At 46.6% G+C, this 115,343-nt stretch carries 100 protein-coding genes and 3 tRNA genes (2 of these 103 running past the window's edge); 45 read left to right on the top strand and 58 right to left on the bottom strand.

The features are described from left to right. Positions 1–427 carry the 5' portion of an enoyl-CoA hydratase gene (locus HH301_RS11995; RefSeq protein ID WP_169569138.1) on the bottom strand. The gene continues 470 nt to the left of window position 1, outside the view, so the window shows 427 of its 897 coding nt (coding positions 1–427); its start codon is at positions 425–427; its stop codon lies beyond the left edge, outside the window. Between the two features lie 258 nt (positions 428–685). Between HH301_RS11995 and HH301_RS11990 the strand changes: the two genes are divergently transcribed. Then, on the top strand, positions 686–1,129 hold the full coding sequence (locus HH301_RS11990; RefSeq protein ID WP_169569137.1) for a VOC family protein: 444 nt from the start codon (positions 686–688) through the stop codon (positions 1,127–1,129). Here the strand turns inward: HH301_RS11990 and HH301_RS11985 are convergent. The 9 genes from HH301_RS11985 to HH301_RS11945 form a co-directional block, all read right to left on the bottom strand. Continuing rightward, positions 1,109–2,086, bottom strand: a complete 978-nt coding sequence (locus tag HH301_RS11985) for an NAD(P)H-dependent flavin oxidoreductase (protein ID WP_169569136.1) — start codon at positions 2,084–2,086, stop codon at positions 1,109–1,111. The two genes, HH301_RS11990 and HH301_RS11985, sit on opposite strands and share 21 nt — an antisense overlap. 84 nt (positions 2,087–2,170) lie before the next feature. Next, a complete protein-coding gene (locus HH301_RS11980) occupies positions 2,171–2,644 on the bottom strand; it encodes a GNAT family N-acetyltransferase (protein WP_169569135.1) in 474 nt (157 codons plus the stop codon). Positions 2,645–2,647: 3 nt separating this feature from the next. Continuing rightward, on the bottom strand, positions 2,648–3,406 hold the full coding sequence (locus tag HH301_RS11975; protein WP_169569134.1) for an MBL fold metallo-hydrolase: 759 nt from the start codon (positions 3,404–3,406) through the stop codon (positions 2,648–2,650). Then, positions 3,403–4,191 (bottom strand): TatD family hydrolase, encoded by a 789-nt coding sequence (locus HH301_RS11970; protein WP_169569133.1) that lies wholly within the window; start codon positions 4,189–4,191, stop codon positions 3,403–3,405. The genes HH301_RS11975 and HH301_RS11970 overlap by 4 nt, the downstream gene beginning before the upstream one ends. Positions 4,192–4,210: 19 nt before the next feature. Beyond that, entirely contained in the window at positions 4,211–5,305 is a 1,095-nt protein-coding gene (locus tag HH301_RS11965; protein WP_169569132.1) for a DNA polymerase III subunit delta', read from the bottom strand. Beyond that, a complete protein-coding gene (gene tmk / locus HH301_RS11960) occupies positions 5,302–5,937 on the bottom strand; it encodes a dTMP kinase (RefSeq protein ID WP_169569131.1) in 636 nt (211 codons plus the stop codon). The genes HH301_RS11965 and tmk overlap by 4 nt, the downstream gene beginning before the upstream one ends. 17 nt (positions 5,938–5,954) lie before the next feature. Then, positions 5,955–7,097, bottom strand: coding sequence for a D-alanyl-D-alanine carboxypeptidase family protein (locus tag HH301_RS11955; protein WP_206378281.1), 1,143 nt, complete (start codon positions 7,095–7,097; stop codon positions 5,955–5,957). A 112-nt stretch (positions 7,098–7,209) separates the two neighbouring features. Further along, positions 7,210–8,202: a septal ring lytic transglycosylase RlpA family protein gene (locus tag HH301_RS17790; RefSeq protein ID WP_169569129.1), complete on the bottom strand. Its 993-nt coding sequence runs from the start codon at positions 8,200–8,202 to the stop codon at positions 7,210–7,212. Positions 8,203–8,218: 16 nt separating this feature from the next. Beyond that, positions 8,219–9,202, bottom strand: coding sequence for a lytic murein transglycosylase (locus HH301_RS11945; RefSeq protein WP_169569128.1), 984 nt, complete (start codon positions 9,200–9,202; stop codon positions 8,219–8,221). Between the two features lie 239 nt (positions 9,203–9,441). Between HH301_RS11945 and HH301_RS11940 the strand changes: the two genes are divergently transcribed. The 4 genes from HH301_RS11940 to HH301_RS11925 all read left to right on the top strand — a co-directional run bounded on the left by HH301_RS11940 (position 9,442) and on the right by HH301_RS11925 (position 14,177). Beyond that, positions 9,442–9,531, top strand: a tRNA-Ser gene (locus HH301_RS11940). A 274-nt stretch (positions 9,532–9,805) separates the two neighbouring features. Further along, entirely contained in the window at positions 9,806–11,848 is a 2,043-nt protein-coding gene (locus HH301_RS11935) for a methyl-accepting chemotaxis protein (protein ID WP_169569127.1), read from the top strand. Between the two features lie 142 nt (positions 11,849–11,990). Further along, positions 11,991–13,490: a flavin-containing monooxygenase gene (locus HH301_RS11930; protein WP_169569126.1), complete on the top strand. Its 1,500-nt coding sequence runs from the start codon at positions 11,991–11,993 to the stop codon at positions 13,488–13,490. Between the two features lie 81 nt (positions 13,491–13,571). Next, a complete protein-coding gene (locus HH301_RS11925) occupies positions 13,572–14,177 on the top strand; it encodes an NADPH-dependent FMN reductase (protein WP_169569125.1) in 606 nt (201 codons plus the stop codon). Between the two features lie 45 nt (positions 14,178–14,222). On the opposite strand, the gene HH301_RS11920 is transcribed toward HH301_RS11925, so the two are convergent. Further along, a complete protein-coding gene (locus HH301_RS11920; RefSeq protein ID WP_169569124.1) occupies positions 14,223–15,476 on the bottom strand; it encodes a flavin-dependent oxidoreductase in 1,254 nt (417 codons plus the stop codon). Positions 15,477–15,650: 174 nt separating this feature from the next. On the opposite strand from HH301_RS11920, the gene HH301_RS11915 reads away from it, so the two are divergent. Continuing rightward, positions 15,651–15,863: a hypothetical protein gene (locus HH301_RS11915; RefSeq protein WP_169569123.1), complete on the top strand. Its 213-nt coding sequence runs from the start codon at positions 15,651–15,653 to the stop codon at positions 15,861–15,863. 36 nt (positions 15,864–15,899) lie between these two features. Here the strand turns inward: HH301_RS11915 and HH301_RS11910 are convergent, their stop codons facing one another. Beyond that, the gene (locus HH301_RS11910; RefSeq protein ID WP_169569122.1) at positions 15,900–16,664 is read right to left on the bottom strand and encodes an SDR family NAD(P)-dependent oxidoreductase; all 765 of its coding nucleotides are present in this window, start codon (positions 16,662–16,664) and stop codon (positions 15,900–15,902) included. Between the two features lie 169 nt (positions 16,665–16,833). On the opposite strand from HH301_RS11910, the gene HH301_RS11905 reads away from it, so the two are divergent. Continuing rightward, complete coding sequence (locus tag HH301_RS11905; protein ID WP_169569121.1) at positions 16,834–18,129, top strand: diguanylate cyclase domain-containing protein; 1,296 nt, start codon at positions 16,834–16,836, stop codon at positions 18,127–18,129. Between the two features lie 64 nt (positions 18,130–18,193). Continuing rightward, positions 18,194–18,844, top strand: a complete 651-nt coding sequence (locus tag HH301_RS11900) for a DsbA family oxidoreductase (protein ID WP_169569120.1) — start codon at positions 18,194–18,196, stop codon at positions 18,842–18,844. On the opposite strand, the gene mfd is transcribed toward HH301_RS11900, so the two are convergent. Both mfd and HH301_RS11890 read right to left on the bottom strand, forming a co-directional pair. Further along, positions 18,841–22,347, bottom strand: a complete 3,507-nt coding sequence (gene mfd / locus HH301_RS11895) for a transcription-repair coupling factor (RefSeq protein WP_169569119.1) — start codon at positions 22,345–22,347, stop codon at positions 18,841–18,843. The two genes, HH301_RS11900 and mfd, sit on opposite strands and share 4 nt — an antisense overlap. After that, the gene (locus HH301_RS11890) at positions 22,337–22,636 is read right to left on the bottom strand and encodes a succinate dehydrogenase assembly factor 2 (RefSeq protein WP_169569118.1); all 300 of its coding nucleotides are present in this window, start codon (positions 22,634–22,636) and stop codon (positions 22,337–22,339) included. The genes mfd and HH301_RS11890 overlap by 11 nt, the downstream gene beginning before the upstream one ends. A gap of 152 nt (positions 22,637–22,788) precedes the next feature. On the opposite strand from HH301_RS11890, the gene recG reads away from it, so the two are divergent. Next, the gene (gene recG, locus HH301_RS11885) at positions 22,789–24,882 is read left to right on the top strand and encodes an ATP-dependent DNA helicase RecG (protein ID WP_169569117.1); all 2,094 of its coding nucleotides are present in this window, start codon (positions 22,789–22,791) and stop codon (positions 24,880–24,882) included. Here recG and HH301_RS11880 read toward each other — a convergent pair. Then, positions 24,860–25,630: a DUF502 domain-containing protein gene (locus HH301_RS11880; RefSeq protein ID WP_169569116.1), complete on the bottom strand. Its 771-nt coding sequence runs from the start codon at positions 25,628–25,630 to the stop codon at positions 24,860–24,862. The genes recG and HH301_RS11880 overlap by 23 nt on opposite strands. A 197-nt stretch (positions 25,631–25,827) precedes the next feature. On the opposite strand from HH301_RS11880, the gene HH301_RS11875 reads away from it, so the two are divergent. Then, positions 25,828–27,909 carry a sensor histidine kinase gene (locus tag HH301_RS11875; protein ID WP_169569115.1) on the top strand — a complete coding sequence of 694 codons (2,082 nt, stop codon included), beginning with the start codon at positions 25,828–25,830 and terminating at the stop codon, positions 27,907–27,909. Between the two features lie 97 nt (positions 27,910–28,006). Beyond that, positions 28,007–28,765 carry a glucose 1-dehydrogenase gene (locus HH301_RS11870; RefSeq protein WP_169569114.1) on the top strand — a complete coding sequence of 253 codons (759 nt, stop codon included), beginning with the start codon at positions 28,007–28,009 and terminating at the stop codon, positions 28,763–28,765. A gap of 66 nt (positions 28,766–28,831) precedes the next feature. On the opposite strand, the gene HH301_RS11865 is transcribed toward HH301_RS11870, so the two are convergent. After that, positions 28,832–29,389: a peptidylprolyl isomerase gene (locus HH301_RS11865; RefSeq protein WP_169569113.1), complete on the bottom strand. Its 558-nt coding sequence runs from the start codon at positions 29,387–29,389 to the stop codon at positions 28,832–28,834. Between the two features lie 207 nt (positions 29,390–29,596). Between HH301_RS11865 and HH301_RS11860 the strand changes: the two genes are divergently transcribed. The 3 genes from HH301_RS11860 (at position 29,597) to HH301_RS11850 (ending at position 31,530) form a co-directional block, all read left to right on the top strand. Then, positions 29,597–29,672: transfer RNA gene (locus tag HH301_RS11860), tRNA-Lys, on the top strand. A gap of 119 nt (positions 29,673–29,791) precedes the next feature. Further along, on the top strand, positions 29,792–31,006 hold the full coding sequence (locus tag HH301_RS11855) for an APC family permease (protein ID WP_169569112.1): 1,215 nt from the start codon (positions 29,792–29,794) through the stop codon (positions 31,004–31,006). A gap of 62 nt (positions 31,007–31,068) precedes the next feature. Then, a complete protein-coding gene (locus tag HH301_RS11850) occupies positions 31,069–31,530 on the top strand; it encodes a cupin domain-containing protein (RefSeq protein WP_169569111.1) in 462 nt (153 codons plus the stop codon). 44 nt (positions 31,531–31,574) lie between these two features. Here HH301_RS11850 and HH301_RS11845 read toward each other — a convergent pair. The 3 genes from HH301_RS11845 to HH301_RS11835 form a co-directional block, all read right to left on the bottom strand. Further along, a tRNA-Leu gene (locus HH301_RS11845) sits at positions 31,575–31,661 on the bottom strand. Between the two features lie 77 nt (positions 31,662–31,738). Beyond that, positions 31,739–33,346, bottom strand: coding sequence for an AMP-binding protein (locus HH301_RS11840; protein ID WP_169569110.1), 1,608 nt, complete (start codon positions 33,344–33,346; stop codon positions 31,739–31,741). 11 nt (positions 33,347–33,357) lie between these two features. Then, positions 33,358–34,131, bottom strand: coding sequence for a competence/damage-inducible protein A (locus HH301_RS11835; protein WP_169569109.1), 774 nt, complete (start codon positions 34,129–34,131; stop codon positions 33,358–33,360). Between the two features lie 116 nt (positions 34,132–34,247). Between HH301_RS11835 and sfsA the strand changes: the two genes are divergently transcribed. Genes sfsA through radC form a run of 3 tightly spaced genes read left to right on the top strand, consistent with a single transcriptional unit; the run spans position 34,248 to position 36,637 of the window. Beyond that, a complete protein-coding gene (gene sfsA, locus HH301_RS11830) occupies positions 34,248–34,949 on the top strand; it encodes a DNA/RNA nuclease SfsA (protein WP_169569569.1) in 702 nt (233 codons plus the stop codon). A gap of 49 nt (positions 34,950–34,998) precedes the next feature. Beyond that, positions 34,999–35,823, top strand: coding sequence for a type I methionyl aminopeptidase (gene map, locus HH301_RS11825; RefSeq protein ID WP_169569108.1), 825 nt, complete (start codon positions 34,999–35,001; stop codon positions 35,821–35,823). After that, positions 35,813–36,637, top strand: coding sequence for a RadC family protein (gene radC / locus HH301_RS11820; protein ID WP_169569107.1), 825 nt, complete (start codon positions 35,813–35,815; stop codon positions 36,635–36,637). The genes map and radC overlap by 11 nt, the downstream gene beginning before the upstream one ends. Before the next feature lie 8 nt (positions 36,638–36,645). Here the strand turns inward: radC and HH301_RS11815 are convergent, their stop codons facing one another. Next, positions 36,646–37,197 (bottom strand): TetR/AcrR family transcriptional regulator, encoded by a 552-nt coding sequence (locus HH301_RS11815; RefSeq protein ID WP_169569106.1) that lies wholly within the window; start codon positions 37,195–37,197, stop codon positions 36,646–36,648. Positions 37,198–37,441: 244 nt separating this feature from the next. On the opposite strand from HH301_RS11815, the gene purB reads away from it, so the two are divergent. Both purB and HH301_RS11805 read left to right on the top strand, forming a co-directional pair. Continuing rightward, positions 37,442–38,731: an adenylosuccinate lyase gene (purB, locus tag HH301_RS11810; protein ID WP_169569105.1), complete on the top strand. Its 1,290-nt coding sequence runs from the start codon at positions 37,442–37,444 to the stop codon at positions 38,729–38,731. 71 nt (positions 38,732–38,802) lie between these two features. Beyond that, positions 38,803–39,351, top strand: a complete 549-nt coding sequence (locus HH301_RS11805; protein ID WP_169569104.1) for a GNAT family N-acetyltransferase — start codon at positions 38,803–38,805, stop codon at positions 39,349–39,351. A gap of 54 nt (positions 39,352–39,405) precedes the next feature. Here the strand turns inward: HH301_RS11805 and HH301_RS11800 are convergent, their stop codons facing one another. Next, the gene (locus HH301_RS11800) at positions 39,406–39,729 is read right to left on the bottom strand and encodes a DUF1476 domain-containing protein (protein WP_169569103.1); all 324 of its coding nucleotides are present in this window, start codon (positions 39,727–39,729) and stop codon (positions 39,406–39,408) included. A 314-nt stretch (positions 39,730–40,043) separates the two neighbouring features. Between HH301_RS11800 and purC the strand changes: the two genes are divergently transcribed. The 7 genes from purC to HH301_RS11765 all read left to right on the top strand — a co-directional run bounded on the left by purC (position 40,044) and on the right by HH301_RS11765 (position 45,788). Beyond that, the gene (gene purC, locus HH301_RS11795) at positions 40,044–40,808 is read left to right on the top strand and encodes a phosphoribosylaminoimidazolesuccinocarboxamide synthase (protein WP_169569102.1); all 765 of its coding nucleotides are present in this window, start codon (positions 40,044–40,046) and stop codon (positions 40,806–40,808) included. Between the two features lie 59 nt (positions 40,809–40,867). Further along, complete coding sequence (gene purS, locus HH301_RS11790) at positions 40,868–41,110, top strand: phosphoribosylformylglycinamidine synthase subunit PurS (RefSeq protein WP_169569101.1); 243 nt, start codon at positions 40,868–40,870, stop codon at positions 41,108–41,110. Positions 41,111–41,139: 29 nt separating this feature from the next. Beyond that, positions 41,140–41,829, top strand: a complete 690-nt coding sequence (gene purQ, locus HH301_RS11785; protein WP_169569100.1) for a phosphoribosylformylglycinamidine synthase subunit PurQ — start codon at positions 41,140–41,142, stop codon at positions 41,827–41,829. 8 nt (positions 41,830–41,837) lie between these two features. Continuing rightward, the gene (gene purL / locus HH301_RS11780; RefSeq protein ID WP_169569099.1) at positions 41,838–44,036 is read left to right on the top strand and encodes a phosphoribosylformylglycinamidine synthase subunit PurL; all 2,199 of its coding nucleotides are present in this window, start codon (positions 41,838–41,840) and stop codon (positions 44,034–44,036) included. A 15-nt stretch (positions 44,037–44,051) separates the two neighbouring features. Further along, a complete protein-coding gene (locus HH301_RS11775; RefSeq protein WP_169569098.1) occupies positions 44,052–44,288 on the top strand; it encodes a BolA family protein in 237 nt (78 codons plus the stop codon). A gap of 30 nt (positions 44,289–44,318) precedes the next feature. Beyond that, positions 44,319–44,654, top strand: a complete 336-nt coding sequence (gene grxD / locus HH301_RS11770) for a Grx4 family monothiol glutaredoxin (RefSeq protein ID WP_169569097.1) — start codon at positions 44,319–44,321, stop codon at positions 44,652–44,654. 99 nt (positions 44,655–44,753) lie between these two features. Next, positions 44,754–45,788: an alpha/beta hydrolase gene (locus HH301_RS11765; RefSeq protein WP_169569096.1), complete on the top strand. Its 1,035-nt coding sequence runs from the start codon at positions 44,754–44,756 to the stop codon at positions 45,786–45,788. A 74-nt stretch (positions 45,789–45,862) separates the two neighbouring features. Here HH301_RS11765 and prfB read toward each other — a convergent pair. The 3 genes from prfB to HH301_RS11750 form a co-directional block, all read right to left on the bottom strand. Next, positions 45,863–46,973 (bottom strand): peptide chain release factor 2 gene (gene prfB, locus HH301_RS11760; RefSeq protein ID WP_169569095.1). Its coding sequence is split into 2 segments (ribosomal slippage): positions 45,863–46,903 and positions 46,905–46,973, totalling 1,110 coding nucleotides; the frame shifts between segments, so codons are not numbered across the junction. Between the two features lie 59 nt (positions 46,974–47,032). Further along, positions 47,033–49,501, bottom strand: a complete 2,469-nt coding sequence (locus HH301_RS11755; protein WP_206378279.1) for a penicillin-binding protein 1A — start codon at positions 49,499–49,501, stop codon at positions 47,033–47,035. Positions 49,502–49,582: 81 nt separating this feature from the next. After that, positions 49,583–50,770 carry an N-acetylmuramoyl-L-alanine amidase gene (locus HH301_RS11750; RefSeq protein WP_169569094.1) on the bottom strand — a complete coding sequence of 396 codons (1,188 nt, stop codon included), beginning with the start codon at positions 50,768–50,770 and terminating at the stop codon, positions 49,583–49,585. A gap of 571 nt (positions 50,771–51,341) precedes the next feature. On the opposite strand from HH301_RS11750, the gene HH301_RS11745 reads away from it, so the two are divergent. Next, positions 51,342–54,032 (top strand): ribonuclease E/G, encoded by a 2,691-nt coding sequence (locus tag HH301_RS11745; RefSeq protein ID WP_169569093.1) that lies wholly within the window; start codon positions 51,342–51,344, stop codon positions 54,030–54,032. 32 nt (positions 54,033–54,064) lie between these two features. Here HH301_RS11745 and HH301_RS11740 read toward each other — a convergent pair whose 3' ends face one another. Both HH301_RS11740 and HH301_RS11735 read right to left on the bottom strand, forming a co-directional pair. Further along, entirely contained in the window at positions 54,065–55,204 is a 1,140-nt protein-coding gene (locus tag HH301_RS11740) for an aminotransferase class I/II-fold pyridoxal phosphate-dependent enzyme (RefSeq protein ID WP_206378278.1), read from the bottom strand. A 35-nt stretch (positions 55,205–55,239) separates the two neighbouring features. After that, positions 55,240–56,781 carry a gamma-glutamyltransferase gene (locus HH301_RS11735; RefSeq protein ID WP_169569092.1) on the bottom strand — a complete coding sequence of 514 codons (1,542 nt, stop codon included), beginning with the start codon at positions 56,779–56,781 and terminating at the stop codon, positions 55,240–55,242. Here HH301_RS11735 and HH301_RS11730 point away from each other — a divergent pair. From HH301_RS11730 to HH301_RS11715, 4 genes are all read left to right on the top strand, one after another. Continuing rightward, positions 56,747–58,099: a M48 family metalloprotease gene (locus HH301_RS11730; protein ID WP_169569091.1), complete on the top strand. Its 1,353-nt coding sequence runs from the start codon at positions 56,747–56,749 to the stop codon at positions 58,097–58,099. The two genes, HH301_RS11735 and HH301_RS11730, sit on opposite strands and share 35 nt — an antisense overlap. An 81-nt stretch (positions 58,100–58,180) precedes the next feature. Then, positions 58,181–58,951, top strand: coding sequence for a DsbA family protein (locus HH301_RS11725; RefSeq protein WP_169569090.1), 771 nt, complete (start codon positions 58,181–58,183; stop codon positions 58,949–58,951). A gap of 37 nt (positions 58,952–58,988) precedes the next feature. Next, positions 58,989–59,462, top strand: a complete 474-nt coding sequence (locus HH301_RS11720) for a MarR family winged helix-turn-helix transcriptional regulator (RefSeq protein WP_169569089.1) — start codon at positions 58,989–58,991, stop codon at positions 59,460–59,462. Between the two features lie 88 nt (positions 59,463–59,550). Further along, a complete protein-coding gene (locus HH301_RS11715; protein ID WP_169569088.1) occupies positions 59,551–60,477 on the top strand; it encodes a COG3904 family protein in 927 nt (308 codons plus the stop codon). A 6-nt stretch (positions 60,478–60,483) separates the two neighbouring features. Here HH301_RS11715 and thiS read toward each other — a convergent pair whose 3' ends face one another. Next, positions 60,484–61,479, bottom strand: a complete 996-nt coding sequence (gene thiS, locus HH301_RS11710; protein ID WP_169569087.1) for a sulfur carrier protein ThiS — start codon at positions 61,477–61,479, stop codon at positions 60,484–60,486. 199 nt (positions 61,480–61,678) lie between these two features. Between thiS and aroQ the strand changes: the two genes are divergently transcribed. Genes aroQ through aat form a run of 4 tightly spaced genes read left to right on the top strand, consistent with a single transcriptional unit; the run spans position 61,679 to position 64,644 of the window. After that, on the top strand, positions 61,679–62,119 hold the full coding sequence (gene aroQ, locus HH301_RS11705; RefSeq protein WP_169569086.1) for a type II 3-dehydroquinate dehydratase: 441 nt from the start codon (positions 61,679–61,681) through the stop codon (positions 62,117–62,119). 16 nt (positions 62,120–62,135) lie between these two features. Then, a complete protein-coding gene (accB, locus tag HH301_RS11700) occupies positions 62,136–62,609 on the top strand; it encodes an acetyl-CoA carboxylase biotin carboxyl carrier protein (RefSeq protein ID WP_169569085.1) in 474 nt (157 codons plus the stop codon). A gap of 13 nt (positions 62,610–62,622) precedes the next feature. After that, on the top strand, positions 62,623–63,966 hold the full coding sequence (gene accC, locus HH301_RS11695; RefSeq protein WP_169569084.1) for an acetyl-CoA carboxylase biotin carboxylase subunit: 1,344 nt from the start codon (positions 62,623–62,625) through the stop codon (positions 63,964–63,966). 27 nt (positions 63,967–63,993) lie between these two features. After that, positions 63,994–64,644, top strand: a complete 651-nt coding sequence (gene aat / locus HH301_RS11690) for a leucyl/phenylalanyl-tRNA--protein transferase (protein WP_169569083.1) — start codon at positions 63,994–63,996, stop codon at positions 64,642–64,644. On the opposite strand, the gene HH301_RS11685 is transcribed toward aat, so the two are convergent. From HH301_RS11685 to HH301_RS11675, 3 genes are all read right to left on the bottom strand, one after another. Then, positions 64,581–65,006 (bottom strand): DUF2155 domain-containing protein, encoded by a 426-nt coding sequence (locus tag HH301_RS11685; RefSeq protein WP_206378277.1) that lies wholly within the window; start codon positions 65,004–65,006, stop codon positions 64,581–64,583. The genes aat and HH301_RS11685 overlap by 64 nt on opposite strands. 4 nt (positions 65,007–65,010) lie before the next feature. Further along, positions 65,011–65,466 carry an outer membrane lipid asymmetry maintenance protein MlaD gene (gene mlaD / locus HH301_RS11680; RefSeq protein ID WP_169569081.1) on the bottom strand — a complete coding sequence of 152 codons (456 nt, stop codon included), beginning with the start codon at positions 65,464–65,466 and terminating at the stop codon, positions 65,011–65,013. 117 nt (positions 65,467–65,583) lie between these two features. Then, positions 65,584–65,949, bottom strand: coding sequence for an NADH:ubiquinone oxidoreductase subunit NDUFA12 (locus tag HH301_RS11675; protein WP_169569080.1), 366 nt, complete (start codon positions 65,947–65,949; stop codon positions 65,584–65,586). 491 nt (positions 65,950–66,440) lie between these two features. Here HH301_RS11675 and HH301_RS11670 point away from each other — a divergent pair, with 491 nt between their 5' ends. Then, complete coding sequence (locus HH301_RS11670; RefSeq protein WP_169569079.1) at positions 66,441–70,112, top strand: vitamin B12-dependent ribonucleotide reductase; 3,672 nt, start codon at positions 66,441–66,443, stop codon at positions 70,110–70,112. A 110-nt stretch (positions 70,113–70,222) separates the two neighbouring features. Here HH301_RS11670 and HH301_RS11665 read toward each other — a convergent pair whose 3' ends face one another. Then, positions 70,223–70,927: a UTRA domain-containing protein gene (locus HH301_RS11665; RefSeq protein ID WP_169569078.1), complete on the bottom strand. Its 705-nt coding sequence runs from the start codon at positions 70,925–70,927 to the stop codon at positions 70,223–70,225. A 164-nt stretch (positions 70,928–71,091) separates the two neighbouring features. On the opposite strand from HH301_RS11665, the gene hutI reads away from it, so the two are divergent. From hutI to hutU, 3 genes are read left to right on the top strand one after another with little or no spacing between them, the layout of a single operon-like run. Beyond that, positions 71,092–72,303 carry an imidazolonepropionase gene (hutI, locus tag HH301_RS11660; RefSeq protein ID WP_169569077.1) on the top strand — a complete coding sequence of 404 codons (1,212 nt, stop codon included), beginning with the start codon at positions 71,092–71,094 and terminating at the stop codon, positions 72,301–72,303. Beyond that, the gene (gene hutH, locus HH301_RS11655; RefSeq protein ID WP_169569076.1) at positions 72,300–73,835 is read left to right on the top strand and encodes a histidine ammonia-lyase; all 1,536 of its coding nucleotides are present in this window, start codon (positions 72,300–72,302) and stop codon (positions 73,833–73,835) included. Before hutI ends, hutH begins: the two co-directional genes overlap by 4 nt. Before the next feature lie 26 nt (positions 73,836–73,861). Beyond that, positions 73,862–75,532 (top strand): urocanate hydratase, encoded by a 1,671-nt coding sequence (gene hutU, locus HH301_RS11650; RefSeq protein WP_169569075.1) that lies wholly within the window; start codon positions 73,862–73,864, stop codon positions 75,530–75,532. Positions 75,533–75,580: 48 nt separating this feature from the next. On the opposite strand, the gene HH301_RS17895 is transcribed toward hutU, so the two are convergent. Then, complete coding sequence (locus tag HH301_RS17895; protein WP_169569074.1) at positions 75,581–77,260, bottom strand: EAL domain-containing protein; 1,680 nt, start codon at positions 77,258–77,260, stop codon at positions 75,581–75,583. Between the two features lie 111 nt (positions 77,261–77,371). Next, a complete protein-coding gene (aspS, locus tag HH301_RS11640; protein WP_169569073.1) occupies positions 77,372–79,156 on the bottom strand; it encodes an aspartate--tRNA ligase in 1,785 nt (594 codons plus the stop codon). Positions 79,157–79,345: 189 nt separating this feature from the next. Between aspS and rnd the strand changes: the two genes are divergently transcribed. Continuing rightward, the gene (gene rnd / locus HH301_RS11635; protein WP_169569072.1) at positions 79,346–80,497 is read left to right on the top strand and encodes a ribonuclease D; all 1,152 of its coding nucleotides are present in this window, start codon (positions 79,346–79,348) and stop codon (positions 80,495–80,497) included. Here the strand turns inward: rnd and HH301_RS11630 are convergent. From HH301_RS11630 to HH301_RS11600, 7 genes are all read right to left on the bottom strand, one after another. After that, positions 80,481–82,007 (bottom strand): Ppx/GppA phosphatase family protein, encoded by a 1,527-nt coding sequence (locus HH301_RS11630; RefSeq protein WP_169569071.1) that lies wholly within the window; start codon positions 82,005–82,007, stop codon positions 80,481–80,483. The two genes, rnd and HH301_RS11630, sit on opposite strands and share 17 nt — an antisense overlap. A 25-nt stretch (positions 82,008–82,032) precedes the next feature. After that, positions 82,033–84,186, bottom strand: a complete 2,154-nt coding sequence (locus HH301_RS11625) for an RNA degradosome polyphosphate kinase (protein ID WP_169569070.1) — start codon at positions 84,184–84,186, stop codon at positions 82,033–82,035. A 97-nt stretch (positions 84,187–84,283) separates the two neighbouring features. Further along, positions 84,284–84,712 (bottom strand): DUF2147 domain-containing protein, encoded by a 429-nt coding sequence (locus HH301_RS11620; protein WP_169569069.1) that lies wholly within the window; start codon positions 84,710–84,712, stop codon positions 84,284–84,286. An 82-nt stretch (positions 84,713–84,794) separates the two neighbouring features. Next, positions 84,795–85,463, bottom strand: a complete 669-nt coding sequence (locus HH301_RS11615; protein ID WP_169569068.1) for an HdaA/DnaA family protein — start codon at positions 85,461–85,463, stop codon at positions 84,795–84,797. Further along, the gene (locus HH301_RS11610) at positions 85,463–86,548 is read right to left on the bottom strand and encodes an AI-2E family transporter (RefSeq protein WP_169569067.1); all 1,086 of its coding nucleotides are present in this window, start codon (positions 86,546–86,548) and stop codon (positions 85,463–85,465) included. Before HH301_RS11610 ends, HH301_RS11615 begins: the two co-directional genes overlap by 1 nt. Positions 86,549–86,565: 17 nt before the next feature. Next, positions 86,566–87,108 (bottom strand): CDP-alcohol phosphatidyltransferase family protein, encoded by a 543-nt coding sequence (locus HH301_RS11605; protein ID WP_169569066.1) that lies wholly within the window; start codon positions 87,106–87,108, stop codon positions 86,566–86,568. 73 nt (positions 87,109–87,181) lie between these two features. Next, a complete protein-coding gene (locus tag HH301_RS11600; RefSeq protein WP_169569065.1) occupies positions 87,182–88,333 on the bottom strand; it encodes a DUF2066 domain-containing protein in 1,152 nt (383 codons plus the stop codon). A 66-nt stretch (positions 88,334–88,399) separates the two neighbouring features. Between HH301_RS11600 and purM the strand changes: the two genes are divergently transcribed. Together purM and purN are read left to right on the top strand one after the other, a co-directional pair. Continuing rightward, positions 88,400–89,482 carry a phosphoribosylformylglycinamidine cyclo-ligase gene (gene purM / locus HH301_RS11595; protein ID WP_169569064.1) on the top strand — a complete coding sequence of 361 codons (1,083 nt, stop codon included), beginning with the start codon at positions 88,400–88,402 and terminating at the stop codon, positions 89,480–89,482. Beyond that, positions 89,479–90,123 (top strand): phosphoribosylglycinamide formyltransferase, encoded by a 645-nt coding sequence (gene purN / locus HH301_RS11590; RefSeq protein WP_206378276.1) that lies wholly within the window; start codon positions 89,479–89,481, stop codon positions 90,121–90,123. The genes purM and purN overlap by 4 nt, the downstream gene beginning before the upstream one ends. 14 nt (positions 90,124–90,137) lie before the next feature. Here the strand turns inward: purN and HH301_RS11585 are convergent, their stop codons facing one another. The 13 genes from HH301_RS11585 to gabD form a co-directional block, all read right to left on the bottom strand. After that, complete coding sequence (locus tag HH301_RS11585; protein ID WP_169569063.1) at positions 90,138–90,875, bottom strand: TerC family protein; 738 nt, start codon at positions 90,873–90,875, stop codon at positions 90,138–90,140. A 175-nt stretch (positions 90,876–91,050) separates the two neighbouring features. Then, a complete protein-coding gene (rpsD, locus tag HH301_RS11580) occupies positions 91,051–91,668 on the bottom strand; it encodes a 30S ribosomal protein S4 (protein ID WP_169569062.1) in 618 nt (205 codons plus the stop codon). Between the two features lie 105 nt (positions 91,669–91,773). Continuing rightward, entirely contained in the window at positions 91,774–92,676 is a 903-nt protein-coding gene (locus HH301_RS11575; protein ID WP_169569061.1) for an alpha/beta fold hydrolase, read from the bottom strand. After that, on the bottom strand, positions 92,676–93,419 hold the full coding sequence (locus tag HH301_RS11570; RefSeq protein ID WP_169569060.1) for an RNA methyltransferase: 744 nt from the start codon (positions 93,417–93,419) through the stop codon (positions 92,676–92,678). Before HH301_RS11570 ends, HH301_RS11575 begins: the two co-directional genes overlap by 1 nt. Before the next feature lie 39 nt (positions 93,420–93,458). After that, a complete protein-coding gene (cimA, locus tag HH301_RS11565; RefSeq protein ID WP_169569059.1) occupies positions 93,459–95,066 on the bottom strand; it encodes a citramalate synthase in 1,608 nt (535 codons plus the stop codon). A gap of 118 nt (positions 95,067–95,184) precedes the next feature. Then, on the bottom strand, positions 95,185–96,564 hold the full coding sequence (gene cysS / locus HH301_RS11560) for a cysteine--tRNA ligase (protein WP_169569058.1): 1,380 nt from the start codon (positions 96,562–96,564) through the stop codon (positions 95,185–95,187). A 21-nt stretch (positions 96,565–96,585) separates the two neighbouring features. Beyond that, positions 96,586–97,917 (bottom strand): glutamate--tRNA ligase, encoded by a 1,332-nt coding sequence (gene gltX, locus HH301_RS11555; RefSeq protein ID WP_169569057.1) that lies wholly within the window; start codon positions 97,915–97,917, stop codon positions 96,586–96,588. Next, positions 97,914–99,575, bottom strand: coding sequence for an NAD+ synthase (locus HH301_RS11550; RefSeq protein WP_169569056.1), 1,662 nt, complete (start codon positions 99,573–99,575; stop codon positions 97,914–97,916). Before HH301_RS11550 ends, gltX begins: the two co-directional genes overlap by 4 nt. Positions 99,576–99,659: 84 nt before the next feature. After that, the gene (locus HH301_RS11545) at positions 99,660–101,045 is read right to left on the bottom strand and encodes an MFS transporter (protein WP_169569055.1); all 1,386 of its coding nucleotides are present in this window, start codon (positions 101,043–101,045) and stop codon (positions 99,660–99,662) included. A 154-nt stretch (positions 101,046–101,199) separates the two neighbouring features. Next, positions 101,200–102,348, bottom strand: a complete 1,149-nt coding sequence (locus tag HH301_RS11540) for a beta/alpha barrel domain-containing protein (RefSeq protein WP_169569054.1) — start codon at positions 102,346–102,348, stop codon at positions 101,200–101,202. A gap of 14 nt (positions 102,349–102,362) precedes the next feature. After that, positions 102,363–103,742, bottom strand: coding sequence for a class II 3-deoxy-7-phosphoheptulonate synthase (locus tag HH301_RS11535; RefSeq protein ID WP_169569053.1), 1,380 nt, complete (start codon positions 103,740–103,742; stop codon positions 102,363–102,365). Positions 103,743–103,898: 156 nt separating this feature from the next. Continuing rightward, entirely contained in the window at positions 103,899–105,257 is a 1,359-nt protein-coding gene (gene gor / locus HH301_RS11530; protein WP_169569052.1) for a glutathione-disulfide reductase, read from the bottom strand. Positions 105,258–105,294: 37 nt separating this feature from the next. Then, positions 105,295–106,776 carry an NADP-dependent succinate-semialdehyde dehydrogenase gene (gene gabD / locus HH301_RS11525; protein ID WP_169569051.1) on the bottom strand — a complete coding sequence of 494 codons (1,482 nt, stop codon included), beginning with the start codon at positions 106,774–106,776 and terminating at the stop codon, positions 105,295–105,297. A 148-nt stretch (positions 106,777–106,924) separates the two neighbouring features. Here gabD and HH301_RS11520 point away from each other — a divergent pair, with 148 nt between their 5' ends. Together HH301_RS11520 and HH301_RS11515 are read left to right on the top strand one after the other, a co-directional pair. Continuing rightward, entirely contained in the window at positions 106,925–107,857 is a 933-nt protein-coding gene (locus HH301_RS11520) for a cation diffusion facilitator family transporter (protein ID WP_169569050.1), read from the top strand. A gap of 52 nt (positions 107,858–107,909) precedes the next feature. Next, positions 107,910–108,413: a PAS domain-containing protein gene (locus HH301_RS11515; protein ID WP_169569049.1), complete on the top strand. Its 504-nt coding sequence runs from the start codon at positions 107,910–107,912 to the stop codon at positions 108,411–108,413. A 67-nt stretch (positions 108,414–108,480) separates the two neighbouring features. Here HH301_RS11515 and HH301_RS11510 read toward each other — a convergent pair whose 3' ends face one another. From HH301_RS11510 to glmU, 4 genes are all read right to left on the bottom strand, one after another. Next, positions 108,481–109,857 carry an amino acid kinase family protein gene (locus HH301_RS11510; RefSeq protein WP_169569048.1) on the bottom strand — a complete coding sequence of 459 codons (1,377 nt, stop codon included), beginning with the start codon at positions 109,855–109,857 and terminating at the stop codon, positions 108,481–108,483. Positions 109,858–109,963: 106 nt separating this feature from the next. Beyond that, complete coding sequence (locus tag HH301_RS11505; protein ID WP_169569047.1) at positions 109,964–110,581, bottom strand: hypothetical protein; 618 nt, start codon at positions 110,579–110,581, stop codon at positions 109,964–109,966. A 91-nt stretch (positions 110,582–110,672) separates the two neighbouring features. Beyond that, positions 110,673–112,496: a glutamine--fructose-6-phosphate transaminase (isomerizing) gene (gene glmS / locus HH301_RS11500; protein WP_169569046.1), complete on the bottom strand. Its 1,824-nt coding sequence runs from the start codon at positions 112,494–112,496 to the stop codon at positions 110,673–110,675. Between the two features lie 32 nt (positions 112,497–112,528). Beyond that, positions 112,529–113,866: a bifunctional UDP-N-acetylglucosamine diphosphorylase/glucosamine-1-phosphate N-acetyltransferase GlmU gene (glmU, locus tag HH301_RS11495; protein ID WP_169569045.1), complete on the bottom strand. Its 1,338-nt coding sequence runs from the start codon at positions 113,864–113,866 to the stop codon at positions 112,529–112,531. A 115-nt stretch (positions 113,867–113,981) separates the two neighbouring features. Between glmU and gph the strand changes: the two genes are divergently transcribed. Beyond that, the gene (gene gph, locus HH301_RS11490; protein ID WP_169569044.1) at positions 113,982–114,653 is read left to right on the top strand and encodes a phosphoglycolate phosphatase; all 672 of its coding nucleotides are present in this window, start codon (positions 113,982–113,984) and stop codon (positions 114,651–114,653) included. Here the strand turns inward: gph and HH301_RS11485 are convergent. Then, positions 114,640–115,343, bottom strand: partial view of an alpha/beta hydrolase gene (locus tag HH301_RS11485; protein WP_169569043.1) — the 3' portion only. 274 nt of this gene lie beyond the right edge of the window; only the last 704 of its 978 coding nucleotides appear in the window; its start codon lies beyond the right edge, outside the window — the gene reads right to left on this strand; its stop codon occupies positions 114,640–114,642. The genes gph and HH301_RS11485 overlap by 14 nt on opposite strands.

Here is a 115,343-nt window from a genome sequence, read left to right as displayed (position 1 = left end):
CGATACAGGCCCCCTGCACCATGGCAATTGTTGGTTTTGGAATATCCCGCCAGCGACGGCACATCCCTAAATATACTTCCTGCTCTTTTACATACTGGAATTCACCACCCGGTTTATTTGCATGATCATACCAAAGCGTTTTGCGCTCCTGAGAGAGATGATGATCCCTGCCCGGTGTGCCAATATCATGCCCGGCGCTGAAATGCTTACCCTCCCCCCGTAAAATGATGACTTTGACATCATCATCAGCCACAGCTTTCTGAAAGGCCTCGTCCAACGCGTAAGTCATCTGGTTGTTCTGGGCATTGTTGTAACGCGGACGGTTCATCCGAATGCTGGCGATACCCTCTTTTACATCATAGAGAATAGGCTCATCCGTCTCATAAACAGGTTCTGGAAACTCGTTTTCGGTTGAAGGGTCTGACATGCTCGCTCCCTAGTTTTTATCTGACCTGGTCTACCTTTTTGATTTGAGATCCAGGCTTATTTTCATTGTTATTTGATGGCAGAGCGCCATAGTCTTAGTATTTCTAAAATACAGGCTTAAGTATAGGAATTTTTATGTAAAATACCTGTGTTTGACGCCAATTTTTAGATTTCCATTTTAAGTCGGTATATTAGAAAAAGTAATAACTAAAGTTATCACGTAAAATTCTGAGGGATAGCTGCTCAAGGAGGGTCCGAAATGTCAATAGATCTTGGATTTACGCATATTGCTCTCGCTGCAACTGACTTGGATGCAAGCATTCAGTTTTACGAAAAATATGCTGGCATGAAGGTAGTCCATGATCGTCCAGATATTGAAAATGACGGCCGTGTAGTTTGGCTGTCTGACGGTACCCGACCTTTTGTTATCGTCCTGATAAAGGCCAAATCTGCGGACCCTATTCTGAAGCCGTTTGCCCACCTTGGAATAGCCGTCTCCTCCAGAGAGGAAGTCGATCATTTTGCCGACCTTGCGCGGGCTGAAGGAGTAATGGTGGGAGAACCCATCGATGAAGGTCCTCCCGTTGGGTACTATATTTTTCTAAAAGATCCTGATGGCCATTCTTTGGAAATCTCCTATGGACAGGATGTGACTTCCGCTATTGCTAAGGCCTTTCAGAAATCAGGAAGCGAGCAAAGCTGACATCCGGTCGCGGATTGTATCCTCAGCCTCCTTCATAATCCCGTCCACAAGTTCCTGAACTGTCGGAATATCATGGATTAGCCCTGCAACCATGCCGCAGCTCCAGGCACCGGCCTCCATGTCCCCATCCTGCATCACCTTTGGATAGACACCAGCCACCAACTCCTTGATATCTTCAATGGAAAGCCCCTGCCCTTTGCCTTGCTCCATTGCCATAATCTTTTCAACAGCATCGTTATTCAGCACGCGTTCAGTATTGCGAAGGGGACGCATGATAAGACGGGTATCCAATTCAGAAGCCGCGACAAGTGCGTCTTTAACATTCTGATGCACTGGCGCCTCTTTGGTTGCAATGAAACGTGTTCCCATATTGATCCCGTCAGCACCAAGCGCAAGAGCGGCGGCAAGCTGTTTTCCATTTCCCATACCGCCAGAGGCGACGAACGGAATAGAAAGCTCTTCTGCAGCGCGAGGGAGCAGGATCATGTTGGGAATATCGTCTTCACCGGGATGCCCGCCACATTCAAAACCATCAACGCTAACCGCATCACACCCAATTTTTTCCGCCTTGAGTGAATGTCGCACCGATGTACATTTATGGATCACTTTAATGCCGGCATCTTTGAGCGCAGGCATATAGGCCTCAGGACTGCGACCAGCGGTCTCAACGATCTTAACACCACCCTCAATAATCGCTTTGATATATTCAGGATAAGGCGGAGCGGTAAAACCAGGCAGAAAAGTCAAATTTACACCAAATGGTTTGTCCGTCATTTCTTTGCACCTTGCGATCTCGTTGGCAAGATCACCTGGCGTCTTTTGCGTTAATCCTGTAATGATTCCGAGGCCTCCTGCATTGGAGACTGCGGCAGCCAGCTCCGCAAAGCCAACATAATGCATGCCGCCTTGAATAATCGGGTGCTGAATACCGAAAAGTTCAGTGATTTTGGTTTTCATTTTTCATTCTCCCTGCGCTTTTTTGTTTATTTTCCAGTTTTAGCGCGAAAACCATAAGCGCTCCAGTTGGAAATGGCAGAAAGATCAGCTTTTTCGAATTAACGACAGTTTCATTCCAATATGACTGTCTTCAAACCCAAGTCTTTCATAAAACCGATGCGCATCTTCTCGGCTTTTATCGGTGGTTAGCTGAACCAGGCCGCAACCGGATGATTTTGCGAGAGAAATGGCATATTTCATCATCTTCCGGCCAATACCCTTCGACCGAAGTTCTTTTGCAACCCGAACAGCTTCGATCTGAAGGCGGGTCATGCCCTTTCGAGATAATCCTGCGATGAAGGTGAGTTGCATGCAGCCAACAATTTGGCTCTCACCCAGAATAGCCACATAAATATCATTGCCTTCTTGCTTGGTCATTCTCTCAAAGGCTTGGCGATAGACTAGTGGAAACTGGTGCTTGGTGTCTTCACGTGTAGATCCAAGCTGGTCATCTGCTATTAAACTGATGACATCCGGCAGATCAGAAATGGTTGCCTTTCGGAAAGAAATTTTCTCCATTTCTCAGACAACTATCTCCATTCCATCATAAGCCGGTTCAACACCATCAGGCAGTTCCTGCTTGAGGGTTTGATAGTCCAGGTCCACATGCATATTTGTCAAAACAGCGCGGCGCGGCTTTAAGCGTTCAATCCACTTTAAAGCTGTTTCCACATTCACATGGGTTGGATGAGGGGTATAGCGCATGGCATCAACGATCCAGGTATCAATTCCTTCCAGAATCTCAAACCCGCGATCATCCAGATTAACAAGGTCATTTGAATAACCGATTTTCCCCATCCGAAAACCTAGGCTATGAATAGCTCCGTGGTCTTGTTCAAAGGGAATAAAGTCAATATTACCAACTTTAAAGGGCCCTTCGATAAGATGATCGTTGAGAATAGCCGGGTACGGACTTCCGTCTAGTTGTTTAAAGCAATAATCAAATCGGCGTTTCAACACGCTCAACGTTGCATCATCTCCCCAAACATCTACACGTTCCCGGTTTCGAATAGCTAGAACCCTCAGCTCATCAATGCCATGACACTGGTCTGCATGCTCATGGGTCCAGACAACACCGTCCAAATAATCGACGCCTGCATCAAGCAATTGCTCTCGAATATCAGGTGAGGTGTCTATGAGAACACGAGTTCCCTGATCCTCAACCATGATACTACACCTTCTCCGACGGTTCTTCGGCTCATTGGGATCACAGGCACCCCATTCATTTCCAATGCGTGGAACACCACCAGAAGTGCCGCACCCTAATATTGTGACCTTCATGCAGCGTTCCGTTCTATCTTACTGAAAAGTTTGAAGAAGTTATCTGTTGTCGTTGCTTCTAGTCGGTCTTCTGACACTTCAATCAGTTCCGCAACTTTCTGGGCTGTATGACGCACAAAAGAGGGTTCGTTGGTTTTACCTCTGTTTGGAACTGGGGCAAGATAAGGACTATCCGTCTCAACCAGTAACCGTTCGATCGGAAGTTTCCTAACATGATCCTGCAGCTCTGTAGCCGCCTTAAAGGTTACAATTCCAGATATGGAAATATAAAATCCAATTTCCATTGATTTTTCAGCAACATCCCAGCCTGAACTAAAGCAATGTATCACGCCAGTAAAAGGACCTTTTACATATTCTTCCTGCAGGATTTGGATTGTATCTTCATCTGCATTGCGTGTATGGACTATTAGCGGTAACCCTGACTTTCTGGCTGCTTCAATATGTATCCGAAAGGATTGCTTCTGAATGTCACGCGGTGAATGCTCGTAAAAATAATCTAGACCAGTCTCGCCTATGCCAACGACTTTCGGATGTTTAGCAAGTTCAAGTAACTTCTCAACTGTAACATCAGGCCCCTCTTCCTCCGCTTCATGAGGATGAATACCGACCGAGCAATGAATATTGTCATATTGCTCAGCAATTTTGAGAACCGTATCAAACTCACGTAATTTGGTTCCGATGGTTAGCATATGCCCTACATCGGCCAACGTAGCCCGCCGGACCACATCATCCAACTGACTTGATAATTGTTCGAAATTTAAGTGACAATGACTGTCAACTAACATGACCAACTCGTTAATATTACTATGTTTTTATGGTGGGCGACAAAAACAGGTTCAAGATGACCTGCTTGCGATCCAGATTAACTGTATCTGCCCGTTCGATGATCGTGTTCGCTTTTTCCCACATTTCAATCCAAAAAGAAAGGGGTTGCCTGGAAGACAAATGCTCCATGATCTCCATTTCACCTTGCAAAAGCCTTGTATCGACAAAACCACTACTCGCTGCCCTTACAAACCGGGATAACCACCAGGGGATCAATTCACAAAGAACTCTATATAAGCCCTCTCCGTCTTTTCGCCCGGCTTGATCCGCCAACCCATGGAGTTGTTCCGGGTCATATCCTGGATACTCGGCAAAGAGTGACATCAGAGCTTGAAATGCGGGAACACCCCCTTCAGCATGCAAGGCCGCGGCTTTCCCGGGGCTTCCTTCCCCCAGCAATGCCAATACCTCCAGGTCTGTAGGTTGAATTGAATTATCCAAGCGGCTTAAAACGCTCATCACATCATTCTGAGATAGCGGATTAAGAATCAAGCGACGACACCGGGATTTAATCGTCGGCAACAAGGCTGCAGGAGAATGAGACAATAAAAGGAATACCGTTTTTGCGGGCGGCTCTTCCAGGATCTTCAAAAGTGCATTGGCCGCATTTACGTTCATATCATCGGCAGCATCGACAATGACAACACGCCATCCCCCATCGGAAGCTGTCATCCCGAAGAAACTGGTGAGCCCTCGAACATCATCAATCCGGATGTTTTTGAAGTATTTTTTGCCCTTATCATCATACCGCCGCTTCAACACAGTTAAACCTGGATGGGCTTCTGCTTTAATACGAGAAATAGCCGGATGACCATCCGAAACATCCAGTGAGTCCGGCGGACCAAACAGTCCCCCTCCGCTCCCTTCCTGACTGAGAAGGAATTTGGCAATACGATAAGCCAGGCTTGCCTTGCCCACGCCGCGAATGCCTGAGATCAGCCATGCATGATGAAATCGGCCGCCATTGAAACTATCGAGGAATTCCTGCTCCGCCCTCTCATGGCCGATCAGGGATTGGCAATCCCTTGGATGATCAAGACCTGGCAGACGATCTATGTCAATCAAATCGCTCAAGAGAAGAACCTGCCTTTAAGGTAACTTCGAAGTTCCATTTGAATATCATCAATTGACTGGCTCGCATCAACGACCTGACATCTATCTGGATTTTGGCGAGCGATCTCTAAAAAGCCTTGCCGCATTCTTTCATGAAATGCCAATTTCATTCGCTCGAACCGGTCTTCATCATGCCCACGCCCTTCAGTTCTGGCGAGGCCTGTTTCGACATCCAGATCCAGTATGAAAGTTAAGTCAGGTTCAAATGTTCCTACCGCAACGTCATGGATCTTGCGGACGGTTTCAACGCCCAACTGATTACCATAGCCCTGATAAGCCATGGTACTATCTGCAAACCGATCTGAAATAACCCAAGCCCCTCTCGCCAAGGCTGGTTTTACAGTTAGTCTTAGGTGATTAACACGGGCTGTATAAAAAAGCAGAGTTTCCTCAAGACCATCCCAGCGTTCAGGATCACCAGTGAGAATGAGTTTTCGAATTTCGTCTGCACCAGGCGATCCACCTGGCTCACGGGTCAAAACGACCTCTTTACCCATACTCTCAAGAAAATCACCCAATGCTTTGGCTTGGCTCGATTTTCCAGATCCATCACCTCCCTCAAGGGTAATGAACCTCCCAACCTTATCGCCCATCAGGATCTCCAGATCTCTTAATTGGCTGTCGCACCAAAAATCACATATTTTATGGCGGCCATTACGCGCTTAACGACACCCGGACGCTCTATATTTTCAGAAGCCAGCAGCGGAACTTCGATGGTTTCCATTTCAGGGGCAGTAATTACCAACCTTGCGACAGGTGACCCTTTGATAATTGGCGCCGGAATAGGTTCATTATAAACAAGCTTGACCTGCATGGACCGACGGTCCTTCCTGGACATGGTCACCTTTAGGTCTTTTTCGATATAAAGGGGAACAAGGTCCTTGGCTCCCAGCCAAACCCGCGCCTTTGCAACTTCCTGCCCGGCTTTATACAGAGCATAGTTGTCGAATTCTCTGAAGCCCCATTCCATCAAGCGCTCAGCCTCGCGCCCCCGCTCCTTCGCACTACCAAGGCCGTTGAAGACGAGGATTAATCTTCGGTCTCCCCGTTTGGCTGAGGCTACCAAGCCATAGCCTGAATCCTCGGTATGACCTGTTTTCAGGCCATCAGCACCCGAATTACTGTAGAGCAGCGGATTTCTATTTCCCTGCTTAATCCCAGAATAAGTGAAGCTCTTTTCATTGAAGATACCGTAATACTCGGGAAAGTTTCGGATGATATAGTCTGCAAGAGTTGCCAAGTCTCTCGCTGTCATTAAATGCTCAGGATGGGGCCAGCCTGTGGCATTTCGAAAAGTGCTATGGGTAAGACCAATTTCACGTGCCCGATCGGTCATGGATTGAGCAAAGGCTTCCTCTGATCCACCTAGCGCTTCCGCAACCACGATACAGGCGTCATTTCCAGATTGTACAATAATCCCGCGAAGCAGGTCCGTTACTTTGACCCTCTTATTGACCTCCACAAACATCTTGGAGCCACCTTTTCGCCAGGCTTTCTCACTGACTGGAAAGGTGTCCTCCATCTTGAGGGAGCCATCTTTCAATCGCTCCAGCATCATGGTCACTGTCATCAGTTTACTCATCGATGCAGGCGGCATTAAAACGTCAGCGTCTTTTTCAAGAAGGACAGCACCCGTATCATAATCCAACAGTATGGCTTGCTTTGCAGGTGTTTCCAGAGCACTTGCGACGCCAGAGATCATAGCGAGAGCGAAGATTCCAGCGATGGCATGTTTGACAGATTTTAATAACAACGGGTTCCCCAACATTTTCTGTTATTCAGTTTTCTGATAGTTCGTGATCAGATTGTCATAAGTTTAAAAATTGCTTCAATTATGGCAAACCTGATCAATTCCCTTTAAAAAATCATTCGATCACAATTCTGGCTTCTGTGTGACCATTATTAATCAACTTCGCAAGTAGCTGATCCGCCTCTTCAACATCATATACAGGTCCAAGGCGCACACGGTAAAAATCCTGGCCATTAACAAGAACCTGATAAACCTTGGCCGGTCCTAATGGAGATAAACGAGCGCTCAACTTATTCGCATTATTAAAGTCGATAAATGCTCCAGCCTGAATATAAATTTCTGTCGACTGTACAGGAAGTTGCTCTACCACCTGCTCCACTTTAGCTGTTTGAACTTTACCAATTTTAGTATCAACAGGTTCAATTTTCTGTGCGGCATCCGGTTTGGGTGCTGTTTGAATATTACTCGGGGGTGCAAGAGACGTGGATTTAACTGAACCATTTTCAGGTGCTGCTGCGGCAACTTGTCTTTCTTCAGGAGCAGTATTGGCTTCTGCAAGATAGCGAACGTTGGAATCTTCGGCACCCAAGGCTTCAACACGAACCTTTGCCGTCCCCTTCTGGATAATTCCAAGTAACTGAGCTGAGCGGCGCGATAAATCAATTATTCGGCCATGCACAAATGGGCCCCGATCATTAATCGTCACAACAAGCGAACGACCATTTTCAAGATTTGTCACACGAACATCTGTCGGCATTGGCAATGTCTTATGAGCAGCTGTCAGCTGGTTCATATCATAAGTTTCCCCGTTTGCCGTTTTGCGACCATGAAACGGATCTCCGTACCAGGAAGCTATTCCAGTTTCATTGTAATTTGGCTGAACTTTTGGGTAATACCAGATCCCATCAATTTTATAGGGCTTACCCACCTTTGTATTCGATCTGATAGCAGCGATCTGCTTATCAGAGGCATTTGGATCACTGACGCTGGAAGCCGCATAACCCAATAAATTCATCTCAGCACATCCAGAGAGGATTGGTAGGGCCAACAAAAGAGACACAATCACAGACTGCTTTCTGAACCGGGGGAAGTTCAAACGTCGATCCATGTGTTTTTCTCCCTTATCAATATGCCAACTTGTCAGCTAAATGACCAACTGACATGGCAAAGTAAGTTGATCGGTTCCATTTTAAGATGGTCCGGTAGTTATTGTATACGAGGAAAGTCTGACCATTCCCACCTTTTGGCTGCACCAAAGATCCCATCAACTGACGTGAAGGTAAATCGGTTCCATCTAATTTGCGCACACCTAAATTCTGCCAAAATTGCATTGGGTGTTCGACTTTGAGATCAATAAGATTTTTATCAAAACCTTTTGGAAGCTTAACTTCACGCCCCCAGGTTTGATCATCACGCCAACCGCTTCTGGCCAGATAGTTGGCTGCTGATGCGAAAACATCTGCTTTGGTTGTCCAGATATCCCGACGACCATCACCATTATAATCAACTGAGAAATTAATGAAGCTGGAAGGCATAAATTGAGCCTGCCCCATCGCACCGGCCCAAGAACCTTTCATATTCTTCACTGAGATATGATCTTCGTTGAGAATTTGCAGCGCCGTGAAAAGCTCTCCACGAAAATACTCAGCACGCCGATTGTCATAAGCGAGGGTTGTCAAAGCTTCGACCACATTAAAACCACCCGTATATTTTCCGAACCGGGTTTCAACGCCCCACAAAGCAACTATGAATCTGGGTTGAACACCAAATTTCCTGCCAACCTCTTCCAAAAGAGGCCGGTGCTTCTTCAATTGTGCCCGACCATCATTGATCAGCGACTGAGGAAGACGCTTTTCCATATATTGCTGAAAAGTTTGCGTGACCTCAGGTTGCTTACGGTCGAGGGAAATGATTTTCTCTTTGAATTTCACGTTGGCAAAGGCTTCATCAACGATGCTTTTGCGGATCCCTTTATCCAAGGCTTCAGCTTTCAGGTCCTCAAGCCATAATCCAAACGCTTTCTGGTTCGCATGTACTGAAGGGGAAACCAACATCAAAATGGCGCCCAGCACCATGATCAATTTAAAATTTAGAGCGATTTTTATCATTCACCTCACCTGTATCTTCCGCTTTCTTTTTTGCCACACCCAAGATGTTGGTGCAATGCCTCTCAGATAAGAATTTGTGAAAATACGGCGTTTTCAATCCGAGAAGGAGAAAAATGGCTTTCACTGTTTCGAATAAACCCAAATTTATCGACAAAGCTATTGACAGGATCAACCTGTAACTTTAAACGATCCTCTGTGTTCGGGCACTGACCCGAGGGAGTTCTTCTCCTCTATATTGCGGAAGGTTGGCAGAGCGGTTGAATGCACTGGTCTTGAAAACCAGCAAGGGTGCAAGCCCTTCCGGGGTTCGAATCCCCGACCTTCCGCCACTTCCCCTAAAATCAAGTCCTATTAACCCTAGAAACATTGCCACTCAGTCTCAGAGTTGTTGTACTTTTCTGTATTTTCCGACAGCACTATTCTATTCATTACTGTAACATTACTGTCATAAAAGTGTAACAATTGAGTTGATTTAAATTCTGGCAAATACAACCCAACACTATTTTGTTGGTTATTAGTATACTTAATTAGCAATTAACCTAACGGTAAGGATATTCGAATACTTTAAGTGGAAATGATCAAACGTTATTTCAAGAGATAGAAATGTTTACAAAATTTCCTTTTAAAGTTCAGCTCTGCATTCCTGTCGTTGTCACTGTATTAGGCCTTGCCATCATTGCAGGTATCTTCTTTTTTGGCAGTTCAAAAACAACGGATGTTATTGCGCGCTATCTAGCATCACGAGAGAATGTAGATCTGACCAAATCTGTAAATCGCAACATTCTTGAAGCTATTGGATATGAGAAGGATTTTCTCCGCGAGCGCGAAGAAACCTTTAAGGAAAAGCATAACCTAACGCTGGAAGAAATGATTAAAGACTTGTCCTTGCTCAAGGATCGTACGAATTCACCTGAAGGAAACGAAAAGGTAGACCAGCTTGCGTCGAGTATTTCGACTTATCAAGGCTCTTTCGATAAATTGTATGCCGATTATCAAAAGCTGGGCTTTACTGAAAAGTTAGGCCTACAAGGTACTCTTCGTTCTGCTGTGCATGAAGTCGAGGAAGCGCTGAAAAAGGAAAAGAATGACGGCCTAACAGTGACGATGCTAATGATGCGCCGCCATGAGAAGGATTTTATGCTCCGCTCCGACCCTAAATATGTAGCGCGGATGCCGAAGCGACATGAAGAATTTCTTGCCCAACTGAAGGCCAGCGATATCTCAGCAGAGAAGAAGTCACTCATTTCCGATAAAATGAAGATTTACCAGGACACCTTTAGTCAGTTTGCCGCTTCTTGGCTTACTGTTCAGGAGTCCATTAAGACACTTGATCAAAACGCGGAAGCGGTTTTTACAGCGAACGCAGAAGTTGTTGAATATTTTCAAGGGTTAGTGGATAAAGCTTCAAGCGAAAATGCAGCCGTCTCTCAAACAATTAAAACTACTATTATTTCTGCAATAGTGGTATCCGCCCTGATCATGGTGGGTATCTCAATATTGCTTGCTCAAGGACTGGCCGGTCTTATTCGGCGAATGACCAATTCAATGTCCCAACTTGCTGAAGGTGATCTATCGATCGATATTCCAGCAACTGAAAGATCTGATGAAATGGGCGCCATGGCCAATGCAATGAACATTTTTAAGAACAATGCTCTTGAAAATAAACGCTTGGCTGAAGAAACAGAGAAAGCACGTGAGCAAGCGCGCCTTGAGAAAGAACGTCAACAGCAGGAAGAAATTGAGCGAGAGCGAAAAGAAACGGAACAGAAGCAGGCCGCAATGGCTGAGCAGGCACGCCGTGCCCAAATCATTGCAGACCTCATTTCTGAATTTGATGCCAAGGTAAACCAAAATATGGAAACCTTGAGCGGTGCAACGACAGAACTCAGTTCTGCTGCTAACCAAATGTCTTCTCAGGCTGAAAATACGGATAATTTGGCTGGAATGGTGAGTTCGCGTTCTGACAATATGTCTTCTAACGTTAATTCCGTCGCGTCTGCAACGGAAGAGCTTAGCAGTTCAATTCGCGAAATCAGCAGCCAAATTAATAAATCAGTCCAGGTTACGACGACTGCTGTGGATGACGCCAACAAGGCGGCACAGTTTGCAGAAGATCTATCAGGTGCCAGCCATAATATTGAAACGGTTGTGGATCTTATTCAGGATATTGCCAACCAGACAAACCTCCTCGCCCTCAATGCAACCATCGAGGCAGCAAGAGCGGGTGAAGCTGGTAAGGGCTTTGCCGTTGTGGCTTCTGAAGTTAAGTCACTCGCTAATCAGACAGCCAAGGCGACTGAAGAAATTAGTGCCCAGATTAGAGATATGCAGGGCGTAACTGGGGAAGTTGTGAACGCAATGTCCACGATTTCCAAGGTTATCGACGAAATCAGCAACATCACCACCGGCATCTCCTCTGCTATTGAGGAGCAAAGTGCTGCAACTGGTGAGATTTCAATGAATGTTCAGCAAGCTGCAAGTGGTGCGAATGAAGTGTCACAAAGTGTGCAGGAAATTCGTGTCGATGCCCAAAAAGGAACGACAACGTCTGGCATGCTGAAAAATACTGCAGATGTCATGAGTAACGTGACTAGCCAGTTTGCAGTCGAAATTCGTTCATTCCTTGAAAAAGTGAAGGCAGCCTAGTCCCTCACTTAAATTAAATTGTATAAAAGGCTGCGTTAGGAACCGCAGCCTTTTTGCGTTTATATGGGCTTGCCTGAACCCTATTCTGGTTTATGATTAGAAGCATAAGGAAGAAATCGCATGAGCGATCGGGGAGGAAAAATTGAATATTGCAACAACAAGCAAGCCAATTGCTGAGACTGCTACCGACTATTTTGACGTCATAATTGTAGGAGCCGGGATCTCCGGGATTAACGCGGCTTATCATCTTCAGAAAAGCTGCCCAGAGCGAAGCTTCACACTTCTAGAGACACAGGATGATCTGGGTGGGACTTGGCATACCCATAAATATCCCGGCATACGCTCTGATAGTGACCTCTTTACTTTTGGATACAAATGGAAGCCATGGACAAATGCGCCTATTGCCTCAGCAGGTGAAATTCTAAAATACTTAAATGACTGTGTGGATGAGCAGGATATTCGCCGGCATATCCAGTTTAAGCAGAAAGTATTGGAAGCTAACTGGGATACAGAGCAGAAAACCTGGACTTTGACTGTTGAGGTCGGGGACGAAGGCGTAAAAACCTATAGCTGCAATTTTCTCTGGATGTGTCAGGGATACTATCGCCATTCCGAAGGCTATACACCTGATTTTCCAGGAGCCGATAACTTCAAAGGCAAAATCATTCATCCTCAAACCTGGCCAGAAGATTTTGATTACACTGATAAAAATGTAGTTGTGATTGGATCTGGCGCCACGGCTGCGACGTTAGTGCCCGCAATGGCAGGAAAATGCAAACACATCACGATGTTGCAACGCTCCCCAACCTATTTCGCTGCCCGACCTAACCGGGAAGATATTGTTGAAAAGCTTAAAGAGCTGGACATTCCTGAGGAGTGGATCCACGAGATTGCCCGCCAGTCCATTTTAAAAGAGCAAAAGGAAGTCACACGCCGGTCGTTTGAAGAGCCTGAAGGTTTGAAAGAAGATCTTTTTAAAGCCGCGCGGCAATATCTTGGCGACGACATTCCCCTAGATCCTCATTTCACACCATCTTACCGACCCTGGCGGCAACGGCTTGCCTTGATCCCTGATGGCGACCTCTTTCTTGCAATCCGCAGGGGCGATGCTTCTGTAGTTACGGATCAGATTGAACAGTTTACAGAAACGGGTATAGACCTCAAATCTGGCGCTCACCTGGATGCTGATGTGATTATCACGGCAACCGGATTCAATCTATGCGCTCTTGGCGACATAGACTTCACAATTGATGGTAAGGCATATCATTTCTCTGACAGTTGGGCGCATCGGGGTATCCTTTTCTCCGGCCTGCCAAATCTGGCTTGGGTCTTTGGATATTTGAGAACAAGTTGGACAATGCGCTCTGAACTGGTCTCTGACTTTGTTTGTCGGCTGCTTAATCACATGAAAGACAAGGGTGCTTCAATGGTGGTGCCGGAGCTTCGTCCTGAAGACAAAGACATGCCGGAGTTACCATTTGTGGATCCAGAGAACTTTAATGCTGGTTATCTAATGCGGGATATGCATCTGATGCCAAAACAAGGGGACAGGCAACCTTGGGTCTTCAATCAGGATTACTATCAAGAAAAAGACCAGATCCCTGCAACGGATTTAGAGGACGGAACATTAATTTATAAATAGTGATCTCAATCTCTTTAAGTTCCACCTGAAATCTGTAGTCTTTAGCTCAATAGATAAGACCAGATTTCAGGACACGCATACATGACCAAAATAGGCATTATCACAGGCAGCAATCGAGACGAGGCACAATCCGAACGGATTGGCCACTATGCAAGAGAGCAGGTCTCTGCCCTTTATCCTAATCTTTCAACAGACTTCTTTTCTTTAAGGGAACTCAATGTCCCACTCTGGCAGGAAGAGAAATGGGATAAAGACAGTGAAATGTCAGAACAATGGGCACCAATCTCGAAACGGCTGGCAGACTGCGATGGCTTTGTTGTGGTCTGCCCTGAATGGGCTGGAATGGCACCGGCACATCTTAAGAACTTTCTCTTGATGTGTGATGCGGGCGAAGTTGCCCATAAACCAGGAATGCTGATAGGCGTTAGTTCTGGAATGGGGGGGGCCTATCCAATTGCTGAGCTTCACATGAGCGGCACCAAGAATAACTTTTTGATGTGGCTGCCGGATCATATGATTTTTCGAAACGTGAAGGACCTGTTTACCAGTCCAGAGCCGACTGAATTGGACGAGAGCCTCACTCAAAGGCTACATTATTCTCTAACTTTCCTTGTTGAAATGGCGGAAGCAATGGGACCCGTCAGAGAAAAATGTCAGGATTTGAAATCATACAAAAATGGGATGTAAAAAAGGGGCCGTCTGGCCCATTCTCTATTTGCCTGTCGAGCACGCCTACTTTGAAGTATTCAGTGTACCAGCATGAAATCCAGCCAGTTTTTTATAGGCTGTAGCAACTTCCTCTAACGTATCTGGATCAATGCAGGTGTGAACTTCTCCACAAGTCCCTGGGCATTGCTCATGAACCATTTGCATGACTTTTTCAGGGCCCGTTTCCCGATTTGCCAGGACAATACGAGACGTCACTTCCCGCCTTTCATCCTCATATTTCTGGAGGATGTCGGTAATGTCACCGCCCTCTTCCATCAAATCCGCAAAAGTCATGGCATCCAAGACACCCTGAGAAACACCGTTTGATCCATTGGGGTACATGGCGTGAGCAGCGTCCCCCATCAAAGTAATCCGATCAAACGTCCATTTAGGGATTGGATTACGATCAATCATCGGGAATTTATGGATACTAATAGCGTTCTCATAAAGATTCTGAATATCCAACCACCCTAGATCCCAGTCACTGAAGTGAGAGGCAAACTCTTCGAGCAACCCTTCCTTGTTCCAGTCACCTTGACGTTCAGCAAGATCAGATGGAATTCGTCTTTCAGCAATCCAATTCACATAAGACTTGCCGCGATCCGCAGCCTCTTTACGAATAGGATAGGCCACGAGCTTGAGATCATTATGCCCAGCCATGAACATGGACCGTCCATCAAGATACGGGTCTATCTCTGAAACACCCCGCCACAACATTTGGCCAGAATAATGAGGAGGACCTTCATCTGGGTATAAGATCCGACGCATTCGGGAATTGATGCCGTCCGCTCCAATTAAATAGTCTGCGGTTACTTCCGCAACTGTTTCCTGACCTTCTGAGTCAGTAAAAGTGGCAGTAACTCCATTTTCATCCTGAACAAAATTCTCCAAGCGGTGATTTGTTTTTACAGCATCATCACCAAGCCTCTCCCGAACAGCTTTGAGAAGAATCATATGAAAGTCACCACGATGGATAGAGAATTGCGGCACATCATATCCACCAGCAATACCACGTGGCTCCTTCCAGATCTGCTTTCCATCTTCGGAATAGTATGCAAGAGAAGAAGTTTCAATTGCAACAGATCTCAATTCTTCTAGAAGGCCGAGTTTAGCGAGACTTTTAACTGAGTGTGGTAAAAGGTTTATACCCACACCAAGTGGCATAATTTTAGGCACAGCCTCATAAACCGTAACTTTAAATCCTTTTTGATGTAAGGCTAATGCTAGTGTCAGACCAACTAGTCCACCCCCAGCTACAATTCCAACAGGCTTAGTCAATGCCAATACTCCCAAATTAGTTTTATTTGTAACTATATAAATTTGCGATACATCACACAAGCTTAATTCAACATTTTCCGCAACTTTAAACAGATATTTCAACCGGTCATAAAAAATTTACGAAATATGTCTACACCATCAACCTGCACGTTAGCTCTTATGTATGAGTGTTAAATGGATCCCGCCATCAAAGACATGGTCGAAGAGTGTTACTTCGAAACTGTTCTGGAAGCCCTCAATGCTGGTCACAGCAACCTTGTCGCCCATAAAGAAGGTGTTACAGGTGCAGCTATGCTTCTTTCTTCCTTAAATAATATGGAAGATGAAGAAGCCAAGTCAGCTGTCGTGGCCCTCAATTTACGGCCTGCCCAACTCTCCGAAAAGTAATCTTCGAAGAGAGGCAGGGTTTATCACTCAGTTTAATTAAAAACCTCTGGCCGTTAAGCCATCATCCACTTCAATCATACTTCCGTTCATGAAGTCGGAACCTGGACCCGCAAGCAGCAGCAAAACCCCATCTAAATGTTCGGGATCACCAACTCGTCGACCAGGAAGTTTTTGAATGAGCTTCTTACCAGGTTCACTTTCCCAATAGTCACGGTTAATACCAGTCACAATATACCCGGGATTAATCCCATTGACCTGAATTTTATACCGTCCCCATTCATCAGCCAAAGCTAAAGTCATATGCTGCACTGCAGCCTTTGACATACAATAAGCAATGTTTTGCCGAAGAACACGGTTGGCAGCGACTGAGGCGATATTAATGATTTTACCGCCATGACCATGCTTGATCATACTTTGTGCAACCGCTTGGGCGACAAAGAAGGCACCCTTAGCGTTCGTATCCATGACCTTGTCAAAGTCCTCTTCACTAATGCTTTCAGAAGGACTAAGAGCGCTAACGCCAGAATTGTTTACCAGGATATTCACAGGTCCCAATTCTGTTTCTGCGGCGGCAACGGCTTCTTGAATACTTAAATTGTCGCAAACATCCATTCTCACAGGGAATGCGCGCCCATCAAAACTTTCAATTTCTTTTGCTAATTCTTCAAGTTTATCGGTGCTGCGAGCTGCGATCGTTACTTTGGCACCAGCCCGTGCCAGAGTTAAGGCGAACTGCCAACCAAGCCCAGAAGATGCACCTGTTACTAAAGCATGTTTGCCTTCAAGAAATGTGGGGGTCATTGCGATTTCTTCTCCCAATTATGATTATTGATAATTGGATGCCATCATTTCCATATAAGGTCCCAAAAGCAAGTCCCCATTGCTGATGCCGCAAATAACCTCAAAAGTAGAAGAGTATTTTAATAAATTTTTGCTTATCTGGCAGGATACACAAAAACTGGGAAGTCACATGTCAGTCACAGCAAATATCCTCGTTATCTCCGATGAACCTGCAGACCGCATTCGAAATTGCTTCAAAAATGAGAATGTTGCCCTCACCAAAACAGGACTCTTTGATGTTTCTGCCATCAAGGAAGATTTGTCGGATTTTGATCTAACGATTATCTCATCATCCTCTACAGATCTGAAAACTGTTGATGAATTGTTGGACTATATGTTGGAAAATGACTTTCCCCTATTGATCGTTGGAAACAATCACCGCAGTTCCGAAATTCAATCCGTGCCATTCAGTTTTTGTGACCTTGAATTAAAAACACGGGCATTTTCACTTATCCGCTTACAAACGATGAAGCAGGAATTTAAAAGGCGCCGTGACACAACTTCTCAATATGGCTTTACAGAGGATGACTTTAATGAACCGTCACCTGAAGAAGCTAAAAAGTCTATTTTGCTTGTCGGCAATCACAGTACTGTTGTCGGCGACATCATGCTTCATTTGAACCGTCAGGCCAAAGTCAGACTCTGTCCAACGCCTGATATTGTGGTTGAAGAACTTCGTAGCGGAGTTTTTGACGCCGCTGTATTTCTGGGGGCTGGTCAAGGTGATGTCCATTTTCGGCTCTGCATGGATATTCGAGGGGATAGTCGGCTCTATAACCTTCCAATCGTTTTTGTACTGGAAAACAAAAACAATCGGGAAGCATCCTATATCCATGGCGCGTCAGATATCGTCATGTATCCTGAGGAACTTGCTTCCCTTTTTGCCCGAACCAATCTTTTGATTGATCAATCCAATTATCGCTTCTCCATGCAGAAGCTCTTTAAATCCTCCAGACCACTTCCCGTGACTGATGGGCTGACAGGTCTCTATTCTCATGGATTTGTGCAGGCTCACATGAAACAGATGATTGAAGATCATCAGAAACTTGGAAAGCATCTCTCTGTTGCCGCAGTTACACTGTCCAACCTGAACACAATAAACGCTGAGCATGGATATCCAGCAGGCGATCAGATCTTGCGTCAAATGGGCAATATTCTGGGCTTTCTAATCCGCGGTGAGGACTTCGCAGGTCGATATAGCAGTAACTGCTTCCTGATTGCCCTGCCCGGCACCTCCCGTAAAGACGCCTTTATTGCGCTAAGCCGTGTTTACGGTGTTACCCGTAACACCCAATTCGCGGTTGCCGCCATTGCAGATCCCGTTCTTGCCGATATCAATCTCGGGCTTACGGAACTTCAGGACAATGATAATCTCAACGAATTATTTGAACGAGCGATAACGTCACCTTTCAACATGGAGTGTTGATTATTGGAACGATTATTCCAAATATGACTTGCTATTGGAGCTGGCGTTACATATCTTCTGAATTATGAGAATAGATATAATTTCAGATACTGTATGTCCATGGTGCCTTATCGGGAAACGCAAGCTTGAAAAAGCTATGGAAGCTCGGCCCGACTTAGACTTCGAAGTCTATTGGCACCCGTTCCAACTCCATCCTGACATGCCGAAGGAAGGAGCTGATCGGAAAAAGTTTATTGCCCAAAAATTTGGAAGTGAAGAGCGGGCAAAAGAGCTTTATGAAAATGTTGCTGCCGCGGCAAAAAATGTCGGTTTGGATCTGGAATTTGGCAAAATCAAACGCTCTCCTAATACATTGAATTCCCATCGCCTGATCAAATGGGCAGGGACTGCTGGTGTTCAGGACGAAGTCGTTGAAATTTTATTCCGTAACTTCTTCATTGAAGGCAAGGATTTGGGTGATACTTCTGTGTTGGTGGACGCTGCAAAAGAAGCTGGTATGGACGCAGAAATTGTGGCTGATCTGCTAGCTAGCGATCGAGATATGGAACTGGTCGCGGCAGAAGATCAAAGAGCACGGCAAATGGGTGTCAGCGGCGTGCCATTCTTTATTGTTGATGAAAAATATGCGCTCTCCGGTGCGCAGGACAGTGACATTTTTCTTCAAGTCATCGACCGGATCGAACAGGAAGCAGGCTCAACGTCCCCTACTCCCTAATCCGATACGGCAATCTTAGATAAATCCCGAACCAAATCCCTAACACCGCGAAGCCGGTCCTCTGGATGGGCCCAACTACGTGTATAGACCATTTTATGGTCTGCCCGCAGTTTCGCCGAACCGGGCTGCTTTGAGATATAGGCAACCAGACCGGCAGGATTATCAAAGCTGTTATTGCGGAACGTCAGGACCGCACCTTTCGCCCCAGCATCAATCTTCTCAATGTTTGCCTGTCGGCAATATTGTTTGATCGTCATTACCTCAAGCAGATGCTCAACCTCTTCTGGTAGTTTCCCAAATCGATCCACCAATTCAACAGCAAAGGCATCAATTTCTTCCGCAGTTTCTTGAATAGCAATTCGCCTGTAAAGATCCATCCGAACACTCAAATCAGCCACATAATCTTCAGGAATAAGAACTGACGTCCCAATATTGATGGTTGGTGACCATTTCTCCTCAACTTCTTCGCCCCCATCCATTCCAGATTGACGGGCATTGGCGACAGCTTCCTCGAGCATTTCCTGATAGAGCTCAAAGCCAACCTCTTTTACATGACCAGATTGCTCATCACCCAGCAGGTTCCCAGCTCCGCGGATATCCAGATCATGGCTAGCGAGCGTAAAGCCGGCACCAAGTGTGTCTAGGGACTGCAAGACTCTAAGCCTTTTTTCGGCGGCTTCTGTCGGTTTTTTGCGCGGCGGCAAAGTCAAATAGGCATATGCGCGCGTTTTAGAACGGCCAATTCGTCCCCTAATCTGATAAAGCTGCGCCAGGCCAAACATATCCGCCCGGTAAGTCACCAATGTATTGGCGCTCGGGATATCCAGACCGGATTCCACAATATTCGTCGCTACCAACACATCATACCGGCCGTCATAAAATGCGTTCATGACGTCATCAAGTTCTTTGGCCGGCATCTGGCCATGTGCCGTCACAAACTTAACTTCAGGAATATGTTCGCTCAGGTATTTCCCGACTTCAGTCAGATCACTCAAGCGTGGACATACAAAGAAACTCTGCCCTCCTCTATAATGTTCACGAAGAAGAGCTTCCCGAATTACAACGGGATCGAATGGGAGAACAAAAGTTCTAATGGCAAGGCGATCTACTGGCGGCGTTGCAATGATAGAGAGATCACGAATACCAGTCATGGCCAGTTGCAAGGTTCTAGGGATTGGAGTCGCAGTTAATGTGAGAACATGAAGATCCGCCCGCATTTCCTTCAGGCGCTCTTTATGCGCAACACCAAAATGCTGTTCCTCATCCACGATAACAAGACCCAGGTTCTTGAAATTTACAGATTTACCAAGAAGCGCATGAGTTCCTACAACGATATCAACCTGACCATTAGCGAGGCCTGCTTTTGATTGATTGGCTTCTTTAGTGGTCACCATTCTGGAGAGTTGCACCACATTGACCGGTAAACCGCTAAAGCGCTGGGCAAATGTTTTATAATGCTGCCGCGATAGCAGGGTTGTTGGGGTCACAACAGCCACCTGCTTTCCAGCCATAGCAGCAACGAAGGCCGCTCTTAATGCGACTTCTGTTTTGCCAAACCCAACATCACCGCAAACCAACCGATCCATCGGTTTGCCAGATGAGAGATCATTCATCACATCATCAATGGCTTTTAACTGGTCATCTGTTTCCTCAAACGGGAAGCCTGCACAAAATTCTGAATAGGCACCCACAGGAGGTAAAATTCGATCGCCTTTTCGAAGCATTCTCGCTGCGGCAATCTTGATCAACTGATCGGCCATTTCCATGACCTTTTTCTTCAGCTTGGCTTTCCGCGCTTGCCAGCCGGAACCCCCTAGTCGATCCAGCGTCGCCTGACTATCTGCACCGCCATATCGCGAGAGCATTTCGATATTTTCAACAGGCAGGTAAATCTTGTCGCCACCATCATATAGGAGCGTCACACAATCATGAGGCGCACCGGAAATATCGATGGTTTTAAGGCCTTCATATTGCGCAATTCCATGATCAACATGAACAACGTAATCACCAGCATTTAACTGTGAGGCCTCAGCAATAAAATTATCGTTCTTGCGGGAGGATTTCCGTGGGCGTACAAGGCGATCGCCCAGAACATCCTGTTCCCCAATCACTACAAAATTTGGGGTCTCAAAGCCTTTTTCTAGACCAAATACAGACAGATAAACCGCTGTTGGGTCAGGTTTAGCCCCTAAATCTTTGAAGTTTTCGATTTCTTTTAGATTTTGAACCCCATGATCAGCAAGAACGGTCTTGTTCCGGTCACGAGAGCCTTTGGTAAAATGACTGAGAATAACCGCCCTTTTGGCGTCCCTTTGGGATTTGATATGTTCTTTCAGGAATTCATAAACGTTGGCATCAGGCCGATTCCGTTCAGGCGCAAAATCCCGTCCCTCATGCCCATGGGCGTCCATAATTCCCTCTGCCATTGATCCGGACCGATAAGGACTGAAATGGCATGTTGCCCTGGTGGAGATCCGCCTCTGAAATTCTTCTTTATCCAGATAAAGATGCTCTGGGGGTAATGGTTTATAGTCAGCATCACCGCTTTTCAATGCGGTTACACGAGCATCGTAATAATCTGCTACCGTGTCTAACCGGGCTTCCAGACTTTCCTCAAATAAGTGATCAAAGAAAACCAGAGAATTGGGAAGAAAGTCGAGCAAGGTCGCCATCTCTTCATGAAATAGCGGGAGCCAATGCTCCATACCGGTAATTTTTCTCTTCTCGGTTACCGCTTCATATAGGGCGTCATCCCGACTGGTAGCGCCAAACAGTTCCCGATAACCACTCCGAAACCGACTAACTGCATCTTCATTCAGCAGAAACTCTGTTGCTGCAATAAACTCAACCTTTTCAATACGCTCCTGCGAGCGCTGTGAAATTGGGTCAAACTTACGAATACCATCAACCTGATCACCAAAGAGATCTAAACGAACTGGCATATCCTCGCCAGGAGGAAATATATCAATCAAGCCGCCACGGATAGCGAATTCACCTGGCTCCATAACAGTCCCGATGCGGGAAAAGCCGTTGGCTACAAGGAATTCAGTCAATTCCTGCAAATCCAGCTTATCGCCTTTTTTCACATCAAAATGTGCTGCCTTAACGGTTTCAGGGCTGGGCAAACGCTGCAATAGAGCGTTCACAGTTGTCAAAATAATACGTGGCCGGCTCCAGGGCTTGGTAATTTCAGCCAGCGCATTCATCCGATGCGCGACGACTTCGGCATTCGGGGACACACGATCATAAGGCAGGCAATCCCACGCTGGGAGTTTGATCACATCCAGTGAGGGATCAAAAAACCTTAGAGCCTCCTCAGTGGCAGCCATTCGGACATCTTCGCGTAAGATATACAAGATATCTGAGGAAACATCCTTGGTACATTTACCTAGAATATACGCGTCATAGCCTTCTGGGACGGCTTCTATGGTGAGGTCAAGATTGCCTTTCTCAGCATCAGTTAGACGCGCGACAATCGGCTGAATCGTCGGATCAATTGTCATCGTTCGGATTTGCGGGATCGTGCTCAAAAATAGCAAAATTTTTCAATTTCTGCATAACAGAGGTGTCATATTCCGCGGGAATCTCCTCACGACCGACAGCCCAAGCATAAATGCTCGGATCCCCTGCCTGAAGCAATTTTTCATATATATCCAATTCTTCATCAGAGAATTTTTGGATGTATTTATTTGCAAAACGACCCAGCATTAGATCCGTTTCCTTCATCCCGGTATATCGAGAACGATGGAGCAGACGCTTGCGACGAATGGCTGTTTCTTCAGTATCAGTCATAATAACCTTTCCAGATGCTGCCCCTGCATATAGCCTTTTTGATCAGCCCTGTCAGCAGGAAGCTGGACGGAAATCATGTTATTGTTTTAAGCTAAAATTCCAACACAGGCGATAGCTGCCTTGAAACTAAAGCAATTCAATCAGGTTCATTCATGCGGCCAGAAATCCTTTTCCCTCTTTTTAAACCAACAGATAGCCTAAAGGGTGTTGGGGCTCGCTTGAAAATAGCGCTGGAAAAGCTTGCTGGCGAACATGTCATGGACCTTCTTTTCCATTTGCCCAGCGGACTGACAAAACGGACTAGAATTGAACAATTGGACGAACAGTTCCTTGACCAGCAAGTCATTATAACAGGAACGGCCCGCCAACATTACCCTTCTCGAAATCGACGGGTTCCATACAGAATAACAGTAGATGTAAATGATCGCCCTCTGACCTTAACCTTCTTTAACGGGCGAGAGGATTACCTGAAACGACAATTACCCATTGGCGAACCGAGATTAATTTCAGGGAAACTAGAAGAATATTCCGGCAGTTATCAGATGACGCATCCCGATCACATTTTAGCTCTTGGCGATGCGGGTTCCATTGATACCGAAGAAGCCGTCTATCCTTTGACAGCCGGTGTCAGCAACAATGTTCTCCTGAAAATCATAAGTAGTGCTGAAAAACTGATCCCCCAATTGCCTGAATGGATTGATCCAAATCTCGTCACCAGAGAAGGTTGGAAGTCCTGGAAGGAAGCATTAGAGGCATCTCATCACCCGAAAACAGATGCAGATCTGGAGCCAGACGATCCCGAACGACAACGCCTTGCCTATGATGAGCTGCTCTCAAATCAAATCGCACTGGAGCTGGTTAGAAACAGCATGAAACGTAAGAAAGGGCGCTCCCTGACAGGCGGTGCTGATGTCATCGAACGATTGGAGCAGGCTTTACCTTATACGCTGACCCATGCACAAAATAGTGCTTTGTCCGAAATATTCGCGGATATGCAGTCTCCATATCGCATGCTTCGCCTAGTACAGGGCGATGTGGGAAGCGGAAAAACAGCTGTTGCCTTGATGGCAATTGGCAAAGCTGTGGGATCTGGCGCACAAGCAGCGTTTATGGCACCAACAGAAATTTTAGCCCGCCAGCATCTCAATTCCTTGAAACCTTTTACAGATGCAGCCGGGTTAAAAATTGAACTTCTCACAGGACGAATTAAAGGGAAGAAAAGAGCTGAAATCCTTGATCGCCTTTCAGCTGGTGAGATTGATATTTTAGTGGGGACACACGCATTATTTCAAGAAGATGTGGTCTATCAGGACCTTGGCTTAGCGATCATCGATGAACAACATCGCTTCGGTGTACATCAACGTCTCTCTTTAAGTGCCAAAGGAAAACCAGAACATGGGGGCGTAGATGTCCTCGTAATGACCGCAACGCCAATTCCCAGAACCTTGGCGCTTACGGCCTATGGGGATATGGACGTTTCAATTATCGCAGAAAAACCACCGGGCAGAAAACCAGTTGAAACTCGAGCCATACCTGTTGAAAGGCTCGAGGACCTCGCAACCGGACTTCAGAGGAAATTGGAGGTAAACGAGCGAATTTATTGGGTTTGCCCACTTGTCGAGGAAAGTGAAGTGTCAGATCTGGCCGCAGCTGAGGAACGCTTTCGCTATTTATCCCATCTCTATCCTGAAAAGGTTGGCCTTGTTCATGGCCGCATGAAGGGCGACGAAAAAGAAGCCGTAATGGAAGCCTTTAAGAATGGTGACATCCAAATCCTAGTCGCGACAACAGTGATTGAGGTTGGGGTTGATGTTCCTGAGGCAACCGTCATGATCATCGAGCATTCCGAACGGTTCGGACTTGCCCAATTACATCAATTAAGAGGGCGTGTCGGGCGTGGGGGGCTCGCAGGTACTTGTTTGCTGATCTACTCCGGCCCTCTGGGTGAAACACAAAAAGCCCGATTAAAAATTATGCGAGAGACCGAAGATGGCTTTCGAATTGCTGAAGAAGACCTGAGGCTAAGGGGTGCAGGAGAATTGTTAGGCACCCGTCAAAGCGGACTTCCTGAATTTAAGTTAGCGGATTTACAATTGCATGGACGTCTACTGGAAATTGCCCGTGATGACGCCCGATCCTTTTTACAGCAAGATCCTAAACTTTCGACAAGCCGTGGTTCCGCCATCCGAACTTTGCTTTATTTATTTGAACGGGACAGCGCTATTAAGTATCTGCAGTCTGGTTAGATTTTTCCTCCTCTGCAGGCTTTTGGATCTTTTTGTTTTCAGGAGCTCCAGCCTCACCTTCTTCGGGCCAGATCATGCCTGCAGAAATAACCAGTTTTACCCCCTCTTCCACCGACATGTGAAGGAACTTAAGGTCCTTCTTTGGAACAAACAAAAGAAAACCGGAAGTCGGGTTCGGGGTTGTTGGCAAAAATACACTGATCATGGCTTCATCATCCAAATCAGCGATCTCGCCTTCTGCCTCACTTGTCACAAAGGCAATCGCCCAAAGACCTTTTCGGGGATATTCGATTAAAACAACATCCCGAAATGACGTACTGGATTGAGCCAAAACTGTTTCTATTATTTGCTTTAGAGCAGTATAGATCGTCCGGATGACCGGCATCCGACTCACAATTCTCTCCCCAAAATGAAGGAGGGAACGCCCCAAGAAATTAGCTGTGAAGAACCCGATTAGAATTAAAACCAGCACAGCAACAAATAATCCTAGGCCAGGCACACTGAAGGGTAGATAGGTTTCTGGATTATAGCGAGCCGGGATCAGCGGCGTCACATTGGCATCAACAAAATCAACAAAAACATATGTGAGATACACCGTAATCCCGATCGGCGCGGTGATCACAATGCCTGTCAGGAAATAGGTTCTAAGTCGTGCGAGAAGCCCCACTTTTGGTGCTGGTTCCACCAGTGCTTTCAGGTGATCCTGATTTTCTGATTCCGAGGATTGGCTAGAAGACTGTTTTTTCATACTCAATTTTTTGAATAGACTTAAATAGCCTGCCTGACGGCAGATCTGGAAATTTTAACATATCAGCCAGACAGCCGTCCGTCATGCAAATCATTTTTTACATGAGAATAACCATTAATTAACTGAAAAGCCTTATACCCTTTCTATCAAGGAATTTTATTTAGTTTTTTCAAGTTGTTTCTGAGTACGAATAGATTATGGCAAGTTTAAAAAAGTACATACCTGCCGTCTTTTTGCTGGCTACCGCACTGATCCTTATTTCAGTAGCGATTACAGCTAATGCTCTCACCTCAGAAATTTCCTACTTTGTTGTCGGAACCACAGTTGGCTTTGGTGTCTTCCTCGTCTTTTACCTACTAAAATCACAGCAAGGCAGCGGCGAAACAACTTCGGATACTCGTAAATTCACCCAAATGATGGAGGCGATTGATGCGCTTGATGAAGGGCTCGTAATATACGACATCAACGAAAATGCGCTTATCACAAACCGAAGAATAAGCCAGATTCTGTCAAATTTTAAACATATGTTCACACCAGGCCAGTCTCGCGAAAACCTGGGAGCCGCATTTGTAGAATGGCTCAAAGGTTCTCCTGCTTATGGTGAATTTCTAGAATATATCGCGAAAGTCAAAGCCGGAAAAAAACCTGGGGATTTACAGCTTACACTCCCAAACGGGAAAATTGTCTCGTTTAAAGAAAGATATACTGCTGAGGGTGGCGTTGTTTCCATCTTTCGCGATGTCACGGATGAAGTCGAAAAACGAAATGAGTTGGAAGCGACCCATAGCCTAATTACAGGTGTTTATCAGGCTATTCCTATTGGCCTTTGTGTTTACGATCCAGATCTCAATGTTGTTAGTTGGAACGAAAAATACATTGAGATCATGGAAGTTCCTTCCGATACAATTAGCGTAGGAATGCCCCTGAAGGAACACTTATTCAATTGTTTCAGCTATTTTGATGAAGTTGGAGATGACCCTGAAGCTTTCGCCGAGATGGTCGCTGAAAGAACGCATTCTCCACATACCAGTAACATCGAGCGGAAATTTAAAAGTGGTCGCATTGTCGAGATTTCCCAATCTCATTTGCCTGATGGCGGCGCTGTGTGCACATTTAAAGACATCACCCTTGAAAAATCGACCCAACAACTGTTGAAAGAGAGTGAAAACCGATACCGGAAAATGGTGGAGCTTTCGCCAGATGCAATTCTGGTCCACAAAGATGGCATTGTGATTTATTCCAACGAAGCAGCCATTCAACTGCTGGAAGTCAAAGACCTTCATTCAATTGTTGGGGAGAAAATCCATAAATTCTTCCCTGTTGCCGATCACGATAATCTGGATGCTCATTTTGGTGGTGCAGACCATCTGCAGCCAGGTCAAACAGTTCCAACAGCGAAAAGCCAGGTTATTGGGCGCCTTGGAAATCGAATTGATGTAGAGCTTGAGGCTTCAGCCCTGCTTTATGGCGACCGGCCTGTTATGCAATTGATTGCTAGAGATGTCTCTGCAACCATCAAGGCACAAAAGCTTCTTAAACAAGCCAAGGAAGAAGCAGAATCTGCAGCTCAGCTGAAAGGAACCTTCCTTGCAAATATGAGCCATGAGCTGAGAACTCCGCTGAATGCCATCATTGGTTTCTCAGAAGTCATAAAAAACCAGTATTATGGGGAAGTCGGCTCTGAAAAATACATCGAATACGCATCAGATATTAATGCAAGTGGTGTTCATCTTTTAGATCTGATCAATGAAATTCTGGACCTTTCAAAAATAGAATCCGGTAATCAGGAAATCTACGAAGAAACTCTCGACCTCTTCAGTCTAGTAGAAGATTGCCGGCGCTTGATGGAGCCACAGCGCGAAAAAGCCGACGTGGAAATCACTTCGAAGCTCAGTTCTGTCCTACCTAACGTGGTTGCTGACAGTAAAATGATAAAACAGGTTATGATCAACCTGCTGTCAAACGCGGTGAAATTTACCCCTAAAGGCGGACAGATTACAATTTCGAGCCTTATTGAACGAAACGGTGATTTGGCGATATCAGTCGAAGATACAGGTATCGGCATTCGAAAAGATGATATTGAAAAAGCACTGACACCGTTCATGCAGGTAGACAGTGAGTTTAATCGAAAATACCAGGGAACCGGCCTCGGTCTCCCTCTTTCCAAAAACCTCATGGAACTGCATGGTGGCAGTTTACATATTGATAGTCAGTTTGGCTCTGGAACGACAGTTACCATCCGTATCCCCGGAAAACGTGTTGCCCTGACTGCGGCTTGATTCCCGCCTCGCTTCCCTATATTGTTTGATCCAAATCTAATTGCAGTCACCAGAACACTGCGAGAAGACAGCTATTTCAATTTCAAGGGAGAAACCTGTGAGACTAAAGGATAAAGTCGCCGTCATTACCGGCGCCGGAGCCGGTTTTGGTGAAGGCATGGCACTTCGGTTTGCCGAAGAAGGCGCAAAAATCGTCGTCAGCGATATCAATGGTGACGCCGCTACCAAGGTTGCAGATGCTATCAATGCAAATGGTGGAACCGCTATTGCCGATACGACCGACGTAACTGTCGCAAGTCAGGTCGAAGCAATGAAAGACAATGCTTTAAAGCATTTTGGACGTATTGATATCCTTGTTAATAATGCAGGTATGCCCCAACGGAATGGCAACATGCTGGATACGGATGAAGAGACCTTCCAGAAAATCTATGACGTAAATGTTAAAAGCATTTTCCTGACCTCTAAAGCCATCGTACCGGTCATGCTAGAGCAAAAAGGTGGGAGCATTATCAACATTGCTTCAACGGCCGCCCTTAGCCCTCGTCCGGGTCTTGTCTGGTATAACTCCAGTAAAGGCGCTGTATTGACCATGTCAAAATCCATGGCTATCGAATTGGCACCAAATCAGGTTCGCGTAAATGCCCTTTGCCCCGTTTTTGCTCTTACCAACATGGCAGTCGAGTTTATGGGGGGTGAAGATACACCTGAAATTCGAGATAAATTCCAATCATCCATTCCTATTGGCCGTGTGAATACGCCACGCGATCTTGCCAATGCAGCTCTTTACCTTGCCTCTGACGAAGCCTCTTTTATTACAGGCGTTGCCTTAGAGGTCGATGGCGGTCGCTGTATCTAGGACATCAAAATTGCTAAATAAAAAAGCCGGGAAATTCCCGGCTTTTTTCATATCGATAATATCAGACTATTGAACGTCCGCCATTACGCGCATCTGGATGATGATGTCTGGGTTCCGAACGGTACCGCTTCTGCCATATCCCCGCTTGATCTGATCCACATACTCCATTCCTTCAACAACACGTCCGAAGACAGTATATTTTCCGTCCAAGAAGCTTGAGTTTTCAAAAACGATAAAGAACTGACTGTTAGCGCTGTTTGGATTATTTGTTCGGGCCATGGACACGATCCCTCGATCATGCGGGATATTCGAAAACTCTGCCCGCAGGTCTTTCTTCGAGGATCCACCAGAGCCCGTGCCGGTTGGATCTCCCGTTTGAGCCATAAAACCGTCAATCACCCTGTGAAATTTTATTCCGTCATAAAATTTTTCACGGGTGAGCTCCTTAATCCGATTAACATGATTTGGAGCGACACGAGGAAAAAGTTCAATAATGACTCGTCCATACTGCAAATCCAGATAAAGCGTATTTTCAGGATCCAGTTCATTGGCCTTTGCTGGCGAAATCGCAAGAGAGAGAACCATCGCAAGGATCAGGGCCTTTACAGCCGATCGAAAACCCATTTCTTCCAAACTCCATTAAAAAATTCAATAATTCCAAGGGATATAGTCATATTCTTGGTTCATCTTTATTCGTATATCACAGCTTTATGTCGAAAAAAAATTTGGCTGTAAAAAAAAATACAAAAAGCGGCTTGACCAATCTTCAAACCCTTTCTATGTTGCAGCCGCATCGCGACGCTGTATCACAGCTTCCTGGTACAACATAGTGGGCCCGTAGCTCAGTTGGTAGAGCAACTGACTTTTAATCAGTGGGTCACAGGTTCGAATCCTGTCGGGCTCACCATTTTTTTGACCTCTTAAATAATCATGTTGATTTTTAAGGGGTTTTTTGTTGTCTTGAAATCTCACCCAATCTAAATCGCTGACTATTTTGCTTCAGCCTGAGATCTGCGAGATGTCACTTTGCCAATCATAGATCTGATCGTCACGAGTGTAACGGTAATTACCCTGGTGCTGCTATTCCTTCCAAAGGTTCGTAGCAGCCTCTTGTGGCGCGCGACAGTTACCCCTCTTGCTTCGATTATCGGAAGTGGCTTCTTAATCATCGCACCGGTCTTAGGTCAGGCTGTAGGCCCGCTTGCGGGATGGGCAATGCTGGGTATTGTTTGCTTTGCCTTTCTGATAGGTCATGTCATTCGATTCAATATCCGTTACGGAGAGCCTCTTCTTGAAAAAGCCAAGGGGCACGGATGGGTCTTTCGGGCAGAGCAGCTGTCTAATGCAGCGGTTTTCTTCGCCTATCTAATCTCTGTTGCGTTTTATTTGCGGCTCCTATCCTCTTACGCCCTCAAGCTATTTGATCACAGCTCAGACTTTTCAGCTAATCTGCTGACAACTGCTATTCTTGGCTCTATTGCTGTGGTTGGTGTGCTGAAAGGGCTGCGCTTTCTTGAAGCATTGGAGAAATTCTCTGTCAGCATCAAGCTTTCCATAATTGCAGCGCTCCTTGCCGGACTTCTGTTTTTTGATATTGAAAATGGTCAAAAACTTCCTGACTTAATTTCCAAGGATGTCGACTGGCACATGTTTGGCCTACTAGCTGGCATGTTGCTTGTTGTTCAGGGTTTTGAAACGTCCAGATACCTTGGCGACGAATATTCAGCCAGTGATCGTGTGCGCTCAATGCGAATTGCCCAGATTCTATCAGGCCTTGTTTATGTTGGCTTTGTCGTTCTCGTTATGCCTTTATTGGGACTGTTGGAAAATAAAACCGCCGACGAGACAGCCATTATTCAGCTATCGGGCCATGTTGCAGACACCCTTCCCTACCTTTTGATCCTAGCGGCACTTGCGAGCCAATTCAGTGCGGCGATTGCAGATACTTTAGGCGGGGGCGGCCTAATCCGTGAGGAAACCAGAGGCAATGTGTCATCTAAAGTTGGTTATCTGATCATCACTGCGGGAGCATGCCTTTTAATCTGGATTGCTAACATCTTTGAAATTGTTGCCTTTGCTTCTCGCGCCTTTGCCTTTTATTACCTGACCCAAACACTGGTTGCTTTGGTTGTTGTCTATCGCTCTAAGGAAGTCAGTCATAAGCCCTATCGTTACACATTCTTTACGGTCATGATCTGCATACTGGCCTGGATTGTGATTTTCGCTATTCCTGTCGAATAAACCACATCTTAAGCTCTCTTCATCTTTGAAGATCCAATTTCATCAAATGGGGCGAGACCTAAATGACATTTCCAATTCATAGCATGAGCATAAAGGGAGAAACCGAAAATCATCTTCCTGAACCATTTAAAAGTTCCCTGGGAAAAGCCGAATGGCGTGGGCTTAGTGATCAGTTTGGCCTTTCACAATTTGGGGTGAATCTTGAAGTCATTCATCCAGGAGGAAAATCATCGCTTCGGCACTGGCATACACAATCGGATGAGTTCGTTTATGTACTGAAAGGCGAACTCACGCTCGTTACAAACTCAGGTAAAACTCAAATGACCACTGGAATGTGTGTCGGCTTCAAAGCAAATGTTACAGATGCCCATCATCTCCTGAATGAGACGAACAAAAGCGCCTCGTTTATAGTCGTAGGCTCTAGGGTACCCGGAGACAAAGCCATTTACCCAGACGATGATTTTCAGTGGATAGAGAAGGATGGAAAATTTTTAGCCGCTAAAAAAGATGGAACGCCATACTAGGCAATCTCACCTTGGATAAATATTTCAGCAGAAAATTGTAAGGATGGTGCCCTCACCCGGACTTGAACCGGGAAGCCCTTACGGGCGGCAGATTTTAAGTCTACTGTGTTTACCAATTTCACCATGAGGGCAGCGCTGCATAACCTAATAACAGTCACTCAAGGACACAAGAGGAAATCAACCTGAAGTGCATTTTTCTTCTATTAAGTCAGTTAGCACCCTTTTGAGACCATAGATTCTGAGCTTGTTCACGCAATTTACTTCGTTGCACTTTTTCTCCGTTAGCACTCAAAGTTGTTGGAAAAGCCTCTAACACTTCAAATCCAGCAGGAACTTTATAGCCTGCGAGCCTGGACTTACAAAAGGCCGAGACTTCTTCCTCCTGCCATAGGGCCCCTTGCTTCAAAATGACAAAAGCAAATGCGCGAGCCCCCTTGTCACTTTCAACACCCACAACTTGAGCCTTTTCAACAGACGGATGATCTTTCAAACAGCTTTCTATTTCGACAGGATCTGTCAAATAGCCACCGAGACGCAAAACATCTCCCATCCGCGATAGAAACGTAAAATGCCGGTCATCCGTTTGAATCGCCAAATCACCGGTTCTAATGAAGCCATCAGAGGTAATTGTTTTTTTTGTCGCTTCTGGGTTTCCAAGATATCCAGCCATTTGACTTGGACAACGGATTTCAAGTTCCCCCTTTTCGCCGATGGGAAGTCTATTTCCGGTTTCTGGGTCGGTTATTCGAATTTCCGCGGCATCAGACATGAGCTTGCCCCCACCAAGACGCCGCTCCTCAATTGGCGCTTTAGGATCCTGATGAGCAACAAATGCTTGCACTTCACTCATGCCCCATAGCCCAACAAGTTTGACATTCTTTTTGTCTGCGTCAGCTACAAGTTGCGTTAGAGCCGGATTGAAAGCTGCAAAGCCAGCATATTGCAGGTCCGGAAATGGATTAGACCCTTCAGTATTTGCCAGCATCATGGAGAACATGTCATCAGAGCCAAAAACATCTGTGATTTTCTCCTCTGTCATGATCCGGGCCGCTTCACCTCCATTAAAGACCGCCACGCAATAGACGGTTGCGCCGCTTGAAAGACCTGCCAAAGCCTGAGTAAGTCCAAAGGTTCCGCATAGTGGATTGACCTGGAGCAGTCGACAGGCGCGCTTATCAAACTCAAAGTTGGACGCCACGTCATAGGCATGCTGAACAATGCTATGGTGATGATGAAAAACGAATTTTGGTTTACCAGTGGTTCCGCTTGTCGTGAAAATGACCAGCCCATCATCTTCTGCTACCGCTGGCAGCTCCGTTGGCTCGGTATCAACCAAATCTCTGTAACTTATAATCCGTTTATCAGAAATACAGGATGGGATTTCGGATGGAAAGGGCTCACCTTCGGTATAAAAAACGACACTTTCTAGGCCTTGTAGTTCTCCATCGGGAATTTCCGAGAGAATATCAAGAAATGGAATATTTTTGAAATCCGGCCATAAAATCAGCATCTTACAGTTAGACCGGGAAACGATATCCGACATTTCGAAGGATTTAAACTTAGTGTTCACCGATACAACAGTTACGCCGAGATATCCACAAGCACAAAAGAATTCAAGATAGGCAGTTATGTTGGGAAGCCATATCCCGACCAAATCTCCTTTTTTAAGTCCTTGCGCCTTCAACCCACATGCAAGTCTATGCACACGTTCTTCAAATTCCGTATAACTAACGGAGTTTGTTCGGTCTACAATAGCAATTCCCTGACCCCGGTTTTTTTGTGTTTGGTTTAAAAGTTCCGGGATTGTTTTTATCATTATTTGCTCCCCTATTCTGGAAGATCGAATTCGGCTCCCAGCTCTGTTAGGATCTTTTGCAGCTCTTGATAAGCGTCTTCCAAGTCACCCTCATTGACTGACCGAAGAACGAGGTTTGTTCCCACGTTCCCATGCTTAAAATAGGGATAAGATCCCATAGAGACTTCAGGATAGCGCTTTTGCAACGCCCCCAGTTGCTCAGCGACCTTACCTTCCGGCAAATGGGCGCCAATCGATTTACTGAGCATTTTCGCACCGCCACTCAACTGCGGCAAAACACTTTCCATCATGGCCTGCAGGATCATGGGAACGCCAGCCAAGACGAAAACATTTTCTATTCTGAAACCGGGGGCCTTGCTAACAGGATTGTCGATCAATTCTCCCCCAAACGGAATTCGGGCCATTCGCTTGCGAGCCTCGTTAAATTCAATCCCTGATGTCTGATAATGACGCGTCAGGATGTCCATGGCTTCAGGATGGTAATCAATTTCTACACCAAATGCCTTAGCAACGGAATCTGCAGTAATATCATCATGTGTGGGACCAATACCTCCGCTGGTGAACACATAATCGTATTTTTCACGGCAATGATTAAGAGCATCGACAATCTCATCCTCGACATCAGGGATGACACGCACCTCTTTCATCTGAATGCCTATCTCACCGATATGTGTCGCTACATGGGCCACATTCTTATCCTGCGTCCTGCCTGAGAGGATTTCATCGCCGATAACCAGCATTGCAGCCGTTACAATTTTACGGGAACTCTCACTTTCAGATGACATTTGCGAATTACCTGTCTTGTTATTATTGTGACAAAGATGATAGCGCTTATCACATAGCTTTAGATACTATGCTGTCAACTATCACCTACAGTCAAAGAATAAGTCAGTTCGAATTTATGAAATTCCCAAGCCCCCTAATTAAAGGCACCCTTATCAAACGCTATAAGCGGTTTCTATCTGATATCGAGCTTGATAATGGCGACATTATTACCGCTCATTGCGCAAACTCCGGATCCATGATGGGCTTAAAGGAACCTGGTTATAAAGTTTGGGTCTCCCCAGCAAACAACCCCAACCGAAAACTTAAATATACCTGGGAGTTGGTCAACACCGGAACAGCTATGGTTGGAATTAACACGTCCCACCCCAATAAGATTGTAACGGAGGCCATTTCAGAAGGTTTGGTTCCGGAACTAGCGGGATACACTAACATTCGTAACGAAGTTAAGTACGGCAAAAATTCCCGAATTGATGTGTTATTACAAGCTGAAGATCAACCAGACTGCTATGTCGAAGTCAAAAATGTGACTTTGTTACGCGAAAAAGGCGTCGCGGAGTTTCCGGATGCTGTGACAGCTAGAGGGACAAAACACCTACTCGAACTTATCGATATGGTCGAAGCCGGGCATCGGGCCGTCATGTTTTACCTTGTTCAGAGGGATGACAGTTCCCAATTTAAGATAGCGGCAGATATTGACCTGGCATATGCCGATGCCTTAAAGAAGGCACGCAAACATGGTGTTGAAGTCTTATGCTATGATTGCAAGTTATCTGCAGATGCGATCGAGATAAACAAACCGGTTCCCTTGGCCCTTTGATCAGAGCAGCCAAGAGAAACCATTTGGTATTTGAGGACACAGTATAGAAATGAAATACAAAGCCAGCAGCGAAACCCCTGTTGAAAACACAGGCGTCATCAAACTTCATGGTGAAGAAGGCTTTGAAGGTATGCGCAAAGCTGGTCAACTGGCAGCTGAGACCCTGGATATGATTGCAGAGCATATTGTTCCAGGCATCACAACAGATGAGATCAACACTCTTTGCCATGATTTTATTACTGAACGCGGCGGCAAATGCGCTCCGCTTGGATATAGAGGGTTTCCAAAATCTGTATGCACCTCGATCAATCATGTTGTTTGTCACGGTATTCCCGGACCCAAAAAATTGCAAAATGGGGACATCGTCAATATTGATGTCACGCCGACCCTCGATGGCTGGCATGGGGATACAAGCCGTATGTTTGTCGCGGGCAAACCCAGCATCAAGGCCAAGCGGCTTATTGACGTTACCTATGAATGCCTGATGCGTGGCATTGAGGTTGTGAAACCCGGTGCTACGACTGGTGATATCGGTTTTGCCATTCAACAATATGCAGAAAAAAATCGTTGCTCTGTTGTTCGGGATTTTTGTGGTCATGGGCTTGGACAAGTTTTCCATGATGTCCCCAACATTGTCCATTATGGACGGCCGGGTGAAGGCGTGGAACTGCGCCCTGGAATGATTTTCACTATTGAACCCATGATTAATTTGGGTAAATGGCAAGTTAAAGTTCTGGAGGATGGATGGACTGCCGTAACAAAAGATCGGTCCCTCTCCGCTCAGTTCGAACATTCACTTGGCGTGACCGAAACTGGATATGAGATATTTACACTTTCACCAAAAGGGTTAAACTGTCCCCCATATGACATCTGAAGATCGGCAATACCCAGTCTCTCCATCAAAAATTCCAGACACAGGAATTGAAGAGACACCGATCTCCCCTTCGAAAGAAATATTATTTAATTTTCCCGATGAAACAGAGCAATCCTTCGCCGTTGAGGATTCAGCTGATTCCAAAAACCACAAAGAAGGTCATCGGGAAAGGCTGAGAAAAAAAGTTCTGAATAGCGGGGCTGAAGCCCTCGCCGACTATGAACTTCTTGAATTCCTCTTGTTCAGCGCTTACCCGCGGGGAGATACAAAGCCCCTTGCAAAACGCCTGATCCACGAGTTTAAGGATCTGGGTGGTGTGCTTACCGCCAGCCCAGAAAAACTAAAAAAAATAAACGGGGTTGGGGATACATCTGTTGCTATAATCAAAGTTGCAGAGAAATTGGGCGAAAAGATCCTTCGCAGCCGCGTAGAAAATCGAAACATCATTGGCTCCTGGCAGGCTTTGCTGGAATATTGCCAAGGAACGATGGGGCGAAAAGAAATTGAACATTTCAGGATATTATTTCTGAACAATCGACATTTCCTGATCGCAGACGAAGTCCAACAAACAGGAACCATCAATCAAGCAGCCGTTTACCCCCGCGAAGTGATCAAACGCGCTTTGGAACTTGGGGCTACATCTCTCATATTAGTGCATAACCACCCATCAGGAGACACCTCTCCTTCCCGCTCAGATATTCAAATCACTGAAGAAATCGTCAAGGCAGCAGAAGCTTTGCAAATCACTATTCACGATCATCTGATTGTCAGTGCAAACGAATATAGCAGTATGAAGTCAATGGGACTTCTCTAGAAAGCTTCTTAAATGGTGCGAGTTGGCGCGACGCCATATTTAAACGTATTCCAGATATGATCACGCAGATCTCTCTCGGCAACAATTCCCCGATATCTTGTACTATTTGCGGTTATCACCAGAAAATCCATAAAGGCAGCAACCCATGCTGGCGGAAGCTCCTGCCGAATGTACCCCCTTGCTTGAGCGTTCTTTACCAACTGCTCAATTACTTCAAGCTGCCGGGCAAAATTCTTTCTGTTTTTGTCTTCTTCATCCACCAAAGTTCTCATTAAAAACAGATGATGATGCCTGAGACGGTAATATTCAGTCAAAACGAACAAAAGTTTGTCCATGGAGTTCTGTTTTGATGACCGAGCTTTTCGCAAAACACTGTTGAACTGGCGAATGCTAAATTTCTGTGCTGAAATCAGAAGGTCTGTTTTTTTGCCAAAACGTCGATTAATGGTAACCCTCGAAACACCCGCTTTCTTTGCAACATCATCCAAAGTTCCATCCAACTTGTTCGCAAAAACAAATATGGTCGCCTCTAAAATCTCTTGGTCCGTTTCAGTGTTCATACTTACTCATGCTTAGACAAAAATTATCCTCTGCTTGAGAAGATACCTAGTTTAGCGAGAATGTAAAACACCATATAATGTAATTAAAGTTGTATTATTTTGGTTTTGGCGCAGAAACCTGCCGTTCAGGATAATGCAGTTGTGGTTTTTCTCAGGCTCTGTTAGAGAACCCCTGCAGTTCTATATGCGAAAGGTCAGTGTTTCGCACAGGCGGTTTTCGAAGTTAAACATAAGGTGACGACCAATGATACCCCGTTATTCACGCCCCGATATGACAGCCATCTGGGAGCCTAAATCCAAATTCCAGATCTGGTTTGAAATTGAAGCCCACGCCTGTGACGCTCAGGCTAAATTGGGGGTTATTCCAAAAGAAGCCGCAAAAGCCGTTTGGGAGCGTGGCAACTTTGATATTGATCGCATTGATGAGATTGAACGGGAAACCAAACATGACGTGATCGCTTTTCTAACCAATCTTCAAGAGTATGTTGGTGACGAAGCGCGGTTTGTACATCAAGGAATGACCTCATCGGATGTTTTGGACACCTGCCTGAACGTACAGCTCACGAAAGCGGCAGATATCCTCCTTGAAGATATGGATAAGCTTCTGGAAGTTATCAAAGCGAAAGCGTTGGCCCACAAAATGGACGTCTGTGTTGGCCGGTCCCACGGTATTCATGCAGAACCTGTGACATTTGGCCTCAAAATGGCACAAGCCTATGCGGAATTCGCCCGCAACAAGGAACGGCTTGAACACGCCCGCAAAGAAATCGCAACCTGTGCAATTTCCGGAGCTGTCGGTACCTTCGCCAACATCGATCCCTTTGTCGAAGAGCATGTCGCTAAATCCATGGGCTTGGAAGTCGAACCCATCTCCACTCAGGTTATCCCACGGGATCGCCATGCGATGTTCTTCGCAACACTTGGCGTTATTGCGAGCTCAATTGAACGTGTAGCTGTTGAAATCCGTCACCTACAGCGGACTGAAGTTCTAGAAGCGGAAGAATATTTCTCACCAGGGCAAAAAGGCTCTTCTGCCATGCCACATAAAAGAAACCCAGTGCTGACAGAAAACCTGACAGGTCTTGCACGTTTGGTGCGGATGGCCACAATTCCAGCAATGGAAAATGTAGCGCTCTGGCATGAGCGGGACATTTCCCACTCCTCCGTTGAACGCGGAATTGGTCCTGACGCAACGATTACACTTGATTTTGCACTTGCGCGGCTTACTGGTGTTATTGAAAAGCTTGTTGTTTACCCTGAAAACATGATGAACAACATGAACAAATTGGGCGGTCTAATCCACTCTCAACGTGTTCTGCTTGCCCTTACGCAAGCGGGTGTTAGTCGGGAAGATGCCTACCGTCTCGTTCAGCGGAACGCCATGGTTGTCTGGCGCGAAGGCGCTGACTTCTTGGAACTTCTGAAAAATGATAAAGAAGTGAGTGCAGCGCTTTCAGATGAACAGCTGGAGAGCGTTTTCGACCTCGAATATCATACCAAGCATGTGGATACTTTGTTCAAGCGGGTATTCTGATCATAAATTCAGTATGATGCGCAGTTTAAACCCCGCCCAACCGGCGGGGTTTTCTTTTGAGGGCCGAATTTATGGTCGAAACCGAAAGATTGATATTACGGCAGTGGCAAGACTGTGACTTTGAACCCTTTGCTCAAATGAGCGCAGATCCAAAAGTCATGCAGTACTTTCCGTCATGTCTTTCTCGTCAAGAAAGTGATCAGCTTGCCGCCAAGATCAAAGAACGAATAGAGGAAAATGGGTTTGGGTTTTGGGCAATTGAAGTCAAGAAAACAGGTCAATTTGCGGGCTTCACTGGTTTAAATGTACCGGGATATGAACTCCCATTTGAACCAACCTTTGAGATCGGTTGGCGCCTGGCATTAGAATTTTGGGGTCAAAGTATTGCCTACGAGGCTGCGAAGGCCTCTTTAGCTTTTGCATTCCAAAACTTGAACAAAGAGGAAATTGTTTCCTTCACGGCGGCTCAGAACCAACCCTCGAGAAATTTAATGGAAAGACTGGGATTTACTCACAATGAAGAGACATTTGCCCATCCTATGCTGCCGGCAGACCACGCACTCAGTCAGCACGTTCTCTATCGACTTCAAAAGAAAGACTGGATCCACCACACTAAATAAAACAAAAGCCCGCAAAATGCGGGCTTCCACTTAAACTTCAAAGGAAGTTAATAATCAGGATTCGTTTTGAATCTGATCGCGAGCCTTTACCAATAGATCTTCCATTTCCCGGCGAATACGGTGATCAGACATATCGACGTTTTTAGCATCCAAATCCTGACGGATTTTGCGGAACACGTCTTCGTGGCCTTTTTCTTCAAGATCTGCAATCACAACCTCTTTGGCATAAGCCGCAACAGCATCACCTTCCAGTCCCATCAGACCAGCAGCCCATTCACCTAATAATTTATTACGACGGGCAACCGCCTTGAATTCAAGGTCACTGTCATGCGCGAACTTGTTTTCGTGAGCCTTACCCCGATCATCAATACCTGACATTTTCTATTCCTCTAGAATTCCAATTCGACCCAAATACCGCGAATTAATTATATTCAGATGGCCTATTTCTCTTACATGTCTATCGGATCGTCAAGCGACAAGACTATTTTTTGCTTTTTTAACAGATTCCGCTGCAGGAAATATTGTGTTTATCTGACTTCTGAACTATGTTCCGCTTGAATTTGGGCATACGCACATGTCCTGTTCCAGGAATTCAGGCAACTTTCTGACTTAATAGAGTAGTCGCCCTACAGATTCCCGACTGTTTTTCTTTTTTGACCGGAAAGTCTGGTCATAGATTTGGAGTGACATCCATGACCCGCCGTAGACGTGTCTACGAAGGTAAGGCCAAAGTTCTTTTTGAAGGGCCAGAGCCTGGTACTCTCGTTCAATATTTTAAAGATGATGCAACCGCTTTTAATGGCGTCAAAAAATCAACGGTAACTGGCAAGGGGGTTCTGAACAATCGGATCTCTGAGCATTTGATGAGCCGGTTAGGCGAAATTGGTATCCCCAATCATTTTATTCGCCGCCTGAACATGCGCGAGCAACTCATCAAGGAAGTCGAAATTGTTCCTGTTGAAGTTATTGTTCGTAACGTCGCCGCTGGCTCCATTTGTTCCCGGCTGGGTCTAACAGAAGGCGCGCCCCTGCCCCGAACACTGGTCGAGTTCTGTTACAAATCGGATGAACTGAACGATCCTTTGATTGCTGAAGAGCATATCACCACATTCGGCTGGGCCACTGCAGAAGAGATCGAAGACATCATGACCCTTACACTTCGGGTCAACGATTTCCTTTGCGGCCTGTTCACGGCAATCGGTATCAGACTGATTGATTTTAAACTGGAATTTGGCCGCCACTACGAAGACGATGAAATGCAGATCATCCTCGCTGATGAGATTAGCCCGGACAACTGTCGTCTTTGGGACATGGCAACCAATGAGAAACTGGATAAGGATCGTTTCCGTCGAGATCTCGGCGGCGTAGAGGATGCTTATCAAGAAGTCGCCCGACGCTTGGGGATCTTGCCCGAAAGCGGGCCTAACGATCTGAAAGGGTCGAATTCACTGCAATAACCCAAAAGGCGCATTAACTGCGCCTTTTTTCTTGGCAAACTGTTTCAAGGTAGAAACTCATGAAAGCACGCGTAACCATTTCTCTTAAAAACGGCGTTCTGGACCCACAAGGCAAAGCCATTGAACATGCTCTGCACGGTCTCGGTTTCGAAGGCGTAAATGATGTCCGTCAGGGGAAAGTCATTGAACTAGATCTTGGTGATCTGGATAAGGCTTCAGCGCCTGCCCAGGTTGAGAAAATGTGCACCCAGTTGCTGGCAAACACTGTTATCGAGAATTACAGCATCGAGTTGCTGGATTAACTCCAGAAGATTGAAGGAGATACTGCCAAATGAAGGCTGCTGTGATTGTTTTTCCCGGGTCGAACTGCGACAGGGATATGAAAGTTGCCATTGAACAGTCCATGGGCAAAAGCCCAGATATGGTCTGGCATGGAGACACTGAACTGCCGGAAACTGACCTAATTGCAATTCCAGGCGGATTTTCCTACGGAGACTACCTCCGATGCGGCGCCATTGCTGGCAATTCCCCGATTATGCGGGAAGTTGTTAAAAAAGCCGCGAATGGAACGCCAGTCCTTGCCGTCTGTAACGGTTTTCAGGTCGCTACGGAAACGGGTATGTTAATGGGCGCTTTGCTTCGCAATGCCAATCAGAAATTTATCTGCAAGGATGTTGACTTAAAGGTGATTTCCCAGAACGAACGTTTTGTAGGTGCCTTTGAACAAGGTCAAACGGTTCGCTTCCCCGTCGCACATCATGACGGTAATTTTTATGCCGATGATGAAAGTCTGAAGCGTCTGAACGGTGAAGGCATGATTGCCTTCAAATATGCCAATAGCGAAGGCGAAGTCACTGACGACACAAACATTAACGGGTCTGTAGAAAACATTGCGGGCATATACAATGAAGCTGGCAATATCCTTGGCCTGATGCCACACCCTGAGAGGCTGATAAGTGATCAGCTTGGCGGAACTGATGGCAAAACCTTCTTTGACAACCTGATTAACTCTCTGAACTGAGTGTACATATGACTGAGATCACTAAAGAAATCGTAGCGGAACATGGGTTGTCAGAGAGTGAATATGAACAAGTTCTGACAATCCTGGGCCGAGAGCCTAACCTTACAGAGCTGGGAATCTTCTCTGTAATGTGGAGTGAACACTGCTCCTACAAATCATCCAAAAAGTGGCTGAAAACACTCCCAACAGAAGCCCCATGGGTTATCTGTGGGCCTGGTGAAAACGCGGGCGTAATTGATATTGGTGACGGGCAAGCCGCCATTTTCAAAATGGAAAGTCATAACCACCCTTCCTATATTGAACCTTACCAAGGGGCAGCTACCGGTGTTGGCGGGATCCTTCGGGATGTCTTCACCATGGGAGCCCGCCCCATTGCAAATATGAACGCCCTCCGCTTTGGACGGCCTGATCATCCCAAAACTCGTCATCTGGTTTCCGGTGTCGTCGCCGGTATCGGTGGATACGGGAACTGCATGGGTATTCCAACCGTTGGCGGCGAAACCAACTTCCATGAAAGTTACGATGGCAACATCCTTGTCAACGCCATGACAGTTGGACTAGCAGATACTGACAATATTTTCTATTCGGCTGCTGCAGGCGTCGGAAATCCAGTTGTTTACGTAGGCTCAAAAACCGGTCGTGACGGAATTCATGGCGCGACTATGGCTTCCGCTGAATTTGATGACGACAGTGAAGAGAAGCGCCCAACCGTTCAAGTCGGTGACCCCTTCACAGAAAAACTTTTATTGGAAGCCTGTCTTGAACTGATGGCGACAGATGCAATCGTTGCCATTCAGGATATGGGCGCCGCAGGTCTTACCTCCTCCTCCTTTGAAATGGCAGATAAAGGCGGTGTTGGCATCCAATTGGATCTGGATCATGTCCCCATGCGTGAAGAAGGTATGACACCATATGAAATTATGCTGTCAGAAAGTCAGGAGCGGATGCTCATGATCCTGAAACCGGGCCGCGAAGCAGAAGCCAAAGCCATTTTCGAAAAATGGGAACTGGACTTTGCGGTAATCGGTAAGGTCACGGACACAGGTCGCATGGTCCTCACCATGAACGGAGAGGTCGCTGCTGACTTGCCAGTTGCTCCACTCGCCGACAGCGCTCCCGAATATGACCGCCCTTGGGTTAAGACAGAACCCGCAGCACCGCTTATGGGTGATGCTTTAAGTGCGCCTGATGATTTGAAAGCAACGCTTTTGAAAATGATGGGATCATCCGCAATTGCCAGCCGCAAATGGATTTGGGAGCAGTATGACCACATGGTTATGGGTGATACCATTCAGCGACCAGGCGGTGATGCAGGCGTAGTCCGCGTTCATGGAACCCAGAAAGCGCTTGCCATAACAACTGATTGCACGCCTCGCTATTGCAAAGCAGACCCGCAGACAGGTGGTGCCCAGGCAGTTGTTGAAACCTGGAGAAACCTGACCGCAACAGGCGCAAAGCCTCTCGCGATTACAGACTGCATGAATTTTGGTAATCCTGAACGGCCAGAGATTATGGGTCAGTTTGTTGGCTGCATTAATGGAATGAGAGAGGCCTGCCTTGCCCTCGACTATCCAGTGATTTCAGGTAACGTCTCGCTTTACAACGAGACCAATGGAACCGGAATTTACCCAACTCCTGCGATCGGCGGTGTTGGTTTACTAGCTGATTCTGAGAAAATGTCGACTCTCGCTCTGAAATCTGCGGGTGAAACAATCTTTGTCGTTGGTGAAACCCGCGGGGAGATGGGTCAATCAATTTATCTGAAGGAAATCGAAGGTCGTGAAGAAGGCGCCCCACCAAGTATCGACCTGAAGGCCGAACGCCAGAACGGTGACTTTGTCCGTGATATGATTGAGCAAGGCCTGCTAACCGCAAGTCACGATATTTCAGATGGTGGTTTCTTGGTCGCTCTTACAGAAATGGCGTTGGCTGGAAATTTAGGGGCAAATCTGGAGATTGAGACAGATATTCCCCTTCATGCTTATTGTTTCGCTGAGGATCAGGCGCGATATATTGTGACAGCCGCCCCAGAAAACAGCGAAAAAATCGTTGAAATGGCGAAAAATTCTGGCATCCCCCTTCAAATAGTTGGAACGACCGGTCATAATGAGTTGAAGGTTAATGAGCAATTCGCCATATCAGTGAAAGAAGTTAAAGAGGTACATGCCAACTGGCTTCCTCAATTGATGACAGTACCAGGGAATTAACAGGAGTAGATATCCATGGCTATGGATGCAAATGAAATTGAGCGTCTGATTAAGGAAGGTATTCCTGATGCCCGTGTGCAAATCACCGACCTGCGTGGAGATGGTGATCATTATGCCGCACTTGTTGAATCATCTGCCTTTGAAGGTTTACCCCGTGTCAAACAGCATCAAATGGTGTATGAAGCTCTAAAAGGAAAGATGGGTGGGGATTTACACGCGCTTGCACTGCAGACGTCGGTTCCTCAACAATAGTGAAAGTTTAAGGTAAGGAAGGACTTGCAAATGCTTGACCAAGCTACGAAAGATCGGATCACACAGGAAATCGCTGGTAGCGATGTTGTCCTTTTCATGAAAGGGTCTGCAGTATTTCCGCAATGTGGGTTTTCCGCGACCGCTGTCCAAATTCTATCTCACCTGAATGTCAAGTTTAACAGCATTGACGTTCTGACTGACCCTAGCGTGCGTGAAGGGATCAAAGAATTCAGTGATTGGCCAACTATTCCTCAGCTTTACGTCAAAGGTGAATTTGTTGGTGGATGCGACATTATGCGCGAGATGTTTGAAACTGGTGAGTTGGAAAGCCTGTTTCAGGACAAACAGGTTGCTCGCGCATCCTGATCACAAATTTTAAATCGTTACGGGAAAATGCGGCTGACCACAGCCGCATTTTTTTATTATCATGTGATATAAAATCACAGATAAATTCCAGGAGGGGGCATGGATCAGGAAAAATTGGCGCGATTGCTGGGCAAAATACCTGTTGGTGTTTTCAATCTGCTTTACGTTGGGCGTCGCATCAAAATAGATGGTCAAATGTTGAACGCAAAGGCCCAGTTCCTCTGTAAGGTTGTCGATAAACAAACCCTTCCTGCCAGCGAAGATACGGTCGAGAATGAGCGTGAGCAAATCGAGGCATTATCCACAACGCTCGGGGGTGATTATATTCCCCTGCCCTATGTGGAAGATTTCACTATTCCAGGTGATGGTGGACCCATCCCGGTGCGTCTTTACAAGCCGACCGACACAGATGAGTTATTACCCGTCCTGATCGGGTTTCATGGCGGTGGTTTTATCAGGGGTTCAGTCAATTCCCATGACGGATTATTCAGACGCTTAGTCAGCTTTGGTAATTTTGCTGTTCTTTCTGTTGATTACCGTCTTGCTCCAGAGCATAAATTTCCTGCGGCCGTTGACGATGCCTACAAAGCGCTAACTTGGGTTCAGGAAAATGGTCCTTCTAAAGGACTTGATCCAAAGAAAATAGCAATTGGAGGCGATAGCTCAGGTGGAAACCTGGCTGCCGTTGCCTGTCAGGATGCGAAACGGAACAAGACAGAGCAACCTCTTATACAGGTCCTGATATATCCGACAACTGACAGCCATTTTACAGCAAACAGCCATAAACTATTTGCCAAGGGTTTCTTCCTGACTGAAGAGCGGATGCATTGGTACAGGGATCTGTATCTGAACTCGCCAGAAGATATGGATAATCCGCGTGCCTCTCCCCTCGTAGCAGATGATGTCAGCGGTCTTGCTCCAGCCCTTATTATTTCAGCGGGTTTTGATCCCTTGCGAGATGAAGCAGAAGACTATGCAAAACGGTTAAAAGACGCAGGCGTTCCTGTTGGCATGATCCGTTTTGAAGGAATGATCCACGGATTTTCCTCCTTAAGTGGTCTCTTACCTGATGCCGATAAGTCTTTGAAAACTATTGCAGAGGCCGTCAGTCAAGCCTTTCAAAATAAAGTCTAACTCATCCATAAAATAAAAGCCGGCTTCCTATAAGGGAGCCGGCTCATTACATCAGTTTCTTAGACCACTTTTTCTTAGTTGTCGTCCTCTCCAACACGTTGCGAGAGTGCAGCTGCGAGATAATCATCTAAATCTCCATCCAGCACCCCTTGCGCGTTTCCTTTTTCAACCCCAGTCCTGAGGTCTTTTACCATTTGGTATGGATGCAGAACGTATGACCGGATTTGATGCCCCCAGCCAATGTCCGTCTGTGTCCCGCGCGCTTCGGCTGCAGCCTCTTCTCGTTTTTGTAACTCCAGTTCATAAAGACGAGATTTCAGCATTTTCATGGCCGCTGCCTTGTTTTTATGCTGGGATCTGTCGTTCTGACACTGAACAACGACATTTGTCGGGATATGAGTAATACGGATTGCAGATTCTGTCCGGTTCACGTGCTGACCGCCAGCACCGGAAGCCCGATAAGTGTCGATCCGAAGGTCTTTCTCATCAATTTCGATATCAATATCATCATCGATAACCGGATACACGCCAACAGAGGAGAAACTGGTATGACGGCGCGCATTTGAATCAAAAGGCGAAATACGTACAAGACGATGAACGCCTGATTCAGTTTTCAACCAACCGTATGCGTTATCACCTGTGATCTCAATGGTCACTGATTTAAGACCAGCTTCCTCTCCAGCACTTTCTTCAAGTGTTTTGACCTTATAGCCATGCTGGTCTGCCCAACGCATGTACATCCGCAACAGGATTTGTGTCCAGTCCTGAGACTCTGTTCCACCTGCGCCAGAATGAATTTCAAGATAAGCATCATTGCCGTCCACTTCCCCGGACAGCATACTTTCCAAACGACGCTTTTCGGCCAAAGCATGAAGGTCTTGAAGAGCTTCTTCAGCCTCCTTCAAGGTTTCGTCATCCTCTTCCATTTCAGCCAAATCAATCAGCTCAACTGTATCTTCAAGATCCTGTTGAATAGCATTGTAGGCGTTAATGGCCGTTTCCAAGTTAGTTCTTTCCCGCATCAGGCCCTGTGCCTTGCTGGGATTATCCCAAAGATCAGGGTCTTCTACGAGGGAGTTCAGCTCTTCCAAACGACGGATTGCATTATCCCAGTCAAAGATGCCTCCTCAGCAAGCTCATGGCCTGCTTGATTTCATCGACAACGGCCTGGTGTTCGGCGCGCATAAACTACTCCATTTCAAAACTTTAAAATTCTGGACGAGAACCTAATCGCAGAAACGCAATCAGTAAAGACCACCTGTGCCTGATGTGACAGGATTTTTAACCTGATCAAGGGAAATGCCCGTTGCATTGGAATTTTCACTTCCATCCAAGACGGGTCCATCAGTAGAAATCTGATCGGTTACCTTAAAAGCTTCCAGAATCACGCCTCGATCACCGGGTTGGGCGGGAAGACCAGTATCTGCCTTAACTCGTACAAGCCGTATCCCTTCAGGTACACGGAAAGGAATTGCGGGCTCGTCAGCGAGAGCTTCAACCATAAAATCCCTAAAAATAGGGGCTGCAACACCACCACCACCTTCACGAGGACCAAGGGACTTAGGTTGATCAAAACCAACATAAACTCCAACAGCAAGGTCTGGAGAGAACCCAACAAACCAGGCATCTTTCCCATCATTAGTCGTACCGGTTTTACCAGCCAAGGGCTTGTTCTTAATCGTTCTGTAAATGACACTTCCAGTACCTCTTTGAACAACGCCTTCCAACATGGAAACAACTTGATAAGCAGTCGCTGGGCTGACGATTTGCTCACGTGGGTCACTAATCTCAGGCGCATCCTGATCTCTCCATGATGCAGCCTTACATCCTTGGCATTCGCGCGCATCATGTTGATAAATTGTCGATCCCCGGCGGTTTTGAACACGGTCAATCAGGGTTGGAGTAACCTCCTTACCCCCATTTACCAAGCTCGCATAGGCTGTGGTCATTTTTAAAAGGGTTGTTTCCATCGCCCCCAATGACATCGCCAGTGTTTCTTGTAAATTGTCATCAATACCAAATCGCCGCGCATAATCTGCGACAGTATCCATACCGATCGAACGGGCTAGCCTGACCGTCATCAAGTTCCGGGACTTTTCAATACCAAGTCGCAGAGTACTCGGGCCATAGAATTTCTTAGTGTAGTTGGAAGGCTTCCACCTCTCCCCATTTTCCTGGGTCAACACAAATGGACCATCCATGATCTTGCTTGCAGGTGTAAATCCATTATCCAGAGCCGCTGCATAAACAAAAGGTTTGAATGAGGAGCCAGGTTGCCGCCGCGCCTGGACGGCCCGGTTAAACTCTGAAACCTCATGGCTCCAGCCTCCGACAAGCGCAAGAATCCGCCCTGTGTGAGGATCCATTGCAACAAGACCGCCCCCCACATTGGGAATCTGTTCCAAAATAAAAAGACCAACATCTGCGTTTTCGCCCTCAAGTTCGGTAACGGCAATCACTTCACCCGGTTTTAAGACATCGGACGGTTTCTTGGGCTTAGCTCCAACCTTCTGACCTTTTATCCATGGTCGCGCCCACTTCATATCCTCAAACAGAATTCGTCCTTTATCACCAGACTTCAGGCCTATGATTACTTCTTTATCATGAACCTCTAAAACTGCAGCCAATCGCCAGGGATCCAACCCCTTTGGCTCCGGAAACTCCGCTAGTGCTTTTTGCCAATCCTCAGCCAGCTTAATTTGGCCAATCGCACCCCGCCATCCATGTTTACGATCATAACGGCGCAATCCCGCACGAAGAGCAGCTTCACCCGCCTGTTGTAATGAGGCTTGCATGGTTGTTCGAACTGATAGACCCCCGTCATAAAGGCCTTTCGTTCCGTATAAATCGTAGAGTTCCCGACGGACTTCCTCGACAAACCATTCAGCTGCGAGGACTTGGGCGTCACGACCTTCTTTAACTTTCAACGGGCTATTTATAGCTATCTCAGCTTGTTCCGGTGTGATGAACTTTTCCTCAAGCATTCGGCCGATAACCCAGTTACGACGCGCGATCGCCCGCTCAGGGTATCGAAAAGGATTATAGTTATTTGGCGCTTTCGGCAGCGCCCCCAAATAAGCCATTTCCGCAATGGTTAGATCGTTTAAGGACTTATCGAAATAGTAAAGAGCAGCTGCTGCAACCCCATAAGCCCGATGTCCCAGATAAATTTCATTCAAATAAAGCTCGAGAATGCGATCTTTGGAAAGGCTTCGATCAATTCGAATTGCGAGGATCGCTTCCTTTGCTTTTCGCTCATAGCTGACTTCATTTGTCAGTAGCATATTTTTGGCAACCTGCTGGGTGATCGTTGACGCGCCAACCAATCGTCGACCGCTACCGAGGTTTTTAACATTCACCCCGATTGCCCGAAAAATTCCGAGGAAATCGATCCCAATGTGATTATAAAAATTTTGATCTTCCGCTGCGATAAATGCCTGTTTCACTTTCCGGGGAATTGCGTTTATCGGAACAAATAACCGACGTTCCCGAGCATATTCGGCAATCAGGCTTCCATCGGCTGAATGGACCCGTGTCATCACAGGAGGTTCATAGCTTGCGAGCTGTTCGTAGTCCGGCAGGCCCTTACCAAAATGCCAGAAGCCATAAAAAACAACCCCTGCAGCAATCAGAATACCGACGACTGATAGACTAAACAGAAGAAGTAAAATTCGTGCAAAAAGCTTCATGTTCTCGTGAATGCCAATAAACATTCACCCTCTTAATTTGGCTCAGACAACAGCGCTAGATATCTGACAATAACTTTTAACCCTTAAAGATAAGATAAGGCAGCATCAAGGCTCCAGTGTTGCAAAATACTTATCCAAGGCGTTTGAAATAGCTTCGGCCATTTTCTTCTGTCCCTTTTCGGATTTCAAAAATGCCTCATCATGTCGATTAGACAAATAGCCTAATTCGACAAGTACAGAAGGAACATCTGGGGCTTTCAGAACACGAAATCCAGCGAAGCGATGGGAGCGACTTCCCGTCTTAATCCCAACGCCGCGAAATTCTGGCAACAATAATTTCGCAAACTTCACTGAAAAATTCATGGTTTCCCGCTGCGCCAGATCTATCAATATTCCCTGTACAGTATCATCCTGTTCTTCAAGGTCGACACCCGCAATCACATCAGCTTTATCATGCATACGGGCAAGTTCAGCTGCTTCATCATCGGAAGCATTTTCGGAAAGCGTATACACCGTAGAGCCCCGAATATCTGAACGACCAATACTGTCCGCATGAACAGAAATAAAAAGATCGCCCTTATATTTTCGGCCAATTTCCACTCTTTCCCGAAGGCTCAGAAAAGTATCCGTCTCTCGCGTCAAAATAACATTATATTTTGCATCGGCCTCCAATACAGATTTCAGCCGTTTTGCCACTTGCAAGGTTAGTTGCTTCTCGTAAATCCCGCTTCCCCCAATCGCACCAGGATCAATGCCGCCGTGACCGGCATCAACAATGATTGTGTATTTCTGATGGCTACGCGGGGTCGGTATGGCAGAAATCCGTGGAGCCAGAGCAGCAACCTGCTGCTGACGGCTCTGCTGAACCAGTTTTCCAAAATTCTCTCGACTGGTCTTTCGAATATCAATGAAGAAGCGATAAGGTTTTCCCTCACTTGGAGGTAGGGTCTCTTCGCGAATTAACTCAACAGGCTGTTTTAAGTCCAAAACAATTCGGCTTGTCCCCTGACGAAACAATCCATAGCGATAGTTTTCAATCAACCCAATACCGGCTTTGGATTTGTCTGAGGTCTGCCAATTAACCTGCTGCATATCAATAACGAGCCGGTCAGGATTCGGTAAATAAAAAATCCGATATTCCGGTTTCTCGTCAATTTCCAACACAAAGCGCGTTTTATCGGGGTGAATCCCCAACCGAACCGAGGTAATATTTGCTGGCGCGGCAAAGGAACTTGTCAGAAACAAAAAAACACAGATGGCTGACAGACAGAAAATATTGAGAATGTTTTTCATACTTCCAGTAATACTTTTCTCTTAATCAACCCCAGAAGACAGCCTATTCTACCGGTTTAAGACCAATAGAGAAATAGCTCACCTGATCTACTTTTAAACCATAACATTATTATGGAATGACTAAACGTCATAAACAAGGCAATGGTTTATCAATGCCGATGGGTCAAAAGTTTTTTTCCCAAAGGGTAATTATTCAATTGTGATGTTGCTAACAAGTAACTATCATCATGCCTGTGAGTTTCTGTGGTCAGTTCCCCTTGTACAATTTGTACAACCGGACGGCGCCGGTTTCGACAGCTTAAGCTGGCATCTTTTAGAGATCCCCTGAGCGTCAGAAATCAGTGCTCAAGACAATGCAGAGAAAGATTTGTGAAACTGAAATCGTTCCGCCCCTATTTGTATTTGTAAGGTAGGCGGGCCCGGCAGCCGATAACCCCAGGTGATGAGGGGACCCTTAAGTAAACTTGAGGGAAAACTCGAAAAGTAATATGGGACCGGCGCTAGCGATTTCCAAAAAATACGACTGCATTCTTCCCTCTCACAGGAGGAATCCCAGTCACGGAGCTTATATATGGCTACGCGTATGTTAGTTGACGCGTCTCACGATGAAGAGACGCGCGTAGTAATAGTAAAAGGTACCCGGCTTGAGGAATTCGATTACGAAACAGCCTCAAAGAAACAATTAAAAGGCAATATTTATCTTGCCAAAGTCACCCGGGTCGAACCATCCCTACAAGCAGCATTTGTTGAGTATGGTGGTAATCGCCACGGTTTTCTTCCCTTTTCAGAAATTCACCCTGATTACTATCAAATTCCTGTTTCGGATCGGGAAGAATTGCTGGCGGAAGAAAATCTCGCTGAAAAGCAGGCTGAAGATGAAGTTGATGAGGAACTAGAGGCACCCACTTCCTCTGAAGGTGAAACAGCTGAATCGTCTGAGACAGAAAAAACCGATGTGTCAGAACCGGAAGAAGGTTCTGACGCGGCTTCTCAAGCATCCCCGGATGAAGATGAAGAAGGTGTTGTTGACGATGAAGGCGACACACTAGGAGGCCTTGAAACCGTAGATGACGATGCTGAAGACGTTGTTGAGAATTTAGGCGGTGATGATGAGCCTGAAATCACTCGTAAAGCGCTTAACAAGCGGAATTACAAAATTCAGGAAGTCATTAAGCGCCGGCAGATCCTGCTCGTACAGGTCGTGAAGGAAGAACGGGGTAACAAAGGTGCTGCCCTGACTACCTATATCTCGCTTCCTGGGCGTTATAGTGTTTTGATGCCAAATACGGGCCGTGGCGGTGGTATTAGCCGGAAAATTAGCAATCCGGCAGACCGTAAACGATTGAAAAAAATCGCTTCCGAACTGGAGGTTCCAGAAGGGATCGGTGTGATCATTCGAACCGCTGGTTTGAACCGGACGAAAGTCGAAATCAAGCGTGACTATGAGTTTCTTCTGCGGCTGTGGGACGATATTCGGGAATTGACCCTGAAATCAATCGCGCCTGTCTGTGTGTATGAAGAAGCGAACCTGATTAAACGGTCAATTCGGGATCTTTACAACAAGGATATCAACGAAATCCTTGTGGAAGGTGACGAAGGCTACCGGACGGCAAAAGATTTCATGCGAAAACTGATGCCAAGCCATGCCAAAAAGGTTCAGCCCTACCGGGATCGTATCCCCCTCTTCCATCGTTTTCAGGTGGAGCAGCAGTTTGCCTCGATGTACAATCCAGAAGTTCAGTTGAAATCTGGTGGTTATATTGTCATCAACCCAACTGAAGCGCTGGTTTCAATTGACGTAAACTCTGGCAAAGCAACCAAAGAGCGAAGCATCGAGGAAACTGCCCTTAAGACCAATATGGAGGCGGCAGAAGAGATTGCCCGTCAGTTGCGTCTCAGGGACCTTGCAGGTTTGATTGTGATCGACTTCATCGATATGGATGACAATCGCAACAACAAAGCAGTGGAACGCAAGCTCAAAGAGTGCCTTAAATCTGATCGTGCCCGTATTCAGGTCGGTCGCATCAGTGCATTTGGCCTTCTGGAGATGTCTCGTCAACGTCTACGGCCGTCCTTCCTGGAAACATCTACAAACACATGCCACACATGTGGTGGATCCGGTTTTGTGCGATCAACAGAATCTACAGCTCTGCTAATTATTCGAGCGCTGGAAGAGGAAGGTGTCCGGGAAAGAAGCTCTCGCTTGACGGTAACGGTGAATACAGAAGTCGCCATTTATCTTCTGAACCAGAAGCGATCTGTCATTCAGGAGTTGGAAACCTTGTATGGTCTGACCATCATGATTATGGCAGACCCGACCATGAACTTGAACGATCATCGGATCGATCGTGAAAAAGGTGAACCCAACCCACAACGGCAGCAGCAAGTCCAGGAAAGTCCCGTTGAGCCTATCGAAGACCGTTCAGGGGAAGATGAAGATAAACCTGAAGGTGAAAGTAATTCAGCTAAACGTCGCCGTCGGAGACGTCGCCGGAAAAACAATCGGGACAATCGTCAGGATCAGCAAGAGGGCGTTGAAGCTACTCAGGAAAATGAAACTGAGGAAACATCTGAAAACGCTGAAGATGATGAACCTCGGAAACGCCGCCGTGGCAAACGGGGTGGTCGCAGACGCTCTCGCACAGCCACCTCGGACGAAACTGATCAAAATGACGTAACATCTGAAGACGGTTCAGAACCGGAAGTTATTGTTATTCCGATTGCTGCTTCTGATGATTCTGCGCAAACGGCAACTACCTCTGAAGAGCCTGCCAGTGAGGAGAAGAAAAGCAAACCTCGCCGTGGTCGTCGGAAAAAATCCGAAGACGAAACCTCAGATGCCAAACAGTCCGATGAGGAAAATCAGAGTAGCGAAGAGGGAGAAACACCCGAAAAGGTGCGTCCCCGAAGAGGCCGCGGTCGGCGGAAAAGTGAAAAGACTTCTGAAAAGGCTGCTGAAATGGCGGTAGCAGAAGCAAACTCAGAGATTGAACCTGAGATGGTCCCTCTTACAGAAGTTATTGAGGAAAAACCGAAAAGAGCTTCTCGCCGCAAACCAAAAGCAAAAGAAGAAACTGAGCAAACTCCTTCTGATGCTCCATCAACGGCTCCTTCGGAAGCACAGGTGACGGAAACCCAGTCTTCTAACGAAGCTTCCACTGAGGCTCCTGCCCCCTCTGAGACAGAGACGGTGACGACTGAAGAGCCAAAAACTGAACGCAAACCGCGTCGTAGAGGTTGGTGGAACCGGCGTCGGTCATAAATTAAAAAGGGAGTGAAATTCACTCCCTTTTTTTATAACCAGCTTTTCAAGGCATAAACAGCGCCTCGCATATCTTCAAATGAGCCAGCGAAAGAAAATCGCACAAATTTGTGTCCAAGATTGGGATCAAAATCAATTCCCGGGGTCGCAGCAACTCCAGTAACGTCCAACATCTCCTGACAGAACTTCATACTGTCATCTGTCAGGTGGCTGACATCAGCATAGATGTAAAACGCCCCATCAGCCGCTGCTAGCTTATCTAAACCTAGTTTTGGAAATTCAGTTAAAAGCAGATCCCTGTTGCGGGCATAATTTCCGATAAAACCTTCAAGCTCGTCTTCACAATTAAAGGCTTCTACCGCCGCATACTGGCTAATTGCAGGTGCTGAAATATACAAACTTTGCGTTAGCTTTTCGATGGGTTTCAATAATGTTTCGGGCACTACCATCCACCCAAGCCGCCAACCGGTCATCGAAAAATATTTAGAAAAGGAGTTTATGATCACGGCATCCGAGCTGTAAGACAAAGCGGAAACCGCTTTTTGCCCATATGTAAGCCCGTGGTAAATCTCATCAGAGATAAAGGCAATCTTCTCGGATTTGCAATAATCTACCAAATCTTTCAATGCCGTTGGCGTCAGCATAGTCCCGGTTGGGTTTGAAGGACTGGCAACTAACAGTCCGTCTAATTGATCTCTGAAGGATGCCAACAATTCCGGAGAGGGCTGGAAGTTTGTATCTGGACCACAAGAAATACCAACGGCATTCAAATCAACCGCCTTCATAATGTTGCGGTAGGCTGGATAGCCGGGTTCCGCCAAGGCAACCCGATCCCCTGCGTTAAACATGGATAAGAAGCTGAGCAAGAAACCAGCGGAAGATCCCGTTGTAACGACGATCCGATCTGCCGGAAGGTCAAGATCATACATATTCTGATAGTGACCAGCGATAGCCTCTCTCAATTCTGGAATTCCCAGGGCCTCAGTGTATCCAATAGGTCGAGTATCAAGCGCTTTCTTAGCAGCTTCCATAACAGGAGCCGGGGCGGAAGTTGCAGGCTGGCCAACCTCCATGTGAAAAACCTGCTTGCCTTCTGCCTCCCTCTTATTGGCAGCCTTCATGACTTCCATTGCATAAAAGGGCGAAATATCTGCACGAGATGCTGTAATCACGAGACAACTACCTTAAGAAAATAACACTTTTCTATTTATCGCTGATTTATCGAAAGTCCAAACCCTCTTGGATCTGCACTCGATTGGCAGAATTCAGGTTTTCCTTCAGCACAATGTATGGCGTTTACAGACCCAATTTTGTTGACTTCCAACATGACCGGATGGGCCTTGGTCAAATCCTGCAAAACATCAGGCTCAATGCCACGTTCGTAAAGCAGAGGTAACCCTGGCCCCATCGTAAACAAGCGAGGCACTCTGATCGCTTCATCCAAACTTTTGTTTTCAGCAACCACCTTGAGCGCCGTGTATACAGAACTCAATGTACCGGCGGCTCCACCGGTTACCCCTCCCGCATAAAACAATAGTTTATTGGGGCGGTTCATGATGAGAACTGGTGTCGTTGGAAAGGCCGCATCCTTATCGGTTAAAGGTTCAGCAAGAACGATTCCAGATATAGATCCAACATTTCCTGAACCGAATGGTTTTCCTAGCCCAACGACACAAGCAACTGCATTACCCTCATTATCTGCTGTTACGAAAGAGGTCTGTCCACCCGCACCGAACGGATTATATCGGGCATAGTCCTTGAATGTAGTTGCTGAAGACTCAGCTAATTTCTCATAGGAAATATCAGTTCCAATATGCAAGAAACCTTTACCCTGAAACATTTTTTGCCAAACACTTTGAAACAGTTTTCCATATTCACTGTTTGACGTGCCGACAGTCAAAACATCCACATCAAATGTATTCGCCTGCTGCCAAACGGGCCTGTAATACACAAGGTCAGTGGTTGTTAGCTCGCCCCCTATCCGATTTGCTTCTTCAATAAAGGCTTTCGCAAGATTACCTGAATAGAAGAAAGCACCGCCGTTAGAGCGGATATTACTCAAGACGGAAGACAGACGTATTTGCTGAATTCGAGATCCCTCCTTTTTAAGGGTACCGTCCTCGCTCAGATATAACTCTCGCAATTGACGATCTAGATATAAATCCCGACCAGCATCAGCCATGGCCATATACTGTGCCCGAGACATATTTTCGCCGAAGTTCGCCAGCTTCTCAGCCGGAGCCAGCAAGCTGGACCAACTCAGTTTTCCGTAGCGCGCATGAAGAGCAGCAAAGCCGCGTATATTTCCTGGGATACCAATGGCACCCCCCTTCTCTCCAACACCAACGGGAAACTTCAGATTATCTATCCGGTTGTTTTGCTTGCTATAGGCAAGACATTCACCACCGCCCCCTAAGGAACCTGCGACGGGATAGGTTACAGAAAGGGTAAAATAAAGTGCCGTGGCCGCGTCCGCGGCAGTTCCTCCGGCTGACAGAATATCTTCAGCGATCAATACAGCGCGTGGCTCATCAGCCGCTGCTCCCCCAAGTGGGCCCTCAACACTGCCGATTACGCCAAGTTGGGTTGTGGAGCTATCTTCGCAAGCCGCCAAAAATAAAAGTGAGCCTGCAGCGAGTAAAGATGTTAGAGCCTTCCATTGACGAGAGCTATGACACTTCTTAACTTTAAAGTTCAACAAAGGGAATGAACTGTTGAACAAACGATTTACAACATTTTTGTCGGTCATTCTGGTATCGGCCTTTTTCACGCAACCGGTTGCAGCTAATCAACCAAAGCTTTCCTATATCCGGGATGCTGAAATTGAGCATACCCTGCGGTCCTACGCAACCCCTCTCTTTACGGCAGCAGGACTTAATGCAAATGATGTCTCAATTCATCTGATCAATAACAAGGTTATAAATGCGTTTGTCGCTGGCGGTCAGCGAATGTTCTTCTTTACCGGGTTGTTGGAAAGGGTTGAAAGTCCAAGTCAACTAAAGGGCATTATCGCCCATGAAACTGGCCATATTGCTGGCGGTCATCTTGCCCGAACGCAAGAGGCCTTAAAAAATGCAACCACCAAATCCATCATTGGCTATTTGTTGGGAGCTGCAGCTGTTATTGCCGGTGGTGCTGAAGGTGGTGTAGCAGTTGTTGGGGGCGCTCAGGCCCTCGCCCAAAAATCTTTTCTTAAATATAGCAGGGAGCAGGAATCTTCAGCGGATCAGGCTTCATTGCGATATTTGGAAAGAACTGGGACCTCCGGACGCGGTATGATGGAGTTCCTTCGTATTCTCGAACAAAACGAACAAATAAGTTACGGAAAAGTCGATCCCTATTGGCGGAGCCACCCGATAAACAATGAAAGGATCGCCGCTCTCGCAAGGCAGGTGGAAAAATCACCCTATCGGGACGTTCCAGATTCCCCTCAAGATATTCGTGCGTTGAAATTCATTCAGGCAAAACTGGTTGGGTTTACCGAAAACTTGCGTGAAACGCTTAAACAATACCCACCTGAAGATAAAAGTGAGTTTGCCCGCTACGCCCGTGCGATTGCCTATTTCCGCCATCCTGATATCGAAAAAGGGTTAAAGGAAATTGATAGCTTGCTTTTAGAAAATCCCACAAACCCTTACTTTTATGAGCTAAAGGGGCAAATGCTTTACGAGAACGGGAATATTGCGGCCTCCCTCGCGCCTTTAAAGACAGCAACTGAAATAGCGCCATATGAGCCCTTAATTCTGACACTCTACGGCACATCGTTGATTGCGAATAATCAACCACAAACAGACCAGGAAGCGGTTGATACCTTAAAAACCGCCCTTGCCTATGATCCGAATAACAGCCGAACCTGGTATCAATTGGCCACTGCTTACAGCCGGATTGGAGATGAAGCCAATTTAGCGTTAGCCTCAGCTGAGCGATTTATGCTTTTAGGTAATGCCCAAAAGGCGTCTTTTCATGCAAAGCGGGCACAAAATCTTTTTCCAGTTGGAACCCCTGGATATCTTAGGGCTGACGATATTATCGCCATTTCAAAAAACCTGCTGAAAGACAAAAGCTAACCACCTCACATGGATGTGCTTTGATTTACCCTTCACATTCGTATATTCGTTATAAATCTTTTGACGTCAGTTAGGGTTTAAATGTCCAAAAACAATCGCGTTCTAATTCTGCTTTGTCTGTTAATTGCAGGTCTTATCGCTCTTGCTGGAGCTCAGTTCTATCAACTCGGCAAATCGCGAAACGATGAACAGTTTGGTAACAAGGTACGCGCATACCTTCTAGAAAACCCTACCATTATCCGGGAAATGATTCAGAAGCTTCAACTCGCGGACGCGGAAGCCAAACAAAATCGAGAACGACAAGCGTTGGATCTGCACCGCAAAGCTCTTGAAAATGACGGTTTCAGTTTTGTAGCAGGTAATCCAGATGGTGATGTCACCATCGTTGAGTTTTTTGATTATCGCTGCGGTTACTGTAAGAAAAGTTTTCCGGATCTAATGCAAGTAGTCAAAGCTGATGGAAATGTGCGTTTGGTTCTAAAAGAGTTCCCCATCCTAGGTGATTCATCAGTTTTCGCCAGTCGCGCCGCAATGGCATCAATTGCCCAAGGAAAGTATATGGAATTTCACATTGCTTTGATGGAAAGCAGAGGCAATCTTAGCGGTCCCAAGGTCCTGAATATTGCTGAAGAGGTTGGTTTAAACGTCGCACAGCTTGAACAAGACATGAAATCTGAAGACATTAGTCAGAAAATCAATCAAACATATAGCCTCGCAAACGCTCTGGAAATATCTGGTACGCCAGCCTTCGTCATCGGAGATCGGATCGCAGCAGGCGCAATTCCACCTCAACAGATGATGAGTTTGGTTCAAAACGCCAGAGAGACAAAAAATAACTCAACGACCAACTAAAGATTGTTCTTTTACAGTCAATCACCGAATATAGGGAATGACCACAAAGACAACACCCCTGAAGTTACAGAATTTTCTGCCTTACCGCCTGACCAAGCTTTCGGGCATCATTAGTCGAACTCTTGCCGAGAGTTACTCAAACCAATTTGATCTCTCGATCCATGAATGGCGTATTGTAGCGATCCTTGGGGAGCAACCCGGTTTAACTGCCCGAGAAGTCGGTGAGCTCGCATCGCTTGATAAGGTCAATATCAGTCGCGCAATCGATAAGCTGGAAAAGGCGGGACGACTGATCCGCAAAACAGTCGCAAAAGACAGACGATCATTCGCCCTTTTCTTGACTTCAGAAGGCGAAGACGTGTTAATCCGAATTATCCCACTTGCCCTAGAGTACGAAAAACAACTGTTATCTATCCTCAGTCAGGAAGAAAAACAGAGCCTTAACTCAATACTTATGAAACTTGATCAGTCTGCGGATCAAGTCGCAAAAAGTATGATTTCAACGGATTAATCGGATGGTGATCGCCTTGCCTGCAATTACTGCTTTTGAGGTCACAGGCAAAATTTAGACAAGAAGATATTCAGACATAGGAATGTCTATGCTGAAACCACTGCAACACACAAAAAATTATATTGCTGATCATTGGTATGGACGGCAAAGTTTCGCATGGTCATTCTGGGTCAACTTCATCCTTCTTCGAGCCCTCATCTTTATCACCCAGGATTGGCTAAGCCCTGTTAAAGGTGCAGATTATACAGCCTTCCGGAGCGAAGTCCTTTTCCTCATGATTTTATTCCATGGCATTGTATTTACATGGCAGATACTTGGTGTTTTTCGATCTGCAGAGGCTTACCTCAAAGAAAATGGAACAATGGCTATGGCCAACTTTTGGGGCGCTCAGGTCGGTGTTATTCTGGCTTTCTGGCTAACCGCAACATATGCCTACGGCGCATGGCAAATGACGCTACCGGCGCCTGATGATAAAGTTTGGCAAGCCAAAAGAGATGCAGAACGCGCAAGTCGCTATAAGTTTACCCCCTCCGAAGACGGATATACCCTCGCATTCACAGGTTCAATTGAATTAGGCGTTACCAAGGTATTTGCAAAATTGCTGGAAAGACACCCAAATCTGCACACGGTGGCCCTTACAAGCCCTGGCGGCAATATTTATGAAGCTCGGGGCATCTCAAAAATGATCCGGGAAAAGGGACTCGCGACATTTGTTGAAACTGAATGTAGTTCTGCCTGTACGACCGTTTTTATTGGTGGAAAGAGCCGAAAGTTGAACCCGGGGGCCAAACTTGGCTTCCATCAGTATCGGATCGACGCCGGCTACGACGTTCTTAATTTTGATGCAAAAGCTGAAATGGAACAGGACCGTAATCTTTACGCCATTGCGAATGTTAGATCCTGGTTCTTGGAAAAAATGTTCCAAAGTCGCGCAGATGAAATGTGGTATCCGTCGACAGAGGAATTAATGGATGCCGGAGTCATCACACATATTTCAAGCCCGGCACCCAATTAGAGAAAGTTATATCAACCCAGTTCTCGGTGAACTGGGGTCCGCATAACTCTTGCGGGGCATACGACCGGCGAGAAAGGATTTCCGGCCCGCTGTCACGGCGTCTTTCATCGCTGAAGCCATTGTTATGGGGTTAGGTGAATGGGCAATGGCCGTGTTCATTAAAACGCCATCACAGCCGAGTTCCATCGCGATGGTCGCATCAGAAGCAGTTCCAACTCCCGCATCCACAATTACCGGTACCTTCGCCTGCTCTTTGATAATTCCAATTCCTACTGGATTTTGGATTCCAAGACCCGAACCAATAGGAGCGCCCAGCGGCATGATCGCAACGCACCCCATATCCTCTAGTTCTTGGCACATGATCGGGTCATCAGAGCAATAAACCATCACTTTAAAACCCTCATCGATGAGGGTTCTTGCCGCCTTTAGAGTTTCAACCATATTTGGATAAAGTGTTTTCTCGTGGCCTAAAACCTCAAGTTTCACCAAATCCCATCCACCGGCTTCACGGGCAAGCCGTAACGTCCGTAAAGCTTCATCGGCCGTGTAACAAAAGGCCGTATTCGGTAAATACACATATTTCTTAGGATCCACATAATCGACAAGCATTGGCTGATTTCGATCCGTAATATTCACCCTACGTACCGCCACGGTCACCATATCCGCACCCGAAGCTTCGATGGCAAGTTTGGTTTCTTCAAAATCCTTGTACTTACCAGTTCCCACAATAAGTCTGGATTTTAAGGTTCTACCCGCGACGATTAAATTGTCATTTTCATCTGAATTGGGGTCAGTGACACTGTGTCCGCCCCCAATAAAATGGACAATTTCCAGTTTATCGCCATCTGCCAGCATGACAGAATCGTAAGTGGATTTTGGAACAATTTCCAAGTTTCGCTCAATAGCGACTTTACTTCCATCCAAGTCCAATTGCTTAAGAAGGGAGGAAAGAGTTAAAGCGACTTCAAACTGATGATTTTCCCCATTTATGGTGAGGTGCATGGAACTTACCTTGCTTCTACTGTGGATAAAATTGAAAATTCTTGGCGGATTATGGGTCTCATAAGAGTTCGTTGCAACCTTTGATAATACCCATTGTAACACTTTATTCATAATAATAGTTCGTACGGCTTTATCATCTGGAAAAACTTCTTTATAAGTGGGCAACTACTATCCGACTTTAAGTCGTTCAGGGGTTTGAATGGAAAAATCTGTTCTGATATTAAATGGACCAAATCTCAACATGCTCGGTGTTCGTGAGCCTCATATTTATGGGACTACGACGCTTGATGATGTTGAACTGATCTGCCGCGATAAAGCCACCAAGCTTGGTCTGGAAGTCAGCTTCCTGCAAAGCAATCATGAAGGTGAGCTCATCGATGCTATTCAACATGCCTACGGACAACAGGATGGTATTATTTTAAATGCCGGTGCTTTCACGCACACCTCAGTTGCGTTACATGATGCGTTAAAGGCGGTTGGACTGCCCGCGGTGGAAGTCCATCTTTCTAACACTTTCGCTAGAGAACCATTCCGGCACCATAGTTACATATCACCAGCAGCGCTTGGTGTGATATGTGGATTTGGCGTAACCAGCTATCTACTTGCCCTTGAGGCGCTTGCTGACAACTTTAAACAATAGAGAAAAGTCGACCACAATGAGTAAACTTGATATCGACAAAGACATTATCCGTGACCTTGCCGAGATTATGAATGAAACAGGTCTTGGTGAGATCGAGGTAGAGTCTGGAAATCATCGCTTAAGGGTATCACGGGGAACTTCTGCAGTTACCGCAACGACCGTTGCCGCACCGGTTGCCACAGCCGCAGCTCCAGTCAGTGCACCAGCAGCAGCCGTAGAGGTTTCAGCACCCACTGCGTCCGATGCTGAAAATCATCCAGGTGCAGTGAAATCTCCGATGGTGGGAACCGCCTATCTGGCACCGGAACCCGGTGCAGCAAACTTTATTAAAGTCGGCGATTCCGTATCACAAGGCCAGACACTGCTGATTGTAGAAGCCATGAAAACAATGAATCCAATCGCCGCTCCAAAAGGCGGTAAAGTTTTGGATGTTTTGGTTGAAGATGCCACGCCAGTGGAATTCGGACAGCCTTTAGTCATTATTGAGTGAGCGCCTAGATCATATGTTTGAAAAGATCCTCATCGCCAATCGCGGAGAGATAGCCCTTCGAATTCATCGGGCCTGCCGCGAAATGGGAATCCGAACCGTCGCTGTTCATTCAGAGGCTGACGCAAACGCGATGCATGTTCGTCTTGCTGATGAAAGTGTTTGCATTGGACCGGCTAGCTCCACTTTGAGCTATCTGAACATGCCCGCAATCATCTCAGCTGCTGAAGTTACCAATGCTGATGCCATACATCCTGGCTATGGCTTTCTCTCTGAGAATGCTAAATTTGTGGATATAGTCACTGCCCACGGCATCAAGTTCATCGGTCCATCAGCTGATCACATTCGTTTGATGGGTGATAAAATAGCGGCGAAAGACACCATGAAAAAATTTGGTGTTCCTTGCGTACCTGGCTCAGACGGTGAAGTTAAATCACTAGAAGAAGCACAAAAAATTGCCGCCGAAATTGGCTATCCTGTGATTATTAAAGCCTCCGCTGGTGGCGGTGGGCGTGGCATGAAGGTTGCCGAATCTGCAGAAAAGATTTCAGAAGCCTACTCTTCTGCACGGGCTGAAAGCCAATTGGCGTTTGGTGATAATGCTGTCTACATCGAAAAATATCTCGGTACTCCGCGGCACATTGAAATCCAGATCCTTGCTGATGGTAAAGGTAATGTTGTTCATCTAGGTGAACGGGACTGTTCCTTACAACGTCGCCACCAAAAAGCGCTGGAAGAGACACCTTCCCCTGCCTTGAAGCCAGAACTTCGAGACGAAATCGGAGAAACAGTCGCAAGTGCTGTTCGTGAAATGGGATATGAAGGCGTCGGAACGATTGAATTTCTTTTCGAAAACGATCAGTTCTACTTCATTGAAATGAACACCCGTTTGCAGGTTGAGCATCCCGTTACCGAGATGGTTACAGGACTTGACCTTGTAAGGGAACAGATCAAGGTCGCTGCTGGGCACCCACTCGAGCTTAAACAAGAGGACATTACATTCAGTGGTCATTCCATTGAATGCCGGATTACGGCAGAGGATCCAAATACATTTGCAGCCTCACCTGGCCCTGTACTCGATTTTCATGCACCTGGTGGTCTAGGTGTTCGAGTTGATTCTGCGCTTTATGCGGGCTACAGCGTTCCCCCCTATTACGATAGCTTGATCGCCAAACTGATCGTTCATGCTTCCAATCGTGATGAATGCTTGCTGAGGTTAAAGCGAGCGTTGGAGGAGTTTGTTGTTGGTGGTATCAAAACGACACTGCCACTCCATCAGGCACTTATTGAAAATGAAGAGTTTAAAGCCGGTGACTATAACATTCATTGGCTTGAACAATTCATCGAAGAGAAACGCTAACCTGTTTCTCTTACGCAGGATCGGAAAATGACGGTTTTAACACCAGAAATTCTGTTGAATGCCTACACGCATGGGATATTTCCCATGGCCGAAACTCGGGACGACCCAGACATATTCTGGGTCGATCCAGAACGTCGCGGTATTTTTCCACTCGAGGATTTCCATGTTTCGCGAAGCCTCAGAAAAAAAATGCGGCAAGAGCCCTACAAAATTACAGTTGATACTTGTTTTCGGCAGATCATGAAAGAGTGCGCCGCCCCTGCCCGTGGTCGCAAAAACACTTGGATCAATCGAACCATTCTCGACCTTTACACAGAACTCCATCAACGAGGCAATGCACATTCCGTCGAAGTTTGGAAAGAAGATAAACTTGTCGGTGGATTATATGGTGTCTCATTTGCCGGAGCTTTTTGCGGCGAAAGTATGTTTTCACGAGAGGCAGACACCAGCAAAATTGCTCTGACCGCACTTGTTGCCCGGTTAAGAGCAGGCAACTTCAAGCTTTTGGATACTCAATTTTTAACAGATCATTTGGCAAGTTTAGGAGCGATCGAAATTTCGCGAGAAGAGTACCATCGCAGACTGAACGATGCGCTTAAAGTTTCAGCAAATTTTTATTCACTACCTTTAGATTGCTCTTCAGAGGCTATTTTGCAATCTATCACCCAGACATCATAAACAGGATGCTCCAGAGCATTTAAAGCTGGGCTTGAGGCCATCATCCACCCCATAAACAAGGCTTTGGGATCTTCGTCCTGTTGGAGTTCATCTATTTCTACAAAAGTATAAGTCTCAGGAGTTTCTTCTGGTGGACGCTTAAGGCATTTTTGTACCGTGATTTCCAATGTCCCGTACTTGATAGAACTTCCGACAGGTATAGTGAGATCTTGAGTTCGGGCCGTCACCTTGTCCAAGGTTCTAAGAACGGCAGCCTCGCCAACCAGATTTTCCGCAGAACTGGTCGTTGGGGAAAGGCCCAACAAGATAGCCAGGCCACTCAAAAAGACCAATTTACGCAAATCTACTGGTTGGACTAACAAGGAACTAGTCATCCCCGCTGGATGCGCTGAATATTGCCTGGCCAATAAGATCCATCAGACTAACAGCACTTTGGGTATAAGTAATCTCATCGCCATTTGCGAGGACTTCATCTGCCCCGCCAGGCTCCAGTTCAAGATAGCTACCACCTAAAAGGCTTTCAGACGAAATTTTGGCAGCGGTATCCTCAGGCAATTGAATATTGTCTGCGATGCTGATCCCGATAACTGCCTGGAATGTCTGACTATCCAGTTCTTGGCTTGTAACGGTCCCGATTTTGATGCCACTCATTCGAACATCACTACCGACCGTCAACCCATCTACCTTGTCAAAACGCGCCGTTAGATTAACGCCATTTCCTCCGCCCCCAAGATCAGCGGTTCTATAGGCAAAAATCAGGAAGATGGCTGCGAAAGCCAGAACAACAGCGCCAATGATTGTTTCAACGATATTATTTCCCAATTTTGTTCCCCTTAAAACATTATCTGCCTTGGCAATAACCTCAGAAACCGTAATCCAGTATGTCGATAACTGGATAACTTGTCAGAACTAAGTCTGACAGTTGACATTTCATTAGCCTTATTCAGGCTTCCAGGCTTCGTAGTCAGTAGTGCTTTTCTGACGTTCACCTGAAACAACAACCGACCCACCTGGGTGATAGGCCATATTCGTTCCAGACAAGTTTGGCAAATGCTCTTCTTCCCATGTGTTGCGTTCAAAAGATTGCTGATCGGGCAGCAGGTCCGTGGTGTAATGCAACCAAATATGCCAAGCGGCTGGAACTTTTGAGGCTTCTGGACGACCTTTATAAATCACCCAACGACGTTCCCGACCAAAGGGCCCTGTCGGGTTCCCTTTTTCTTTATAATACTTATTGCCAAATTGATCTTCACCAACCAGATCACCTTTCCACCAGGTGAACAGACGAGTTCCAACTGTTGCCATCACTTTCACTTTCGTCAGAAATCATTGAAGTTTTGCTGGAATATGGCACTAGAGACCGGATCAGTCCAGAGCTTCTTTAGAAGATTTGCGCAAAATTACCCAATTCTGTGCTCATTTTACGCTGATAATCTATTCAGTACTTTAGCAGTTTGATTCTGCCAAATGGGGCTGTCTTCCACAGGAAAACGAGTGGCATTTTTACACGATTACAAAAAATCAAAAATTTGGAATTACGTCATGGTTAATTGCTATAGTCACAAAACCGCAATAATCCACGACATATAGGACACAGCGGAACAAAATCACACAAAATGTAGTTATACTAGCTATTGACTTCCGAAGTCTGGCTATGCACGATCCTTGTGTCTTAGAGGCAAGGTCGTACTACATATGGTATTGGGAGCGCCTGGTTTCAAGGGAGTTTTTCCAGGTAAAATGCGACTTTCCCTCGATAAATTTGGGGATTTTTTGGTAATCAAGGACCGTTACAAATGCGTATTTCTCGGCGTTACACTGATGAAGGCTCTTCACCTTACGCAAAGATCAATTTCCGAAAGGCGACCAGTGAAATCCGAAATCCGGATGGATCAGTTGTCTTTAAATTGGATGACATTGATGTGCCTGCTGATTGGTCACAGGTAGCTTGCGATATCATTGCCCAGAAATACTTCCGTAAAGCCGGTGTCCCTGCCCGCCTGAAGCCTGTGAAGGAAAAAGGTGTCCCCGACTGGCTCACCCGCCAAGTTGCCGATGAAAAAGCCCTGAAAGATATTCCGGAAGAAGAACGCTATGGCGGCGAAACTTCCGCAACTGAAGTCTTCGATCGCCTTGCTGGCACATGGACCTATTGGGGCTGGAAAGGCGGATACTTTGACCGCGAGGAAGATGCCAAAGCGTATTTCGATGAAATGCGCTATATGCTTGCGAAACAGATGAGTGCCCCAAACTCACCACAATGGTTCAACACAGGGCTCCACTGGGCTTATGGGATTGATGGTCCTGCCCAAGGTCACTCTTATGTCGACTATAAAACGGGTAAGCTAACGAAATCAAAAAGCTCTTATGAGCACCCGCAACCACACGCCTGTTTCATTCAATCTGTCGATGATGACTTGGTAAATGAAGGTGGAATCATGGATCTTTGGGTCCGTGAAGCCCGCCTCTTTAAATATGGATCCGGTACAGGTACAAATTTTTCCAACATCAGAAGTGAAGGTGAAAGCCTTTCAGGTGGCGGCAAGTCTTCCGGGCTCATGAGTTTTCTGAAAATCGGCGATCGGGCTGCTGGTGCAATTAAATCTGGCGGCACAACCCGACGGGCAGCAAAGATGGTAACCCTGGATATCGATCATCCGGATATCGAGGAATATGTAAACTGGAAAGCCGTTGAAGAACAGAAAGTTGCAGCTCTCGTTGCAGGTTCAAAGCTTTGCAGCAAACATTTGAATGAGGTTATCAAAGCCTGTAATGAACTTGAAGGCGACGAAGCCTTTAACGCTCAAGAAAACCCGGCACTTAAAAAAGCAATCATTGGCGCCCGCAAGGCAATGGTCCCTGAAAACTATATTCAACGGGTCATTCAATTCGCCAAACAGGGTTACACAGAAATTGAGTTTTCAACTTATAATACCGACTGGGATTCTGAGGCTTACCTGAGTGTTTCTGGTCAGAACTCAAATAACTCTGTTCGGGTTTCAGATGAGTTTATTCAAGCTGTTCTCGATGACGGAAACTGGGATTTGATCCGCCGAACCGACGGAAAGGTTGCAAAAACCATTAAAGCTCGGGATCTGTGGGAAATGATCGGCGAAAGCGCCTGGCAATCTGCTGATCCAGGGTTGCAGTATGATACAACAATTAATGACTGGCACACATGTCCTCAGGATGGTCGGATCAACGCATCAAACCCCTGCTCTGAGTATATGTTCCTAGATGATACTGCGTGTAACCTAGCATCCCTTAACCTGATGAACTTCCGCAAAGCCGACAAAAGCTTTGATGTAGAGGGCTTTATCCACGCATGCCGTCTTTGGACAGTCACACTTGAAATATCCGTTCTGATGGCGCAGTTCCCATCAGATGAAATCGCCGAGTTGTCATACAAGTTCCGGACTTTGGGGCTTGGATTTGCCAACATTGGTGGTTTGCTGATGGCAGAAGGACTATCCTACGATTCTGACGAAGGACGAGCCCTATGCGGTGCAATCACAGCTTTGATGACAGGAACGGCTTACGCAACCAGTGCCGAAATGGCTGCTGAACTTGGCGCCTTCCCGGGTTATCATAAAAACGCAGCAGATATGTTACGGGTTATTCGAAACCACCGGAATGCAGCTCATGGAAATGCAGATGGTTACGAAGGCTTGTCAGTCACCCCAGTTCCACTTGATCATGCAAATTGCCCGGATCAAAATCTTCTAAATGCCGCGACTGCGGCTTGGGATGAAGCCCTTAAACTTGGTGAAGCACATGGCTACCGGAATGCACAAGCCACTGTAATTGCACCAACAGGCACCATTGGTCTTGTCATGGATTGCGACACCACAGGTATTGAGCCTGACTTTGCGACCGTTAAATTTAAGAAGCTCGCAGGTGGGGGTTACTTCAAGATTATTAACCGCACAATTCCTGAAGCATTACAAAAGCTTGGGTATAATCGTTCAGAAATTAATCAAATCATTTCTTATGCGGTTGGACATGGGACTTTGGCAGACGCGCCGGGCGTTAATCACGACACCTTGCGGGCCAAAGGGTTTGACGACGAAGCCATTGAGAAGATCGAACAGGGTCTCGAAGCTAGCTTCGATATCAAGTTTGTCTTCAATAAGTTTACGCTCGGTGAAGGCTTCTGCACCAATATTCTGGGCTTGGATGCTGCCAGCCTGAATGATTACAACTTTGACCTTTTGGCTGCCATCGGCTTCACCAAAGGAGAAATCGAAGCTGCAAACAACTATTGCTGCGGAACCATGACCCTTGAAGGGGCACCGCACTTGAAGGAAGAGCATCTCTCTGTCTTCGATTGCGCTAACCCTTGTGGCCGGATTGGAAAACGCTTCCTCTCTGTTGATAGCCATATCAAGATGATGGCTGCATCTCAGCCATTTATCTCTGGTGCTATCTCCAAAACCATCAACATGGCGAATGCCAGCACTGTGGAAGATTGCAAAGAAGCATATCTTCTCTCTTGGAAACTAGGCCTGAAAGCCAACGCGCTTTACCGCGACGGCTCCAAACTCAGCCAGCCGCTTTCTGCCATTGCTCTTGATGAAGAAGATGAAATGGAAATGGAGGCCGTTATTCAGGAGGCTCCAGCTGTAGCCAGCACGGTTGTTGCTGAACGAATTGTGGAACGTGTTGCCGGTGGTCGCAAGAAACTGCCAACACGTCGCAAAGGTTATACGCAAAAAGCCGTTGTTGGTGGCCATAAAGTTTATCTACGAACCGGTGAATATGACGACGGCTCTCTCGGTGAAGTCTTCGTAGACATGCACAAAGAGGGCGCCGCTTTTAGAAGCTTGATGAACAACTTCGCTATCGCAATTTCCATCGGACTTCAATATGGGGTCCCACTGGAAGAATTCGTCGAAGCCTATACCTTTACGCGTTTTGAACCTTCAGGGATCGTGGAAGGTAATGATGCGATCAAGATGTCCACATCCATTCTGGATTACCTGTTCCGTGAGCTTGCTATCTCTTACCTTGGCCGCAATGACCTCGCCCATGTGTCTGGTGATGATCTGCGGATTGATGCCATTGGCGGCGGTGAGGAACAGGCGGAAATCTCTGAGGATGAACCTGTAGAACAGACAAACCAGTTGGGTAACGTCATCAATCTTGCCTCCACTGGCTATGTTCGCTCTCAAAATTTTGAAGTTTTGCAAGGTGGGCTTTCCCAAGTTGCCATGGCCTCCGCTGCGTCTGCACAGGCAAGTGCATCTGGCTCAGGCACTGTAGAGGCCGCAGTCATGAGTACGCCAGCAGGCACAGTCGCTGCAGCTTCAGTCAGCGGCAATGGCGGCGGAAGAGCGGATAAAGTCATGGAAGCCCGTATGAAGGGCTACGAAGGCGATAATTGTTCTGAGTGTGGGAACTTCACTCTGGTGCGCAACGGTACCTGCATGAAATGTGACACATGTGGTTCAACAAGCGGCTGCTCCTAAACGAGTAGCTGGTTGAAACGGGTTGAGTAGCGTCTTAGTGGTAATTGTAAACCCCTCGGTAGCGTACTCAGTCAATACACCTGTTAGTCCAGTAAGAGTAAGCGTATCACTTATCCCCGGGACGTCATTTTATATGAGGCCCCGGGGAATTTTAATTCCACAGCAGTAATACTGGCATCATCCTGCCAAGTCCTACGCTCCACCACAAACAGGGCATCGCCAACTTCTATCTCCAGCAATTTCGCAGTTTCCTCATCTGCTAAGGCTGCAGAAAATGTATGCTCAGCATTGGAAAATGGTTCTTTTCGGATAAGCCACTCATTCGGGCTAATCGCTTCAAAAGTTTGATCTCTGGCCGCTGGCACTTTTTCAAGATTTATCCAGCGATTTTCATATTGATAGGGCCGCCCATCCGCAAGGTGTAGACAGCGGACATGTAACACAGGTGCATTTTCCGACACGCCAAGAAGTCGCCTAACCTTATCTGTCGCTTGAATTTCGGTCTTATCAAGTAGGACAAACTGGTATTTTGCCCCTTTGGCTTCTATTTCCTCGCGGACGATCGGAATTTGAAGACGGGCGTCCCGAACAGTTTTTTCACTGACCCGGGTTCCTGATTTACGCCGGCGTTCCACAAATCCAGTTTCCGCTAATTCCCGTAAAGCCCGGTTTACAGTAACCCTCGAACAACCATAGGATTCGGCGAGTTTCTCTTCCCCAGGGATTGTGTCACCTGGAGACCAAAGCCCAGTTTTTATCTTTTCGAGGATATCTGCCTTGATATCCTGAAATGAGGATTTTGTCTTTTTCCGCACTGAAACTTGTCCAACTCTATTTTGAAATATACTTAATCCCTAAAGGGAGACGGTCTGCACACCCAGATAATATAAACAAGTTTTTCCCTAGCACATTTTTTATTTGACCTATTATGTACATACATAATATCAATATGTATATAAAAATAACCTAAGGGGTTTCCGTGGTTTCCAGAATCTATACAAACGCTACTGTTGCGACACTGTCCGATAAGCTTTCAAAGCCTTATGGCCTGCTTGAGCAGTCTGCGGTCGTTGTCATCCAGGATCGGATAGACTGGGTTGGAAAGAGCAAAAACCTTCCGCAGACTTACCAGAATTTTCCTCGGGAAGATTTAGGCGGCAAATTGATTACTCCTGCCCTCATAGATTGCCACACTCATCTTGTTTACGGAGGCAGTCGCGCTAAGGAATTTGAAATGCGCCTTGAAGGCGCCAGTTACGAGGAAATAGCCAAAGCTGGCGGCGGTATTCTTTCCACAGTAACAGCTACGCGAAATACTTCTGAAGAGGAACTGATCAATTCTGCCCTTCCTCGCCTAGATGCACTACTAGCGGAAGGAGTTTGTGTCGTTGAGATTAAGTCTGGATACGGCCTAAGCATCGAAGATGAGCTCAAAATGCTCAGGGCTGCTCGCAAATTAGAAACCTTGCGGGATGTAAAAATTAAAACGACTTACCTTGCTGCTCATGCAATTCCACCTGAATATAAAAAGAATAGCGACAGCTATATAGATGAAGTCGTTCTGCCCGGTCTCACTCAGGCTGCAGAAGAAGGTCTGGTTGACGCGGTTGACGCCTTCTGCGAAGGCATCGCCTTTTCCCCCGATCAAGTCGACAAAGTCTTTCAAAGAGCGACTGCATTGGGAATTCCTGTAAAGCTTCATGCAGAGCAATTATCCAACCTGAAAGGAACGGAGCTAGCGGCTCGATACCAAGCCCTATCTGCTGACCATCTCGAATATCTGGATTTGGATGGCGTGAAAGCGATGAAAGAAGCCGGAACAGTTGCCGTTCTCCTGCCGGGTGCATTTTACACGTTGAGGGAAACTAAACTTCCACCGATTGAAGACTTACGATCCGAAGGGGTTCCTATTGCACTGGCAACGGATTGCAATCCTGGTTCTTCACCAATTATGTCATTGCTCCTTATCATGAATATGGCTTGCACCCTATTCAGATTAACACCAGAAGAAGCCTTAAACGGAGTCACTAAAAATGCAGCTAAGGCTTTAGGTCTCGGCCATGAAAAAGGAACCATAGAAGCGGGCAAAGATGCGAATTTCCTGATCTGGGATATCACCCATCCTGCTGAACTTGCCTATCAAGCTGGTTTCAACCCATTGTTCAAAGTCGTTCGCGGAGAGTTTGAATGACCATAACCCTTGTGCCTGGTGAAATTAAACTCACCGATCTTTTACATATATATGAGTCAACTGGGCCCATTCAGCTTGATCCGCGAGTTATTCCTGCTATTAAGCATTCAGCTTCGTTGATTGAGGCAGCGGCAAATGGTGACGACGCCATTTATGGGGTAAATACAGGTTTTGGGAAACTTGCGAGCATAAAAATCCCGCCCAAGGACACCGAAACACTCCAGCGAAACCTAATCCTGTCCCATTGCTGTGGTGTTGGGGAACCTGTTGACGCTCCAACAGTCCGTCTCATCCTTGCTCTCAAATTAATGTCCCTCGGCAGAGGAGCCTCTGGCGTACGCATGGAAGTGGTTCGTCAAATTGAAGCTTTACTTGAGAAAGAGATTATTCCAGTCATACCGGCTCAAGGCTCTGTAGGGGCTTCCGGTGATCTAGCCCCCCTCGCCCATATGGCCGCAGTCCTAATTGGAGAGGGTGAAGCTTTTTATGAAGGAGAGCGATTAGCTGGAAAAGCAGCACTCGAGAAAGCAGGAGTGGAACCGATATGCCTGTCCGCTAAGGAAGGACTTGCGCTTATCAATGGTACTCAAACCTCTACTGCTTTTGCCCTTATTGGCCTTTTTAAAGCCTGGAATGCGGCCCAGTCGGCACTTATCACAGGTGCCTTATCTACGGATGCGGCAATGGGGTCATCCGCCCCTTTCAGAGCAGAAATTCATGAGCTTCGCGGTCATAAAGGTCAAATAGATGCGGGTTTAACTCTTCGAAAATTGATGAGCGGCTCTGAAATTCGGGAAACCCATCGGGAAGGTGATACGCGAGTCCAAGACCCCTATTGTATCCGCTGCCAACCCCAGGTGATGGGAGCTGCAATGGATCTCTTACGGCAGGCGGGTAAAACCCTAGAAACAGAAGCAAATGCCGTAACGGATAATCCCCTAGTGTTATCCGACGGATCGATCGTATCCGGTGGTAATTTTCACGCAGAGCCGGTCGCTTTCGCCGCCGATCAAATTGCAATCGCTATTTCTGAAATTGGGGCAATTGCCCAACGCCGGATCGCTCTCCTAGTAGATCCGGCTCTGAGCTTTGGCTTGCCGGCATTTTTGTCACCGGAACCAGGGTTGAATTCAGGCTTGATGATTGCAGAAGTAACCTCAGCCGCACTCATGTCCGAAAATAAACAGCTCTGCCACCCGGCATCTATCGATTCAACCCCAACTTCTGCCAATCAGGAAGATCATGTTTCCATGGCCTGCCATGGCGCGCGGCGCTTACTGAAAATGAATTCAAACCTTGAATATATATTGGGTGTTGAAGCCCTGACCGCCACCCAAGGTATTGAATTTCGCGCTCCGCTGAAGACAAGTGAAAAGCTTGCAAAAGCCATTTCAAAAACCCGATCCCAGATTAATGCGGTGAAGGAAGACCGGTATATGGCGCCCGATCTGGAAAAGGCTGCCACCTTGATATCTAACGGCGTTCTTATTGAAGCCGTTGAATTTGAAAATTTACCCCAACTAGCAGACTGAAATATGCCAGCGAACTGGAGATACAAATGAATAGCCCACGTCATAACATTCGCGAAATTCGCGCCCCTCGAGGAACTGAACTGAACGCCAAATCTTGGCTGACAGAAGCACCACTTCGGATGATGATGAATAATCTGGATCCAGATGTCGCCGAGAACCCAAATGAATTGGTGGTTTATGGTGGCATTGGACGAGCAGCCCGGACTTGGCGTGACTTTGACATCATCACAGAAACACTCAAATCGCTGGAAAAAGATGAAACCATGCTGGTTCAATCTGGTAAGGCCGTCGGTGTCTTTAAAACCCACGAAGACGCTCCTCGAGTGTTGATTGCTAACTCAAATCTGGTTCCCAACTGGGCCACCTGGGACCACTTCAACAAACTCGATAAAGCGGGATTGATGATGTATGGCCAAATGACGGCTGGCTCATGGATCTACATCGGCAGTCAAGGCATTGTTCAAGGCACATATGAAACCTTTGTCGAAGCAGGTCGGCAGCATTTTGACGGCGACATGACCGGTAAATGGATCCTGACAGGTGGTCTTGGGGGTATGGGCGGCGCTCAGCCTTTGGCAGCAGTCATGGCAGGTGCTTGCTGCCTTGCCGTGGAATGCAATGAAGAGAAAATCGATTTTCGCTTACGAACCAGATACGTAGATGAGAAAACTGATAATCTGGATGAAGCTTTGGCCCTGATCGATAAATGGACAAAAGCAGGCGAAGCCAAATCAGTCGGACTTCTTGGAAATGCTGCGGATATTTTCCCGGAACTTGTCAAACGAGGTATCAAGCCAGATCTGGTTACCGATCAGACCTCGGCTCATGACCCAATTCACGGATACCTTCCCCAAGGCTGGACTATGGCTGAGTGGCTTGAAGCTCAGCAAACTGATCCAAAGAAAGTGGAAAAAGCGGCTCGTGCATCCATGAAAACGCAAGTTGAAGCAATGGTTGCCTTTTCTGAAATGGGTATTCCCACCGTTGATTACGGTAACAATATCCGCCAGATGGCTTTCGAAGAAGGCCTGGAAAATGCCTTTAGCTTCCCTGGGTTTGTTCCGGCCTACATTCGCCCCCTATTCTGTCAGGGTATTGGACCGTTCCGATGGGCAGCGCTATCTGGTGATCCAGAAGATATCCGCAAAACTGACGCTAAAGTGAAAGAGCTGATCCCGGACAATCCACATTTGCACAACTGGCTGGATATGGCGGCTGAACGGATCGAATTCCAAGGCCTGCCTGCCCGGATTTGTTGGGTCGGTCTTGGAGATCGTCATCGCCTGGGATTAGCGTTCAATGAGATGGTCAAGAACGGTGAGCTTAAAGCACCAGTTGTTATTGGCCGAGATCATTTGGACTCAGGATCTGTTGCATCGCCAAACCGCGAGACAGAAGCCATGAAAGACGGATCTGACGCAGTATCTGATTGGCCCCTCCTCAACGCACTTCTGAACACGGCTTCTGGCGCAACCTGGGTCAGTTTACATCACGGTGGTGGTGTTGGCATGGGTTTCAGTCAACATTCAGGCGTTGTTATTTGCTGTGACGGAACTGACGAAGCTTCAAAACGGATTGAGAGAGTTCTTTGGAATGATCCGGCAACTGGCGTTATGCGTCACGCAGATGCAGGCTACGACATTGCAAAAGAATGTGCAAAAGAGCACGAGCTCAACCTTCCGGCCATTCTGGATTGAAAATAAAGATATCTGGCAGCGATCTTCCGGTCGCTGCCGTTTTTTTGATTAGCCCCAACCTGCTTTGAAGCCTTGCCGCTTCATATTTATAGACATTGTATTGCGAGCTTTCGGCACAACAATTTCATCTACAGGCTTACTGAAAAGCCAACCTTGGGCGTAGCCAATGCCGATGTTTTTGAGAAGAGCTGCTTGCTCCTTGGTCTCCACCATTTCGGCAATTGTTCCAATCTTAAGATCAATACAAAGCCTTGCCATACTTTTTAGGATCGCTTTGTCTCGCTCATTATTCAGAACATCACGAACATAAGCGCCATCAATTTTGACAAAATCTGTGTTGAGGGCCCTGATATATTGGAATGAAGCTGAACCCGATCCCAAATCATCAAGACTTACATGTATGCCTTTGCGCCGGAAATTCTGAATAATCCGGTCTGCGCGAATGAGATCACCCACTTCACTGGTTTCTGTAATTTCCAGACCAATAAAATTACTGACATCTTTATTCAGTTCGATCAACTGCATTAGGCTATCAACAAATGCATCCGACTCCAGTGAGTGACCTGAAATATTAATCGCCAAATTTGGCGGTTTGGTGCCAGTTTTCAAAAATGATTTCAGATATTCCAGCGATTTCTTAACCACAGCAAGGTCAAGATCAATAATAATTCCAACTTCTTCTGCAAATGTCACCGTCTCAAAGGGAGACTCGCCGTTTTTAAATCGGCAAAGAACCTCATAATGGTGAGTGCTTTCATCAAGCAAGCTGACAATCGGTTGATACACCAGATTAAATTGATTCTTTAAGAATACTGTTTTTAATGAAGAAATTCGGTTCATGGTCGTTTCCATTCGACCTTGAAGTCCATCAGCCAGATTTTCAATCTTGAACTCGGACCCTTCATTATTGATGTAACTGTTCACAACAAACATCAATGCCTGACTGGCATGCTCTGCACTTAAATGACCTTTATCTAGGTTAACATTGCTGGCCTTAACGGCAAGCCCATGCCCCGGCGCGACTTCATCAGACAGTGTTTCCACTTTGCTGCGCAATAGCTCGCTATCCATCGATTTACTATGCAGAACGCCGTACTTGTCACCATCAATACGACCCGCTGAATCACCGCCATAAGAATAGCCGCGTAAGACAGCACCCATTTTATCCAAAAACTCAGTCATACCATCTTCTGTGGTATGGGATGCCATGTCCCGGATATTTTCAAGATGCAACAAAGTCAGCTCAAGATCTTGGCCTGTATCGGCGGCAAGAGCCAGTTGTTCTTTTGCCAGCATGACAAAGTCATTTTTGTCCAAAAGACCTGTTTCTGTATCTCGATTTACGGCTAAGGATTGTGCCGCGGGCAATGCAGACACGTTAATGGCTAGATAAATATGGCCATGGGTTCTTGGAAGACTACATGCACCGACAATTGCCGAAACATTGGTGTTTTTCATACGGGCACCAACCGGATTAATTCGTTCACCTTCTTTCATGTTCTTGAGAAGGTAACAAACCATTCGTTGGTCTAAAGGATCCAGCAGATCACCAAAATCCATAGAAATCAGTTTGGAGGAGTCAACTCCGGTAATCCCCTTGGCAGCGCCGGAGACAAAACAAATCTTACCCTTCGCATCCAACTCCACGAGGAGATCTGCTGCGGCAAAAGAAAAAGCGACAAAGCGTTCTTTATCACCCTTGAGTTCATTGAGTTTAGCGTCTGTCACTATTGAGCCCTCTCACATCTGAGAACACAATAGCCGTTCATTCCTTAAGAAAAGGCAAATAAAAGCCCGGCCGAAGCCGGGCAATATGAATTTTTATGAGTTTTTCCAGACTTATTCTGAAACTTTAGGATCAGGAAGAACCGTCCGAATATGCAGCTCTCGCAGATTCTTAGGTGGAACTGGCGCCGGAGCCTGCATCATCAGATCCTGCGCCTGCTGATTCATTGGGAACAGGATGACTTCACGAATATTAGGCTCATCAGCCAACAGCATGACAATCCGGTCCACACCAGGAGCAATACCACCATGCGGAGGAGCGCCATAACGGAAAGCATTTAGCATTCCACCAAATCGATCTTCAACGACTTGCGCATCATAACCAGCGATTTCAAAAGCCTTGACCATAATGTCTGGGCGGTGGTTACGGATTGCACCGGAAGACAGCTCAATACCGTTACAAACGATATCATACTGATAGCCTTTAATGTCCAGAGGATCCATGTTTTCCAAGGCGTCCAAACCACCTTGTGGCATAGAGAACGGGTTATGGCTGAAATCGAGTTTTTTCTCTGTCTCGTCATATTCAAACATTGGGAAATCGATTACCCAACAGAATTTGAAGACATTCTTTTCACAAATGTCGAGATCAGCACCGATGATGTTACGGGCCTTGCCAGCAAGCTCTGCTGCTTTCAACTCTTTGTCGCAAGCAAAGAAAACACCATCGCCATCTTTCAGGCCGGCAGTTTCCATAATTTTTGCGATCCGCTCTTCATCCAGGTTTTTGGCAATCGGTCCTTTTGCTTCTCCATCCTTGAAAATGATGTAGCCAAGACCACCAGCCCCCTCTTTACGGGCCCAATCATTCATCTTGTCGAAGAAGCTCCGCGCACGGTCACCCGCACCAGGCGCAGGAATTGCCCGAACGACAGAACCGTTTTCAACCGCTTTGGCAAACAAGCCAAAGCCTGAACCGCGGAATTCTTCTGTTACATCAGACAGAATAATCGGGTTTCTCAAATCTGGTTTGTCTGAGCCATATTTCAGCATGGCTTCATCAAATGGAATTCGCACAAATGGCGTAACAACTTCACGGTCGCCCGCAAATTTCTGGAACACTTTTGTCAATACAGGTTCTACGGCGTTAAAAACATCGTCCTGAGTGACATAGGCCATTTCGATATCCAGCTGATAAAATTCACCTGGAGAACGATCAGCGCGCGCATCTTCATCGCGGAAGCAAGGAGCAATCTGGAAATAACGATCAAACCCTGACATCATTACCAACTGTTTGAATTGCTGCGGGGCTTGTGGCAACGCATAAAACTGGCCAGGATGCATCCGGCTCGGAACCAAGAAGTCACGGGCACCTTCCGGAGACGACGCTGTCAGAATGGGTGTCTGGAATTCCATAAAACCCTGATCCTGCATGTTCTTACGAAGCTCAGCAATCACTTGAGAGCGTAACACGATGTTATTGTGAAGCCGCTCCCGACGAAGATCCAAATACCGGTGGCGCAAGCGAATATCTTCTGGATACTCCTGCTCGCCAAAAACTGGCATTGGCAGCTCATCAGCAGCAGATTGCAGAGTAAATTCTTTAATATCCAGCTCCACCTTACCTGTCGGCAAATTTGGATTGATAGTTTCTTCGCTTCTGGCGACGACCGTTCCTGTTACGGTGATAACGCTCTCAGCGCGAACCGCCTCGACTTCAGGGAAAATAGGAACATCGTTCTCGATTACACATTGAGTGATGCCATAGTGATCCCGAAGGTCGATGAACAAGAGATTGCCATGGTCCCTTTTACGATGGACCCAGCCGGACAGGCGAACGGTTTCACCAACATTGCTTTCGCGAAGTTCAGCACATGTGTGCGTACGATAACTATGCATCAGAGCTCTCTTATTGCTTTATCTCGGGACAATAGTCCCACTCAGGGATTCAAAGGGCCTGTATTACATACTTTTTTCCAAGACGCCAACCTTCCTTTGTGTAATAAAAGGGTCTAACGTCGTTTTTGCGTCGAAAAGAAGCAAAATTCAGTTTTTGGTAGAGTGTCAGACCGATAAATTCGAAAAATCATGCAAATTATTACAACAACAGAAAAACTGGACGAGCTCTGTAATCGCCTGTCCGAACATCCATTTGTCACGATCGATACAGAATTTCTCCGGGAAAGCACTTTTTGGCCAAAACTTTGTCTCGTTCAAATTGCTAGCACAGATGAAGCAGCCATCATAGATCCTCTTGTCGATGGCATTGATCTAGCGCCTCTTTATAAGCTGCTTTCTAATCCCGATGTCCTCAAAGTTTTCCATGCAGGTCGTCAGGATCTCGAGATCTTTCACCATCAGACAGGTGTGGTCCCTGCCCCAATTTTTGACACCCAGGTTGCCGCAATGGTCTGCGGTTTTGGAGAGTCAGTCGGTTATGACACGTTGGTTGGGAGCCTTACAGGTCAACGGATTGATAAATCCTCCCGATTTACGGATTGGTCCCGCCGCCCGCTGACAGAACGGCAGCTGGAATACGCCCTTGCCGATGTTACGCATCTTCGGGTTATCTACGATAAGCTACTGCAAAAGTTAGAGAAATCCGGTCGAACACATTGGCTGGACAACGAAATGAAAATTCTGGAAAGTCCAGATACGTATTTTATTCACCCTGAAAATGCCTGGAAACGGATTAAAACTCGCAATAACAAGCCGCGTTTTCTTGCCATTTTGAAATCCATCGCGACCTGGCGCGAAGAAGGGGCACATCGTCAGGATATCCCCCGCAATCGAATTCTTCGGGATGAAGCACTGATTGAAATTGCATCCAACCCACCTAAAAATGCTGAAAAACTAACCCATGTTCGAGGTATCAGCAAAAAATTCGCTGAGGGGAAAAGCGGTCAAAGCTTGCTGAAAGCCATTCAGGCTGGCGTGGAATTGCCGGATGAAGAATGTCCTGTTGTCAAACAAAGGGCTGCTCCGCCTAAAGGCCTTGGCCCCCAGATGGAATTGATGAAAGTTCTTTTGAAACTTCGCTGCGAAGAGAATGAAGTTGCCCAAAAATTAGTGTGCAACACTTCCGAGCTTGAGCAAATTGCAGCCAATGATGATGCGGATGTCCCCGCACTTAAAGGCTGGCGTTATGAAGTTTTTGGAAAAGACGCGCTCGCCCTCAAAAAAGGGAAAATTGCTTTCACCATTGATGGTAAAAAAATAAAGATTATTGATCTTCAATAATCCGAATAGAATAAGTTTTCCCAAGACAGCTTGCAAGTGCGGCCAAGCGAGAATGAACACTTGTTCCCAGAAGGATAGAGAGCTCTTCTGGCACCTCCAGGATTATTTCATTCTTGTCCGCGATCAGGTTCGTTTTTGGCAGGATGCCTTGTGTACCCCCGCTCAAGGAATGAGATAGCCGTAGTGCAAGGCCTAAGCTCAATGAATGCTGTCTTTCCTCGCTATCAACTAAAGCTAATGCGTCTTCCGGAGCATTGCCCACAAAGCCGCCTCGATAGCGAGCATAAACGGCCAGAGCAACGATCGCACGCCCTTTGTGGCCAATACCACTGAAGGGTGCTCTGAAAATTCTGCGAAAAGCTTGTGGAGCGCGATAGTCCGGGCTCATGGTCCAGGCAATATCAGAAAGTGTCGCGGCCGCTAAAGCCAACCGCTTTCCTTTTGAACCTAACTCATCAAAGGCAGGCATCAACCATTGATAAATTTCTTCTCCATGCTCCGCAAAACGACCCTCTTTAGCGGCCATATTGCGACAGGATTCCAAAAGCGGATCTATTTTCCGAACCGGTTTCTTCAACTCAGAAAACAAAAGACCTTCCCTCAAACCATTGGCAGAGAAAATCACATTCTTTGGCTTAACCACACTAAATAGCTGGTCCATGATAACAGCAGCCGTTTTCAAGGTCTCAGCCCTTGATTTTTGAATAAACGGGTTCCGCATCAGATCATCATCCGAGAACGACATGATCTCGCGGATCAACAGTTTCATTTCTGAAAAATGCAACTTGTAATTATGAACGATATTCAGAGGATGTAAGTTCTTCTGAATATGATATTTGGCAAGAGCGCGCCAAGCACCACCAACAACGTAGAAATTTTTACCTCGAACTTCATCAAGCCAGTCGACACTCTCAAATTGGGCATGGAGGTAATTGACTAGATCCTCGCGGGAAAAACCCATCCGTGAAAGCCGCAAGGCACCCAATGGCAATGTGGCTGTATTTCCAATTCGGTGATCACCAACATTGACGAGCTCCAAACTACCGCCGCCCAAGTCTCCGACAAGCCCATTGGCGAATGGCATCCCTGAAAGAACACCAAGACCCGCATAGCGAGCTTCTTGCTTACCACTCAAGACCTGAACATTCAGATCACATTCTTGCTCAATTTCTGCAACAAATTCAGAACCGTTTTCAGCTTCACGAACGGCGGCGGTTGCCGCTACAATAATCCGATCAATTCCCATGTGATGTACCAGGTAGGTATATCGACGAATGGCCCGCATGGCCTCGTCCATTGCTTCTTGGTTCAGAAGGTTGGAATGCCCCAAGTCCCGCCCCAGTCCACACAGAACTTTTTCGTTAAATTTGGGAAGAGGTACACGCGATGGCCCGTCAAAAACCACCAGTCGGACCGAGTTTGAACCGATATCAATGACAGCGGTAAGGTTCTGAGTTGTCGTGACCAGAGTTTCCTGGCCATTCTCCCGGGACTCTAAAATATCCTGCACTGAACCTGCTCTTTTACTGATCCAACTATACCGGCGGTGTTAAATCTGGCACCGGCATGTTCACTTTTAAAGCTTTTCCTCGGCCAGATAAAGATGGATTTGTCAAAAAATAGTTGTGTGCGGAAAATGGTTGCTGATCATCGTGCAATCGTGTGTAGGTTCCATCAGCTTCCAAAATCCAGGTTTGCTGGTTATCCTTGATACAGGCGACCATAATCTGATCCAGAACCTGACGGTGAATTGTCTCGTTCGTTACAGGAACAAGTGTTTCAATTCTACGATTTAGATTTCGAGGCATCCAATCGGCTGAAGACAAAAATACTCTCGCTTCCGGGGATGGTAAACCTGCCCCATTTCCGAAACAGACCATTCTTGAATGTTCCAAAAACCGACCAATGATGCTCCGCACCTGGATATTCTCTGACATTCCTTTAACGCCAGGACGCAGGCAACAAATCCCGCGAACCACAAGTCGGATATTTACACCCGCATTTGAAGCTTTATAGAGTGCATCAATAATTTCAGGATCCACAAGAGAGTTCAATTTAGCCCAGATGGCTCCTGGTTTTCCTTTTTTAACAAAGTCTATTTCCTTCTCAATCATCTCCATCAAGGCTTCCCTAAGATTGTATGGAGAAAGATACAGCTTGCTCATGTTTTCCGGTTTCGAATATCCCGTGATGTAGTTGAACATCAATGTGACATCCTTTGCCAGGTCCTGATCATCTGTGAACATGGAAAGATCGGAATAGATCCGCGCATTGTTGGGATGGTAATTGCCAGTCCCGAAATGCATATAACTTTTCAAGGATTGTCCTTCACGGCGGACGGCAACAGAGACTTTGGCATGAGTTTTAAGATCCACAAAGCCGTATATCACCTGGGCTCCGGCCCGCTCCAAATCGCGAGCCCAACGAATGTTGGCCTCTTCATCGAAACGAGCTTTCAATTCAATCAGGGCAGTCACTGATTTTCCGGCCTCTGCTGCCTCAATCAAGGCCTTAACAATCGGACTATCTGAAGATGTTCGGTACAGCGTATGCTTAATCGCGACAACGTCAGGATCACGGGCTGCTTGTTTCAGAAACTGAACAACAACATCAAAGCTTTCATAGGGGTGGTGGACCACAAAATCCTTGATGCTGATGGCCTGAAAAACGTTACCCCCAGCCTCCCTCACCCGCTCAGGATATCTTGGTTCTGCTTGCTGAAACAATAGATCCGGTCGATCCTCAGTAATCATCTGAGAGACTTGGGATATTCCGAGAATTCCATCAACGACAGTCAACGCACGATTATCAATATCAATCTCTTCGATAAGGAGCTTTCGAAGAGATTCTGGCATCTCTTGATTGACTTTCAAGCGGATTACACTGCCCCGGCGACGGCGTTTCAAGGCCGTTTCATAAAGCCGGACGAGATCTTCAGCTTCTTCCTCAATCTCAATATCACTGTCTCGAATTAATCGAAATAACCCTGATCCCAAGACTTTGTATCCTGGGAAAATTTTATCCAGATAGAGGGTGACAATGCTTTCCAGAGAGATGAAACGAATTTCATCGCCTGGTAAACGAACAAATCGATGTGCTGCGTTCGGAAATGGGATTAGGGCCTTGAGATTGGGCTCGTTTTTCCGTCCAGCCATTTCCAAAATCATTCCAAACCCTAAGTTTTGGATAAACGGAAAAGGGTGAGACGGGTCAATAGCCATGGGTGTCAGGATCGGAAAAATCTGTTCTTCAAAATAACCCTGAAGCCATTTCTTATCCGCTTTGGTCAGGTCACCTGGCAACACAAGATGGATGCCTTCCGCTTCCATCAATTCCAACAGATCTTTCCAGACTTGCTGTTGTTTATCCATCAAGTGGCCTGCGGTAATATCCACCTGCTCCAATGCCTGTGCAGGTGTAAGACCATCTGGACTGACAGTGGCAACACGAGCATGGACCTGCCCCCAGAGGCCCGCAACACGAACCATATAAAACTCATCTAGGTTAGACCCAGAAATGGATAAAAAACGCAGTCTCTCCAAAAGTGGATGAGCAGTATTTTCTGCCTCTTCCAAAACCCTTGAATTGAATGAAATCCATGAAAGTTCCCGGTTGATAAACCGATCTGAAGATGACAAATCAACTGCATCTAATTTCTGGGCCTGATCTATGGGAACTGAAGAGTTCATATTCTTCTTTCTAAAGCGATAACCTATAAGTTGTTTCTAGCAAAAAAATGTCTCCAATTTATTACAACAGAGACCGTTTTATCTCAGTAAGACAACTTCATTTAATCCGTTTCCAAACCTGTGTTTTGCAAATAAACAAGACACAGCCTTTCACTTCCAACGTATTATCGTCCAATAACGACATTTCAGAGCTGTAAGTGTTCCCGTCTTCAGGGTTATAGATGTCTCCATCATCCCACTCATTGGCCCCAACCTTTTCCAAGCCAGAAAGCAATTCTATTCCCAGGATTTTTCGCTCTCTCAGTTTTACATCTTGATTATTAATATCCGTTTTTGGCTGACCCTTGTCGTTATTCGGCTCTTTCAGCCATGTAATCTTACCACAATATTTGTCAGTCTGACATTTACTGATCTCAACATGACTTTTCCCCTCAACAGTCTCCCAAATACCAACGACATCGTTGGCTGCAAAAACAGTTGTGGAAAACAGTCCCAAGCCAATCGTCAACGCGGATAAAAGTTTCATAAACAACCCTCCCTATTCTATACAATGTGATGATACGATGCGGAAGTTGCAAGGCAAGAGAAATGTCAACGGCCTATACCCGCTAACTATTCATCCCATTTAAAAGGTCGCGCACCAAAGGTATAGTTATTCGCCTTTTTTCGGATAAAGAAAGACTATCCAGTTCTTCGACGGTAGAGAGAGCCGCCTTAAAAGTCCGCTCCAAACGGGTTAGAAGATATTGAATGACCTCAGGCGTGACCTGTAACTGACGATCCGAAAATAGTTTCAAAAGTATGGCCCCAAAAAGCATGTCATCAGGCTCTTCAATTCGAGCCACTTGAACAGTTGCCATACGCGATCTTAAGTCCGGCAATTGAATGTCCCATTCGTCAATAATCAGTTGACTGGTGATTAGCAGAAATTGGCCATTTTCTTTGATCAAATTATAAAGATGAAAAAAGTTTGGCTCATTCGTTGCCTCGTCCACATCTTCCAGAACCACGCAGGATTTAGCTACCTCCGCCAATTCTTCAATGGTTAGTCTATCAAGATCATTTGCCTGAAGAGTTTTCGCAGCCGTTTTATCTGCCCATATATGTGATAAATGGGTTTTTCCACATCCCTTGGGGCCTGTGATCAACAAAAAAGGAGCCGGCCAATTCGGCCATTTATCTAACCAGGAAACAGCTGTTGAATTAGCATCCGAAACAAGAAAATCCTCTCTGCCTTTGCTGGAAATAAAGGCAAATTCAAGTGGAATTTGTTGCATCAGTCCTTACTCAGCTTTTCAAAATCGTTAGCATCTCCATAGATCGGACTATCCATATATTGGGTAAGCGCAAACCGGCTTAGGACACCTATCACTGCGGCGACTGGTACAGCGACTAAAACACCAACAAACCCAAATAGAGCGCCACCAGCCAACAAGCCGAACATAACCCAAACCGGATGGAGCCCTACCTTACCGCCAACCAATTTCGGTGTGAGCACATACCCTTCAAGCATTTGACCAACAACAAAAATGCCGCCAACAATTCCAATTTGAATGAAGTCAGGCCAAAACTGAAATAGAGCCACCCCAACAGAAGCAATAAATCCGATGATGGCACCAACAAATGGAATGAAAGAAATCAAGCCGGTTAATATCCCGATAACCAAGCCAAATTCCAGCCCTACAACTAACAAGGCAACGCCATAGTAAATTGCCAAAATCAAACAAACTGTGGATTGACCTCGAACAAATCCGGCGAGAACGTCATCAATTTGCTTCACCAGTGTTCGAATAGTCTGCTGTTGTTTCCGAGGCAGCCAACCGTCAACCCGCTCTACAATTAAATCCCAATCTCGCAGCAAGTAAAAAGCAACAACTGGCGTAATCACCAACAGGCTCAGCAGATTAACGAAAGCCAACCCTTGATCGAGTATATTGGTTGTAATCGATCCTAAATTCTTAAAGGCAGAGGTTGCCTGTTCGCTCAGCACTTTACGGAAATCACCGCCATTATCCAAACCCGGGATATCAACCACACGGGAGAGCAAAGGAACAATCAAGTCATATGCAGCCTGAAAATAACCCGGCAGCCGCTTCACTAATCCAATAAGCTGATCAGCCAGTGCAGGGATCAGCAATACAACTGCCAGAATCGTAATCAAAAGAAAGATTCCCACAATTAGAGAAGTGGCAGAAGTCCGGCCCATCCCCTTTTCTTCGAGTTTATCTGCGACCGGGTCCAGGAAATAGGCAACCGCCATCCCCAACACAAAAGGAAGCAGGATCTCTCGAAGGAGGACCAAAATTGCGAGAAAAACAACTGTCGCAATAATCCAGAATTTCAGATGTTGACGGATTGTCATTCAGTTTTTTTCCTCAGTTAATCGATCTTTGGCAGATTGCTTTGCTTAACCCAGGTCGTCAAGTAACTGTATCCAGAAAGCACTGTCGTCATCGCCACAATATACACAAAGATGACAATCATCAGGGCGATTTCCATTGTAAAAGCTGCATTTGCCAACACGAGAGCTGCAAGCACGATCTGAAAGAAGGTATTTGCTTTACTGATCATCACGGGCTTGATCACCACCTTTATTTCCATCAAATAGGAAAACAAAATACCGCCTATAATGAGAATATCGCGGCTCACCACCAAAATAACCAACCAACTTGGTATTTCTTCTTTTATTCCAAGGGTAACAAAAATAGAAACCAGCAGGATCTTATCCGCTAAAGGATCAAGATACTTTCCAAGCATAGTCACTGAATCAAACTGTTTGGCGATCAAACCATCCAAGGCGTCTGATACGCCGCCCAGAACAAAAACCACAAACGCACCCAGCATCTGTTCGGTTAAAATCAGCCAGACGATAAGCGGCACAGAAAAAATCCGCGCCAATGTAATTGTATTGGGGATATTCAATTTATTACCAGATTTCAGATTGCACACACACTCACTGACCTGAGCGGCGCCAGTATAACCAAAAAGGGATCGATTAGTTAAGACCCTGCTTGTTCAATGTCCAATAACCCTCTGCATCGTCGAGCACAAGGCTCTTTTGTGCGAAAGCCTGCCGCAGTTGACTGAGGTTACCCACAAACTCGATCTCCCAGAAAACGTTTCCGACTGAAATTTCCCGCACTTTCACCTGTTGAATTGCCGGGATTTCAGAGGTTTTTGTCTTAACGTCAACCCAGTCTTTCAGGCTGTTAATTGTAGTCGAAACCGCCAACTTGTTTTCAACAGACCGATCCAAGATGTTTTGATCTTTCCACCCCTCCTGAAGGTTTTGAAACATATCGAAGATCGCTGCCCGGAATATTTCTTCATCGGTATCCCCACCTGTAAAGCTCTCAACAACAGCAGGGGTCAACATGTCGCTCCGTTGATAGGAAATATCAAGACGGCGGATACCGTTGTTATTTTGCAGGCTGGCATATGCAACCATCACCGCACTCGCGCCATATTCCTCAGCTATCGACCTAATAGGCTCTTCTCGAAGGTAGATCGCGTCTTCAACAGTAACAGCCTTCATGTCATCAAGTGTTCCCACAGGAACTCGAACAGGCAAAACGGGGATTTGCGCCCAGTCATCCTGTCGTTGCAGGTTTCCTTCAGGGCCATTTCGGTTATCGAATATATCAATCCAGGCATCCCGCCATGGGTTAGGTTCATCCCAAAGGTTCTTGGTCCCCTTATCTTCGTACACAGGAAGAACTAAAATTGGTTTACTGATGCTCTCCGCATAAGGAATATCCCTTGCACGCAACAACGGCAAAATGCGTTCCCGGTTAAAGTCCACAGTAAAATCAGCCAAATACCGCGTAGCTGAAGTTTTCTCATTTTTCACTTGGACCCCAGTAACCATGCCCGCAATTTCAGTTTCCGGTAGGCTGGGAAGCTCTGTGTGGTAAGTTTCTGGTGTCAATTTGCGTAACAGGGCATTAAAAGCTCTCACTTGCGCTTCACTAATTGCAATTTCACGAGCTTCATTTGCAGAACTGGCAGTAACATCGACTGATATACCACGTGCAGAAAACAACCCCTCTGCTGATGCAGCCGAGATAGTGCCAAAAAAGATAGTCGCAAACAGCGCCAGCGTTTGTGCTAATATGAAGTAATTATTTGGTCGAACTGTTTCCATCATTGCAAACCACTGGAAAAATCGTATGTTGGCCCGAGATATTGTAGGACATTAAGCAGAACATATCCCATGACAAGTGAAAGCTCCAAAAAAAGTTATAGTTATAAGGACGCTGGTGTCGATATTGAGGCAGGAAATTCCCTGGTCAATGCCATCAAGCCTCTTGCTGCCATGACAAAACGATCTGGTGCCAATGCCGACTTAGGTGGTTTTGGGGCGCTTTTTGATCTTAAGGCCGCTGGCTTCGAAGACCCGCTTCTAGTCTCAGCTACAGACGGTGTTGGCACGAAGTTAAAACTCGCCATCGATCTTGATAAGCATGATACGGTTGGAATTGATCTTGTTGCAATGTGCGTAAACGACTTGGTCGTTCAGGGCGCAGAACCTCTCTTTTTCCTCGACTATTTTGCAACAGGTGGATTGGACGTCGAGGCGACCCGAGATATCGTCAAGGGAATCGCTGATGGGTGTGTTCAGGCCGGCTGCGCACTTATTGGAGGCGAGACAGCCGAAATGCCAGGTATGTATGCTAAAGGCGACTATGACATGGCTGGTTTTACCGTTGGTGCCGTTGAACGGGATCAACTGTTAAAGGCAGACACCCTAAACGAAGGCGATATACTGCTAGGGCTCAGTTCCAGTGGTGTCCATTCCAACGGATATTCACTGGTTAGACGTCTGATTGCCGATTTTGATCTGGATTTGAACGCTCCCGCGCCATTTGATACCTCCCAAAACCTGGGAGAGGCCTTAATCGCACCGACACGGATCTATGTGAAAAGTTGCCTTGCCGGCGTCCGCGCAGGTTACATTAAAGCATTGTCCCACATTACTGGTGGCGGACTTTATGAAAACATTCCCCGCATTCTCCCTGAAAATTTGATTGCCGAACTTGATGCCAAATCGTGGCCCCTGCCCCCCTTATTCCAATGGATGGCAGAAATAGGTAATATTGCTGAGCGGGAACTGGCTACCACTTTTAACTGTGGAATTGGCATGGTAGTTGCCGTAGCTCCTGCAAATAAATCGGCCCTAATCCAGTTGCTAGAGGAGGCTGGCGAGACAGTTTTCGAAATTGGTCGTTTGAGTGCACGCACAAACGATCAGGAACAGGTCCTCATTAATGATCTTGAAGAGGCATTTCTAAAGTGAAAGTCGCCATTCTGATTTCTTCACGGGGCTCAAACATGCAGGCCCTTGTCAATGCCACGCAAAAAGAAGGATTTCCGGCGGAAGTTGTTACAGTTCTCTCTAACAACCCCGAAGCTGCAGGCCTCCAGTTCGCAAAAGATAAAGGCATTGAAACCAAAGTCATCAACCATCGGGATTTTGATGAACGCGAAGATTTTGACGACGCCATTACAGAGTATCTGACGGATAAGAAAGTTGACCTTATCTGCCTTGCTGGATTTATGCGCCTCTTGTCAGCAAAATTTGTAAACAGATGGCGGGATCGGATCCTCAACATCCATCCTTCACTCCTTCCAGCTTTCAAAGGCTTGCACGTTCATGAACGGGCGATCGAGTCTGGTGCGCGATTTACCGGTTGCACGGTTCATTATGTGCGCCCTGAAATGGATGACGGGCCCATTATTGTCCAGGCAGCGGTTCCCATTCTCCAGGACGATACGCCGGACGATCTAGCAGCCAGGATCCTTGTTCAGGAACACAAAATCTATCCGCTCGCACTCAAGCTGATTGCTGAAAAACGTGTAAAGGTTCATGGATCTGTCTGTAAAATCAGCGAACCTGATGAGGATGGAACAAGTATTACCAATCCTCAAACCCGATAACACCACAAACCGGCTTATGAAGCCGGTTTTCTTTTTCGCCTATTCTTGCGCGCCAATAAATTGAGGGTTTCCACTCCCGCAGAAAATGCCATAGCAGCGTAGATGTATCCTTTTGGCACATGGAACCCTAATCCTTCGGCAATCAAGGTCATTCCGATCATCAACAAAAAACCAAGCGCCAGCATTACAACGGTTGGGTTTTTGGAAATAAATTCTGAGAGTGGGTTAGCTGCAACCATCATAATGCCAACAGACACCACCACAGCAATAACCATGATTGCAATCTCATCTGTCATGCCAACGGCTGTGATAATGCTATCCACAGAAAAGACGATATCTAGAAGCAGGATCTGAACAATAACTGCAGCAAAGCTTGAAACTTTAACTTGCCCCTCGTCTTCAGCTTCCTCAGCCCCCTGCATATGGTGATGAACTTCTGTTGTTGCCTTCCAAACCAGAAAAAGCCCGCCTGCCAGCATAATCAAATCCCGCCAGGAGAAATCAAAATCCTGAAAAGAGAAAACAGGTTCCGTCAGGGTCACAATAATCGCGATCAGGCTTAACAGAACCAATCTGAGAACCATGGCGAGCCCGATCCCGATTAACCGGCCTGTTTTCCGTTGATGCTCTGGCAAGCGGTTGCTCAGGATTGAAACGAAGATCAAGTTATCGATCCCAAGGACGATTTCCATAACGATCAACGTTAGTAAGGCGACTATGGATGTCGGATCAGTCAATATTTCCAGAAACATATGCTTCCCCCTCAGCTTTCCTCAAGACATAAGACGCTTAAACATGCCAAACAAGCCTTTGTTTCCCATCGGTTTTAGTGCAAATGAAAAAAGCCCAAGAAAAAAGGCTCTGCAAATCTGCAGAGCCTTCCAAATTAAGCCGTCGCAAGTAACTGCGCCGGTATTTGTCTCCCAATTAGCGGGAGTAGAATTCGACGATCAGGTTTGGTTCCATTACAACTGGGTAAGGAACGTCAGCCAGTTTCGGAATAGAATTGAAAGAACCTTTCATGGTCTTGTGATCAACTTCGATGTAATCAGGAACTTCCCGTTCTGCTGAAGCTGATGCTTCCAGAACCAAAGCCATCTGTTTTGATTTTTCGCGAACCTCAATCACATCACCTGGCTTAACCATGTAAGATGCAATGTTCACTTTCTTGCCGTTGACTAGAACATGACCGTGGTTCACGAACTGACGTGCAGCAAAAACAGTTGGAACAAATTTCATCCGGTAGACGACTGCGTCAAGACGACGTTCCAGCAGACCGATGAGGTTTTCAGAAGTGTCACCGCGCAGACGAACAGCTTCCGCATAAAGACGACGGAAAGCTTTCTCTGTAATGTTACCGTAGTAACCTTTTAGCTTCTGTTTAGCGCGCAGGTGGATACCGAAGTCAGACAGTTTACCGCGGCGGTTCTGTCCGTGCTGACCTGGGCCATATTCGCGAGTGTTTACTGGGCTTTTTGGACGGCCCCAGATGTTTTCACCCATACGGCGGTCAATTTTGTATTTTGCCTGAATACGTTTACTCATAAACTTAATTCCAATCTAAATTTAGGATTAAGGCATGCCGACGAGGCTTGCACAGGAAGTGGGCAATATACTCATGGAATTACCCATGTCAACAGCTTATCCAAGTTATGAACGTGCCTCCAACTCGGCCAAATATGTCAGGATTTCACTGGATACTCGTTCAGGGTCCTCATGGGTCACCCAATGACTAACTTCTGGCAGTTTGACTAGCTTTAGATCGGGAACGAATTTTTCAAGCCCGTCTATGTTTTCCGGGATCAAAGCATGATCCTTTTCACCCCAGACAACAAGAGTTGGAACCTTAACGATAAAGTCTTCTGGATTAAGCGATAAAGGTTTATCGCCTGCTTGTAGTTTTCGAGGTGTCAACGGCGATGCCCGATAATAATTCAACATTGCGGTTACAGCTCCTGGGATTTGCCAAGCACGTAAATATTCCGCCTTTTCTTCAGGTGTGATTAGCCCCCTTTTTTCATGCTCAGCAAATGTCCAATCCCAAAACCATTGGCAATCATTTGCAAGCAAGCGCTCCTCAATCCCTTCTTTCCGAAAATCTGCCATATACTGACTATGGGCTATTTGATCGTCATTATGCTGCAAAAGATTTGCGAAGATATAGGGATGTGGACCATTAAAAACCATCAAACCTTTCACTAGATCCGGTTTGGCTATGGCGACTGACCAGGCGACTGCAGCTCCCCAATCATGTGAGGCAAGGTAAAATTCATCATAGCCATGAAATTTGGCTAATTTGACAACATCAGAGATCAAATGATTGATCTTATAGTCCGCTATGTCCTTCGGGCGTTCTGAGAGATTATAGCCCCTCATGTCCGGTGCAATCACGTGATACTTCTCTCCCAATACGGGGAGCTGCTTGCGCCAGGTAAACCAGAATTCGGGAAACCCATGCAGGAGGATGATCAGTTTTTCTCCCTTTTGTCCGGATTCTGCATAATGCAGTCTGATGTCCCCCAGATCCGCGAACCCCTCCCTGATGTCAGTCATTATTCTTCCTTTTTATGTCTCGACAGTCCCTTTATGATCCCTTGCATCGCTTTGATATCCGTCTCCAGCATGCCAAAGCGATGAAACATGTTCCGCATATTTTTCAAGATCACAGGTTTACGGTTCATCATACGGTCAAAATAGCCGCGGGCGTCAAGCTCTCGCTCTATCCGCTCAAAAAGGAAATTCATTTCCTCCTTTGTCGCGGGGCGCTCATCATTGATCAACCGCTTTTCAGGTGTTGTATCTGCTACCTGATACCATTCATAAGCAACCAGCAAGACAGCCTGCGCCAAATTGATCGAGGAAAAATCAGGGTTCAAAGGAACCGTAATGATGGTATCCGCGTAAGTGATATCCTCACTGGTAAGGCCCCAACTTTCCTTACCGAAGAGAATTCCAACTCCCTCCCCGCTTAATTTATGCCCACGAATTTCTGTCGCGGCGGCTTTAGGTGTTACCACATGTTTGATCATGTCCCGTGGGCGGGCAGTTGTGGCATAAACATGCTGAAGATCTGCGATGGCGTCCTGAACCGTCTCAAAAACCCGTGCCTTTTCTAAGACCTCGTCAGCCCGCGAAGCCATAGCAACGGCTTTTTCGTTCGGCCAGCCATCTCGGGGGCTTACCAAGCGCATATCGGTCAAACCGAAATTAAGCATCGCTCTGGCGGCCGCGCCTATATTTTCCCCCATTTGGGGTTCCACAAGAATAATCGCTGGCGAATTCTGTTGCCCACTCATGAAACTGTGCCTATGTCGTTACCATCAAATAATGGCAGACTACTTACTCGCCGGCGCCCCATCCCGCAACAGTTTATAAGTAATACTATCCAAAAGCGCAGCGAATGATGCATCCACAATATTAGGGGAAACGCCAATGGTAAACCAGCGATGGCCAGTATCATCTGTGCTTTCGATCATAACGCGGGTCACCGCTTCGGTTCCGGTTGAAAGGATCCGAACCTTAAAATCAGCAAGGCGTAAATCTTTCAGGTATTCGGAATATGCCCCCAAATCTTTCCGAAGGGCCTGGTCCAATGCGTTCACAGGACCATTTCCCTCTGCGACCGACATTAGCCGTTCCCCGTCTACGATGACTTTCACGACCGCATCAGAGATTGTTATTAAATCTCCATTGGCATTGTGGCGACGCTCGACCTGAACACGAAAGCTTTCAACCTGAAAATATTCGGGAACCTGCCCGAGACGCCGACGGGCCATTAATTCAAAACTGGCAAGTGCCCCATCATAGCTATAGCCGTTATGCTCCCGCTCCTTCACTTCCTCGAGCAGCCGGTCAACCCTTGGATCTTTGGGATCAATTTCAAGTCCAAACTCCTGGAACTGAGCGATCAGATTGGATCGTCCGGCCTGATCGGAAACCGGAATGACACGTCGGTTCCCAACAGACGCTGGATCAACATGCTCATAAGTAGTTGGATCTTTCTGTACAGCGGACACATGCAGCCCACCTTTATGGGTGAAGGCTGATGCACCAACATATGGTTGATGCCTGTTTGGTGCCCGGTTCAGGATTTCATCCAGCATCAAAGAGGCTAAGCGAAGTTTTTTCAGCCCATCCGACGTAATTCCCGTTTCAAATTGGGATTTGTAGGGCTCTTTCAAACATAAGGTTGGGATAAGACTAACCATATTGGCATTGCCACACCTCTCCCCCAACCCATTGAGTGTCCCCTGCACTTGCCGAACCCCTGCCCGAATTGCAGCCAACGAATTGGCAACCGCGTTCTCCGTATCGTTATGAGTATGAATACCCAAATGATCACCGGGAATGTGTTTCACGACTTCAGAAACAATTGCTTCAACTTCATGCGGGAGTGTGCCGCCGTTGGTATCACAAAGAACAACCCAACGTGCCCCCGCATCATACGCTGCTTTTGCACATTTCAATGCATATTCAGGATTAGCTTTATAACCATCGAAAAAATGCTCAGCATCATACATCGGCTCCCGGCCGAGACGACGACATTCTTCCATAGAGGAAGAGATCAGCTCAACATTCTCATCAAGTTCAATACCCAAGGCGACTTCAACCTGAAAATCCCAGCTCTTACCAACAAGACAAACAGCTGGCGTTTCAGAATCCAGAACTGCCTTCAATCCAGTGTCATTGGAAGCGCTTCGCCCTGGGCGACGTGTCATTCCAAATGCCGTGAAAGTCGCATTTTTATAGTTATGATCACGGGCGAAAAATTCAGTGTCCCCCGGGTTTGCCCCAGGCCAGCCGCCCTCAATATAATCAATGCCCAGCTTATCCAAAGTTTCGGCAATCGCAATTTTGTCTTCGACGCTAAAGTCTACACCGTGTGTCTGTGCACCATCGCGCAGCGTCGTATCAAACAAATATAACCGCTCTTTAGAGGACATCGTCTCACGCACCTGATTTTTCTATTTATTTCAATTCTTTTGAAGCCATTGCAACAAAGACAAAGCAATAGACCCATAAATTGAAATGGTCAACAATAGACGGCAGTTTAAGGGTTGGTTATGCCCGCTTCCAGGTGGTTCCGCCGGGCCCATCCTCTAGAATGACCCCTTGCGCTTTCAGATCATCTCGAATTTCATCCGAACGGGCAAAATCCTTGTTGGCACGCGCTTCCAGTCGCTCGGCGATCAGACTTTCAATAGTCGCCTCATCTAATCCGTCGCTGCTACCACCCTTGAACCAATCTTCCGGAGACAACTGCAAGAGGCCCAGTTGATCGCCAGCTGATAAGAGTTTGGCTTTTAAAACAGCTTTTTCAGAAGCATCCGTCGCTTTATTTGCTTGAGATGCCAATGCATACAGCGCTGTTAAAGCTTTTGGCGTGTTCAAGTCATCCATCAAAGCATCACGGACATCTTCTGCAACAATATCAGCCGCCGGATCAACATCATCAAGTTTCTGAAGTGCTGTATAAAGTCGATCCAAATTTGTCTTGGATTGCTTGACCCCGTCGGATGTCCAGTCAAGAGGTTGGCGATAATGAGCCGTGAGCATATTTAAGCGCAACGCTTCGCCTGGCGCTTCCTCAAGCAACTCCCGAACTGTCCGGAAATTACCGAGGGATTTGGACATCTTGTCCCCTTCAACTGTCAGAAAGCCGTTATGCACCCAGTATTTGGCAAATGTATCTGGACCATTAGCGCAGCAGCTTTGGGCAACTTCATTTTCATGGTGCGGAAATATCAGGTCCCGACCACCGCCATGAATATCAAATGTATCTCCAAGTTCCGCTTTTGACATGACAGAACATTCAATATGCCAACCCGGCCGCCCACGCCCCCAGGGGCTATCCCAACCGGGCATGTCATCAGTTGAGGGTTTCCAAAGCACAAAATCGGCAGGATCTTTTTTATAAGGAGCGACTTCAACACGAGCACCGGCAATCATGTCATCCCGGTTCCGACCAGAAAGTTTGCCGTAATCTGGCATGGACTGAACATCAAAAAGAACATGACCTTCTGCTTCATAGGCATGCCCCTTTTCGATCAGGGTGTTGATCATATCAATCATACCATCGATATGCTGCGTGGCATGCGGCTCCCGATCCGGCATAGCCGCACCAAGAGCAGCCATATCATCATGGTAAGCCTTAGTTGTGCGCGATGTCAGGTCATCAATCGTTTCACAGTTACGGGCTGCCGCCTCGATAATTTTATCTTCGACATCTGTAATATTCCGAACATAGGTCACATGATCAGTGCCGTATATTGAGCGAAGAAGGCGAACCAAAACATCAAAAATCACGACCGGACGCGCATTACCGATATGCGCAAAGTCATACACAGTTGGGCCGCACACATACATGCCAACATTCTTTGGATCGATAGGAACGAATTCCTCTTTCTGTCGGGTTGCAGTGTTATAAAGATGTAACTTCACGATCTATCCTCGGGATGGCAATTAGGCCACCTCTCCTTTAAGACGTTTCAAGGTCTTCTCTCGTCCCAACAAGGGGAGTAACTTACCCATTTCTGGACCATGAGACTGAGCTGTAAGTGCTTGTCTCAGCGGCATAAATAGGGCTTTTCCCTTAACCCCCAGCTCATCCTTAATGGCATTGGTCCAGCTTTTCCAGCTGTCTCCATCCAGGGTTCCAGCAGGTAGCAGTTCCGCTGCTTTCGCAGCAAAGCTCTCATCCTCAATAACTGGATTGATTTGCCCGTAGGTTACTTCGGTCCACAATTTAGCTTCACCCAGAACAGACAAATTTCCTTGGATGACGGCCCACAGATCTGCCGTACATCCTTCAAGCTCAGGGCGATCTTTCACGAGTTCCCATGGCATCTCATGCAAAATCTTGGCATTCAGGTTTTTAAGTTCTGCCGGGTCGAATTTAGCTGCGGCTCGACTGAAGTGACCGATATCAAATCCTTCAATAAGTTTTGCCAAATCATATTGGCCGACGACATTATCCGAGGTTCCGAGGCGTGCGAGCAACGAGTTGATGCTCATCGGCTCAAGCCCTTCATCTCGCATATCCCTTAAAGACAAGCTCCCTTCCCGTTTAGAGAGCGGTCCTCCATCAGGTCCCATCAAAAGTGGAATATGAGCAAATTCTGGTACAGTTGCGCCCATCGCCTTAAAGAGTTGGATATGAAGTGCTGTATTACTGACATGATCCTCGCCCCGGATCACATGGGTAATCCCGAAATCCACATCATCAACAACAGATGGCAAATGATATAGTGGACGTCCATCAGTCCGAATGAGAACAGGGTCCGACATACTGGCACAGTCAACTTCCACACGACCTCGCACATGATCGTCCCAAGCCACAACCTCCTGATCCAGTAGGAAGCGCCAATGTGGTTGGCGTCCTTCTGCTTCAAAGGCCTGTTTTTCTTCGTCTGTCAGCTTCAATGCAGAACGATCATAAACAGGTGGCAATTTTCGGGCGAGCTGCCGTTTCCGCTTATATTCAAGCTCCTCACCCGTTTCATAACACGGATAAAGACGGCCCTCAGCCTTGAGTTTCTCAAAAATTTCAGTGTACCGGTCGGCGCGATCCGACTGTTTTTTCAGATCATCCCAAACAAGCCCAAGCCAAGTTAGATCTTCCTTGATCCCTTCAGCAAATTCTTCAGTGGAACGCTCCTCATCCGTATCATCCAGACGAAGAACAAATTCACCCTCAATTTTGCGAGCATAAAGCCAGTTAATCAGGGCGAGCCGTGCATTCCCTACGTGTAAATAACCGGTTGGGCTTGGTGCAAATCGAAATTTTGCGGTCATCTCTTATCCCTAAATCCGTTTGTAATCGGATAGCGTCTGTCTTTACCAAAGTTGCGCGTCGTTATCTTGACACCTGGAGGGGCCTGTCTACGCTTATATTCAGCGACATAAAGTAGGTTCTGAACCCGACTGACCAGTGCCCCATCATATCCAGCTTCAACAATCTCAGCGTAGGATTTTTCATCCTCGATCAAAGCATGAAGTATACCGTCGAGAATTTCATAAGGCGGGAGACTGTCTTCGTCCTTCTGATCCTCACGTAATTCCGCGGTTGGTGGCTTCACAATCACATTTTCAGGCATCACGGCACCATTTGGCCCCAAAAACAGATCAGAGCTGGACTTGTTCCGCCAGTGAGACACCTCAAAACATTTGGTTTTGTATAGATCTTTCAAAACCGAGTAACCGCCGCACATATCACCGTAGATCGTTGCGTATCCCGTAGACATTTCAGACTTGTTACCCGTGGTGAGCACCATCTTTCCAAATTTGTTGGAAATCGCCATCAGCGTGAGGCCACGGATCCGAGATTGAATATTCTCTTCGGTGATATCCGCATTGGTTCCTTCGAACAAATGTGACAGCATGCCATCAAACGCATCTACGGCCGGTTCAATCTGAACAGTATCCAGCTTGGTTCCTAAAAGGCGTGCACATTCTGCTGCATCATCCAAGCTTTCCTGTGATGTATAGCGGGATGGCATCATCACGCAGTGAACGCGATCTGCACCGAGGGCATCCACCGCCACAGCAGCACTTAACGCACTATCAATTCCACCGGACAGGCCGAGGACAACCCCTGGAAAACCGTTTTTATTGACATAGTCTTTCAGCCCCAGAACCATGGCATTATAGATCCGCTCCAGATCACCACCGGGCTCAACAAGCGATGTTGTGGCACATTTCCAGCGATCGCCATCCCGTTCCCAGTCGGTCACCAGCAAATCTTCTTTCCAGCAGGCCATTTGCACATTCAAGGTGCAGTCATCATTCAAAACGAATGAGCCACCATCGAAAACGAGCTCATCCTGACCACCAATTTGATTGACATAAACGATTGGCAATTCTGTCTCTTTAACCCGTTCGACCGCATAATTAAGACGCGCATCGCCTTTTTCGTGATCATAAGGGCTTCCGTTGGGAACAATCAGAAGTTCGGCCCCTGTTTCAGCCAGACATTCGGCAACATCTGGATACCACATGTCCTCACAGATCATCACGCCCATGCGGACACCCTTAAACGGAATTGGCCCAGGAAGCGGCCCGGGTTCAAAGACGCGAATTTCGTCAAAGACCCCATAATTCGGAAGTTTGTTTTTGTATCGAGTTGCTGAAATTTTTCCTTCTTCAAGGAGACAAACTGTATTGCGGAGGAAAGGACCATCCATCATCGGCCCGGTCATTAGCATTGCCGGCCCCCCATCAAGGGTTAGTTCAGCAAGCTCTGACATGGCTTGTTCACAAGCCCTGACAAATGATGGCTTTAAAACTAGATCCTCTGGCGGGTAACCACAAATAAACAGTTCTGGGAAAACGACGAGCTCAGCACCTTCGGCTTCCGCTTCTTCCCGGAACTCTCTAGCAAGTTTGATATTTCCTGCGATATCCCCAAGCTTTGGGTTTGCCTGGGCAAGGGCAATTTTCAATTTGTCAGTCATGATGTTGGTTTTAACGCCCCTTGAATAAAGCAGCAACGAAAAGAATGCACGTTATTCAAAAGAAAAAGAAAGACAAGAACAAACTTAACCGTTTCGGTTCCAAGGTGTTGGCCCATCGTTTAATGGGCTTTGTTCCTCATCTTCCTCTTCTTCATCCTCATCTTCACGATCAGCCATGATGCCTATTGAGGCTTTACTCATTTTTGGCGGTGAAGTCTCGTCAGGTTCCTCTTCATCCCATTCTTCAGATTCTGGGTTCAAGGTAACTGCAACCATCCCTGAGCGAACCGGCATGGCGACGAAGTCATTCTGATCATCAAGGGGGACGGCTTCTTTTACAGACATTCGGTAAATAGCAAATATTACGATGATAGAACAGGCACCGCCCATAAAGACAAAGAACATCCAGGACCCAACTGCTCCCATCAACAGGGATACCCCGATAGGACCTGCGATCGCTCCTACACCATTCACCAAAAGCAACCCACTACTCGCCGCAACCATTTGATTTGGTTGCAAATGGTCGTTGGTATGAGCCAAACACAAGGAATAGAGAGGGAAACAGAACCCCCCAAACAGCATCGCCCCACCCATAAACCAAAGCTTATTATCCCAGGTTTGCAATTCCAATAGCACCAAACAGAGTGCCAATGAAACGGCCGCAGTCATTAAAAGGACCTTCCGACGATCCATAAAATCAGACAGACGCCCGATTGGCATTTGCAACAAAGCCCCTCCGACAACGGCGGCACTAATAAAGATTGAGATTTGCCCAACTGAAAGACCAATCAATGATCCGTAAACCGCTGCCATTGAATAAAAACCGCCGTGAGCAATGCCAACTACGAGCGCGGAAACAACACCCAAAGGCGAAATCGCATAGAGTTGTCGAATACCAAGATTATCAGGTGCTTCCATATTTGGCATTGGAGATGCACTCAAGGCAGAAGGAATCAACGCCAAGGAAACGAGGACAGAAACGATCACAAACAGCTGGAAACTTGCTGGATCGTATGAGTTCAACAGAATTTGGCCTCCTGCCATCCCACCAAAAGTGATCACCATATAAATGGAGAGAATGGATCCCCGTGTTTCATTAGTGGCAGTATCATTGAGCCAGCTTTCACTAACAATATACAGACCCGCAAAGGAAAAACCGGTCAAAAGGCGAAACACACCCCAGACATAAGGATCCGCAAACACAGCATGGATCAATGCAGCTGTTGAGGCTAACGAAGCCAAAGCGGCAAATACCCTTACATGACCGACAGACGCCAGAATTTTAGGTGTTATGATCGACCCGAACAAAAAGCCCATATAATAGGCCGACATGATCAGACCGGTAATGGCGGTTGGAAAACCTTCGATGCTTGCTCGAACACCCAGCAAACTGCCCTGCAACCCGTTTCCGAGCATCATCAGGCCGATCCCCAATAGTAATGGCCAGCACGATTTGAGGGCTTCAGTCATGCATATCTCCTTAGACCGGCAAATCTGAAAACCGATCAATAGGGTGTTTAAAAGATTAGGGACTGCCCTGACTATCGACCTTTAAAAGCCAATAACCTGTTCAGTCCCCAATATGTTCTAAATGTACCTATCGCTCTTTGAAAAGAGACTCAAACTATTTTTTCTTCAGAAGGAATTCACGACCCAATTTTACGCTTGGAACACCATCGTATGAGATTACGTCAGCGGTTGCATAGGTCTCTGCCCACCGATCTGGAAGATATGAGCCTGTTCCGATAACATCAATTGGCGCCTTCAAACTTCCCATCACCCGACATTTATCTGGCGAAAAACCGGAAGAAGCCACAATTTTGGCCTTCGTAAAACCGGCGGCATCCAAACTTTCCCGCATGTGATAGATAGCAGCAGCGGAAACCCCAGTACCAACAAGCCAGCGGAGTTCCTCTTCCGAACGATATTGGCGAATGCCTTTTGGAACATACCTTTCCAAAACAGCGTAAGACTGGGCAGGATCCAATCCTTCAATAAAGCGTCCACCATGCGTATCCATCCGGACGGACATTTTACCCGCTTCTACCAATTCAGGGAAACGCTGACAAACCGCGATCGCATCGGTCACTTCCTGACCATAATAATCAACAAGTACTGTCAAAGGATCGCCGGGATAACTCTCTGAAAACATTTCAGCAGCTCTAAGTGTACTACCTGCATACCCGATCAGAGCATGTGGCATCGTTCCCAGACCGAGCGAATTACCGAAGTAATGGGCTGTACTATCATTCGCATTGCCAATGAAGCCTTTTGAGCCATGTTCTTTTCGAGCAGCTTCCCCCCCAACAGACGCTGCATACGCCATCATCTCGGCCATTTCGGCACCTGCGCAATGACGAGCATCCATCGCCAAGAAGGAGGCATCCGGCATGAAGGTGCACATTTGGTAAGCATTATAAGCCGCTACACAAGCTGGCCCAAGTTTTTGTAGGTAAATTGTTTCGAGGTCCACCAAATCCACGAAGCTACCCGTAATGTAGACCAACGGCTCACCCGCACCGACCCAGTCACCCTCTTCATAACAAGGTTCAACTTTAAAATTATGACCGCGTAGTTCGTTAATCTTCTGCAGCCATTCCAAAAGTAGTCTTGGGGCAAAGATCACGGGGCGCCGCATAAACACAGCATAAGTTACTGTTTTATCGCCAAATTTTTCGACAATAAATTTTGTTCGATTAAAGTACTGGTCCGTATGCGCGGCGATTGACTCATCAATCGCCGCTAAAGGATTTTTCACATTCTGGTGTGTCATGGGGAATTTCGAGACTAGGATGCCGTTGCAGCGACCCTACCATCTCCTCTTTCATTTTTCAGCATTTCCGCAATCAGGAATGCAAGTTCCAAGGCTTGGTTGGCATTTAAGCGCGGGTCACAGGCTGTATGATACCGATCGCTCAAACGCTCCTCTGTCACTTCAAAGGCACCGCCGAGACATTCTGTTACATCCTGACCTGTCATTTCGAAATGAACGCCACCTGCATGAGTTCCCTCTGCATTGTGTACTTCGAAAAACTCCCGGACTTCACTCAGGATCCGGTCGAACGGCCGGGTTTTATAGCCTGTCGATGATTTAATCGTATTCCCGTGCATCGGATCACAAGACCAAACAACCTTGCGGCCTTCTTGCTCAATTTTGCGGATCATTGCAGGCAGATGCTTGTCCACATTCCCAGCACCAAATCGGCAAATTACAGTTAGGCGTCCAGGATCATTTTCTGGATTTAGCTTATCAATAAGACGCAAGAGCGTGTCAGGGTCCTGTGACGGGCCTGCTTTCACCCCAATTGGGTTACCGACACCTCGCAGGAATTCGACATGTGCTTCATCAGGATCCCGAGTCCGATCTCCAATCCATAGCATATGCGCTGATGTGTCGTAATATTCACCAGATGTACTGTCGACACGGGTCAAAGCCTGCTCATATCGTAGAAGCAATGCTTCGTGAGACGTAAAGAAATCAGTCTTACCCATCTGAGGCGTATTTTCAGCCGTTACACCGCAAGATTCCATGAAGGCCAATGCATCTTGAATACGTTCGGCCATTTCCCGGTACCGTGCACCTTGTGGCTTGCTGGCGACAAAACCCATATTCCATTGCTGAACCTGATGAAGGTCTGCATAACCACCTTGGGCAAACGCGCGAAGCAAGTTCAGGGTTGAGGCTGCCTGAGAATATGCGGTTAGCATTCTGCGAGGATCAGGCACGCGACTTTCTTCATCAAAATCAAAACCGTTGATAATGTCGCCGCGATAACTTGGCAGTTCCACACCATCAACTGTCTCCGTGTCCGAAGATCGTGGTTTAGCGAATTGCCCCGCAAGGCGACCAACTTTAACCACTGGGCGATTGCCGCCATAAGTCAGAACAACAGCCATCTGCAATAGAACCTTAAAGGTATCGCGAATGTTGTTTGGATGGAATTCAGTAAAGCTCTCGGCACAATCACCGCCCTGCAAAAGGAAAGCTTTCCCTTCAACAACCTTTGCCAGTTGTTTTTTCAAATTCCGGGCTTCACCTGCAAAAACAAGCGGAGGAAAGTTTTTCAAGTCTTCCTCAACCGAATTCAATACCGCTTCATCCGGATATGTCGGCACCTGCCTGATCGGCTTGCTTCTCCAGCTTTCAGGGGTCCATGTTTTTGACATCGTCTCTATTCCTTAAGGTGAATCCTTGTAACCTAATATATAAGCTTGTAATTTCTACAGTCTTTTGCCAGTAACGCAACGCCTAAAGCCACAAAATTACAGGAAAAAGTGGGGAAAATAGTATTTTCGTGAAATTTCAAAGGCGTTCCGGCAACTTTATGAGTCGCCGGTATATTTCTCGCGCATTGTGACCAACTCTTCTGCTAGGGTTGGATGAACGCCAACGGTTGCATCAAACTGCTCTTTCGTCGCGCCCATTTTCACAGCCACTCCGAAGCCCTGAATTATTTCCCCTGCATCAGCACCAACCACATGCACACCAAGGACTTTGTCTGTCTCCGGATGAACAATCAGCTTGCACATAGCCCGCTCACTCCCCAATGTGATGGTCTGTTTCATCGGGCGAAATTCGGACTTATAAATATCCACGTCACCATATTTTTCACGAGCTTCCGCTTCGGTCAGGCCGACAGTTCCTACCGGTGGCTGAGAAAAGACTGCAGACGGTACATTACTGTGATCAAAAGCACGGGGTTTGCCAGCAAAAACCGTTTCAGCAAAAGCCATCCCTTCATGAATAGCAACCGGCGTTAGTGCAACTCTATCCGTCACGTCACCAATGGCGTAAATATTGTCGACTGACGTCTTGGAATATTCATCAACAACAACAGCACCGTTCGGTTTCAGATCCACACCAACATTTTCAAGTCCCATCCCGGCAGTATTAGGTCGGCGGCCCGTCGCATACATAATGGCATCCGCTTCAATCACGCCTCCATCTTCGAGGGTAATTTTCAAACCATCAGTCGTTTTTTCAATCTTGGCTGGATTGGCATGTGTGCGAAGGTCAATTCCCTTCTTGGTGATTTCATCGGCCACCATCTGCTGAACATGATGATCAAAGCCGCGCAAGATCTGCTCGCCTCGGTAAAGCTGGATTACATCCGCACCTAGGCCGTTAAAGATACCCGCAAACTCCACCGCGATATAGCCACCACCGACGACGACGACACGTTTTGGCATTTCCTCCAAATGGAAGGCTTCGTTTGAGGAAATTGCATACTCAATACCTTCAACCTCCGGCATCACAGGTGTTCCACCGGTTGCAATGAGAATATATTTTGCAGTGACTGTCCTCTCGCCCAATTTAACGGTATGAGCGTCAATAAGTTCAGCACGATTTTCAAACAGCTCAACGTTATTGTTGGAGAGTATGCTGTAATAGATGCCATTAAGGCGATCAATTTCAGCATCCTTGTTTTTGATCATGGTCTTCCAGTCATGAGTGGCCTTTCCAACCGACCAACCATAATTTGCGGCGTCCTCAAAATCCTCAGAAAAGTGACTGGCATAGACGAATAGCTTCTTCGGCACGCATCCGCGAATAACACAGGTTCCCCCTACACGATACTCCTCCGCTATCGCGACCTTTGCACCGAAAGAGGAAGAAATTCGAGACGCTCGAACACCACCGGAGCCTGCTCCGATGACAAAAAGATCATAATCATAAGACACTTAGCTTATTCCTTTAATTTCTGTAACGCGCCCGAAGTTATTTATCCAAACCACCAAGGCAGAGATATTTAATTTCCAGATAATCATCAATTCCGTATTTTGAACCCTCGCGGCCAATACCGGATTGTTTGACCCCACCAAAAGGCGCAACTTCTGTCGAAATAATGCCGGTATTGATGCCAACGATGCCATACTCAAGACCTTCGCCCACACGCCAAATCCGACCAATATCTCTCGCACAAATATAGGCTGCCAAACCGAACTCTGTATCATTGGCCAGGCGAATAGCCTCTTTCTCCTCGCTGAAGCGATAGAGCGGCGCCATCGGGCCAAATGTTTCTTCCTTGGACACCATCATATCTGGGGTAACATCTGTAAGAATTGTTGGCTCAAAGAAAGTCTGACCTAATTCATGACGTTTCCCACCGGTAAGGATTTTCGCACCTTTTGAAAGAGCATCTTCGATATGACGCTCAACTTTTTCAACGGCCGCCTGATTAATCAGTGGGCCTTGAGTCACACCATCTTCAAGACCGTTACCAACCTTGAACTCTTTCACTCTTTCGGCCAAACGATTGGCAAAAGCGTCATAAATGCCATCTTGAACATAGATACGGTTCGCGCAAACGCATGTCTGCCCAGCGTTCCGATATTTTGAAGCAATTGCAGCCTCAACCGCGTCATCAAGATCTGCATCATCAAACACGATGAACGGTGCATTGCCGCCAAGCTCCATAGATGTTTTCTTGACGGTGGAAGCACATTGTTCCATCAGAATCTTGCCAGTTGCAGTGGAGCCAGTGAAAGTCAGTTTGGTGACAATCGGATTGCTGGTCATTTCGCTGCCAATGGCTTGCGGAATACCTGTCACAACACTCAGGATACCAGCTGGAACCCCTGCCCGCTCTGCCAGAACCGCCATCGCAAACGCAGAGTATGGTGTCAGTTCTGATGGTTTAATGACCATTGGACAGCCCGCTGCTAACGCCGGCGCCGCTTTACGGGTAATCATGGCAATCGGGAAATTCCATGGCGTGATCGCGACGGTCACACCAATCGGCTGCTTAATGACAATAATACGCTTGTCGCTCTGATGCTCAGGGATTGTATCCCCGTAAATACGTTTTCCTTCCTCGGCAAACCATTCGATGAAGGAAGCCGCATAGGCAACCTCACCTTTGGCCTCAGCCAAAGGTTTACCCATTTCCATGGTCATCAACCGCGCCAAATCATCTGCATTTTCAAGAAGTAAATCATTCCATTTCCGCAAGATGGTCGCCCGCTCTTTTGCGGTTTTGGCTGCCCATTCCGGCATGGCATCGCGAGCGGCTTCAATAGCCCGGCGGGTTTCATCAGCACCCATTTCAGGCACTGTTCCGATAACTTCACCTGTGGCTGGATTGGTAACGTCGATGGTCTTGCCGCTGTCCGCATCTGACCAGACACCGTTGATCAGGCCTTGCTGACGGAAAAGAGACGGATCTTTTAAGTTCAGAGGGTTTGTTACATTGTCCAACATGTCAGGGGTCTCCCAGGTTACTCTTATCAATTGAGGCCGGAGTTTAGGGCAGAAAAGAAGTGGCTGCAATGCTCAATGATTTGCAAATCCCTGAACACTTTTATAAGTTGCAAAAACAGGTTTTTTACCACCATCCGAGAGGGACGTCATGGCCAGTGGTTCTAAAAAGGTTATTTATGCAGCACTATTAGGCAACGCCCTTATCGCTGTCAGTAAATTCACTGCCGCTACTGTCACTGGAAGTTCAGCCATGTTAAGTGAAGGCGTTCATTCCCTCGTCGACACGGGCAACCAAGGCTTAATGCTTCTCGGCCTGAAAAGGGCCCAGAAAGGTCCTGATCAGAAACACCCTTTTGGGTATGGGATGGAGATTTACTTCTGGTCTTTCATGGTGGCGATCCTTATTTTCGCCCTTGGCGCTGGCATTTCAATCTATGAAGGTTTTCATGCAATTCAGGATCCGCACCCGCTGAATAACGTCGTGTGGAACTACTCTATTCTTGGCCTTGGAATTGTGTTTGAGGGTTGGGCATGGAGCGTCGCCTATCGGGAATTCAAGAAAGTTATCGGAGATCAATCCATTTGGTCGGCCATTCAACGGAGTAAAGATCCCACCATTTTTACCGTCCTTCTGGAGGACACCGCAGCCTTGACCGGCTTGGTGGTGGCGATGCTCGGCATCTATTTATCTCAGGCCCTCAACATTCCTGAGTTGGACGGTGTGGCTTCCATCCTTATCGGCTGCATTCTAGCCTTGGTGGCGATCCTCCTTTCCATCGAATGTAAAGGACTTCTAATCGGAGAGGCAGCCACAAAAGAAACCCGGCAAAGCTTGGAAGAAATTGTCAGATCCGGTGATGGTATCCTCGCCGTCAATGAGATCCTCACCATGCATCTGGGACCCACAGATATCCTTGTCACAATGAGCGTTGATTTTCAGGATGGCCTGACAACCGAAAGGGCCGAGCAAACGATTTCCGACCTTGAAAAGGAGATCAAATCCAAGCACCCGTTTGTGAAACGACTGTTTATTGAAGTCCAAAGCGTTAAAGGACATCTGGAAAGTGCAACGATCAATTAAGATCCTTCACTTATCATATGAGTTTCTGTAAAGATTTCCTGTGAGTATTTGCGTGACGAACGACCTTCAGGCTGACATTGAAAAAAGAGAAGATAACCTTCGGAACATCAAAAGTGTAAAGCTTCTTGATATTGAGGACCTCACCCTGGAACCGACCATAACCCTCTATAATTGGTGGAGTTCATTCTCGCCCCAAATTCCAACGCGGGAACAGTTTGATATTTCTCAGGTCCCTTCTATTGCAGCAAATATCTATCTGATTGAACGATTTAATCCTGGTCACTACGACTATCGGCTCTGCGGTGATCTCGTTGGTGACCTCATTGGCAGACATTACCGGGAGCATCCAATCATGCTGAATAGCCCCGCCTTTGAGGATCAAATTCTCGCTGAATATCTAGATATGATTAGTACAGACAAGACTGCTTATAAATGCACTGGCGATCTCAGCTTTGTCGACCGCCAGTATATCCAGTTTGAAAGTGTTGATTGCCCATTAGTAAATTCTAAAGGGGAAATCACTCATTTCGTAGGCGCGCTTGGTCAGAAAAGTTAGATGTCTGCATCCTCACCCATAACAGTGGATCCATCTTCCAGCTTCAACACAATATCATTAGCTTTCATCACGGCATATCTTCCAGAGTAACCAAGCGCTTTTTCAATATCAGAGTTTCCAACCCCTTGATTGTAATAACGTCTTCTAGGCTATGCTCCAAAACGCCCCAGCCTACCAACTGCAACGACGCTCCTTTCAAGTAACGCTTGATACTGACGACTTCTCCCCTATCAGCAGATCCTGTCGTACTAAACACATGATGAGGCTCTATATTTCCACTCACATAATTTTCACCAACAATAATGGCTCCATGACTGATTGAACCCTTTTTCATAATATTTAGTTTTCTCACTTCAGCGGGAGTGAAACTTGTTTGGAAGAGGGTGCTTGGTAATTTACCGTCAAATAAGGCTTTCAAGTTTCCAAATTCCTTTTCATCACCTCTTTTAAGCTTCTGTTTTAAACCCTGCTTCAACCTCTCTATTTCAACCAAATCTCTCTCTGCGGCGTCTTCTAAATTTTTAAGTTCAGCCCTGCAATTAAGATTTTGCTTTTCAAAACCAAATACTTTTACTACATCTCGGCCACAGGCAATAAATAGATCACACCCTGCTTCTATTGCTATCTGTGCAGCGTTAACTTTAGTCGCCATGCCGCCAGTTCCCACATCTGAACCAGCACCTCTTGCGCCCTCTCGATGTTCTGCCGAAACACCTTTAGTTAAGCTTAGAAGTTTTTGATCAGGTCTCGCAAAATTCTCATAATATCCCAAGATATCAGTCAGCAGAATAACGGCGTCGGCAGAAACAACCTCCGCGACCAAAGACGCCAAACTATCATTATCACCATACCGAATACCGTAAGTCGTTACGGCATCATTCTCATTGATGATGGGTACAACTCCCCTTTCCAGCATTTTCAAGATTGTCTTGCGAATATTATGACGACGACGCGGCTCCTTTGTGTTTAGTGGTGTCATTAAAACCTGACCAACTTTATATTGTTTGATTTGAGTTTCTTTCTCTGGTCTTAAGCGAGCGTAGCCATTCCCTTCCCGTTTGAGAGGACAGCCAAAAGCATGGGCATAGTAACTCATCAATTCCGGATTGCCGACTGCAGCCGCGGCCTGTTTATCTTCAAGGGATTCTCCACCCTTTGACTGTTCCAGCATCGCTCTGCCCAATCCAACCGCCCCGGAAGATACAAATATTAGTCGTTTTTTTTCCGCCTCCATCAAATGACGCATATCACCAATGATCCAATTCATTCGATTTTCATCGATTACATCATTTCCATTGTCGTCTTTTCTCAAAATCAGAGAAGAACCAATTTTTATGACTATGCGTTTGGCCCTGCCAAGAATTTCTCTCTTTTCCTGTTGCTTAGGATCCTTCATATCTTGATTATAAAAAAATTCGGTCTGCCCTACGTGCTCTCCAGACATTTGCAATTCCTTTCTTGACCAAAACTGCAAAACGCACTGAAAGGGATCTGTGTGAAAAAGAAAACCGGGCCTTTGGAGCCCGGTTTCTGTTTAGCTAATTTATCTTTTAATGAAGAATATGAACAACCGTAGTTCGCCCGTCCTCAACGGGATAACTCTGTTCTTCCAAATCATGAACATGAATATCTTCTGCATGACTGTCGGATAGGATTGAAAGTGCTTGTCTTTCCTGTTTGACATTATGAATACGGATCCAAACGGGTATACCGCCGTGATTAATCTGTTCATCAAGATCAACTTTTGATCTCGATTTTAACCAGATGCTTCCTTGCATACCCAACAGGAAACCGACTAACCCTCCAATCCCAGAGCTAAGGATGGTGTTCATCATTGAAAACTCAAGAGAGATACCAATAGCCAAGCCAGCCATCGTCAAAACATATGTCGGCAAGCCGATAATTGCGCCTTGCGCATCCCCGAGCGATTGTGGATCGATAAACGCATTCCTTTTTACTTTCGGATCATCTTCTGTTTCACGGGTATCAATCTGATCCCTTCTTCGACTTCTGGATTGCAGATCATGATAGTTCAAAAGACTAATTTCAGATCGATCAAAGCCTTCCTGTTGAAGCTGATCAATACATTCGTAGAAGGAAGAGATATCGGTAAAGACGCCAACCGCTTCCCTAATCGGGGGCGACTCCGGTGTAACCATACGCTGCATGCTGAACCTCCTAATTTAGACGGGCCCCACTCCCTTTACTTAAGGATATAGGGCAATCAATCAGAAGGAATAGCCGCTGGGTTTTACCGCCCTACTCTACTGTCACCGATTTTGCCAGGTTTCGTGGTTGATCAACATCGGTTCCTTTAAGAACCGCGACATGATAAGCCAGAATTTGGACTGGGATAGCATATAAGATCGGGGCGACAAATGGATTTACCTTTGGAAGAGTAATTGTCCCCATAGCTTTCCCGCCTAACTTCTCGACCCCCTCACTATCAGAGAGAAAAATCACCTTAGCATTTCGGGCCATGACTTCCTGCATATTCGACGCTGTTTTTTCAAAAAACTCGTCTGAAGGGGCAACAACAATGACAGGAACAGCGTCATCGAGCAATGCGATGGGTCCATGTTTCAATTCACCAGCGGCGTACCCTTCCGCATGGATATATGAGAGCTCCTTAAGCTTTAGCGCCCCTTCCAGGGCAATCGGATAGCCGGGGCCACGGCCAATGTAGAGAATGTCCCGACATTCAAAGAGATCCGCCGCAAGTTTCTGTATCTTCTCATCATGTTCCAGAATATCTGCCGTTCTGGAGGGCACTTCCGTCAGTGCCTGGCAAAGTACCGCCTCTTCCTGGTGATCCAGGGTTTGGCGTTTTTTACCCGCGTGAATGGCAATGCAAGCTAACGTGACAAGTTGACAGGTAAACGCTTTCGTCGATGCAACCCCGATCTCTGGTCCTGCCTGAGTATGGAAAACCATATCAGACTCACGCCCCATAGAGCTTTCCTCTACATTTACAATCGAGGCAATAAACTGTCCTTGCTCACGTGCATAGCGAAGCGCTGCTAACGTGTCGGCTGTTTCTCCGGATTGGGAGATAAAGAGCGCTAGTCCCCCTTTTGGTAGAGGCATGTTGCGGTAACGGAATTCCGAAGCAATGTCGACTTCCACCGGCAGATGAGCCAGTTTTTCAAACCAGTATTTTGCCACCATTCCTGCATAGTATGAGGTACCGCATGCAACAATGGTCACTTTGGTCAATTCATTCCAGTCAAATGGAAGATCTGGAAGAGAAATGCTTCGAGTTTTGGGGTTAAAGAAGCTGTTGAGGGTATCACCGATGACAGCCGGCTGTTCAACGATTTCCTTCATCATAAAATGACGATGATTGCCCTTACCTATCATGGCACCCGTTAATTGGGTCAGCTTAATATCCCGGCTAACGACGGCGCCCGATTGATCATGAAAAACGGCTCCCTCTCTTGTCAAAACGGCCCAATCATCCTCTTCCAAATAGGATATCCGCTGGGTTAGCGGCGCCAGTGCCATTGCATCAGACCCAAGGAACATCTCGCCGTCCCCCCAGCCAACCGCAAGAGGAGCTCCACGCCGAGCACCAATCATCAGATTATCATGGCCTTTAAAAATCACGGCTAGAGAGAAAGCACCATGGAACTTGCCAAGCGCAGCCTCAACCGCTTTTTCTGGTGATAAACCATCGTCGAGAAAACTTGTGATAAGCCATGCAGCGACTTCTGTGTCGGTTTCGGATTCAAATGTGTAATTGCGATCTACGAGCTCTGCGGCGAGTTCTTGGTAATTCTCAATGATACCATTGTGAACCAACGCAAGCTTAGTCGTCATATGGGGATGGGCATTAGTCTCATTAGGAACGCCATGGGTTGCCCAGCGGGTGTGCCCAATTCCAGCCAAAGCCTCCAGTGGGTTTTGCCTGACAACTGCTTCCAGGTTTTTCAACTTTCCTTCTGCCCGTCTTCGGTCCAATTCCCCCTCAGACTGAACTGCAATTCCCGCGCTATCGTATCCCCGATACTCAAGGCGCTTAAGCCCCCCCAACAATGAAGGCACGACATTATCTTTTCCTAGAACACCAACGATTCCGCACATGGATATTTCTTCTCAATTAATCTGTTAATGACTTAGGATTTTAAGCGGGCTTTGAGGGCGCGAAAACGCGATGCCCATCCTGGTTTCTGTACTTCATTTGCTCTCTCAACAATAAGAGCATCATCTTCAACTGTTTTGGTGACAGTACTACCCGCGCCAACAATTGCGCCTTTTCCAACGCTAACTGGCGCAACCAAAGCCGTGTTAGAGCCTATAAATGCTCCAGCCCCGATTGTTGTCTGATATTTGTCATAACCATCATAATTACATGTTATTGTTCCAGCTCCGATATTCGCCTCGGAACCAATAGTTGCATCCCCGATATAGGAGAGATGGCTGACTTTAACGCCTTCGGCAAGATCTGATTTCTTCACTTCAACGAAATTACCGATTTTTACATCCGTCCCCAGATTAGCACCTGGTCTCAAGCGGGCGAAGGGACCGATTTGAGATCCGGAACCGACGTGACATCCTTCAAGATGGGAATTGGCTTTAATGCGCGCTTCAGCACCGACTTTGACACCTGGACCGAAGAAAACGTTTGGTTCCACGAGCACATCTTGTCCAAGTTCCGTGTCATAACTGAAAAATACTGTATCTGGATCAATGAGGGTTACCCCACTATCCATGGCAGCCAGCCGCCAGATCCGCTGGATGATTTTTTCAGCTTCAGCCAATTGTACTCGACTATTAACGCCAAGAAGTTCAAGTTCATCGCCAATAACAAATTTACAAGTTCGGTCCGCTTTTCGCGCTATTTCAACGACATCTGTCAGATAATATTCACCTTTGGCATTATCATTCCCAATTGCCTCAATCAGCTCGCGGATGACGGCACCATCTATTGCCATTACACCGGAATTACATAACCGGCTTTTACGCACCTGTTCAGAAGCATCAGCAAATTCAACGATTGCATCCAATTCATCGTCCGAAGAAGACACTAATCGCCCATACTCCAACGGATCTTCAGGCTCGAACCCCAATACAACCACTGCCGGATTGTCGGCTCCCTCCCTCACATTGATCATCTGTGTTAGTGTTTCTTCGCTAATCAGCGGCGTATCACCGTATAAGATGAGGACAGTCCCCGCAAAGCCATCCAGCTCGTCCAGAGCGAAAGAAACGGCATGTCCCGTCCCTTCAGCCGTAGGTTGAACAACTGTTTTTGCCGGAGCAACAACTTTCGCAACATCTGCCATGTCAGGAGAAATTACAACGATCGGTGTCTCAGCGCTAATTTTAGAAACCGTTCCCATTAAATGAGAGATCATCGGTTGCCCACCAAGCGCATGAAGCACCTTTGGTTTTTTGGATTTCATCCGGCTGCCCATCCCCGCAGCCAGTATTACGGATTTTACCGCTGTCATCTTTTTGCCCGTAAATTAAAAAAGTCTGCCCAAGTATACCGATTTAAGGTTGAACGCAATCTGGCACAGAGTGTACCTTCTCGCCAAATCACAACGTGTTACTGGATTTTTCAAAATGTTTCCATTGCGTATTCTGTTCGACCTTGACGGTACTCTCCTTGATACAGCACCTGATCTTCACAAATCATTAAATTACTGCCTAAAATATCAAGGACGAGAGGAAGTTTCTCTTGAGAGTGTTAAACACATGGTGGGTCAAGGAGCCAGAAACCTCCTGATACGAGGTTTGAATGCAACCGGTGGCATGGTAGAAGAAGCCCAGCTTGACCATCTTTTCGAAGTCTTTCTTGAATATTACGGAAAACATCTCTCTGACGTCAGTGTTCCGTTTCCGGGTGTCATGAATGCCCTTGAAACACTGAAAGCAAAGGGTTGCGAAATGGGCATTTGCACTAACAAACCTGTCAATTTTGCACGGGAACTCTCCACTGATTTTGGCATGGACCCTTATATTTCAGCAATTACCGGTGGGGATAGTTTTGACTTTAAAAAGCCAGACCCTAGACATCTTACACTGACACTAGAACAAATGGGCGGCAAGGACTTACCAGTTGTTATGGTTGGTGACAGTAACAATGATATTGATGCAGCAAAGGCTGCTGGTTTTGCCAATATCGCAGTTAGCTTTGGCTACACCGACACACCTCCTCGTGAACTCGGCGCTGACATAGTCATCGATCATTTTGATGAGCTGGTGGATGCATTGGATGCACTCAGTCACGGCTAGCGAATAGAGGAAGCTGGTTCACTTCATTCCCTGAAGGGATAGAACGCGTTTTGATCCAGCTTTCGATATCATTCCAAACGACTTCTGCCTGCAAATCCCGCATCAATAAATGCCATCCATCCTCGTAAAGCACAACATCCGCACTCTTTGGCAGCCTCGCGACCACGTCTTCAACAGGCGATTTCGGTATAATTTCGTCATTGGCCCCATAAAGAACCAATAGAGGCAGTTTCAAATTCTCTGCGCTGTCATAGGCACGATCCATCAAACCAACTAATCCATAGACCGCATCAATCCGTGTTTCTTTAATAAACAATGGATCCCGTCCCAGATTACGAAGCACCGAAATATTGTCAGACGCCTGTATGCCAAGCCCGCTCCCAGAAGCCGTCCAAGAGGGGAATAGATGAGCAGCTGCCCACAAAGATGTTCGATAGAAAGGATTTAGAGATTTCCAACCCCACACAGCAGGTGCAGACAGAATTATACCATCGACTGCTGGAAATCCGGGTTGCGTCACTGCAGTCATGACAACAGCACCGCCCATACTCTCTCCCAACAGGTATATTGGACTATCTGGGTTTTTCTGGCGAACGAGAGAGACGATTTGGCTAAGATCATTCAAAAGCTGCTCTGTACCAGGCCAGACTCCGACATTTTCAGATTCTCCAAAACTTCTTTGGTCATAGG

Origin of the sequence: Sneathiella limimaris, assembly GCF_012932565.1 — a bacterium.
Classification (GTDB): domain Bacteria; phylum Pseudomonadota; class Alphaproteobacteria; order Sneathiellales; family Sneathiellaceae; genus Sneathiella; species Sneathiella limimaris.
Note: the sequence above shows the minus strand (reverse complement) of the source record. Positions and strands in the feature narration are given on the sequence as shown.

Excerpts from the sequence above, each read along its gene's own strand:
- HH301_RS17790 (WP_169569129.1), bottom strand. The coding sequence starts at position 8,202 with ATGGATCGACGTTTGAACTTCCCCCGGTTCAGAAAGCAGTCTGTGATT.
- glmS (WP_169569046.1), bottom strand. The coding sequence starts at position 112,496 with ATGTGCGGAATCGTTGGTGTTCTAGGAAAAGATAATGTCGTGCCTTCA.
- HH301_RS11505 (WP_169569047.1), bottom strand. The coding sequence starts at position 110,581 with ATGCAGCGTATGGTTACACCGGAGTCGCCCCCGATTAGGGAAGCGGTT.
- HH301_RS11540 (WP_169569054.1), bottom strand. The coding sequence starts at position 102,348 with ATGACACACCAGAATGTGAAAAATCCTTTAGCGGCGATTGATGAGTCA.
- purB (WP_169569105.1), top strand. The coding sequence starts at position 37,442 with ATGATACCCCGTTATTCACGCCCCGATATGACAGCCATCTGGGAGCCT.
- HH301_RS11670 (WP_169569079.1), top strand. The coding sequence starts at position 66,441 with ATGCGTATTTCTCGGCGTTACACTGATGAAGGCTCTTCACCTTACGCA.
- HH301_RS11880 (WP_169569116.1), bottom strand. The coding sequence starts at position 25,630 with ATGAAAAAACAGTCTTCTAGCCAATCCTCGGAATCAGAAAATCAGGAT.
- HH301_RS11585 (WP_169569063.1), bottom strand. The coding sequence starts at position 90,875 with ATGTTTCTGGAAATATTGACTGATCCGACATCCATAGTCGCCTTACTA.
- HH301_RS11915 (WP_169569123.1), top strand. The coding sequence starts at position 15,651 with ATGGATCCCGCCATCAAAGACATGGTCGAAGAGTGTTACTTCGAAACT.
- HH301_RS11755 (WP_206378279.1), bottom strand. The coding sequence starts at position 49,501 with ATGTTTATTGGCATTCACGAGAACATGAAGCTTTTTGCACGAATTTTA.
- gltX (WP_169569057.1), bottom strand. The coding sequence starts at position 97,917 with ATGACCGCAAAATTTCGATTTGCACCAAGCCCAACCGGTTATTTACAC.
- radC (WP_169569107.1), top strand. The coding sequence starts at position 35,813 with ATGACATCTGAAGATCGGCAATACCCAGTCTCTCCATCAAAAATTCCA.
- HH301_RS11575 (WP_169569061.1), bottom strand. The coding sequence starts at position 92,676 with ATGACTGACATCAGGGAGGGGTTCGCGGATCTGGGGGACATCAGACTG.
- HH301_RS11735 (WP_169569092.1), bottom strand. The coding sequence starts at position 56,781 with ATGACCGACAAAAATGTTGTAAATCGTTTGTTCAACAGTTCATTCCCT.
- HH301_RS11720 (WP_169569089.1), top strand. The coding sequence starts at position 58,989 with ATGACCACAAAGACAACACCCCTGAAGTTACAGAATTTTCTGCCTTAC.
- HH301_RS11985 (WP_169569136.1), bottom strand. The coding sequence starts at position 2,086 with ATGAAAACCAAAATCACTGAACTTTTCGGTATTCAGCACCCGATTATT.
- HH301_RS11610 (WP_169569067.1), bottom strand. The coding sequence starts at position 86,548 with ATGACAATCCGTCAACATCTGAAATTCTGGATTATTGCGACAGTTGTT.
- HH301_RS11550 (WP_169569056.1), bottom strand. The coding sequence starts at position 99,575 with ATGACTGACAAATTGAAAATTGCCCTTGCCCAGGCAAACCCAAAGCTT.
- purS (WP_169569101.1), top strand. The coding sequence starts at position 40,868 with ATGAAAGCACGCGTAACCATTTCTCTTAAAAACGGCGTTCTGGACCCA.
- accB (WP_169569085.1), top strand. The coding sequence starts at position 62,136 with ATGAGTAAACTTGATATCGACAAAGACATTATCCGTGACCTTGCCGAG.
- HH301_RS11745 (WP_169569093.1), top strand. The coding sequence starts at position 51,342 with ATGGCTACGCGTATGTTAGTTGACGCGTCTCACGATGAAGAGACGCGC.
- rnd (WP_169569072.1), top strand. The coding sequence starts at position 79,346 with ATGCAAATTATTACAACAACAGAAAAACTGGACGAGCTCTGTAATCGC.
- HH301_RS11725 (WP_169569090.1), top strand. The coding sequence starts at position 58,181 with ATGTCCAAAAACAATCGCGTTCTAATTCTGCTTTGTCTGTTAATTGCA.
- hutU (WP_169569075.1), top strand. The coding sequence starts at position 73,862 with ATGAATAGCCCACGTCATAACATTCGCGAAATTCGCGCCCCTCGAGGA.
- rpsD (WP_169569062.1), bottom strand. The coding sequence starts at position 91,668 with ATGAGTAAACGTATTCAGGCAAAATACAAAATTGACCGCCGTATGGGT.
- HH301_RS11935 (WP_169569127.1), top strand. The coding sequence starts at position 9,806 with ATGTTTACAAAATTTCCTTTTAAAGTTCAGCTCTGCATTCCTGTCGTT.
- hutH (WP_169569076.1), top strand. The coding sequence starts at position 72,300 with ATGACCATAACCCTTGTGCCTGGTGAAATTAAACTCACCGATCTTTTA.
- mfd (WP_169569119.1), bottom strand. The coding sequence starts at position 22,347 with ATGACAATTGATCCGACGATTCAGCCGATTGTCGCGCGTCTAACTGAT.
- thiS (WP_169569087.1), bottom strand. The coding sequence starts at position 61,479 with ATGCACCTCACCATAAATGGGGAAAATCATCAGTTTGAAGTCGCTTTA.
- HH301_RS11775 (WP_169569098.1), top strand. The coding sequence starts at position 44,052 with ATGGCTATGGATGCAAATGAAATTGAGCGTCTGATTAAGGAAGGTATT.
- HH301_RS11815 (WP_169569106.1), bottom strand. The coding sequence starts at position 37,197 with ATGAACACTGAAACGGACCAAGAGATTTTAGAGGCGACCATATTTGTT.
- HH301_RS11875 (WP_169569115.1), top strand. The coding sequence starts at position 25,828 with ATGGCAAGTTTAAAAAAGTACATACCTGCCGTCTTTTTGCTGGCTACC.
- HH301_RS11715 (WP_169569088.1), top strand. The coding sequence starts at position 59,551 with ATGCTGAAACCACTGCAACACACAAAAAATTATATTGCTGATCATTGG.
- HH301_RS11570 (WP_169569060.1), bottom strand. The coding sequence starts at position 93,419 with ATGAGTGGGCAACAGAATTCGCCAGCGATTATTCTTGTGGAACCCCAA.
- purL (WP_169569099.1), top strand. The coding sequence starts at position 41,838 with ATGACTGAGATCACTAAAGAAATCGTAGCGGAACATGGGTTGTCAGAG.
- map (WP_169569108.1), top strand. The coding sequence starts at position 34,999 with ATGAAATACAAAGCCAGCAGCGAAACCCCTGTTGAAAACACAGGCGTC.
- HH301_RS11800 (WP_169569103.1), bottom strand. The coding sequence starts at position 39,729 with ATGTCAGGTATTGATGATCGGGGTAAGGCTCACGAAAACAAGTTCGCG.
- HH301_RS11535 (WP_169569053.1), bottom strand. The coding sequence starts at position 103,742 with ATGTCAAAAACATGGACCCCTGAAAGCTGGAGAAGCAAGCCGATCAGG.
- recG (WP_169569117.1), top strand. The coding sequence starts at position 22,789 with ATGCGGCCAGAAATCCTTTTCCCTCTTTTTAAACCAACAGATAGCCTA.
- HH301_RS11990 (WP_169569137.1), top strand. The coding sequence starts at position 686 with ATGTCAATAGATCTTGGATTTACGCATATTGCTCTCGCTGCAACTGAC.
- HH301_RS11840 (WP_169569110.1), bottom strand. The coding sequence starts at position 33,346 with ATGATAAAAACAATCCCGGAACTTTTAAACCAAACACAAAAAAACCGG.
- HH301_RS11765 (WP_169569096.1), top strand. The coding sequence starts at position 44,754 with ATGGATCAGGAAAAATTGGCGCGATTGCTGGGCAAAATACCTGTTGGT.
- tmk (WP_169569131.1), bottom strand. The coding sequence starts at position 5,937 with ATGGGCGATAAGGTTGGGAGGTTCATTACCCTTGAGGGAGGTGATGGA.
- HH301_RS11975 (WP_169569134.1), bottom strand. The coding sequence starts at position 3,406 with ATGAAGGTCACAATATTAGGGTGCGGCACTTCTGGTGGTGTTCCACGC.
- aspS (WP_169569073.1), bottom strand. The coding sequence starts at position 79,156 with ATGCATAGTTATCGTACGCACACATGTGCTGAACTTCGCGAAAGCAAT.
- HH301_RS11750 (WP_169569094.1), bottom strand. The coding sequence starts at position 50,770 with ATGAAAAACATTCTCAATATTTTCTGTCTGTCAGCCATCTGTGTTTTT.
- HH301_RS11970 (WP_169569133.1), bottom strand. The coding sequence starts at position 4,191 with ATGTTAGTTGACAGTCATTGTCACTTAAATTTCGAACAATTATCAAGT.
- HH301_RS11980 (WP_169569135.1), bottom strand. The coding sequence starts at position 2,644 with ATGGAGAAAATTTCTTTCCGAAAGGCAACCATTTCTGATCTGCCGGAT.
- HH301_RS11925 (WP_169569125.1), top strand. The coding sequence starts at position 13,572 with ATGACCAAAATAGGCATTATCACAGGCAGCAATCGAGACGAGGCACAA.
- HH301_RS11510 (WP_169569048.1), bottom strand. The coding sequence starts at position 109,857 with ATGTCTGGAGAGCACGTAGGGCAGACCGAATTTTTTTATAATCAAGAT.
- glmU (WP_169569045.1), bottom strand. The coding sequence starts at position 113,866 with ATGACAGCGGTAAAATCCGTAATACTGGCTGCGGGGATGGGCAGCCGG.
- accC (WP_169569084.1), top strand. The coding sequence starts at position 62,623 with ATGTTTGAAAAGATCCTCATCGCCAATCGCGGAGAGATAGCCCTTCGA.
- HH301_RS11675 (WP_169569080.1), bottom strand. The coding sequence starts at position 65,949 with ATGGCAACAGTTGGAACTCGTCTGTTCACCTGGTGGAAAGGTGATCTG.
- sfsA (WP_169569569.1), top strand. The coding sequence starts at position 34,248 with ATGAAATTCCCAAGCCCCCTAATTAAAGGCACCCTTATCAAACGCTAT.
- HH301_RS11865 (WP_169569113.1), bottom strand. The coding sequence starts at position 29,389 with ATGGGTTTTCGATCGGCTGTAAAGGCCCTGATCCTTGCGATGGTTCTC.
- HH301_RS11620 (WP_169569069.1), bottom strand. The coding sequence starts at position 84,712 with ATGAAACTTTTATCCGCGTTGACGATTGGCTTGGGACTGTTTTCCACA.
- HH301_RS11890 (WP_169569118.1), bottom strand. The coding sequence starts at position 22,636 with ATGACTGATACTGAAGAAACAGCCATTCGTCGCAAGCGTCTGCTCCAT.
- HH301_RS11545 (WP_169569055.1), bottom strand. The coding sequence starts at position 101,045 with ATGACTGAAGCCCTCAAATCGTGCTGGCCATTACTATTGGGGATCGGC.
- purQ (WP_169569100.1), top strand. The coding sequence starts at position 41,140 with ATGAAGGCTGCTGTGATTGTTTTTCCCGGGTCGAACTGCGACAGGGAT.
- gabD (WP_169569051.1), bottom strand. The coding sequence starts at position 106,776 with ATGTTGGACAATGTAACAAACCCTCTGAACTTAAAAGATCCGTCTCTT.
- purC (WP_169569102.1), top strand. The coding sequence starts at position 40,044 with ATGACCCGCCGTAGACGTGTCTACGAAGGTAAGGCCAAAGTTCTTTTT.
- aroQ (WP_169569086.1), top strand. The coding sequence starts at position 61,679 with ATGGAAAAATCTGTTCTGATATTAAATGGACCAAATCTCAACATGCTC.
- purM (WP_169569064.1), top strand. The coding sequence starts at position 88,400 with ATGACAAGTGAAAGCTCCAAAAAAAGTTATAGTTATAAGGACGCTGGT.
- HH301_RS11850 (WP_169569111.1), top strand. The coding sequence starts at position 31,069 with ATGACATTTCCAATTCATAGCATGAGCATAAAGGGAGAAACCGAAAAT.
- grxD (WP_169569097.1), top strand. The coding sequence starts at position 44,319 with ATGCTTGACCAAGCTACGAAAGATCGGATCACACAGGAAATCGCTGGT.
- gph (WP_169569044.1), top strand. The coding sequence starts at position 113,982 with ATGTTTCCATTGCGTATTCTGTTCGACCTTGACGGTACTCTCCTTGAT.
- HH301_RS11600 (WP_169569065.1), bottom strand. The coding sequence starts at position 88,333 with ATGATGGAAACAGTTCGACCAAATAATTACTTCATATTAGCACAAACG.
- HH301_RS11805 (WP_169569104.1), top strand. The coding sequence starts at position 38,803 with ATGGTCGAAACCGAAAGATTGATATTACGGCAGTGGCAAGACTGTGAC.
- HH301_RS11945 (WP_169569128.1), bottom strand. The coding sequence starts at position 9,202 with ATGATAAAAATCGCTCTAAATTTTAAATTGATCATGGTGCTGGGCGCC.
- HH301_RS11910 (WP_169569122.1), bottom strand. The coding sequence starts at position 16,664 with ATGACCCCCACATTTCTTGAAGGCAAACATGCTTTAGTAACAGGTGCA.
- HH301_RS11615 (WP_169569068.1), bottom strand. The coding sequence starts at position 85,463 with ATGCAACAAATTCCACTTGAATTTGCCTTTATTTCCAGCAAAGGCAGA.
- HH301_RS11625 (WP_169569070.1), bottom strand. The coding sequence starts at position 84,186 with ATGAACTCTTCAGTTCCCATAGATCAGGCCCAGAAATTAGATGCAGTT.
- HH301_RS11905 (WP_169569121.1), top strand. The coding sequence starts at position 16,834 with ATGTCAGTCACAGCAAATATCCTCGTTATCTCCGATGAACCTGCAGAC.
- HH301_RS11900 (WP_169569120.1), top strand. The coding sequence starts at position 18,194 with ATGAGAATAGATATAATTTCAGATACTGTATGTCCATGGTGCCTTATC.
- aat (WP_169569083.1), top strand. The coding sequence starts at position 63,994 with ATGACGGTTTTAACACCAGAAATTCTGTTGAATGCCTACACGCATGGG.
- cimA (WP_169569059.1), bottom strand. The coding sequence starts at position 95,066 with ATGTCCTCTAAAGAGCGGTTATATTTGTTTGATACGACGCTGCGCGAT.
- HH301_RS11835 (WP_169569109.1), bottom strand. The coding sequence starts at position 34,131 with ATGTCATCTGAAAGTGAGAGTTCCCGTAAAATTGTAACGGCTGCAATG.
- HH301_RS11520 (WP_169569050.1), top strand. The coding sequence starts at position 106,925 with ATGGCCAGTGGTTCTAAAAAGGTTATTTATGCAGCACTATTAGGCAAC.